This window comes from Agrobacterium cavarae, from assembly GCF_004310285.1.
Taxonomy (GTDB): domain Bacteria; phylum Pseudomonadota; class Alphaproteobacteria; order Rhizobiales; family Rhizobiaceae; genus Agrobacterium; species Agrobacterium cavarae.
Genome location: NZ_SISF01000033.1, coordinates 228947 through 341988, shown reverse-complemented (window position 1 = coordinate 341988; position 113042 = coordinate 228947). Strand labels below are relative to the sequence as shown.

The 113042-nt window shown below is 58.9% G+C and carries 113 protein-coding genes, 1 tRNA gene and 1 pseudogene (2 of these 115 running past the window's edge); 58 read left to right on the top strand and 57 right to left on the bottom strand.

Going from position 1 to position 113042, the window contains the following annotated elements:
• The 10 genes from urtC to ureC form a co-directional block, all read left to right on the top strand.
• On the top strand, positions 1 to 196 hold the end of the coding sequence (gene urtC / locus EYC79_RS20020; protein ID WP_130979285.1) for an urea ABC transporter permease subunit UrtC. 974 nt of this gene lie to the left of the window's left edge; 196 of the gene's 1170 nt are visible here — the last part of the coding sequence; its start codon lies off the left edge, out of view; the stop codon is at positions 194 to 196.
• A gap of 7 nt (positions 197 to 203) precedes the next feature.
• Positions 204 to 965 carry an urea ABC transporter ATP-binding protein UrtD gene (gene urtD, locus EYC79_RS20015; protein WP_062426613.1) on the top strand — a complete coding sequence of 254 codons (762 nt, stop codon included), beginning with the start codon at positions 204 to 206 and terminating at the stop codon, positions 963 to 965.
• 207 nt (positions 966 to 1172) lie between these two features.
• A complete protein-coding gene (gene urtE / locus EYC79_RS20010) occupies positions 1173 to 1868 on the top strand; it encodes an urea ABC transporter ATP-binding subunit UrtE (RefSeq protein WP_062598804.1) in 696 nt (231 codons plus the stop codon).
• Between the two features lie 242 nt (positions 1869 to 2110).
• Entirely contained in the window at positions 2111 to 3325 is a 1215-nt protein-coding gene (locus tag EYC79_RS20005) for a CE1 family esterase (protein WP_130979284.1), read from the top strand.
• A 35-nt stretch (positions 3326 to 3360) separates the two neighbouring features.
• A complete protein-coding gene (locus tag EYC79_RS20000; protein ID WP_418123519.1) occupies positions 3361 to 4083 on the top strand; it encodes an urease accessory protein UreD in 723 nt (240 codons plus the stop codon).
• A 117-nt stretch (positions 4084 to 4200) separates the two neighbouring features.
• Positions 4201 to 4503: an urease subunit gamma gene (locus EYC79_RS19995; RefSeq protein ID WP_130979283.1), complete on the top strand. Its 303-nt coding sequence runs from the start codon at positions 4201 to 4203 to the stop codon at positions 4501 to 4503.
• A gap of 21 nt (positions 4504 to 4524) precedes the next feature.
• Positions 4525 to 5079: a hypothetical protein gene (locus tag EYC79_RS19990; RefSeq protein WP_130979282.1), complete on the top strand. Its 555-nt coding sequence runs from the start codon at positions 4525 to 4527 to the stop codon at positions 5077 to 5079.
• Positions 5076 to 5381, top strand: coding sequence for an urease subunit beta (locus tag EYC79_RS19985; RefSeq protein WP_062439962.1), 306 nt, complete (start codon positions 5076 to 5078; stop codon positions 5379 to 5381). The genes EYC79_RS19990 and EYC79_RS19985 overlap by 4 nt, the downstream gene beginning before the upstream one ends.
• Positions 5381 to 5809, top strand: a complete 429-nt coding sequence (locus EYC79_RS19980) for a lysozyme inhibitor LprI family protein (RefSeq protein WP_130979281.1) — start codon at positions 5381 to 5383, stop codon at positions 5807 to 5809. Before EYC79_RS19985 ends, EYC79_RS19980 begins: the two co-directional genes overlap by 1 nt.
• A gap of 99 nt (positions 5810 to 5908) precedes the next feature.
• Complete coding sequence (gene ureC / locus EYC79_RS19975) at positions 5909 to 7618, top strand: urease subunit alpha (RefSeq protein ID WP_130979279.1); 1710 nt, start codon at positions 5909 to 5911, stop codon at positions 7616 to 7618.
• A 229-nt stretch (positions 7619 to 7847) separates the two neighbouring features.
• Here the strand turns inward: ureC and EYC79_RS19970 are convergent, their stop codons facing one another.
• On the bottom strand, positions 7848 to 9167 hold the full coding sequence (locus EYC79_RS19970; protein WP_062441039.1) for an MFS transporter: 1320 nt from the start codon (positions 9165 to 9167) through the stop codon (positions 7848 to 7850).
• Positions 9168 to 9536: 369 nt separating this feature from the next.
• Between EYC79_RS19970 and EYC79_RS19965 the strand changes: the two genes are divergently transcribed.
• The 8 genes from EYC79_RS19965 (at position 9537) to EYC79_RS19930 (ending at position 18094) form a co-directional block, all read left to right on the top strand.
• Positions 9537 to 11288 carry a sensor histidine kinase gene (locus EYC79_RS19965; protein WP_130979277.1) on the top strand — a complete coding sequence of 584 codons (1752 nt, stop codon included), beginning with the start codon at positions 9537 to 9539 and terminating at the stop codon, positions 11286 to 11288.
• Positions 11285 to 12607, top strand: a complete 1323-nt coding sequence (locus tag EYC79_RS19960; protein ID WP_130979275.1) for a sigma-54-dependent transcriptional regulator — start codon at positions 11285 to 11287, stop codon at positions 12605 to 12607. Before EYC79_RS19965 ends, EYC79_RS19960 begins: the two co-directional genes overlap by 4 nt.
• 342 nt (positions 12608 to 12949) lie before the next feature.
• Complete coding sequence (locus tag EYC79_RS19955) at positions 12950 to 13783, top strand: GGDEF domain-containing protein (protein ID WP_062426238.1); 834 nt, start codon at positions 12950 to 12952, stop codon at positions 13781 to 13783.
• A 199-nt stretch (positions 13784 to 13982) separates the two neighbouring features.
• Positions 13983 to 14504, top strand: coding sequence for an urease accessory protein UreE (gene ureE, locus EYC79_RS19950; RefSeq protein WP_130979273.1), 522 nt, complete (start codon positions 13983 to 13985; stop codon positions 14502 to 14504).
• 3 nt (positions 14505 to 14507) lie between these two features.
• Positions 14508 to 15179 carry an urease accessory protein UreF gene (locus EYC79_RS19945; RefSeq protein ID WP_130979272.1) on the top strand — a complete coding sequence of 224 codons (672 nt, stop codon included), beginning with the start codon at positions 14508 to 14510 and terminating at the stop codon, positions 15177 to 15179.
• Between the two features lie 81 nt (positions 15180 to 15260).
• Positions 15261 to 15872, top strand: coding sequence for an urease accessory protein UreG (ureG, locus tag EYC79_RS19940; RefSeq protein ID WP_062439974.1), 612 nt, complete (start codon positions 15261 to 15263; stop codon positions 15870 to 15872).
• 329 nt (positions 15873 to 16201) lie between these two features.
• A complete protein-coding gene (locus EYC79_RS19935) occupies positions 16202 to 17062 on the top strand; it encodes an AraC family transcriptional regulator (protein WP_130979270.1) in 861 nt (286 codons plus the stop codon).
• Between the two features lie 114 nt (positions 17063 to 17176).
• A complete protein-coding gene (locus tag EYC79_RS19930) occupies positions 17177 to 18094 on the top strand; it encodes a DMT family transporter (protein ID WP_130979268.1) in 918 nt (305 codons plus the stop codon).
• 74 nt (positions 18095 to 18168) lie between these two features.
• On the opposite strand, the gene EYC79_RS19925 is transcribed toward EYC79_RS19930, so the two are convergent.
• The 5 genes from EYC79_RS19925 to EYC79_RS19905 form a co-directional block, all read right to left on the bottom strand.
• A complete protein-coding gene (locus EYC79_RS19925) occupies positions 18169 to 18852 on the bottom strand; it encodes a Crp/Fnr family transcriptional regulator (protein WP_062598795.1) in 684 nt (227 codons plus the stop codon).
• A 216-nt stretch (positions 18853 to 19068) separates the two neighbouring features.
• Positions 19069 to 19371, bottom strand: coding sequence for a HigA family addiction module antitoxin (locus EYC79_RS19920; RefSeq protein WP_062439985.1), 303 nt, complete (start codon positions 19369 to 19371; stop codon positions 19069 to 19071).
• An 11-nt stretch (positions 19372 to 19382) separates the two neighbouring features.
• Positions 19383 to 19664: a type II toxin-antitoxin system RelE/ParE family toxin gene (locus tag EYC79_RS19915; protein ID WP_130979266.1), complete on the bottom strand. Its 282-nt coding sequence runs from the start codon at positions 19662 to 19664 to the stop codon at positions 19383 to 19385.
• Positions 19665 to 19824: 160 nt separating this feature from the next.
• Positions 19825 to 23148, bottom strand: a complete 3324-nt coding sequence (locus EYC79_RS19910; RefSeq protein ID WP_130979265.1) for an efflux RND transporter permease subunit — start codon at positions 23146 to 23148, stop codon at positions 19825 to 19827.
• A 15-nt stretch (positions 23149 to 23163) separates the two neighbouring features.
• Entirely contained in the window at positions 23164 to 24354 is a 1191-nt protein-coding gene (locus tag EYC79_RS19905) for an efflux RND transporter periplasmic adaptor subunit (RefSeq protein WP_130979264.1), read from the bottom strand.
• 563 nt (positions 24355 to 24917) lie between these two features.
• Here EYC79_RS19905 and EYC79_RS19900 point away from each other — a divergent pair.
• Positions 24918 to 25223 (top strand): annotated as a pseudogene (locus tag EYC79_RS19900) (DUF2325 domain-containing protein); the annotation flags it as partial.
• A 147-nt stretch (positions 25224 to 25370) separates the two neighbouring features.
• Here EYC79_RS19900 and EYC79_RS19895 read toward each other — a convergent pair.
• The 6 genes from EYC79_RS19895 to EYC79_RS19870 form a co-directional block, all read right to left on the bottom strand.
• Positions 25371 to 26699, bottom strand: a complete 1329-nt coding sequence (locus tag EYC79_RS19895) for a GH1 family beta-glucosidase (RefSeq protein ID WP_130979263.1) — start codon at positions 26697 to 26699, stop codon at positions 25371 to 25373.
• Between the two features lie 87 nt (positions 26700 to 26786).
• On the bottom strand, positions 26787 to 28310 hold the full coding sequence (locus EYC79_RS19890; protein WP_130979262.1) for an ABC transporter substrate-binding protein: 1524 nt from the start codon (positions 28308 to 28310) through the stop codon (positions 26787 to 26789).
• Between the two features lie 267 nt (positions 28311 to 28577).
• A complete protein-coding gene (locus EYC79_RS19885; protein ID WP_130979261.1) occupies positions 28578 to 29834 on the bottom strand; it encodes a DUF2254 domain-containing protein in 1257 nt (418 codons plus the stop codon).
• A 176-nt stretch (positions 29835 to 30010) separates the two neighbouring features.
• Positions 30011 to 30379 carry a DUF423 domain-containing protein gene (locus EYC79_RS19880; protein ID WP_130979260.1) on the bottom strand — a complete coding sequence of 123 codons (369 nt, stop codon included), beginning with the start codon at positions 30377 to 30379 and terminating at the stop codon, positions 30011 to 30013.
• Positions 30376 to 30777, bottom strand: a complete 402-nt coding sequence (locus tag EYC79_RS19875; protein ID WP_130979259.1) for a group II truncated hemoglobin — start codon at positions 30775 to 30777, stop codon at positions 30376 to 30378. Before EYC79_RS19875 ends, EYC79_RS19880 begins: the two co-directional genes overlap by 4 nt.
• A gap of 113 nt (positions 30778 to 30890) precedes the next feature.
• A complete protein-coding gene (locus EYC79_RS19870) occupies positions 30891 to 32306 on the bottom strand; it encodes a phosphomannomutase (protein ID WP_130979258.1) in 1416 nt (471 codons plus the stop codon).
• Between the two features lie 244 nt (positions 32307 to 32550).
• Between EYC79_RS19870 and EYC79_RS19865 the strand changes: the two genes are divergently transcribed.
• On the top strand, positions 32551 to 32760 hold the full coding sequence (locus tag EYC79_RS19865) for a hypothetical protein (protein WP_062426615.1): 210 nt from the start codon (positions 32551 to 32553) through the stop codon (positions 32758 to 32760).
• Here EYC79_RS19865 and EYC79_RS19860 read toward each other — a convergent pair.
• The 3 genes from EYC79_RS19860 to EYC79_RS19850 are packed head-to-tail and all read right to left on the bottom strand — an operon-like array spanning position 32733 to position 35108.
• Positions 32733 to 33290: a hypothetical protein gene (locus tag EYC79_RS19860; protein ID WP_130979257.1), complete on the bottom strand. Its 558-nt coding sequence runs from the start codon at positions 33288 to 33290 to the stop codon at positions 32733 to 32735. The two genes, EYC79_RS19865 and EYC79_RS19860, sit on opposite strands and share 28 nt — an antisense overlap.
• Positions 33287 to 34318, bottom strand: a complete 1032-nt coding sequence (locus EYC79_RS19855) for an SAM-dependent methyltransferase (RefSeq protein WP_130979256.1) — start codon at positions 34316 to 34318, stop codon at positions 33287 to 33289. The genes EYC79_RS19860 and EYC79_RS19855 overlap by 4 nt, the downstream gene beginning before the upstream one ends.
• 1 nt (position 34319) lies before the next feature.
• Positions 34320 to 35108, bottom strand: coding sequence for a DUF1295 domain-containing protein (locus EYC79_RS19850; protein ID WP_130979255.1), 789 nt, complete (start codon positions 35106 to 35108; stop codon positions 34320 to 34322).
• Positions 35109 to 35287: 179 nt separating this feature from the next.
• Between EYC79_RS19850 and EYC79_RS19845 the strand changes: the two genes are divergently transcribed.
• The 5 genes from EYC79_RS19845 to arsK all read left to right on the top strand — a co-directional run bounded on the left by EYC79_RS19845 (position 35288) and on the right by arsK (position 38860).
• The gene (locus EYC79_RS19845) at positions 35288 to 35659 is read left to right on the top strand and encodes a DUF2147 domain-containing protein (protein WP_111850374.1); all 372 of its coding nucleotides are present in this window, start codon (positions 35288 to 35290) and stop codon (positions 35657 to 35659) included.
• Between the two features lie 68 nt (positions 35660 to 35727).
• Positions 35728 to 36144: a DUF2177 family protein gene (locus tag EYC79_RS19840; RefSeq protein ID WP_111850375.1), complete on the top strand. Its 417-nt coding sequence runs from the start codon at positions 35728 to 35730 to the stop codon at positions 36142 to 36144.
• A 77-nt stretch (positions 36145 to 36221) separates the two neighbouring features.
• Positions 36222 to 37223, top strand: coding sequence for an alpha/beta fold hydrolase (locus tag EYC79_RS19835; RefSeq protein WP_062598781.1), 1002 nt, complete (start codon positions 36222 to 36224; stop codon positions 37221 to 37223).
• A 94-nt stretch (positions 37224 to 37317) separates the two neighbouring features.
• On the top strand, positions 37318 to 37674 hold the full coding sequence (locus EYC79_RS19830; protein WP_130979254.1) for an ArsR/SmtB family transcription factor: 357 nt from the start codon (positions 37318 to 37320) through the stop codon (positions 37672 to 37674).
• A complete protein-coding gene (arsK, locus tag EYC79_RS19825) occupies positions 37667 to 38860 on the top strand; it encodes an arsenite efflux MFS transporter ArsK (protein WP_130979387.1) in 1194 nt (397 codons plus the stop codon). The genes EYC79_RS19830 and arsK overlap by 8 nt, the downstream gene beginning before the upstream one ends.
• Before the next feature lie 12 nt (positions 38861 to 38872).
• Here arsK and arsH read toward each other — a convergent pair whose 3' ends face one another.
• The 15 genes from arsH to EYC79_RS19755 form a co-directional block, all read right to left on the bottom strand.
• On the bottom strand, positions 38873 to 39619 hold the full coding sequence (arsH, locus tag EYC79_RS19820) for an arsenical resistance protein ArsH (RefSeq protein ID WP_130979253.1): 747 nt from the start codon (positions 39617 to 39619) through the stop codon (positions 38873 to 38875).
• Complete coding sequence (gene arsC, locus EYC79_RS19815) at positions 39576 to 39998, bottom strand: arsenate reductase (glutaredoxin) (protein WP_130979252.1); 423 nt, start codon at positions 39996 to 39998, stop codon at positions 39576 to 39578. Before arsC ends, arsH begins: the two co-directional genes overlap by 44 nt.
• Positions 39999 to 40000: 2 nt before the next feature.
• The gene (gene arsB, locus EYC79_RS19810; RefSeq protein WP_130979251.1) at positions 40001 to 41059 is read right to left on the bottom strand and encodes an ACR3 family arsenite efflux transporter; all 1059 of its coding nucleotides are present in this window, start codon (positions 41057 to 41059) and stop codon (positions 40001 to 40003) included.
• Between the two features lie 41 nt (positions 41060 to 41100).
• Complete coding sequence (locus tag EYC79_RS19805; RefSeq protein ID WP_130979250.1) at positions 41101 to 41448, bottom strand: ArsR/SmtB family transcription factor; 348 nt, start codon at positions 41446 to 41448, stop codon at positions 41101 to 41103.
• Positions 41449 to 41531: 83 nt separating this feature from the next.
• Positions 41532 to 42509 carry a sensor histidine kinase gene (locus EYC79_RS19800; protein WP_130979249.1) on the bottom strand — a complete coding sequence of 326 codons (978 nt, stop codon included), beginning with the start codon at positions 42507 to 42509 and terminating at the stop codon, positions 41532 to 41534.
• Positions 42510 to 42744: 235 nt separating this feature from the next.
• Positions 42745 to 43191, bottom strand: coding sequence for a YeeE/YedE family protein (locus EYC79_RS19795; RefSeq protein ID WP_130979386.1), 447 nt, complete (start codon positions 43189 to 43191; stop codon positions 42745 to 42747).
• The gene (locus tag EYC79_RS19790; RefSeq protein ID WP_130979248.1) at positions 43191 to 43598 is read right to left on the bottom strand and encodes a YeeE/YedE family protein; all 408 of its coding nucleotides are present in this window, start codon (positions 43596 to 43598) and stop codon (positions 43191 to 43193) included. The genes EYC79_RS19795 and EYC79_RS19790 overlap by 1 nt, the downstream gene beginning before the upstream one ends.
• Positions 43595 to 43927 (bottom strand): sulfite-sensing transcriptional repressor BigR, encoded by a 333-nt coding sequence (gene bigR / locus EYC79_RS19785; protein WP_162746207.1) that lies wholly within the window; start codon positions 43925 to 43927, stop codon positions 43595 to 43597. Before bigR ends, EYC79_RS19790 begins: the two co-directional genes overlap by 4 nt.
• Positions 43924 to 45222 (bottom strand): bifunctional sulfur transferase/dioxygenase Blh, encoded by a 1299-nt coding sequence (blh, locus tag EYC79_RS19780; protein ID WP_130979247.1) that lies wholly within the window; start codon positions 45220 to 45222, stop codon positions 43924 to 43926. Before blh ends, bigR begins: the two co-directional genes overlap by 4 nt.
• A 273-nt stretch (positions 45223 to 45495) precedes the next feature.
• Positions 45496 to 45762, bottom strand: a complete 267-nt coding sequence (locus EYC79_RS19775; protein WP_062426272.1) for a hypothetical protein — start codon at positions 45760 to 45762, stop codon at positions 45496 to 45498.
• A gap of 222 nt (positions 45763 to 45984) precedes the next feature.
• A complete protein-coding gene (locus tag EYC79_RS23535; RefSeq protein ID WP_165457083.1) occupies positions 45985 to 46143 on the bottom strand; it encodes a hypothetical protein in 159 nt (52 codons plus the stop codon).
• A gap of 608 nt (positions 46144 to 46751) precedes the next feature.
• Positions 46752 to 47027, bottom strand: coding sequence for a hypothetical protein (locus EYC79_RS19770; protein ID WP_062440059.1), 276 nt, complete (start codon positions 47025 to 47027; stop codon positions 46752 to 46754).
• 1 nt (position 47028) lies between these two features.
• Positions 47029 to 47223 carry a hypothetical protein gene (locus tag EYC79_RS23630; protein WP_207773694.1) on the bottom strand — a complete coding sequence of 65 codons (195 nt, stop codon included), beginning with the start codon at positions 47221 to 47223 and terminating at the stop codon, positions 47029 to 47031.
• Positions 47224 to 47288: 65 nt separating this feature from the next.
• Positions 47289 to 47528, bottom strand: a complete 240-nt coding sequence (locus EYC79_RS19760) for a hypothetical protein (protein WP_130979246.1) — start codon at positions 47526 to 47528, stop codon at positions 47289 to 47291.
• Positions 47529 to 47686: 158 nt separating this feature from the next.
• Positions 47687 to 47763 (bottom strand) — tRNA-Arg (locus EYC79_RS19755).
• Positions 47764 to 48235: 472 nt separating this feature from the next.
• On the opposite strand from EYC79_RS19755, the gene EYC79_RS19750 reads away from it, so the two are divergent.
• Together EYC79_RS19750 and EYC79_RS19745 are read left to right on the top strand one after the other, a co-directional pair.
• Complete coding sequence (locus EYC79_RS19750) at positions 48236 to 48757, top strand: MarR family winged helix-turn-helix transcriptional regulator (RefSeq protein ID WP_207773695.1); 522 nt, start codon at positions 48236 to 48238, stop codon at positions 48755 to 48757.
• A gap of 706 nt (positions 48758 to 49463) precedes the next feature.
• Positions 49464 to 49691, top strand: a complete 228-nt coding sequence (locus EYC79_RS19745) for a hypothetical protein (RefSeq protein WP_062426275.1) — start codon at positions 49464 to 49466, stop codon at positions 49689 to 49691.
• Between the two features lie 30 nt (positions 49692 to 49721).
• On the opposite strand, the gene EYC79_RS19740 is transcribed toward EYC79_RS19745, so the two are convergent.
• Positions 49722 to 50207, bottom strand: a complete 486-nt coding sequence (locus tag EYC79_RS19740; RefSeq protein WP_130979245.1) for a hypothetical protein — start codon at positions 50205 to 50207, stop codon at positions 49722 to 49724.
• A gap of 163 nt (positions 50208 to 50370) precedes the next feature.
• A complete protein-coding gene (locus tag EYC79_RS19735; protein ID WP_062426277.1) occupies positions 50371 to 51357 on the bottom strand; it encodes a LysR family transcriptional regulator in 987 nt (328 codons plus the stop codon).
• Between the two features lie 267 nt (positions 51358 to 51624).
• Here EYC79_RS19735 and chvE point away from each other — a divergent pair, with 267 nt between their 5' ends.
• From chvE to araD1, 4 genes are all read left to right on the top strand, one after another.
• Entirely contained in the window at positions 51625 to 52689 is a 1065-nt protein-coding gene (chvE, locus tag EYC79_RS19730) for a sugar ABC transporter substrate-binding protein ChvE (RefSeq protein ID WP_062426278.1), read from the top strand.
• A gap of 90 nt (positions 52690 to 52779) precedes the next feature.
• The gene (gguA, locus tag EYC79_RS19725; protein ID WP_062426279.1) at positions 52780 to 54315 is read left to right on the top strand and encodes a sugar ABC transporter ATP-binding protein GguA; all 1536 of its coding nucleotides are present in this window, start codon (positions 52780 to 52782) and stop codon (positions 54313 to 54315) included.
• Entirely contained in the window at positions 54315 to 55511 is a 1197-nt protein-coding gene (gene mmsB / locus EYC79_RS19720; protein ID WP_130979244.1) for a multiple monosaccharide ABC transporter permease, read from the top strand. Before gguA ends, mmsB begins: the two co-directional genes overlap by 1 nt.
• 99 nt (positions 55512 to 55610) lie before the next feature.
• Positions 55611 to 56606, top strand: coding sequence for an AraD1 family protein (gene araD1, locus EYC79_RS19715; protein ID WP_130979243.1), 996 nt, complete (start codon positions 55611 to 55613; stop codon positions 56604 to 56606).
• Positions 56607 to 56829: 223 nt separating this feature from the next.
• Here araD1 and EYC79_RS19710 read toward each other — a convergent pair whose 3' ends face one another.
• Entirely contained in the window at positions 56830 to 57237 is a 408-nt protein-coding gene (locus EYC79_RS19710) for a VOC family protein (protein ID WP_130979242.1), read from the bottom strand.
• A 123-nt stretch (positions 57238 to 57360) separates the two neighbouring features.
• Positions 57361 to 58902, bottom strand: coding sequence for a magnesium-protoporphyrin IX monomethyl ester anaerobic oxidative cyclase (gene bchE, locus EYC79_RS19705; RefSeq protein WP_130979241.1), 1542 nt, complete (start codon positions 58900 to 58902; stop codon positions 57361 to 57363).
• 311 nt (positions 58903 to 59213) lie between these two features.
• Here bchE and EYC79_RS19700 point away from each other — a divergent pair, with 311 nt between their 5' ends.
• Positions 59214 to 60650: a PAS domain-containing protein gene (locus EYC79_RS19700; RefSeq protein ID WP_130979240.1), complete on the top strand. Its 1437-nt coding sequence runs from the start codon at positions 59214 to 59216 to the stop codon at positions 60648 to 60650.
• 280 nt (positions 60651 to 60930) lie between these two features.
• A complete protein-coding gene (locus EYC79_RS19695; RefSeq protein ID WP_130979239.1) occupies positions 60931 to 61515 on the top strand; it encodes a DUF1349 domain-containing protein in 585 nt (194 codons plus the stop codon).
• A gap of 433 nt (positions 61516 to 61948) precedes the next feature.
• On the opposite strand, the gene EYC79_RS19690 is transcribed toward EYC79_RS19695, so the two are convergent.
• Positions 61949 to 62542: a class I SAM-dependent methyltransferase gene (locus tag EYC79_RS19690; protein WP_130979238.1), complete on the bottom strand. Its 594-nt coding sequence runs from the start codon at positions 62540 to 62542 to the stop codon at positions 61949 to 61951.
• 230 nt (positions 62543 to 62772) lie between these two features.
• Here EYC79_RS19690 and EYC79_RS19685 point away from each other — a divergent pair, with 230 nt between their 5' ends.
• Positions 62773 to 63642 carry an MBL fold metallo-hydrolase gene (locus EYC79_RS19685; RefSeq protein WP_130979237.1) on the top strand — a complete coding sequence of 290 codons (870 nt, stop codon included), beginning with the start codon at positions 62773 to 62775 and terminating at the stop codon, positions 63640 to 63642.
• A gap of 150 nt (positions 63643 to 63792) precedes the next feature.
• Here EYC79_RS19685 and EYC79_RS19680 read toward each other — a convergent pair whose 3' ends face one another.
• The 3 genes from EYC79_RS19680 to EYC79_RS19670 are packed head-to-tail and all read right to left on the bottom strand — an operon-like array spanning position 63793 to position 66996.
• The gene (locus EYC79_RS19680) at positions 63793 to 64614 is read right to left on the bottom strand and encodes a transglutaminase family protein (protein ID WP_130979236.1); all 822 of its coding nucleotides are present in this window, start codon (positions 64612 to 64614) and stop codon (positions 63793 to 63795) included.
• A 27-nt stretch (positions 64615 to 64641) separates the two neighbouring features.
• On the bottom strand, positions 64642 to 65583 hold the full coding sequence (locus tag EYC79_RS19675) for an alpha-E domain-containing protein (protein ID WP_062426289.1): 942 nt from the start codon (positions 65581 to 65583) through the stop codon (positions 64642 to 64644).
• A gap of 3 nt (positions 65584 to 65586) precedes the next feature.
• Positions 65587 to 66996, bottom strand: a complete 1410-nt coding sequence (locus EYC79_RS19670; RefSeq protein ID WP_062426290.1) for a circularly permuted type 2 ATP-grasp protein — start codon at positions 66994 to 66996, stop codon at positions 65587 to 65589.
• A 436-nt stretch (positions 66997 to 67432) separates the two neighbouring features.
• Between EYC79_RS19670 and EYC79_RS19665 the strand changes: the two genes are divergently transcribed.
• The 3 genes from EYC79_RS19665 (at position 67433) to EYC79_RS19655 (ending at position 69676) form a co-directional block, all read left to right on the top strand.
• Positions 67433 to 68053: a L,D-transpeptidase gene (locus EYC79_RS19665; protein WP_062426291.1), complete on the top strand. Its 621-nt coding sequence runs from the start codon at positions 67433 to 67435 to the stop codon at positions 68051 to 68053.
• A gap of 110 nt (positions 68054 to 68163) precedes the next feature.
• Positions 68164 to 68961, top strand: coding sequence for a class II glutamine amidotransferase (locus EYC79_RS19660; protein ID WP_062440083.1), 798 nt, complete (start codon positions 68164 to 68166; stop codon positions 68959 to 68961).
• A 331-nt stretch (positions 68962 to 69292) separates the two neighbouring features.
• Positions 69293 to 69676 carry a DoxX family protein gene (locus EYC79_RS19655; RefSeq protein ID WP_112359946.1) on the top strand — a complete coding sequence of 128 codons (384 nt, stop codon included), beginning with the start codon at positions 69293 to 69295 and terminating at the stop codon, positions 69674 to 69676.
• Between the two features lie 183 nt (positions 69677 to 69859).
• On the opposite strand, the gene EYC79_RS19650 is transcribed toward EYC79_RS19655, so the two are convergent.
• Positions 69860 to 71833: a response regulator gene (locus EYC79_RS19650; RefSeq protein ID WP_130979235.1), complete on the bottom strand. Its 1974-nt coding sequence runs from the start codon at positions 71831 to 71833 to the stop codon at positions 69860 to 69862.
• A 420-nt stretch (positions 71834 to 72253) separates the two neighbouring features.
• Here EYC79_RS19650 and EYC79_RS19645 point away from each other — a divergent pair, with 420 nt between their 5' ends.
• Complete coding sequence (locus EYC79_RS19645) at positions 72254 to 73804, top strand: DEAD/DEAH box helicase (protein WP_112360016.1); 1551 nt, start codon at positions 72254 to 72256, stop codon at positions 73802 to 73804.
• Between the two features lie 81 nt (positions 73805 to 73885).
• On the opposite strand, the gene mnmC2 is transcribed toward EYC79_RS19645, so the two are convergent.
• Positions 73886 to 74632, bottom strand: coding sequence for a tRNA (5-methylaminomethyl-2-thiouridine)(34)-methyltransferase MnmC2 (mnmC2, locus tag EYC79_RS19640; protein WP_130979234.1), 747 nt, complete (start codon positions 74630 to 74632; stop codon positions 73886 to 73888).
• Between mnmC2 and EYC79_RS19635 the strand changes: the two genes are divergently transcribed.
• The 9 genes from EYC79_RS19635 to EYC79_RS19595 all read left to right on the top strand — a co-directional run bounded on the left by EYC79_RS19635 (position 74631) and on the right by EYC79_RS19595 (position 80512).
• The gene (locus EYC79_RS19635; protein ID WP_130979233.1) at positions 74631 to 75824 is read left to right on the top strand and encodes an NAD(P)/FAD-dependent oxidoreductase; all 1194 of its coding nucleotides are present in this window, start codon (positions 74631 to 74633) and stop codon (positions 75822 to 75824) included. The genes mnmC2 and EYC79_RS19635 overlap by 2 nt on opposite strands.
• A 105-nt stretch (positions 75825 to 75929) precedes the next feature.
• A complete protein-coding gene (locus EYC79_RS19630) occupies positions 75930 to 76637 on the top strand; it encodes a DUF1045 domain-containing protein (protein ID WP_130979232.1) in 708 nt (235 codons plus the stop codon).
• 129 nt (positions 76638 to 76766) lie between these two features.
• Positions 76767 to 77690: an allantoinase PuuE gene (gene puuE / locus EYC79_RS19625; RefSeq protein WP_130979231.1), complete on the top strand. Its 924-nt coding sequence runs from the start codon at positions 76767 to 76769 to the stop codon at positions 77688 to 77690.
• Positions 77690 to 78193: a 2-oxo-4-hydroxy-4-carboxy-5-ureidoimidazoline decarboxylase gene (uraD, locus tag EYC79_RS19620; protein ID WP_130979230.1), complete on the top strand. Its 504-nt coding sequence runs from the start codon at positions 77690 to 77692 to the stop codon at positions 78191 to 78193. The genes puuE and uraD overlap by 1 nt, the downstream gene beginning before the upstream one ends.
• A gap of 62 nt (positions 78194 to 78255) precedes the next feature.
• Positions 78256 to 78549, top strand: a complete 294-nt coding sequence (locus EYC79_RS19615) for a nucleotidyltransferase family protein (RefSeq protein WP_130979229.1) — start codon at positions 78256 to 78258, stop codon at positions 78547 to 78549.
• On the top strand, positions 78546 to 78908 hold the full coding sequence (locus EYC79_RS19610; protein WP_130979228.1) for a HepT-like ribonuclease domain-containing protein: 363 nt from the start codon (positions 78546 to 78548) through the stop codon (positions 78906 to 78908). Before EYC79_RS19615 ends, EYC79_RS19610 begins: the two co-directional genes overlap by 4 nt.
• 4 nt (positions 78909 to 78912) lie before the next feature.
• Positions 78913 to 79413, top strand: a complete 501-nt coding sequence (locus EYC79_RS19605; protein ID WP_111850409.1) for an ureidoglycolate lyase — start codon at positions 78913 to 78915, stop codon at positions 79411 to 79413.
• Positions 79410 to 79766 (top strand): hydroxyisourate hydrolase, encoded by a 357-nt coding sequence (uraH, locus tag EYC79_RS19600; RefSeq protein WP_130979227.1) that lies wholly within the window; start codon positions 79410 to 79412, stop codon positions 79764 to 79766. The genes EYC79_RS19605 and uraH overlap by 4 nt, the downstream gene beginning before the upstream one ends.
• Before the next feature lie 5 nt (positions 79767 to 79771).
• Complete coding sequence (locus EYC79_RS19595; RefSeq protein WP_130979226.1) at positions 79772 to 80512, top strand: metallophosphoesterase family protein; 741 nt, start codon at positions 79772 to 79774, stop codon at positions 80510 to 80512.
• A gap of 36 nt (positions 80513 to 80548) precedes the next feature.
• Here EYC79_RS19595 and EYC79_RS19590 read toward each other — a convergent pair whose 3' ends face one another.
• The 3 genes from EYC79_RS19590 to EYC79_RS19580 form a co-directional block, all read right to left on the bottom strand.
• Positions 80549 to 81820 carry a D-alanyl-D-alanine carboxypeptidase gene (locus tag EYC79_RS19590; protein ID WP_062426619.1) on the bottom strand — a complete coding sequence of 424 codons (1272 nt, stop codon included), beginning with the start codon at positions 81818 to 81820 and terminating at the stop codon, positions 80549 to 80551.
• Between the two features lie 436 nt (positions 81821 to 82256).
• Positions 82257 to 83399, bottom strand: a complete 1143-nt coding sequence (locus EYC79_RS19585; protein WP_165457081.1) for an alpha-hydroxy acid oxidase — start codon at positions 83397 to 83399, stop codon at positions 82257 to 82259.
• Between the two features lie 132 nt (positions 83400 to 83531).
• Positions 83532 to 84134 (bottom strand): TetR/AcrR family transcriptional regulator, encoded by a 603-nt coding sequence (locus tag EYC79_RS19580; protein WP_130979224.1) that lies wholly within the window; start codon positions 84132 to 84134, stop codon positions 83532 to 83534.
• Positions 84135 to 84212: 78 nt separating this feature from the next.
• Here EYC79_RS19580 and bdcA point away from each other — a divergent pair, with 78 nt between their 5' ends.
• The gene (bdcA, locus tag EYC79_RS19575) at positions 84213 to 84920 is read left to right on the top strand and encodes an SDR family oxidoreductase (protein ID WP_130979223.1); all 708 of its coding nucleotides are present in this window, start codon (positions 84213 to 84215) and stop codon (positions 84918 to 84920) included.
• A gap of 71 nt (positions 84921 to 84991) precedes the next feature.
• Here bdcA and EYC79_RS19570 read toward each other — a convergent pair whose 3' ends face one another.
• The gene (locus EYC79_RS19570) at positions 84992 to 85888 is read right to left on the bottom strand and encodes a LysR family transcriptional regulator (protein ID WP_130979385.1); all 897 of its coding nucleotides are present in this window, start codon (positions 85886 to 85888) and stop codon (positions 84992 to 84994) included.
• Between the two features lie 118 nt (positions 85889 to 86006).
• Between EYC79_RS19570 and EYC79_RS19565 the strand changes: the two genes are divergently transcribed.
• Positions 86007 to 86396, top strand: coding sequence for a RidA family protein (locus EYC79_RS19565; RefSeq protein WP_130979222.1), 390 nt, complete (start codon positions 86007 to 86009; stop codon positions 86394 to 86396).
• Positions 86397 to 86411: 15 nt separating this feature from the next.
• Here EYC79_RS19565 and EYC79_RS19560 read toward each other — a convergent pair whose 3' ends face one another.
• The 10 genes from EYC79_RS19560 to EYC79_RS19515 form a co-directional block, all read right to left on the bottom strand.
• Complete coding sequence (locus EYC79_RS19560) at positions 86412 to 86798, bottom strand: ester cyclase (protein ID WP_130979221.1); 387 nt, start codon at positions 86796 to 86798, stop codon at positions 86412 to 86414.
• A 233-nt stretch (positions 86799 to 87031) separates the two neighbouring features.
• Positions 87032 to 88996 carry a methyl-accepting chemotaxis protein gene (locus tag EYC79_RS19555; protein WP_130979219.1) on the bottom strand — a complete coding sequence of 655 codons (1965 nt, stop codon included), beginning with the start codon at positions 88994 to 88996 and terminating at the stop codon, positions 87032 to 87034.
• Positions 88997 to 89246: 250 nt separating this feature from the next.
• Entirely contained in the window at positions 89247 to 90554 is a 1308-nt protein-coding gene (gene guaD, locus EYC79_RS19550) for a guanine deaminase (protein WP_130979217.1), read from the bottom strand.
• Positions 90551 to 91798 carry a urate hydroxylase PuuD gene (gene puuD, locus EYC79_RS19545; protein ID WP_062440127.1) on the bottom strand — a complete coding sequence of 416 codons (1248 nt, stop codon included), beginning with the start codon at positions 91796 to 91798 and terminating at the stop codon, positions 90551 to 90553. The genes guaD and puuD overlap by 4 nt, the downstream gene beginning before the upstream one ends.
• Before the next feature lie 113 nt (positions 91799 to 91911).
• Positions 91912 to 92805 (bottom strand): LysR substrate-binding domain-containing protein, encoded by an 894-nt coding sequence (locus EYC79_RS19540; protein WP_162686497.1) that lies wholly within the window; start codon positions 92803 to 92805, stop codon positions 91912 to 91914.
• A gap of 243 nt (positions 92806 to 93048) precedes the next feature.
• Positions 93049 to 93876, bottom strand: a complete 828-nt coding sequence (gene xdhC / locus EYC79_RS19535) for a xanthine dehydrogenase accessory protein XdhC (RefSeq protein ID WP_130979215.1) — start codon at positions 93874 to 93876, stop codon at positions 93049 to 93051.
• Between the two features lie 9 nt (positions 93877 to 93885).
• Positions 93886 to 94632 (bottom strand): class I SAM-dependent DNA methyltransferase, encoded by a 747-nt coding sequence (locus tag EYC79_RS19530; protein ID WP_245495322.1) that lies wholly within the window; start codon positions 94630 to 94632, stop codon positions 93886 to 93888.
• 6 nt (positions 94633 to 94638) lie between these two features.
• The gene (gene xdhB, locus EYC79_RS19525) at positions 94639 to 96978 is read right to left on the bottom strand and encodes a xanthine dehydrogenase molybdopterin binding subunit (protein ID WP_165457080.1); all 2340 of its coding nucleotides are present in this window, start codon (positions 96976 to 96978) and stop codon (positions 94639 to 94641) included.
• A 185-nt stretch (positions 96979 to 97163) separates the two neighbouring features.
• Positions 97164 to 98630, bottom strand: coding sequence for a xanthine dehydrogenase small subunit (gene xdhA, locus EYC79_RS19520; RefSeq protein WP_130979213.1), 1467 nt, complete (start codon positions 98628 to 98630; stop codon positions 97164 to 97166).
• Between the two features lie 60 nt (positions 98631 to 98690).
• Positions 98691 to 99467 carry a 3-hydroxybutyrate dehydrogenase gene (locus EYC79_RS19515; protein ID WP_130979211.1) on the bottom strand — a complete coding sequence of 259 codons (777 nt, stop codon included), beginning with the start codon at positions 99465 to 99467 and terminating at the stop codon, positions 98691 to 98693.
• Positions 99468 to 99622: 155 nt separating this feature from the next.
• On the opposite strand from EYC79_RS19515, the gene glpK reads away from it, so the two are divergent.
• The 4 genes from glpK (at position 99623) to sbmA (ending at position 104586) form a co-directional block, all read left to right on the top strand.
• Entirely contained in the window at positions 99623 to 101116 is a 1494-nt protein-coding gene (gene glpK, locus EYC79_RS19510) for a glycerol kinase GlpK (protein WP_130979209.1), read from the top strand.
• 141 nt (positions 101117 to 101257) lie between these two features.
• Complete coding sequence (locus EYC79_RS19505) at positions 101258 to 102319, top strand: LLM class flavin-dependent oxidoreductase (protein WP_130979207.1); 1062 nt, start codon at positions 101258 to 101260, stop codon at positions 102317 to 102319.
• Positions 102320 to 102374: 55 nt separating this feature from the next.
• Entirely contained in the window at positions 102375 to 103127 is a 753-nt protein-coding gene (gene map, locus EYC79_RS19500) for a type I methionyl aminopeptidase (protein ID WP_062426321.1), read from the top strand.
• A 184-nt stretch (positions 103128 to 103311) separates the two neighbouring features.
• On the top strand, positions 103312 to 104586 hold the full coding sequence (sbmA, locus tag EYC79_RS19495; RefSeq protein ID WP_130979205.1) for a peptide antibiotic transporter SbmA: 1275 nt from the start codon (positions 103312 to 103314) through the stop codon (positions 104584 to 104586).
• A 161-nt stretch (positions 104587 to 104747) separates the two neighbouring features.
• Here sbmA and EYC79_RS19490 read toward each other — a convergent pair whose 3' ends face one another.
• The gene (locus EYC79_RS19490) at positions 104748 to 105740 is read right to left on the bottom strand and encodes a polysaccharide deacetylase family protein (RefSeq protein WP_130979203.1); all 993 of its coding nucleotides are present in this window, start codon (positions 105738 to 105740) and stop codon (positions 104748 to 104750) included.
• 299 nt (positions 105741 to 106039) lie between these two features.
• Between EYC79_RS19490 and EYC79_RS19485 the strand changes: the two genes are divergently transcribed.
• The 4 genes from EYC79_RS19485 to EYC79_RS19470 all read left to right on the top strand — a co-directional run bounded on the left by EYC79_RS19485 (position 106040) and on the right by EYC79_RS19470 (position 109789).
• Positions 106040 to 106624, top strand: a complete 585-nt coding sequence (locus EYC79_RS19485) for an NnrU family protein (RefSeq protein WP_130979201.1) — start codon at positions 106040 to 106042, stop codon at positions 106622 to 106624.
• 158 nt (positions 106625 to 106782) lie between these two features.
• Positions 106783 to 107454 (top strand): tetratricopeptide repeat protein, encoded by a 672-nt coding sequence (locus EYC79_RS19480; protein ID WP_062426325.1) that lies wholly within the window; start codon positions 106783 to 106785, stop codon positions 107452 to 107454.
• 127 nt (positions 107455 to 107581) lie between these two features.
• A complete protein-coding gene (gene der, locus EYC79_RS19475; protein ID WP_130979199.1) occupies positions 107582 to 109006 on the top strand; it encodes a ribosome biogenesis GTPase Der in 1425 nt (474 codons plus the stop codon).
• Between the two features lie 174 nt (positions 109007 to 109180).
• Positions 109181 to 109789 carry a DUF2026 family protein gene (locus tag EYC79_RS19470; RefSeq protein WP_062598732.1) on the top strand — a complete coding sequence of 203 codons (609 nt, stop codon included), beginning with the start codon at positions 109181 to 109183 and terminating at the stop codon, positions 109787 to 109789.
• A 194-nt stretch (positions 109790 to 109983) separates the two neighbouring features.
• Here the strand turns inward: EYC79_RS19470 and EYC79_RS19465 are convergent, their stop codons facing one another.
• Together EYC79_RS19465 and EYC79_RS19460 are read right to left on the bottom strand one after the other, a co-directional pair.
• Positions 109984 to 111033: a bifunctional monoglucosyl/glucuronosyl diacylglycerol synthase gene (locus EYC79_RS19465; protein ID WP_130979197.1), complete on the bottom strand. Its 1050-nt coding sequence runs from the start codon at positions 111031 to 111033 to the stop codon at positions 109984 to 109986.
• A 196-nt stretch (positions 111034 to 111229) separates the two neighbouring features.
• Entirely contained in the window at positions 111230 to 112147 is a 918-nt protein-coding gene (locus EYC79_RS19460) for a sugar kinase (protein ID WP_165457079.1), read from the bottom strand.
• A gap of 166 nt (positions 112148 to 112313) precedes the next feature.
• Between EYC79_RS19460 and bglA the strand changes: the two genes are divergently transcribed.
• Positions 112314 to 113042, top strand: the start of a protein-coding gene (gene bglA, locus EYC79_RS19455) for a beta-galactosidase BglA (protein ID WP_130979195.1). 945 nt of this gene lie beyond the right edge of the window; the window shows 729 of its 1674 coding nt (coding positions 1–729); it begins with the start codon at positions 112314 to 112316; the stop codon falls past the right edge of the window.

The following is a 113042-nucleotide window of genomic DNA, read 5'->3' as shown; positions in this document are numbered from 1 at the left end:
TACCGGCGCCTTTCCCGAGTTCTGGCTCTTTGCGCTGGGCGGCCTCTTCATCGCCGTGACGCTGTTCTTCCCCAAGGGCATTGTCGGCACCATCCAGCACACTATGGCGGGTCGTCGCGGCAAGGGTGCAAAGCCCAAAGACAATCCGGCAAAGCCCGGCAATGACGATGCGGTGGCGCATCAGGCAGCGGAGTGAGGCGGATATGAACACAGTTTCTGATACGAGAGCAAAAAGCCTGCTCTATCTCGACGGCGTTTCCGTTTCCTTCGATGGCTTCCGGGCGCTGAACTCTCTTTCCTTCGTGGTGGAGCCCGGCGAGTTGCGCGCCATTATCGGCCCGAATGGAGCCGGCAAGACGACGATGATGGACATCATCACCGGCAAGACGCGGCCGGACAGCGGCACAGTGCTGTTCGAAGACCAGATCGACCTGACGAAGAAGGACGAGGCGGACATCGCCCAGCTCGGCATCGGCCGGAAATTCCAGAAGCCGACTGTGTTCGAAAGCCACACGGTCTGGGACAATCTGGAACTGGCGCTGAACCGCAAACGCGGCGTCTTCGCCACGCTGTTCTACCGTCTGACGGCAGAGGACAAGGCGCGCATCGAGGAAATCCTCGCAACTGTGCGCCTCGGCCACCGCCGAGATGACTTGGCGGCGAACCTCTCGCACGGCCAGAAACAGTGGCTGGAAATCGGCATGCTGCTTGCGCAGGAGCCGAAGCTTCTGCTGGTGGATGAACCGGTGGCGGGCATGACGGACGCCGAGACGGCGGAAACGGCAGTGCTGTTGAAGGAAATCGCCAAGACCCGTTCCGTGGTGGTGGTGGAACACGACATGGGCTTCATCCGCGAGCTTGGCGTCAAGGTGACATGCCTTGCCGAAGGCTCCGTGCTGGCCGAGGGATCGATCGATTTCGTTTCGAACGATCCGAAGGTTATCGAGAATTATCTGGGGCGGTGAGGGGATGAGCGAGTTTTTCGAGCGTCTGCGTGTGCTGCCGTGGATCCTCGGGTCAAGCCCGAGGATGACGGAAGAGAGTGAGTTTGATGGGGTGCCCCGAGCTCAGGCGCTGTCCATGGGTTTGACTCAAGGGTCGCTCCACCCACTGCCGTCATCCTCGGGCTCGACCCGAGGATCCATATTACAGCCGCAGCCGAAGGTAACACCATGCTAAGCGTCGAAAACATCAATCTTCACTATGGCGCGGCGCAGGCTTTGCGTGGCATCTCGCTCAATGCCGAGATGGGCAAGATCACCTGTGTGCTGGGGCGCAACGGGGTGGGCAAGAGTTCGCTGTTGCGTGCGGTCACCGGGCAGCATGCCATCAGCGGCGGCTCGATTACCTTTGGTGGCGAGAGCCTGAATGGACTTGCACCCTACCAGCGGGCGAAGCGCGGTGTGGGATACGTGCCGCAGGGGCGTGAGATCTTTCCGTTGCTGACGGTGCAGGAAAATCTGGAGAGCGGCTATGCGCCGTTGCCGCGCAAGGAGCGGTTTATTCCCGACGATATTTTCAGCCTGTTTCCGGTGCTGCAAAGCATGTTGTCACGCCGCGGCGGCGATCTTTCCGGTGGGCAGCAGCAGCAGCTGGCGATCGGTCGGGCGCTTGTGACGCGTCCGAAGATCCTGGTGCTGGATGAGCCGACCGAAGGCATTCAGCCGTCGATCATCAAGGATATCGGCCGGGCCATCAAGTATCTGCGGGACTCCACCGGCATGGCGATCCTGCTTGTCGAGCAATATCTGGATTTCTGCCGCGAGCTTGCCGACTATGTCTACATCATGGATCGCGGCGAGGTGGTGCATCAAGGTGCGGCGGAAACGCTCGACACGCCGGAAGCGCGGCGGCATTTGACAGTATAGTTGCTGCGGATTTGCTCACGCCGTAATAAAAACCCCGTGATAAAGTGAACAGCCATGCGCTCAGGCATGGCTTTCATGCAGGTTTTTACGTTTCATTCACCAAAGTCCTGTGTTATTGGCAACATGAATGCTGCATGCAAGACACACCCGAGAGGTCATCTGCACGCCGCGACCGTCGATCCCTTACATTCCGCGAATTTTCCGGCATCTTGTCGGAGAACTGTGCCAATAAAGGCGTGCCGATGAATTTGACTGTTGCTGGCCGGACGTTCCGGCTTCAATTTCCTGCCAAGACATTGTTCGCAGGGTTTGCCATTCTCACAAGCATGAGCGCCGCAGCATCGGCGTCGATGTGTGGTCAGGCGGCAAAGCCCGGTCGGCATGAGTTTTCGCTCATGTCACAGGGAGCAGAACGCGACGGCGTCTATTTCGTTCCATCCTCATATGATGGATCGAAGCCGGTGCCGGTGGTTTTTGACTTTCATGGCAGCAACAGCAACCCGAACGGCCAGTTGGATCGCAGTGGCTGGGACAAGGTCGCCGAACGTACGGGCGTCATGGTCGTGGCACTGCAGGGCAGTCTCGACGGCGATCTGCCCGGTACCCATGCCTGGAACGTGCCGGGCGTGACCACCCGCAAGGGCGGGCTGGATGAGGTCTCTTTCATCCGCGATGCGGTTTCCATGGTGAAGTCGAAGTTCTGCGTCGATGAAGAGCGCTTCTATGGCTCCGGCTATTCCGGCGGCGGGCGTATGCTTTCCCAATATCTGTGCAGCGGCAGCAATGATTTTGCCGCGGCTGGCTTCGTTGCCTCACTTCGCGCAGGCGTTCCGGTGGAAGCCGAAGGCCGCTGGCGGCCGGACATGGCAAGCTGCACGCCGGCCAAGCCCATGTCGATCATCGCCTTTGCCGGCACGAAGGATCCAGCCAATCCCTATCAGGGCGGTGGCAAGCCTTACTGGCAGTATGGTGGTGAGACGGCGTTGAAGCGTTGGGCTGAGCTCGATGGCTGCAAGGGTGCTGTCAAAAGCAAGTCTCTCGGCAACTTCACCTTCAATTCCTATGATGTCTGCAAGAGCGGATCGCGCATCCATTCCTATGTGATCGACGCCTGGGATCATGCATGGCCGCGCGCCACGATGAAGTCCGACGTCATTGCCGCTTCTGCCGTTCTGACCCGCAAGCCCGGCAGCGATGTGACGCCGAAGGCGCAGCCTGCGGTGGACCGCAGGACATCGGGTGATGAGAGCGCAAGACAGGTTGATGCAGCCGAAAGAATGTGGGATTTCTTCCAGAATACGGAAGGGCAGATGGTTGTCGACGCAACGTCGAAGACGGATTGCTCTGTGAAAGCGGTTTCCGCATCCGCGAAGCCCTCGGAGACGACGTGCAGCCAGTCCTTGAAAGCATCAGCCAACCCCGTCCGCAACGCGCCCGTGGCCGAGGACGCATTGTAACCAAAGCGCGTGATGGGCGCAGTCGTCTGGATGAATTGTTCCAGGAAGGCTGCGCCAAGATCAGGCTCCCCGATACATTTTCCAATGAAATGGAAGCCATTCTCATCAATTCCTCCGGCGGTTTGACCGGGGGAGACGAGGTGGAATGGCAGGCGCATGCCAAGGCAGGCACCAGCCTTGTCGTTACCACGCAGGCCTGCGAAAAGGTCTACAAGGCCGCTGCCGGAACTGCGAATGTCTCCGTTCGTGTCACAGCGGAAGAAAACACCCGGCTCCACTGGCTTCCCCAGGAAACCATCCTTTTCGATCGCGCCTCGCTGACACGCAGGCTGGAGGCTGATCTGCATGCCTCGTCCGAGTTTCTCGCTGTGGAAGCGGTGTTGCTTGGCCGTCAGGCCATGGGCGAAGCAATGGAAGAGGGGCTGTTTCGGGACCGCTGGCGCATTCGTCACGGCGGCAAGCTCTTTCATGCGGAGGAGCTTTTTCTCGACGGTCGCATTGCCGATCTGACGCAGCACTCTTCCGTTCTCGCGGGCCGGGTCGCATTCGCCACCATCCTTTATATCGGGCCGCTGGCTGAGGCGCTCTTGCCTAAAATCAGAGCGTTTGCCGGAGAAAGCGGCGGCGCCAGCGAATGGCAGGGGAAGCTCGTCGTGCGACTGTCTGCGCAGGACGGTTTCTCCCTGAGAAAAATGCTTTTTCCTATCATTTCGCTCTTGCGCAACGGCGCGCCAGTGCCGAAAGTCTGGAATCTGTGAAGCGGGTGCAGCGCCCCTAAAGCCGGATGAATGTTGGGCTTAAGTGACTGCATCGGCGGGATGATTTTGAGCGTACCTTCCAAGCCCTGAAGGACGCTCGGCTGGAATGGGACGACGATGAACCTTACTCCCCGGGAAAAAGACAAGCTCCTGATCTCCATGGCCGCCATGGTGGCGCGCCGGCGGCTCGAACGCGGCGTCAAGCTCAATTATCCAGAGGCGATCGCGCTGATCACCGACTATGTGGTGGAAGGTGCGCGTGACGGCCGCGCCGTGGCTGACCTGATGGAAGCGGGCGCCCATGTCATTTCGCGCGATCAGGTCATGGAAGGCATCGCCGAGATGATCCACGATGTGCAGGTGGAAGCCACCTTCCCGGATGGCACCAAACTCGTCACCGTGCATGAGCCGATTAGGTGATCTACCGGAAGGGCTTTGTCGATGAGCGCTGATGATCAACCTTCAGGTAGCAGAACGCCTCTCCAAGTGCGTGCAAGTGCCGACGTTCGTTATCAATACCTTCTAGAAGAGATGAAGGCAGCACGTACAAGAATCGATGAAGAAATTCGAACGATGAACCAGTTCGAAATTCTCAGTATGGTAGCGGTCGGTTTAATATATTGGCTCGTCTTAAGCGCTGAGAGCTTAAGGCCGCTTGCTTTAGCTTTGTCAGCCTTCTTTCCGGTCTTGATAAGTGGCTACGGCATATTTCGCTATCGAGCTCATGCTCATGTGATCAAGGTGCATGAAGCATATATTAAGATTCACATAGAGCGAAAAATATTTGGCAGGACAAGTCTAAGTGGACTTGTAAAGTACTATGACCGGAAAAAGACAGGTAATTTGAAAACAGCAAGATTCACCTTTTGGATCGTAGCGTTTTGCATTTCTTTGAGCCTATTTGTAGTGTGTTTGGTTGCGCCCGAAATGGTGCGAAAAATGGATAACCAAGTCAAATACACAACTGAAACCCATACAGTGGAAGCACGACCATGATACCAGGTGAGATCATTGCTGCCGAGGGCACGATAGAGCTCAATGCCGGCCAGCCGACGGTGACCATCGAGGTGGCCAATTCCGGTGACCGCCCGGTGCAGGTGGGCAGCCACTATCATTTCTTCGAAACCAATGCCGGGCTGATCTTCGAGCGCGACAAGGCCCGCGGCATGCGACTGGATATTCCGGCCGGCACGGCGGTGCGTTTCGAGCCGGGGCAAAAGCGTGAAGTGACGCTGGTGCCGCTTTCCGGCAAGCGTGAGGTGTATGGCTTTCGCCAGCAGGTGATGGGGAAGCTTTGATGGCCTCGCAGTTGCATCTGAGCGCGTTGGTTTCGCTCTTTCTGCTTATCGGCTCCGGCGCCGCCACCGCGGCGTTTGCCCAGGACAAAAAGGTCAATTGCGCCGACCCTCAGACGCAGATGGAGATGACCCAGTGCGCCGGGGAAGACTACGACAAGGCCGACAAGGACTTGAATGTCGAGTACCAGAAGCTTCGCAAGCTTTTAGGCGAGCGCGACAAGGCGGCTGACGAGAACGGCAAGGGCGCGGTCGACGCGCTGGTTGCTGCGCAGCGCGCCTGGGTCGCCTACCGCGATGCCAATTGCGAACTCGCGGGATTTCAGGCGCGTGGCGGGTCGATGGAGCCGCAGCTTGTCGCCTCTTGCCTTGCGCAGATGAGCCGCGATCGGACGCAGGAGTTAAAGACGCTTTCCGCACAGTTCTGGTAGCACGGATCTGTCAAGACACGTCACGAGGCCCAGGCGGATGCCGCCTTGGTCTTTATCAAAACAATCGCCTTCTCCGCCTCTGAGGGAGCCAGACCGCCCATGTCCTACAAGATTTCCCGCGCCGCCTATGCCAGCATGTTCGGCCCGACCACCGGCGACAAGGTGCGCCTGGCCGATACGGAGCTGTTCATCGAAATCGAAAAGGATTTCACCACCTATGGCGAAGAGGTGAAGTTCGGTGGTGGCAAGGTCATTCGTGACGGCATGGGCCAGAGCCAGGCGACCCGTGCGGAGGGTGCGGTCGATACCGTCATCACCAATGCGGTGATCGTCGATCATTCGGGCATCTACAAGGCCGATGTCGGCCTGAAGGACGGGCGCATCCACGCGATCGGCAAGGCGGGCAATCCGGATACGCAGCCGGGCGTGACGATCATCGTCGGCCCTTCGACCGAAGCCATTGCAGGTGAGGGCAAGATCCTGACCGCTGGCGGCATGGACGCCCATATCCACTACATCTGCCCGCAGCAGATCGAAGAAGCGCTGATGAGCGGTGTGACCTGCATGCTGGGCGGCGGTTCTGGCCCTGCGCATGGAACGCTTGCCACCACCTGCACCGGTGCATGGCATATCGAACGGATGATCGAAAGCTTCGACGGCTTTCCAATGAATCTTGCACTTGCCGGCAAGGGTAATGCCTCGCTGCCGAAGCCGCTGGAAGAAATGATCCTGGCAGGCGCCTCCTCGCTGAAGTTGCACGAGGATTGGGGCACGACCCCGGCTGCCATCGACAACTGCCTGACGGTGGCCGACGCCTTCGACGTGCAGGTGATGATCCATACCGATACGCTGAACGAAAGCGGCTTCGTGGAAGACACGGTGGCCGCCATCAAGGGCCGCACCATCCATGCGTTCCATACGGAAGGGGCAGGCGGCGGTCACGCGCCGGATATCATCAAGATCTGCGGCAACCCCAACGTCATTCCGTCCTCCACCAACCCGACACGGCCCTATACGGTCAATACGCTGGCGGAACATCTCGACATGCTGATGGTCTGCCACCATCTGTCGCCGTCCATTCCTGAAGACATCGCCTTTGCCGAAAGCCGCATCCGCAAGGAGACCATCGCGGCGGAAGATATTTTGCACGATATCGGCGCCTTCTCGATCATTTCTTCCGACAGCCAGGCCATGGGCCGTGTCGGCGAGGTGGCGATCCGCACCTGGCAGACGGCCGACAAGATGAAGCGTCAGCGCGGCCGCCTGAAGGATGAGAAGGGCGAGAACGACAATTTCCGGGTTCGTCGCTACATCGCGAAATACACAATCAATCCGGCGATCGCCCATGGGGTCAGCCACGAGATCGGTTCGGTCGAAGTCGGCAAGCGCGCCGACCTCGTGCTGTGGTCCCCGGCCTTCTTCGGCGTGAAGCCGGAAATGGTGCTGCTCGGCGGTTCGATTGCGGCGGCACCCATGGGCGACCCGAACGCCTCCATTCCCACGCCGCAGCCAATGCATTACCGGCCGATGTTTGCAGCTTACGGCAAGCTGCGCACCAACTCCTCCGTCACCTTCGTCTCGCAGGCCTCGCTCGATGGCGGGTTGGCACAGCGTCTCGGCGTGGCGAAAAAGCTGGTGGCGGTGAAGGATGTCCGTGGTGGCATCTCGAAGGCCTCGATGATCCACAACACGCTGACCCCGCATATCGAGGTGGACCCGGAGACCTATGAAGTGCGCGCCGACGGCGAGTTGCTGACCTGCGAACCGGCAACGGTTCTGCCCATGGCGCAGCGCTACTTCCTGTTCTGATATCGGGCTTTTTCAAACGGTCCGCATAACTGCGCGATCGTCGCCTTAGCGCCGTCTCCGCTCCGTCGGCGGATCGGCGAGGGGCGCACGTGTTTGAAATGATGCGTTGTGCTTTTGCGATACTGACGTCAGTTACGAGAATTCGTCTACCCACAATGAAGCGGGCGCCGTCCGAAGACGGCGCCCGCATTCAATCTGTCATCGATTGCAGACCCCTGATGAGGGTCTTTTAGTCTTCGATGATCTCGCTCTGCTTGCTGGTATCGCGCATGAACAGGTAGACGACAAGCGACACGCCGATCATGGCGGTGACGTACCAGTAGAAGCCCTGTTCCCAGCCGGCGCTCTTGAAGCGCAGTGCGACGAACTCCGCGGTACCGCCGAAGAGCGTGTTGGCGAGCGCGTAAGGGAGAGCAACGCCGAGTGCGCGGATATGGGCGGGGAAGAGTTCCGCTTTGACCACCGCGTTGATCGAGGTGTAGCCCGTCACGATCACCAGTGCGGCCATGACCAGCAGTCCGGCAATCAGCGGGTCCTTGGTGTGCTCCAGGGCCGAGAAGATCGGGTAGGTGAAAAGAACGCCCATCACGCCGAATGCGATCATCAGGGGTTTGCGGCCGATCTTGTCGGACAATCCGCCCGCGATTGGCTGCAGCAGCATGAAGATGAGGAGCGTGATGGCATTGATCTCGCTGGCAACTTCGCGCGAGAAGCCGGAGGTGTTGACGAGGAATTTCTGCATGTAGATCGAGTAGGCGTAGAAGGCCAAGGTGCCGCCTGCGGTCAGCAGCATGACGAGCGCGGTCTCTTTCGGATGCTTGGTCAGAAGCTGCCAGAAGCCAGACTTCGGCTTGCCTTCAGCCTTGGCATTCTTGAAGCTTTCGGTTTCTGCAAGGCCACGACGCAGCCAGAAGACCACCACGGCCAGTGCCGCACCGACAAAGAACGGGATGCGCCAGCCCCAGGCATTCAGATCTTCCGTGCTCATGACGTTCTGCAGGATGATGAGGACGGCGATCGCCAGGAGCTGGCCCGAGATCAGCGTCACATACTGGAAGGAGGAGAAGAAGCCGCGGCGTTCCTTGCCGGCCATCTCGGAAAGATAGGTGGCAGAGGCGCCATATTCGCCGCCGACGGAAAGACCTTGCAACAGGCGGGCGATGACGAGAAGTGTGGGCGCGGCCACGCCGATCGTGTTGTAGTCGGGCGTCAGAGCGATGATCAGCGAGCCCAGGCACATGAGGGTTACCGAAAGTGCCAGACCGGACTTGCGGCCATGACGGTCGGCATAAAGGCCCATGATCCATGCGCCGACAGGGCGCATCACGAAGCCGACGGCGAAGACGGCTGCGGAATTGAGAAGCTGTGCGGTCTGATCGCCTGCGGGAAAGAAGTGCGGTGCGAAGTAAAGCGCAAAGGCGGCATAGACATACCAGTCGAACCATTCGACGAGATTGCCCGTCGAGCCGCCGATAATCGATTTCAGGCGGTGCTTGCGGTCCGCCGACTGCGCGGCGCTTCCCTGGGTGACAGTATTTCCGGTCTCGATCAACACACTCAGACCCTCCCTTGGTCAAGTTTTACAAAGACGCCCGGTGCATTCTTCCAGGCAGGGCCAAGATCGTGACGCGCGGCTTGGGGCTTGGGTCTTCCCTTAGAGTGACCAGCGATTGTCCCGCTTAAAGCGTGGTTGCTGATCAGCACATGGCCGTTGATTTTTAGCTGTTGGGCCATCCTCCCGACGGCGCGTCCTCTTCATGCAATCTGCGGGAGGGGCGGTCGACGTGTGAAGGTTTTGTTGCTCTTTGGTCAAGCTATTGAATTTTATTATTTTTTCAAAATTTATCCGCGTACTGCGAAAGAAATTTGTGCTGATTTATGCATGGCATTCTGATAGATCGTGCAATATCCTGCACAGATGTCAGTGAAACCTCGTCTGCAAATCGTCGTGCTGGTGCTGCTCGTCCTGGCCGCTATCGCTCTCGTCTGGAGCGGAGCGTCACTCTGGTCGCGTCGGCAAGCGGCGCAGCAACTGGCCGAAGAGGCGGAGTTGCTGGTGCGCCAGCACAGCCTGCTGATTGACAGCGAACTTGCCCGTTTTCGGCTCATGCCGATCGTTCTGGGCGAATATGGCGATCTGGTCGATGTTCTCTCGACTAGGAATGCTCAGACGGCAGCGCGGCTCAGCGACAAGTTTGGCTCTCTCGTGCGAGAGACCGGAGCCTCCTATATCTATCTGATCAATCGAAACGGCGTTGCCGTTGCCGCTTCCAATGCCAGCGATGACAGCAGCTTCGTCGGGCAGGATTTCGGCTTCCGGCCCTATTTCTCCGGCGCCATGCGCGACGGGAAGGCGGAGTATTATGGTGCCGGCTTACTCACCCGTCAGGCGGGATTGTTTCTGGCGCGGCGCGTCGGCCAAAATGATGCGGCATCCGGCGTCGTCGTCGTCAAATACGAGTTCGGTGCGCTTTCCTCCATCTGGGCCGGTGATCCGGGGCGCACGCTGATCGTCGATGCCAACGGCATCATTCTGGCGGCACCCGACAAGGACCAGATTTTGACAACGCTGGCGCCGCTGCCAACCGCCGTTCGCCAGCGTATCGATGCGATCAGCCAGTATGGCGATGCAAAGTTGGAGCCGGGCAATTATCGGTTTGCCGGTCCGGATCATATCGAGACGGCTGAGGGCGCTGACATGGTCTATGCCGCACTTCCCATTGCCGGAACGGATCTTCGCATCCTGCATCTTCTCAATACGCGGCAAGCGCGTATCGCCGCGGACCGGCGAGCGACGTTTGCCACGCTTGCCATCCTGCCGCTTCTGCTTCTCGCCGGTTTCGCCGTCTGGTGGCAGGCCAATCGCACCGCAAGGCGTGCTGCGGAGCGGCGTAGCCTCGAGGCGGCGGTCGCTGAAAGAACGGCGCAGCTGCGTGAAGAAATGGGCTATCGGGCAATTGCCGATCAGCGTTATCGGGAGGCGCGCGAGGAGCTGGCACAGGCCAATCGGCTCGCCTCCGTCGGCTCCATCACCGCTGGCCTCATGCATGAAATCAATCAGCCGGTTGCCACTATTCGCACCCTGTCGGAAAATGCGCTGCACCATCTTGCCGCCAGCCGCAGCGAGCGTGTTCGCGACAGCCTCGGCACGATGATTGCGATGACGGAGCGGATCGGCACGCTAACGCAGGAAATGCGCGGTTTTGCCCGCAAGGGGGAGGGGCAGATCGGCGAAGAGCCATTGGACGAGATGATCGCCGGCGCCATGCTGTTGATGGAAGATCGTATCCGCAGGGCGGGCATTCGCCTGACTTTGCCGCCAGGCGGTCAACCAACTGTGCTGGGCAAGCGTGTGCCGCTCGAACAGGTTGTCGTCAATCTGCTGCAGAACGCCATGGATGCGCTGGAGGGACATCCCGATCCAGAGATTGCGATCACCGTGGAGCGTGAAGAGGGCATGATTTGCCTGACGGTTGCCGATAACGGCCCCGGCATCGATCCACAGCTTGGCAAGCAAGTCTTCGAGCCCTTCGTCACCGGCAAGCCCAATGGTCTTGGGCTCGGTCTCGGCATTGCCCAAGACATCATGAAGGATCTCGGCGGTTCTCTCACCATTACGGCGTCGGCGCTTGGGGGCGCGGCCTTTACTGTGACGATGAGGGCGGCATGACGCAGAACGCACCGGAGAAGATTCTGCTGGTTGAAGACAACCTCGCCTTTCGTGCAGCATTGGCGGACAGCTTCGCCATCGCCGGGTTGGAGGTGGAAGTGCATGACGATGGGAAATCGGCGCTCGCCAGCCTCTCCACGACGCTGCCCGGTGTCGTCGTCACCGATCTTCGCATGCCGCGGTTGGATGGCAACGACCTGTTCGATGCCATTCTGGCGCGAGACCGGGAATTGCCGGTCATCCTGATGACGGGCCACGGCGATATCGCCATGGCAGTGGCTGCCCTGAAGCGGGGCGCTTTCGACTTCGTGGCAAAGCCGTTCATGACGGACCATCTGATCGCCTCCGTCCGGCGGGCGCTCGAAACCCGCCGCCTCGTCGTCGACAATCGGCGGCTGCGCCAGGCGGCCCTGGAAGCGGAACTGACATCGCCGCTGCTTGGCCAGACACCGGCGATGGTGCAGTTGCGGGACCTGGTCGAACGGGTCGCGCCAACGGACGTTAATGTTCTGATCGAAGGCGAGACTGGCACCGGCAAGGAGCTGATTGCCAGACTGTTGCACCAGGGGAGCGCGCGACGTGGGCGCCCCTTCATCCGCGTCGATTGCGCGTCGATCTCTGATGCGATGGTTGACGAGACGCTGTTCGGGACGCGCCTGCGACGTGGGCTGATTGCCGAGGCCCAGCGCGGAACGCTGTTTCTGGATGGGGCGGAGACCATGTCTGCCCTGATGCAGGGGCGAATGCTGGGCGTGGCGGAAAGCCGCGAAATGCCCAATCCCAGTGGCGGGACGATGCCCGTGGATATCCGGATCATCACCACCCTGACACGCAAACATCTTGCCGGTGATGACGAAAGGGCGGGCTTTCGCAAGGACCTGTTGTATCACCTCGAGACCGTGCGCATCGGTGTGCCGCCTCTGCGCCAGCGGCAGGGGGATATCGCCATCCTCTTCCACGTGTTTTTAGAGGACGCGGCGCGTCGGCATGGGCTTCCCAGCCCGCAGATCGATGGCGAGATCGAGGCGTTTCTGCTCAGCAACGAATGGGCGGGCAATGTCCGTGAATTGCGCAACTATGCAACGCAGATCGCGCTTGGCCTTGCGTCACCGCGCCAAGGCCTGTCGACAAGGTTGGGCCTGGTGGAGCAGATGGATGCTTTCGAAACGAGCGTTCTCACCCAGGCACTTCAAAACCATGGCGGTGACGCTACGGCTGTTGCCGAGGCGTTGAAACTTCCACGACGGAGCCTGTATGCGCGTTTGCAGCGCCTTGGTATCTCCCCATCCTCTTTCCGAAAATCTCGGGATGAGAGCTAGGATCTGGCTCTCTTCGTTCTTTGAGAGCATGCCGCGAAAAGCCCTCGGACGCTGTCATACGGAAATCTGGGGGATAACGACACCAAAGCAGAACTGGGGCCGCGTGCGGCAAAGCGGAGGCGCCCGACAGCATTTTCATGAGAATTCTGCGGATCATTCCTGCTGCTTCGCCGTTCATGCCCGTGGGGAATGACAAGCTTAAGGTCATCCTTGTTTAAGCACATATGCGATTAATTTCACCACGACCGCACATGCATAAAACTAGCTTAAACTTTTACTTGTTCTATTGAAGATGTCGCAACCTTTTCTGCTTATCGGTTGCCTTATGGAGGTAAGAGGCTGATGGCTGACGGGTTCGCAAAGTTTATCTCGCTCGATATGAGCCTCAGCGATCAAGGCCGGGGCCAGACGCTGCGAAGCTTTGCGATGAAAATGGTGTTCATCTCCATATCCTTGTCCATCGTGATCAGTCTGGCCGTCATTTTGATCGGTTCTGCGCTGGGGCTTCTTCCCGTTCCGCTTGCGGAAGCTGTTTCCTACAGTATCGCCATGGGCTGGATCGTCGGCGGCCTGGTCGCCGGAATTCTCTGCACGGTTCTTGCCAAGGCGATCCGCCAGTTGCGGGAATCGCAGGCGGAGTTTGAGCGGCTGAGCCGCACCGATACGCTCTCGGGCCTGGCCAATCGCCGCGCGTTCAACCAGGCGTTCGAAGACATTCAGAACAACGCCTCGCTTGCTATCTTCGATCTCGACCGCTTCAAGTCGATCAACGATAATTTCGGCCACAGCGCTGGCGATCTGGTGATCAAGCGCGTTGCCCGGGCAATCGAGGATGTGTTCGGCGATTTCCACTGTGTCGCAAGGCTCGGCGGCGAAGAGTTCGGCGTGATCGTCTGTGGCGGAGAGCGCAAGGATCGCGTCGCGCTGATCGAAATGGCGCGAGTCCGTGTTGCCTGTCTTTCCGTCAATTTCGAAGGCAATCTGCTGCAGACGACGGTGTCCGTCGGCATTGCCGAAATCGAGCCGTCGCGATCGAAACACGATACTTTCGCCTTGGCCGACAAGGCGCTCTATATTGCCAAGGCCGCCGGGCGCAATCGCCTTTGCCATAGCGATGGATTTGCCCGTGTGGAACGCAACGAGACAGTTGGCATGGCACTCCAGGCGGCCTCCTGAGCCGAAGGGACCCCGGTGTCGCCGTCATTCTATGAGGCGCATTTGTGCTCGCTGGAGGCGTTGGCTATTTGAATTCACGCATCGTGCGTCTGCGAAAATCAATCCCGATTTTCGGGCCGATGCTGTAGCGGCTTGCAATCCCCCATCCCATCCGGCAAGACTCATTGCTTGAAGCATTACAGTCAGGCCGGACAACTCCATGTTACGTGTTCAATCCTATCTCCCCGCAGGCACACACGCCGATGAGCCGAGCGGCTATGTCACCCTTGCCCATGACCAGCGACATTTGAGACGCAAGTTGTTGCATCTCCAGAATGACGAGATGGTCATGCTGGACTTGAAGGAAGCCGTGCTGTTTGCCCATGGCGATCTGCTGGTCGTCGAAAATGGCGACCTTGTGGAGGTGCGCGCAGCCAATGAGAAGCTGTTTGAGATCACCGCAAAGAGCCCGCTGCATCTGATCGAGCTTGCCTGGCATCTCGGTAATCGCCACCTCTCGGCGCAGATCGAGGAGGATCGTATTCTCATCCTGCGCGATCACGTCATCCGTGCCATGCTGGAGGGCCTTGGTGCAACGGTGCGGGATGTGGAAGAACCCTTCCAGCCGGCCCGCGGCGCCTATCATGCACATGGTGGGCATTCGCATGGCGGCCATTCCCATGGCGATCACGGGCATGGGGATCATGGACACGGTAGCCATGGCCACCACCATCACGATTGACGCATGATGCCGAAGCACAATGTGGATAGCCTGCTCAGACTGCTGGCCTGGATGTCGCCTGCCTTTCCGGTGGGCGCCTTCTCCTATTCCGGCGGCCTTGAAAGCGCGGTCGCCGACCGCCGCATCTCGGATGCTGATAGTCTCAGCGACTGGATTGGGCTTTCGCTCCAGCGTGGAACCTTGTGGAACGATGCGGTGATGGTGTGCCAGGCCTGGAACGGCTTTGCCGACGACGCCATGCTGGACGAGACTGCCGAACTGTCGAGGGCTCTCGCGGGTTCTGCGGAGCGCTATCGCGAGACGGTTCTCCTGGGCGATGCCTTTGTGGATGCCGCACGCGCCTGGCCGTCCCCAGTCTTCGACAGGCTGCCGGCCTCGCCGACCTATCCGGTTGCGGTGGGTGCCGTGGCAGCCGCGCATGACGTTGCGCTGGAGGATATTCTCGCCGCCTATCTGCATTCCGGCCTGTCGCAACTGATTTCCGCAGGCATCCGTCTCGGTGTCGCGGGGCAGAAGGACGGTGTTGCGATCCTGGCGAGGCTGGAGGAGGTGGTGGGAGAGGTTGCAAGCCGCGCCTCTACTGCCACGCTCGACGATCTCGGATCGGCCACCATCATTGCCGATACGGCCCCCATGCGCCATGAAGTGCAAGGCACGCGGCTCTTCCGCTCCTGACCCCGTCCCTTTACTTTGGTGTTGATGAGGCAGGCGTGAGGCCGCTATGGTCGGCAAAACACATCCAGAAGGGAAGCAGGCATGAAATCGGGAAATGGGCCGCTCAGAGTTGGTATTGGCGGGCCTGTCGGTTCCGGCAAGACGGCATTGACGGAAAAGCTATGCAAGGCGATGAGCTCTGAATTCTCCGTCGCCGTCGTCACCAATGACATCTACACCAAGGAAGATGCCGAAGCGCTGGTGCGCATGCAGGCACTGCCATCGGAGCGCATCGTCGGCGTGGAAACCGGTGGCTGCCCGCACACGGCGATCCGTGAAGATGCGACGATCAATCTTCAGGCGATTGCCGGTTTGAACGAGCGGTTCCCCGATCTCGACGTGGTTTTCATCGAATCGGGCGGCGACAATCTCGCGGCCACCTTCTCTCCCGATCTCGCCGACATCACCATCTATGTCATCTCCGTCTGCCAGGGCGAGGAAATCCCGCGCAAGGGCGGCCCAGGCATCACCCGCTCCGACCTTCTGGTGATCAACAAGAAGGATCTGGCGCCTTATGTCGGTGCCGATCTTGAGGTGATGGACAGCGATGCCACCCGCATGCGCAAGGACATGCCATTCTTCTTCACCGACATGAAGCGCGGAGAGGGCATCGACCGTATCGTCGGCTTTCTGAAGCAGCAGGGCGGCTTGTAAAAGGATTAGCCTGTGGGAGGCCGGTCCGCTTTGACACGTCCACAGGCTCGATCCGTGCGTATCAAGATATCGCTCAGCCCGGCCGATATCGTGAAAGCCTCGGCCTGATATTATGAAACAGTTCAACTTTTTATCGGTAGCCTCGACCCGGAGAAATCGTGAATGAGGCTGACTGGATATAAGCCTTGATTCCGCTGGTCGTCTTCTCAGGACCTGTCGAATGAGCAAACGGCTATGCCGCATAATTGAGTTGCAATCGCATTTTTATACATACAACCTAATCATGATACGGATTGGGCTTTTGAGAGCAGCGAAACAAAAGGCGGTGCATGGTAGAAACCTCGGAACGATTGCTTCAGAAACCGCGCGTGAATGAATACGTGTCAATTCGTCGTTTCCCGGCGAAGGTCGGTCTGGAAAGCATGGCGGCTCATTATGTGAAGCAGGCTTTCAAACCTCATTCCCATGACGAATACGTCATCGGGATTATCGAGGATGGTATCCATTCGGTTTGGTGCCGGGGTGAACATTTCCAGGTGGGCGCTGGTACAGTCGTCACGATGAATCCTGGTGACGTTCATCATGGGGGCGCAGGACATGAGACCGGTTGGAAGCAGCGCATGGTCTATGTCAGCGAAGAAAAAATGCGTAGGTTCGTCGATGACGCAGTCGATGGCAGTAGCTTCTTTCTTCCTCGTTTTTCTGAAACTTTTCACGCACTCCCGGAGCTATCAAACTGCTTCGCACATTTCCACAATGTCCTGCATTCTTCACCTCTGACGCTTGCCAGGGATGTAGCTCTTAATGCCATGATGGAGACTATCGTTGGCGTGTTGGCGCCATCAGCGCTTCAGAAAGGTTCGTCAAAGGGGCCGGACGGGCGCATTTGCGATGCGATCGAGTATCTCAGGGAGCACGTGGAGCGGGATGTGCCCTTGGATGAATTGTGCACGATCGCAGGACTTCGCCGCCGTCAGACGATTGAGGCTTTGAAGCGGGTTACAGGCCTCCCACCTCATGCCTATCATCTCATGCTGAAGATCAACGCTGTGAAATCCATGCTCGCCCAAGGCTTGTCACCGGCCGAGGCGGCCGCCCAGTCGGGCTTCGTGGATCAGAGCCATATGGCTCGCCATTTTGTCGCAACAGTCGGCATGACTCCGGGCGCTTACAAGCAAGCCCTTGGCTGAAATTATCGCGATCCGCGTTTTCGTACTATAGCGAAAATTACCACAAGGCTATTCCTTTGCCCGTTCTTGAGGCGGACCAGTTCGGACCGCTTTAACCGGAGAGGAAGCCATAGCTTGACCGTAATTCAGACAAGGCCGGTATTGGAAAACCGGCGTCCATCAGCATCGGCATGGGCAGACCTCGCCCTTCTTGGAGTCGCCTTGGTGTGGGGTGCTAGTTATCCCGTGGCCAAGAGCGCACTTGTGCTTGCCCCCGTCCTTGTGCTGATTTTCTGCCGCTTTCTTTTGACGGCGCTGGCAATGTCGCTGATCGCCGGGAAAGAGCTTACAAGCACAAATGTCTACGACCGTGCCTGTGGCATTCTTCTTGGGGCTATTCTTTTTGCGATATTCATCGCTGAAACCTACGGGGTCACGCTGACCAGCGCGACGAACACCGCCCTTATCATTTCACTCTGTGTGGTCTTCACGCCTATTCTCGATTATGGCCTGTCACGTCGGCTGCCGCCTTTGGGCATCATTGGCGCGACAGCATCGTGCTGTGTAGGCGTGGGTGTGCTTACCGGAGGTAACCTTACCTTTACAGGGGGCGATCTCCTTGTTCTTGCCGCGGCGGTACTCCGGGCGGTCATGGTTGTGGCGACGAAACGTCTGATGGCAACACGAACCATGTCGACGGCAGCCCTCACCGCAATTCAGGCCTGGACCGTTGCTCTGTCTACCATGCTCATGATCATTGTTCTGGGCAAGTCCGACGACCTTTTTTTCGCCGGCGACACAAGCTTCTGGCTTGCTGTGGCATTCCTCTCGCTCTTCTGCACGATCGCGGCATTCTATGTCCAGAATGCAGCGGTGCGTCGCACGTCACCGACGCGCGTCAGCCTCCTCATGGGTACAGAGCCGTTGTTTGGCTTTCTCCTTGCCCATGCTCTGCTCAGTGAGCCTATCACAACTACCAGCTTGGTCGGCGCCAGTCTGATCGTCGCCGGAACTTTTGCAGGCATTCTCTTCGAAAACAGGAAGTTACCATGAGGCACAGGATTTACCTTTATCTCCCACGCTCGCTGGCGCTCACATGGCCGGAATAGGTCTGGGCGATGCACGTCCTAAAGCCTGTTCAGGGCTGCGGGGTCTTTGATGTGGATGACGCGTCCGCGCACGCTGACGCCGCAGCTTTTCAGGGTGGAGAAGGCGCGCGAGAGCGCTTCGGGTGCAAGGCCGAGCTTGCCCGCCAGCACGCTTTTCTGAAACGGCAGGCGCAGCGAATAGGAGCCATTGTCCGTCGGCGCCTGGGTCGCCAGGTAATGCGCCACGCGTTGAGGCGCGGTCTGCAACCTGTCATTGGCAACGCAGTCCATGACTTTCAGATTGTTCTTCGATAGGGTTTCGATCATGGCCCGCGCTACCGTCGGATCCGCCTCGAGCATCGCCCTGATGCGCGACAGTTCCAGCCTTGCCAGCAGGCAGCATTCGGTGGTCTGGGCGCTGTAGCGGTGGTTGCCGGTCTCGAAGATCATGCAATCGTTGAAGGTTTCGCCTGGACTGCAGATGCGGATATCGGCCTCGCGCCCGTCGCGACTGGTGCGAAACAGGCGCACATGGCCGTTCAATACGTAATAGAGATATTCCGCCGCACTCGCCTCGGTGAAGAGCACATGACGGGAGGGTAGCGTCAAAAGCGACGCGGCGTCGATGACCGACCGCGCCGATGTCTCGCTCATGGGAGAGAGAAGGTCACTGCGAATGAGAAGGGCTTTGTCCCTGTTGGTCAGTTTCTCGATCTTGCTCACGCTCGTCCCCCGGAACCATAACCATCTGCGCGTCCGTCTCGTCAGGTCGATTGGAAGAGGCGCGAACTTCGGCCATGGATGTTGTCATGGGGGAGAGGATAGCCGGTTCTGCAGAGCTCAAATTGATTTCGATCAAACTTTGATGAAATTTGAGAAGTGTGGGTACCCGCCCAATACGCTGGACTAAGAGCTCGCCGCTTCGCTTATGCGCCGCAATTACGCCGCCGCGACATCGATTTCAGGAATGGTCTCCAGTGCATCTTTCAAATGCGCCGCTTCGATCTTCAGGTCGTAACTGGCCTGCATGCTCATCCAGAACTGCGGAGAGGTTTTGAAGAACTTCGCCAGACGAAGTGCGGTATCGGGCGTCACCGAAGCCTGCTCGGTCGCGAGCCGCTCGATGCGCGTTCGGGGCACCTGCAGCTTTTTTGCCAGTGCGCCAGCACTCATCCCAAGCGGCAGGAGATACTCTTCTCGAAGGATTTCACCGGGGTGAACAGGGGGCAAGACACTTGTCATAACGGCTCCTCTCAGTGGTAGTCGACAATCTCAACGTCTTCGGCGCCGCCGTCTTTCCAGACAAAACAAATGCGCCATTGATCGTTGATCCTGATCGAATGCTGACCTGCACGATTTCCCTTCAACGCCTCCAGCCTGTTGCCCGGCGGCGAACGAAGGTCTTCCACATCATGAGCCACGTCGATCATCGTCAATTTGCGAACCGACGATCTGACGATGTCGACCGGAAAACCTTTCGGGGTTTTTCCGCTCGCGACCATCTCAGTCATGGAGTCTTTGAAAGAGCGGATCACGTCTGGCCCCTAACTACGAAATGTATCATAGCGTGATACATGGCCAACATCAAGTGGTATGTATCATGATATGATACAGATGTTCTTTATGACGTGGCCCTGAGTGGGCAATCCGGTGAATGCGGTTTCACCGGATTGAAGGACGTTTTGAGGACGTGATCTACTCAGCCGCGAGAGGCGGAAGTCGAAGCACGTTGTCGGATTTGCCGCTGCGGTTATCCTTCGGCGCATTCTTCTCCACCGCTGCGATACGCTCTTCCATGGAAGCGATCGCCTCGCTGTTTTCCCGCGTGACGTTCGACAGTTCTTCCGATGACAGGATCGGATGCTCTTCTTCCTTCTTGCCGATGAAGCGACCGAAGAGGTGAGAGAGCAGGCGCGACAGGTCGTCCATGATCAGGAAGAAGGCCGGAACGACGATCAGCGACAGGACGGTCGAGACGATGATGCCGCCGATCACGGCGATTGCCATCGGCGCACGGAATGAGCCGCCTTCGCCGACGCCGAGTGCGGATGGCAGCATGCCGGCGGACATGGCGATCGAGGTCATGATGATCGGACGGGCGCGCTTGCGGCCGGCCTCGACCATGGCTTGAACGCGCTCCATGCCGTGGCGGCGCATCTCGATGGCGAAATCGACGAGCAGGATGGCGTTCTTGGTAACGATGCCCATCAGCATCAGAATGCCGATTAGAACCGGCATGGAGAGCGCGTTCTGCGTGACGATCAGCGCCACTGCCACACCGCCGATCGCAAGCGGCAGCGAGAAGAGAATGGTGAAGGGCTGGATGACGTCCTTGAAGAGCAGGATGAGAACGACGAGCACCAGCAGCAGGCCGAGCAGCATGGCATTGACGAAGCCTTGCTGCATTTCACCCTGCACCTTGGCGTCGCCGCTTTCCGCCAGGCGAACCGTTGGCGGAAGCTTTGTTTCTTCGACGATCCGTTTGAACTCATTCGTTGAGGTATCGAGTGCCGTGCCGAAGGGGACATCGGAGCCGATGGCGACAACGCGGTTGCGGTCGTTGCGCTTGATGGAGCTTGGGCCTTCCGAATAGTCGATATCGGCCACGCTATAGAGTGGCACGGTTGCGCCGGAAGCCGTCTTGATCTTCAGCGCGCGGATGGCGGCCAGATCGCGCCGCACATCGAGCGAGGTCTGGACGCGGATCGGGATCTGCCGGTCATCCAGCGAAATCTTCGTCAGTTGCGCATCGATATCGCCGATGGTGGCAACGCGCACGGTCTGCGAAATCTGCTGTGGCGTGATGCCGAGGCGGGCGATTTCATCCTTGCGCGGGCGGATCTGCAGTTCGGGACGTGGCAAGGCACCTTCCGAGCTGACATTGGCGAGGATCGGTGAGGCACGCAGGCGTGATTCCAGAATGCCGACGGCCTGGTTCAGGTCCTCTTCACTGGACGAGAGGAAGTTGAAGGCGAGTTCGCGTTCCGCGCGGTCGTTGAGCTTGATGATGCGGACATCCGGGATGTTGTGAACGCTGGCGAAGATGTCGCGCTCCACATCCCATTGGGGCCGGGTTCTGCCATTTTCTTCGATCTTTGGCAGATGAGGACCGATCAGCGGAATGGAGCCGAACCCCTGATTGACGATGGTCTTCAGCAGCGAGTGGTCGATCTTCTTCAAGATGACGCGCACCGTCGCGCGGCGCAGTTCAAGATCACCCTTAGGGGACGCGCCGCCGAGGATGAAGATGCTTTCCACGCCGTCGATGCCCTTAATGGCGTCATTGATCTTGGCGGTCGTGGCGTCGGTCTCGTCGAGCGTCGCATTGGGCGGAAGCTCGATTGACAGCACGACGCGCGAGGAGTCGTCCGGCGGCAGGAAGCTGCCGGGCACCTGGGCGAGCAGCATCAGCGAGGCCACGAGGAAGCCGATAGCACCGAGGAGGGTGAGATAGCGCGCCCACCATTTGCGGGTCGTGCCCGTCACCATGCGCGTATAGGCCTTCATCAGGCGACCGTCGTTATCGTGGTGATCATCGACGGCATCGTCGGCGCGCATCAGATAGGCGGCCATCAGCGGCGTGATCAGACGCGCCACCATCAGCGAGAAGAAGACGGAGAAGGCGACCGTCAGGCCGAACTGGATGAAGTACTGGCCGGGAATGCCGGGCATGAAGGAAACGGGGACGAAAACCGCGATGATGGTGAAGCTGGTGGCGATCACAGCAAGGCCGATTTCATCGGCAGCTTCAAGCGCTGCGCGATAGGGCGTCTTGCCCATCTTGATGTGTCGCGAGATGTTTTCCACCTCCACGATCGCATCATCGACGAGAATACCGGTTGCCAGCGTCAGCGCCAGGAAGCTGACAAGGTTCAGCGAGAAGCCGAGCAGGTCCATGACCCAAAAGGTGGGGATGGCCGAGAGCGGCAGCGCGACGGCCGCAATCAGCGTTGCGCGCCAGTTGCGCAGGAAGAGCAGCACGACGATGACGGCGAGGATCGAGCCTTCCATCAGCGTGTGAAGGGCGGCCTCGTAGTTTCCATAGGTGAAGTAGACCGAGTCATCCACCATCTGGATGGCGACATCCGGATGGTCTGTGCGCACCTTGTCGAGGTTCTGCGCCACGGTTTCGGACACCGTCACTTCGCTGGCGCCCTTGGCGCGGAAGACGGCGAAGGTGACGGCGGGATTGCCGTTGAAGCGCGAGAAGGACTTTGGCTCCTCATACGTATCGGTCACTCTTCCGAGCTCCGACAGCTTGACGAAGTTGCCGTTCGGTAGTGCGATCGTCGTATTGGAAAGTTCCGCCACGTTGCGGGCGTCGCCGAGCGTGCGGATCGTCTGTTCGTTGCCGCCGACCTGTCCACGGCCGGAACCCAGATCGATATTGGTACCGCGTAGCTGGTTGTTCACCTCGGCTGCGGTAATGCCGTAAGCATCGAGCTTTGACGGGTTGAGCGACACACGCACTTCGCGGTCAGCACCGCCATAGCGGTCTATCTTGCCGACGCCCGGCTGGCCCTGGAGTGCGCGCTTGATGGTGTCATCAACGAACCAGGAAAGCTCTTCGAGCGTCATGTTCGGCGAGGAGACCGCAAAGGTCTGGATCGCCTGACCTTCGACGTCGATCTTGCTGACGACGGGTTCTTCGATGCCGGCGGGAAGATTGGAGCGGATCTTGTCGATCGCGTCCTTGGTGTCCTGCACGGCCTCTTCGGTCGGCTTTTCGATGCGGAAGAGAACGGTCGTCAGCGACTGACCGTCGGTCACGGTGGACTGGATTTCATCGATGCCGCTGATCGAGGCGACGGCATCTTCCACTTCCTTCGTCACCTGCGCCTCAAGTTCGGAAGGCGAGGCGCCGCTCTGCGTGACCGTGATGGCGACGACGGGAACGTCGATATTGGGGAAGCGGGTGATCGGAAGGTCGTAGAATGCCTTGATGCCAAGGAAGAGCAGCAGCGCGAAGGCAAGCAGCGGCGCAATCGGATTGCGGATGGACCATGCAGAGAAGTTCATGGTTGTGCCTTCGCTTTAGTTCGAGGCCGCGGCAGCAGCCGGAACCGGGTTGATCTTGTCACCGTCGCGGACTAAAGCGCCAGCCTTCTCCACGACCTTGTCGCCCTGCGACAGGCCTTGTTTGACTTCCACAAAGCCGGAATCCTGAATGCCGGTTTCGATCTTTACCTGCCTGATGACGCCGTTTTCGACCTTGCGCGAGGTGGAGCCGTCACGCCCCGAGGTAACAGCCGACAGGGGGAGGGCCAGCGCATTCGCGGAAGCAACGACGATCTCGGCATTGGCATACATGCCGGCGCGCGCCGGGCTATTGGCTGGAAGCACGATATGGACTGCGCCGAGGCGCGTGGTCGGATCGACCGTGGGAGAGACGATGCGCACCGTGCCCTCGATCTTCTGGCGGCCGCCGGCGACGGTGAGGCGCGCCTTCTGGCCGACCTCGACCTTTTGAATATCGGTCTCCGACAGGTCGGCGACGAGCTCGATTGCGCCATCCCGGATGATGGTGAAGAGGGGGTTGCCCGACCCGCTGGCAATGGCGCCGATGCGGGCATTCTTGGCAGAAATGACGCCGGCGACGGGCGTCTTGACGCCGGTGCGGGCGAGCTTCAGATCGATATCCTCGATCTGCGCATCCACCACCTTGATATCGGCCTCACCGACAGTCACGGTCTGCCTGGCTGCCTCGAGGCGCGCCTTGGCAACATCTGCCGCCGCTGCCGTCTGTTCCACCTGGGACACGGAGCCCGAGCCGGACTGGCCAAGGCGGGCGGCACGATCCTTCTGGCGCACGGCGTCATCCAGATTGGCCTGGGCTTCGATCACCTGCGCCTTGCCCTGGGCAACGCCTGCCTCGGCTTTCGCCCGGTTAGCTTCCAACTGGCTCTTTTGCAAAAGCAGGCTGTCGCGGGAAAGCTCGGCGAGAACCGCACCTGCCTCCACCTTGTCGCCCACATCGACATTGAGCTTGTCGAGGGCAAGGCCCTCCACCTGCGGCTGGACGTAAATCTCGTCCACCGGGCGAATGGTGCCGGTGGCAATCACGCGGTCCACGAGATCGCGCTTTGACACCTCCGTCACCACGATGGCGGGCAGGTTGTTGCGGCTTGCCTGTACGGGTTCACCTTCTGCCTGAGCCACTGTCTGAAGAGCGGAGCCGAGAAGAAGAAGGGCAGTAAAACCTGCAATCGGTGCGATGCGCTGCATATATTTGTCCGTCCACAGTGGGTCGCGCGATGATCATGCGCCGTCATCGGCGCCAATCATCTTCGGCGAGAAGTGCATGCGATATTCATTAGACTCTTCTACGATATCAGCCTCCATCCGGTTTACCTGACCGCGATGTCGGCGATATTACGCAAGCGTGTCCCATTCCCCTGATGCACGCTTTGTAAAAGCTCTGGTGAGGGGAATGTAAATGCGAGATCGCTACTTTTCAATCCGTCTAGCCGATGGCCCGGCTATACATTTTTGAATAGCCTTCAGATGGGTGGCCGACGGGTTCATCTGCACTCACGTATCAGCCTATCAGGAATTTCCGTGCGGTGCGCTGCATGTTTGAGAAAAACATGACGATTATCATCAACTTTATTCTTTACTCTAAAACTCATCTTTAATATCGTGCGCTCCAAGAACCGGCAGAGGGCCGGGTTTCAACGGCAAGGTGAGGCATGGCGCGGAAAGAAAAGAAGAAGGCAGTTCGGGGCAAGCAGGATGATCGCTCTCAATCGCCGGACACGTCCGTACAACAGCAGGCACCTTCCGGTCCGAAGAGCTTCCTCTATGTCGGCGGGCGCGACTGCCAGGTGGCGCATCTGCGTCAGATCGCCAGCAATTTCGATGCCGAACTGATCCACCATGACGGGGGCTTGCGCGAAGCGGTTTCCCGCATTGACACGCTGCTACCGTCGGTCGACTGCGTCTTCTGCCCCATCGACTGTATCAGCCACGACGCGTGCCTGCGCGTCAAATCCGGCTGCAAGAAGTTCGGCAAGACTTTCATCCCGTTGCGCAATGGCAGCAAGTCCAGCCTCGAACGGGCGCTGCAGACAATGAATGAGCGCGGTGCGAATTAAGTGATGATGCTGAGAGGGCTTAGGAGGCCTCTCAAGTTCGATGGTGCTTCCTCATGGCCTCCTTCCGTCATCCTCGGTCAAGCCCGAGGATGAAGGAGAGGTTGAGGCTTGCCGTGCCACCTCTCTCGGGAGGGTTCCTGCCACCTTCTACAAAGCGTTCTTCCGGATCACATCGGTCAGCCAGTGATATGAAGCCTTCGGAATACGCTGCAGTGTCGGGTAATCGACATAGACCAGACCGAAGCGTTTGGAATAGCCGCGGCCCCATTCGAAATTGTCCATCAGCGACCAGGCGAAATAGCCCTTGATATCGTGGCCCTCTTCCAGCGCGTCGAGAAGAACGTTCAGGTAGCCTTCGAAATAGGCGATGCGATCCTTGTCGATGACCTTGCGATCCGGGCCGAGCGCGTCCGGATAAGAGGCGCCGTTTTCGGTAATGTAGATGGTCGGCTTGTTGTAGCGCTCGCTGGTATCGCGGATCTGTTCGAGGAAAGCTTGCGGATCGACAACCCAGTTGACATCGGTCAGCGGACCCATGCCGGTCGGCGGGGCGGTCTCGGCGACGCCGAAGGTCGTGTTCTTGTTGGGGCCGACGAAGACCGGATTGTAGTGGTTGAGGCCGAAGAAATCCATTGTCTGGCTGATATCTGCCATGTCGTCGCCAAGAATGAACGGCTCCATTTGCTTGGCGATCGGCTCTGGATAGGTGCCGAGCCACAGGGGATCGACGGTCACGCGGCGCCAGAGGCAATCGCCCAGAATGCGGGCTTCCTCGTGGGCCGCGTCGTCGTAATGCGGACGCACCGGCCCGAGCGAGACGATGTTGCCGACTTCTGCCTTGGGCGCTTCGGCGCGAACGGCCTTGACCGAGTAACCATGGGCAAGGTTCAGCGTGTGGATGGCCTGCAGGCTGTCCTCATAGGACTGCTTGCCCGGCGCGTGGCGGCCGACATTATAGGCGACCCAGGGAATGACGTTCGGTTCGTTGATCGGCGCAAAGCGTTTGACGCGGTCGCCAAAGTGGCGGGCAATCGTGGCGGCGTAATCGGCGAAGATCTTTGGGGTTTCGCGCGAGCGCCAGCCGCCCTTTTCTTCCACCGCCACTGGCATGTCCCAGTGATGCAGGCAAATCCACGGCTCGATGCCTTCATGCAAAAGGAGGTCGATGACGCGGTCGTAGAAATCGAGCCCGCGCTGGTTCACCTGGCCGGAGCCCTGCGGAAAAATGCGCGGCCATGCGGTCGACAGGCGATAGGCGCCGACGCCAAGACCGCTCATCAGGCCGATATCTTCCGGATAGCGGTGATAGTGATCGCAGGCGATGTCCGCCGTCTCGCCATTGGTGGTGCGGCCGGGCGTGTGGGCATAGACATCCCAGACACTCTGGCCGCGGCCATCCTTGTTGACAGCGCCTTCGGTCTGGAAGGCGGAGGCGGCGACGCCCCAGAGAAAGTCCTTGGGAAAAGAACGCGTCATGACAGATGCTCATTATCGATGAAGGAGACTTGCGGCGTGCCCCGCACGGACTGCGGGACACGTGTCTTCTTGGGAGGAGAGTTGACCTCAGTTGCCGGTGCTGACATTCCAGAAATACGGCCAAGGGGATGGCTTGAAATCCTTGAGTGTCTTCTTCTTCGAGCTCAGCGCATTGAAATCGCCGACCTTGTAAACCGGGGCTTCCTCATAGAAGACCTTCTGAATTTCGGCGAAGAGGGCCTTGCGCTTTTCCGGGTCGGATTCCGCAATGAAGGGCTCGACTGCTGCCGCCTTGGCAGGCGTTGCCCACCAGCCGGGATAGCTGTCGGACATCCAGCCGTTGAGGATCGGTTCCGGCGGGAAGGGACCGTGGGTGATGAAGATGTCCCACAATTTCGGATCGGCCCGGCGGGTGGTCAGCGTTGCCCAGTCGAAGACGCCAAGCTCAACCTTGAAGCCGGCGGCCTTCAGATATTCAGCCGCCACCTGTGCCATCTTGTAATGAAACTCGTACTGGCGGCTGGTCAGGATGCGGATCGGCTTTTCACCGTCATAACCGGCCCTTTTGGCCATGGCTGCTGCCGCTTCGGGATCGCCCGCGCCATAACGCTCGATGCCCTCTTCCGTGTGCCACGTATAGCCTTGTGGATAGAGCGCGCCATCGACGGCGAAGAATTCCGGATTGCCGAAAGCGGCCAGCAGCATGTCTTCCGGGTTCAGCGCTGCCTGGATGGCGTGGCGCATCTCCTTGTTGGCAAGCACGCCTTCCTTGGTGTTCATCACCATGACTGGCGCACCATAGGGCTTCAGCACCACAGGCTCCGAAGCCTGCGACGCCTTCAGGCGGTCGAAGGTTTCAGGCGGAAGAGAGTCGGCGTAGTCGAACTGGCCGGAGACCGCACCTTCGAGGCGGGTATTGGCATCGGGAACCGGCACGAAGCGGACTTCATCGAGAATGGCCTTGCGCGCGCCGCCAAAGCCGTTGGCCGCTTCGGACCGCGATTGGTAGCCATCGAAGCGGACGAGCTGGATATACTGGTCGGCCTTGCGTTCTTTCAGCATGTAGGGGCCGGTGCCGATGATCTTGGTCAGCGGGTCTTCGGCAAGGTTTGCCTTCGGCATGATGACGGCGGCGGAATTGTTGAAGGCGAGAAGCGAGAGCAACGGCGCATAGGGTTTGTTCAGCACGATCTGAATGCCGTCATCACCTTTGGCGGTGACCGAGCTCAGATAGGGTGCGACCTGCTTGCCGCGTGATGCGATCTTGGCCCAGCGCTCGATCGAGGCGACCACATCGGCGGATGTCATGATGGAGCCGTCGTGGAACTTGATGTCCTTGCGGAGTGCAATGTCATAGGTCTTGCCGTCGGCGGAAACGGTCGGCATTCCCTCTGCCAGCAGCGGAACGACGTTCCATTCGGCGTCGAAGGTGAAGAGCGTCTCGAAGATGTGCTGCGTGATCATGCCCACCACATCGGCGGTCGAGGCCATCGGGTCGAGCGTGGGCGGTTCACCGATCGTCGCGACATTGACGACGCCGCTGGCAAAACTCGGCGTGGACATGGCGGGCAGCAAGAACAAGGAGGCTGCAAGCAAAGTGCGTTTGAGCATGACGTTCCCTCTTTTGAATCCACAATAATGGAATATGCATTCTTATTGCGTCATACTGTAGCGGGATGATGAGCGTTGTCAAATGCGTTTGCGTGCACAGTCTTGTGTAATAGAAGTTGCCTGGCGGTCATGGAGATCGACGTGAAACCGCATGCGCGTGCTGGCAAACACGCACCGAAACGTCGTCGTTGTGGTCAAAGTGGATCGCTATCCATTTCACACGCCGAGCGAGGCGATCTCAGGATCGCCCTTGTCCGCCGCGCGGTCTTATGCCGATCCCAACAGGCTTGCGATACGCCGAAGCTTGTCGAGGTCTTCTTCGATCATCGATGTTGCTTCGGCACGCTTGATTGCGCTTCTGGAATGTTGGACGGCAATGCGTTTGAACTCAGGATGGCGAAAACCGGAAAGGGTGATGAACGCCTTCTGCAATCGAATGCCGACTTCAAGGATCGCGGCGCCATCGCGGGCAAGCGGAATGAAGAGATCGTCGAAGACATCTTCGAGCCTGATGGGCGCGACATGCAGGCGCGGATATTGCACATCGATCTCGTCGGCGTGTTCATCCCAGACCGTCAGGACACGCATGTATCTCGAAATCAGATCGATCGCGGTGCCGGAATCGTTGATGGCTTGCGACAATGACCTGGACGCGATTTCAGCCAGAACCGCAGCACCGAAACGCGGGTCCTGATCGAAGGACCGGACATCGCCGATCGTGAATGCCGATGCTATGCGTTTTTGACCCTCTTCATCGACATCCCCGATGATCCAGGCCAGGGGAATATTGGGGGCAACCAGCTTGCCGGCTATCGCCACCACTGCGATCTCCACGTCAAGTTCTTCCGAAATTTGCCCGAGCGCGCCGCCATCCACATGTTGGACATAGCCGACCTTCGGTTGGTGAACGGGCGTGTTCGGCGCGCTCAGCCTCGGATCGTTGTCCTTGAGTTCTTTCCCACCCAGACATGGGCTTTCTATCCAGGACCGTAGGGCCTCGATGGTGGCTTTCTCCACGCGCTCCGTCGTTTCCGTCACACGTCCAAGGCGTGAAAGGTGATCGATCCACCGAAGCAGGGTGACGATGATCAGAATGATGACGCCGATCGTCACGACGAAAAGGATGACGCGGCCCTGGTCGCCATAGGCTCCGGTTGCAAGTGCGATAATGCCAACGAGGCTGAAGAGGAACGAGCCGACAAAGGTGGCCAGCACATTTTGCGTCGTGCTGTCTTCCATCACGAGCTTGGTGGCCCGTGGCGTGACGTTGTTCGTTGCCGCCGAATAGGCGGCGACCATCGTGCTCAGTGAGAAGGTGGTCACTGTCAGCATGCTCGAGGCAATGATGCCGAGGATCTTGTCGACAGCGTCGGCACCGATCTTCGCCGGAAGCTCTGCCGGGATGTAGGAGGAGAAGGCGACGGCGAGAAGTGCGGTCACGACCCCTCCAACCGAGAACAACGTGGCCCTGAACCATATTCGCCGCACGATCTGGTTGAGCCACCATTGCCATTTCGATGTCATATAGCCCCCGCTCCATTGCAACCGATCGCCCACAATCGCCGACGACCCGGCCTCACTCAGACACTTTTCAGAGCGATAACGACGTCACGCAGAGGGCGTTCCGTAAATGGGTCGCGGCGCTTCTGGTCGGGCTGGACGCGTTTGCCGTGGTTTCCATGAGCCGCGATTTCGCCGTGCTAGTGCCGTGCGGATGGAAAAAAGGCCGAGGCCGCAAGCGCCAACCAGCCGAAGATCATGCCGAGACCGCCTGCGGGGGCGGCCATGGGAAAGAGGCTTTTACCGGCAAAATGCTTGGAGACGAGATCGCCGGCAAAGAGTGCGGTTCCAAGGCCAAGAAGAAGGGCAGTGGGCAGGGCGGTCTTGATGCGATCCCAACCAAGGTGGAGACCGAGGAGCACAGGCGCATGGGCAAGGCACATGGCGGACGCATTGCCGAGCAGCACTGTCGCGCCCGTATGGGTGGCCGCAGCGGCGAGTGCCACACCGGAGGCGCCGAGCACGCCGCTCAAAAACAGTGTCCCAGCTTTCAGGATGCCCTGGTTCATGGCTGCGCCTCTTCCTGGTTTTGCATGTGAAAGGCCAGTCTTTCCACCGGCGCCCAGATGATGTCCCGCAGCTTCGGGTTTTCGATCGTCTCATCCATGGCGCGGCGGAAACAGAGCAGCCACTCATCCCTTTCGCTTGCACCGATCGGTGCGACGAAATGGCGGCGGCGCAGCATGGGGTGACCGTATTTTTCCACATAGACCGGCGGCCCGCCAAGATAGCCTGTCAGGTAATCGTAAAACTTGCTCTCGCTGCCGGACAGATCAGCGGGATGGATGGCGCGGCAATGGGCGGCTTCCGGCAATGTGTCCATCAGCTGATAGAAGCGGCGCGTGAGCGCACGCACGGTGGCGTCTCCACCAATGGCTTCATAGAGAGTGATCGTATCGTCTGCCACGCCTTAGCCGTCTCCGTTTGCTCCGCTTTTGGCCCGTCCTCAGGCAAAGTGCAAATGGAAAGGCCAGGATGCGGCAATTTGCGTTGCCGCATCCTGATGGTTGTCAAAAACGATCAGCCGAAATTGCGGATGAGGTTGAGCCCCTGGTTCAGCAGCGCATTGGCCTCGTCTTCATTCGCCGCTTCCACGTAGCAGCGCATTTCCGGGGCATTGCCCGAGGGGCGGAAGTGGATGGTGTTGCCATTGGTCAGCGTCACCCGCAGGCCGTCGATATCGCTGGTGGACTGAACCGCGCCGACGGGCTTGAGGAACGCTTCGAGATTGCTGCGCGAGGCACGCAGGTGCTCCATCAGAGCCGAGCTCTTCTCCTGGGCGAAATCCTGCAGGCGGTCGGCGGCTGCGACCGGCAGCGAGTAGGTAGCGGCGACCTCGGACAGTGTCTTGCCTTGGCTTGCCTTCAATTGCAGTGTGGCGAGGATCGGCAGGAAGCAATCGCGGGTGGGAAGGGGCGCGATCTGCTTGCCGTGCAGGGTAAAGGGCGTTGCCGTCAGGAAGCCGCCATTGGCCTCAAAGCCGACCACGTGGTCGCGACCTTCCGACAGCGCATCGGCCATGCCAGCGATGACGAAGGGCGAGCCGACCTTGGTGCGCACCACCTTGAAGTCACCCGCCGCCTCGATGCCGGAATTGGAGGTGACCGGCGTGACGACGACGCCTGCTCTGAGAAAGTTCGAGGTAATGAGACCGATAAGATCGCCACGCAGCGGCGTGCCGGTTTCATCGGCAAGCAAAGGCCGGTCGCCATCGCCATCGGCGGAGACGATCGCATCCAGACCGTGCTCCGGCGCCCAGGCCTTCAGTTTCTCCAGCGTGTCGGGAGATACGGCCTCGGTATCGACCGGAATGAAGCTCTCCGAGCGGCCAAGCGGCACGACGTCGGCGCCGTAATGGGCCAGGACGTCGACGAAGAGATCGCGCGCCACGGTGCTGTGCTGATAGACGCCGATCTTCAGGCCTTTCAGCGCATCGTCATGCAGGAGGCCGATGTTGCGCTCATAGAAGAGTTCGTTTGCCTCGCTGCCGCGGCTTTCGCCCGTGCCTTCCTCAACCGTCAGCTCGTCCTGCTTCAGGCTTGCGGCCAGATTGGCAATCGCGGTTTCGTCCTGCTTGTCGATTTCGCCATCGGGGCGGTAGAACTTGATGCCGTTGCGGTCTGCGGGAATGTGAGAGCCGGTAATCATCAGGGCCGCTGCCTTGAGCGACAGGCCGTAAAGCGCCAGCGCCGGCGTTGGCAGCGCGCCGCAATCGAGCGGCTTGAGGCCGGCGGCCTTCAGCGCGCCGATGCAGCTTGCGGCAATCGCCGGGCTCGAGTCGCGAAAGTCCTGTCCGATGAGGATCGGGTCGCCCTGTTTTGCCAGGCCGGAGTTCAGAAGATGATGGGCGAAGGCTGTGGCATAAAGGGCGGAAGCCTTGCCCTTCAGATCTTCCGACAGGCCGCGCAGACCGCTCGTTCCAAACTTCAAACTCATCTCAAAAAAGCTCCTTGTTCAAAATCTATTCGAGGCCAGAGACTTGGGCTCACAGTTTTCTAACCCGGAACATGCGGCATTGATCCCGGCCTGTCATCAGGAAAGACGGTATTGCGTTAACGTGCGAGCGGCTTCGATCCTCCTACAAAGCCTGCAACCGGTGGCTTTTGCCGGCCTTTTTGCTTACAGACTTTTTCTGGCACTGCTCCATATCGGCGCATTGCTTCCAGGGGATGACAAAGCAATGGACACAGTATCGATCGACAATCGCGGCGACTTTGGCCTTTGGGCCATTGAGCGTGCCAAGGAGATCATCGCGGTCGAGGCTTCGGCGCTGGCGATCGCGTCACGCGATGGCAAGGACGAGGAGATCCGCGATGCGGCGAATGCGCTGGGTGCGGCCATCTCCGCCGCACTTCTAGAAGTCTATGACGGGCTTGTGCCCGAGGAGTGATCGGCGCCGCGAAGGCCTGAATAGCGAAGCGCGATGAAGGCGGTGAGGCAGGCGACGGCAAAAGCATTGAGGTTGAACAGCTTGCCCAGATCCTCCGCGCTCCAGATGTGCAACGCATCGCCGATCAGGTAGCGCGTGGTCAAGAAGCCGGCAAAGACGACGCCCGTCAGGCCGATCTGCCAGAGTTTTTCGCTTGCCCTGAAAGATAGTGCCACCAGCATGATGCAGGCGGCAAAGAACAACTCGGTGCCCGATCCCGTGCCGAAGAGCTTGGTTTCGAACACCGTGTCGATGGTGCCGACGAGGGGAAGCGCAATTCTTGCCGCCAGCGCGGACCGCCTGGCGATGAAAGGGATGGCGAGAAAGAAGGGCATGGAAAGCACGCTGATCCATGCCGCCTCGACGCCATTGCCGACCACCCACCAGATGGTCGGGGGGTAGAACGGCTTGTTGGCAATGATGATCCAGGCCACGGTGACGGTGGCTGCCGTCAACGCGTCCTGTTTCGCGCTTGCGCCTCTGTCTGTCATTTGCCGACCGGTTTCAGCAGATAGTGTCCGACGCCCCAAACCTCGCCCTTGTCGTGGCCGAAAAGCCCTGCGGTGGCGAGAAAGAACAGTCTCCAGCGGCGGTGCCACAGCGAGGCGTCCTTGCCGTACACACGCTGCAGGATCGGCGTGATCCTGTCAGCCTCGCGATCGAAATTGGCAAGCCAGTCCATGGCAGTCCGGCGGTAATGCGTGCCGGACCAGCGCCATTCGGCTTCCACGGCGTAGACATCGGCGAAACGATGCGGGAGATCATGCGCCGGCATGATGCCGCCGGTGAAGAAGTGATGTGCGATCCAATCGGCAGGGTCGTTCGGATCGAAGCGGTAGGAGCGGTTCTTGTGGGTGAAGACGTGGATGAAGAGCCTTCCATCCGCCTTCAGCCAGCCATTGGTGCGTTCGAAAAGAGCGCGCCAGTTGGACATATGCTCGAACATCTCGACCGAAACGATGCGGTCATACGTCCCCGTTGGGGAAAAGTCGTTCATGTCCGCGGTGATGACGGTGAGATTGCTGAGGCCCTGGCGCTCTGCCTCACCGACGATATAGGCGCGCTGCGAGGCGGAGTTGGAAACCGAGGTGATGCGGGCATTGGGAAACTGCCGCGCCAGATAAAGCGATAGCGAACCCCAGCCGCAGCCAAGCTCCAGAACATCCATACCGTCATGGACATCGGCGTGCTTGACGGTTTCAGCCAGTGCCGCGGTTTCCGCATCGGCAAGCGTGCTGGAATCGCCGAGGTAATAGCAGCAGGAATACTTCCGCTGCGGCCCGAGCACCAGAGAGAAGAATTCCGCCGGCACTTCGTAGTGCTGGCGGTTGGCGTCATCGGTGTGTGTGGCGACAGGAAAATCCGCCATGTCACGGGCAAAGGCCGCCTCCTTGCTCTCCGGCACCTTCTCCAGCCGGCGCTTGGTGCGGTTGCAGAGGAAATCGATGCCGGTCAGCGTGAGGCCGTCGGACAGCGGTGCCTTTTCGGCTGCGTTGATGGCGAATGCCAACATGTTCATGTCATGCCTCCTCTTTGCGTGGACCGGGGAAAAATGCGTTGACGCGACGCTGCAGCGCGCGGAATTTCTCGCCGCGCGAACGCAGCATGTGCTCTTCAAGCGGCGGGATGCCGGACGCATGGACGAGCAGCCAATACATCAACGCTGGCGCCAGAAGCGCTGCCCAGGCGAAAGGCGAGGGCCCCGTCAGAGCCAGTAGCGGCCATGAGCACCAGTAGAGCCACTCGAAGAAATAGTTGGGGTGGCGGGAATAGCGCCACAGGCCTTCCTCGCAGACTTCGGTCTTGGCTTCCGGCTTCTTGCGGAAGCGTGCCAGTTGCCGGTCCGACAGTGCTTCGCCGGCAATGGCCAGAAGACCGATGACGACGGCGATCAGATCCAGCGAGTGGGGAAAGCTGGCTGTGCTGAAGGCTGCCAGATAGATGGCAAGGACCAGAATGAACCCGGCAAGAGCCTGGATCTGCAGAAACAGGAAGAGGCGTTTGGAGGCGTTGTCGCCCCATTCCTCGACGAGCTTGGCATAACGCGGATCTTCGCCGCCGCCCTTGGTGCGGGAGCCGATATGGCTGCCCAGCCGGATGGACCAGACGGCCACGAGCAGGAATGCGGCGAGCCTGCGCTCCTGCGTGCCATCGGCAATAAGGATTGCGACAATGCCGCCGATACCGACGGCAAAAGACCAGATCGTATCGATCCAGCCGCTTGCCCCCGTGCGGCGTTGCACGGCCCAGGCCGCAATCATGGCAAGCGACAGGCCAAGGGCAATCAGAAACAGGAAGAGGACATCCATAGGAAAGTTCTTTCCGTGATCAGCATGATGAGTCTGCCAAATCTACGGAGAACGACCGGTCATGGTTTCCTTGCAGAAGAAAAAAAATTCTTCCGCCGTTTCTTGTGATCCGAAATCAAGGTCGGCGCGTTGTTCTCGTCATCGATGCGCAGTGACGCCTCTTGTTAAAGGATTTGAGCATGAAAACGGTTCTTAGACTGTCCATCCTTGCCCTTGCTTTGAGTGGCGGCAGTGCCTTTGCAGATACGATCGAGGGCCAGTGGGCGCGCGGCGATGGCAATGCCAAGGTTCGGATTGCGCCCTGCGGCTCCGACATCTGCGCCATCAACACCTGGATCAAGCCAGGCACGCCAAAGGAAAAGACGGGCGACAAGCTGGTGATGAGCATCAAGCCGACATCCGACGGCGAATATTCCGGCACCGCTTTCGATCCGCAGCGCGACCTGACCTATAAGCTGACCGTGTCCGTCAAAGGCGCCAGCATGACGACCAAGGGCTGCGTATTGGCAGGCATCATCTGCAAGGGCGTCAACTGGACGCGTATCAACTGATCCTGGGGGCCGGGCGCGCAGGTTCGCGCGCTGTGCGTCCAGAAATGCTTTAAGACGTGGGAGTTCTCATGAAACGGTTCGTCATCGCCTATATCGCGACCATGGTCTTTTTCCTGGCCATCGATGCGGTGTGGCTCAGCACCATGGCGGACCGTCTCTACCGTCCGCTTCTGGGTGATCTTCTGGCGCCGCAGTTCCGCCTTGTCCCCGCCGTTCTCTTTTATCTGATCTATTGTGCGGCCTTGAGCTTCTTTGCGGTTCTTCCCGGCCTCGACCAGCGCCGGCTGGTGGTGGCGCTGCGCAACGGCGCCTTCTTCGGCTTTGCTGCCTATGGCACCTATGACCTCACCAATCAGGCGACGCTCGTGACCTGGCCGACGACACTGACCATTGCCGACCTCATCTGGGGTTCGGTACTTTCCGCGGCCACGGCGTTCTGCTCCTGCTGGCTGACGGGAAAGCTGAATGGGCGTTCTGCCCATTAAGGACCCGGCCATTTCCGTCTTGCGTATCGAGATGGCCGGGTTCAAGACGTGATGTTATCTTTCTTCTCAGGACGATCATGCCCAACAGTTTTCTGCCGATGCTCGGAACGGTTCTTGCCATGAGCATGATGACGCCTGCGATCGCTGCATCGGACAGCCCGACCAAGGGCGAGGAGAGGGTCGATGTCGGCGGCTTCAAGCTGAACAGCATCCTGCTGCCCGCCGGAAAGAAGGCCGATCTTCCGCCGATCGTCTTCATCCATGGCGCCAGTGCCAGCCTCTACGATCCGCTCTTTTCTTTCCGCGAGCCGCTGGAAGGGCGCGCCAAGCTGCTCTTCGTCGACCGGCCGGGGCACGGTCTTTCCGATATCGGGCCGAAGGAAAACATCCTGCCGGATGCGCAGGCCGATGCGATTGCCGAGGCGATGAAAAAGCGCGGCATCCGCAAGGCGATCATCGTCGGCCACTCCTTCGGCGGCGCGATCACTGCCGCCTTCGCGCTGCGTCATAAGGACATGGTCGAAGGGCTCGTCTTTCTGTCACCCGCACTCTACCCGTGGCCGGGTGGCATCAGCTGGTATTATGACGCCGCGCGCGTGCCCGTGGCCGGCGTCTTCTTCAGCACCTTGATTGCCCCGCCTGCCGGGCTGATTGTGTTGAACGGTGCTGTGAAAGGTGTCTTCGCACCCAACCCCATGCCATCCGATTATGTTTCGAAGACGAAAGCCTACCGCGCCCTGCGCCCCGTCGCCTTTCGTCACAATGCCCAGGAAGTGGGCGCGCTGAACGGCTGGGCAAAAGATGCCTCTGCGAATTATCGGCAGATCAGAGCGAAGACGATCATCATTGCCGGAGACAGGGACGGCGTGGTCTCGACCGAAATCCACTCCAAGCATCTTGCCCGCGATATCCCGGGAGCAGAGCTCATCGTCGTCCATAATCTCGGCCACAAGTCGGATTACGTCGCCCGTGATCTGGTCGTCGCCGCGCTGGAAAAGATTGCCGGCAAGCCCCGCAATCTGAAGGCCATCGCCAAAACGGTGGAAACGCGGATTGCCAGCGACAAGGGCGCGATGTGACGGCAGGACGATATTTCGACCAGTCACAGCCACACTTGCCGACCTTCGTTGTATGCCGTATGTCTCAATCCAATAGTTCAAGGATTGTTGAAATATGGACGAGCGTCAGGCGCTTTCTTCATTCGCGGCACTTGCCCAGGAAACCCGGCTTCGCATCGTGCGGGCGCTGGTCGTAGCGGGTCCGGATGGACTTGCGGCCGGTAAAATTGCCGAACGCATGGGCGTTTCTGCCACCAATGTTTCATTCCACCTCAAGGAACTGGAGCGGTCCGGGCTAATCAACCAGCAACGGGTGTCACGCTCCATCATCTATCGTGCCAGCTTCGAGACGCTTGCCGAACTTGTGACCTTCCTGATGGAAGACTGCTGCGCTGGCCACTCCGCGATCCGGCATAAAGTCCCGCTGTCCGAGAGTCGTGGGTCTGCCGCAAGAGTGAACGTTGTTGAATAGGTCGCGCGTTTCTGCCTCTCTCGTTTCAGCGCTCGGCCTGACGCAGATCATCGGCTACGGCACGCTCTATTACAGCTTCAGCATACTGGCGCCGGGCATGGCGCAGGATCTTGGGCTTTCGCTGGCGCAGGTGTTCGGGGTGTTCTCCGTCTCCCTTTTTATCGGCGGGCTGTCGGCAATTTACATTGGCAGGCAGATGGACCGGCTGGGTGCGGCAACCATCATGGCGGTCGGGTCCGCGCTGGCATCGGTGATGCTCGTGCTGTGCGCCGCGGCACCTTCGGTGGCGACGTTTGCCATTGCCATCATCCTGCTCGAGGTTTCGTCCGGCATGGTGCAATATCAGGCGGCCTTCGCCACGCTGGTGGAGAGCGACGCCCATAGCGCGTCCCGGAGCATCACCTATCTGACGCTGATAGGCGGCTTTGCCTCGACGATCTTCTGGCCGATCTCCAGCGTGCTGGCCAGCCATCTTTCCTGGCGTGAAATCTATCTCGTCTTTGCGGCGCTCAACCTTGTTATCTGCATGCCGCTGCATGTCTGGATCAGGAGCCTTGGCAAGACGGCGCGCGGTTTGCCCGCTCGCGCGAAACCGACCGTTGTCGGCGCCGTTCCGCCGCATATGCGCCAGCGGACCATGCTCATCGTCTCCGTCGCTTTCGCGCTTCTCGGATTTACGCTTTCCGCCATGCTGGCGCATATGGTGCCCATGCTGGGATCGATCGGGCTGGGTGCTGCCGCTGTCGTGATCGGTTCTCTCTTCGGCCCGGCCCAGGTTCTGAGCCGTCTGATCAACATGGTGTTTGGAAAGCGTCTTTCGCCGCCGGGCCTTGCCGTTTTGTCCGCGGTGCTGATCGTGTCCGGGGTGGTGATGCTGCTGATGAGCGCAGACTGGTTGCCGGGTGCGGTGGCCTTTGCCATCTGTCTCGGGCTTGGTTCCGGCATCAACAGCATCGCCCAGGGAAGCCTGCCGCTTTATCTCGCCGGCTCGGAAGGCTATGGCGCAATGACCGGCAAACTGACCGCGGCACGGCTTGCGGTTGGCGCTTTCGCGCCATTCGCCTTTGCCTCCGCGATGGAAAATGTGGGCCTAAGCTTTGCGCTTGCGGCGAATGCAGGACTTGGCGCGCTCAGCATTGCCGCTTTCGTCATCGTCGCGCGGTCCTGCCGCTCTCAGGTGGCGTAAGCGCGCCGCCGGTCAGATCGAATTCAGAGACACCCGCTTCTCAAGTGCTGCAGCTTCTTCCTTCCGCTCGCTGTAACGGCTGGTCAGATAGGGTGAGGCGTCGCGTGTCAGAAGCGTGAATTTCACCAGTTCCTCACACACATCGACAACGCGATCATAATAGGAGGATGGCTTCATCCGCCCTTCGGCATCGAATTCCTGAAATGCTTTGGCGACCGAAGACTGGTTGGGAATGGTGATCATCCGCATCCAGCGACCGAGGATGCGCATCTGGTTGACCGCATTGAAGGACTGGCTGCCGCCGGAAACCTCCATCACCGCCAGCGTCTTGCCCTGGGTGGGGCGCACGGAACCGAGCGACAGGGGAATCCAGTCGATCTGCGATTTCATGATACCGGTCATGGCGCCGTGGCGCTCCGGGCTGATCCAGACCTGCCCCTCCGACCATTGCGAGAGGTCGCGTAGTTCCTGCACCTTGGGATGACTGGCTGGTGCTTCATCCGGAAGCGGAAGTCCAGCGGGGTCGAACAACCGCACTTCGCACCCCAAATGCTCCAGCAGGCGCCGGACCTCGAAGGCGAGGAGCCTGCTATAGGACACTTCTCTGAGCGATCCATAGAGTATGAGGATGCGCGGGCTGTGGACCGACATTGCAGGCCGCAGGGCCTCGGCCGCGATGGGATCGAGATGCTCGCTGCTTAAAGCGGGAAGTTGCTCAGACAATACGCTTTCCCTCGTGATCGAGAACCTGTTCTCCATCTTCCTTGGTGAAGGCACCCTGATGGCTGTCGGGCAGAATTTCCAGCACCACTTCCGACGGACGGCAGAGCCGTGTTCCGAGCGGCGTAACCACGAAAGGCCGGTTGATGAGGATCGGCTCCTTCACCATGGCATCCAGCAACTGCTCGTCGCTTAACGCCGGATCGTCCAATCCAAGTTCGGCATAGGGCGTGCCCTTTTCCCGGATTGCTTCCCGGACCGTCAGTCCCGCATCGGTGATCATTGCCTTCAACTCCGCGCGTGATGGCGGGGTTTGGAGATACTCGATGACCGTGGGTTCGATACCGGCGTTGCGGATCATGGCCAGCGTATTGCGCGACGTTCCGCAGGACGGATTGTGATAGATGGTCACCTGCATGATTATGCCTCCTTGGCGTGGGCGTTCTTTGAAACGGAGGGGGCGCTTTCGTACCAGCCCTTCGAGCGGTTCACGATCCAGACGACGGACAGCATGACGGGCACCTCGATCAGCACGCCGACGACGGTTGCGAGTGCGGCGCCAGACTGGAAGCCAAACAGGCTGATGGCTGCGGCCACCGCGAGCTCAAAGAAATTGCTCGCCCCTATGAGAGCTGAAGGCCCGGCCACGCAGTGCTGTTCGCCCGATACCCGATTGAGGAGATAGGCAAGGCCCGAATTGAAGTAGACCTGGATCAGGATCGGCACGGCAAGAAGCCCGATGACGGCAGGCTGGGCGATGATCTGCTCGCCTTGAAAGCCAAACAGGAGAACGAGCGTTGCCAAGAGAGCGACAAGAGAAAGCGGCTGCAACCGGGCAAGCAGGGCATCCAGCGCGCGCGTCTTTCCATCGGCGGTCAGCATCTTGCGAAGAAGTTGGGCTATGCCGACGGGGATGAGAATATAGAGAACGACCGAAATCGTCAGCGTATCCCATGGCACCGTTATGGCTGAGAGGCCGAGAAGCAAGCCTACGATCGGCGCGAAGGCGATGACCATGATCGCGTCATTGAGCGCCACCTGAGACAGGGTGAAATGAGGCTCGCCCTTGGTCAGGTTCGACCAGACGAAGACCATCGCTGTGCAGGGCGCCGCAGCCAGGATGATCAATCCCGCAATGTAGGAGTCGATCTGATCTTGCGGCAGCAACGGTCGAAACAGCCAGCCGACGAACAGCCAGCCGAGAAGAGCCATGGAGAAAGGTTTGATCGCCCAGTTGATGAAAAGTGTGACGCCGATGCCGCGCCAATATCGTCCGACTTTCGACAGCGCGCCAAAATCGATCTTCAGCAGCATGGGAATGATCATCAGCCAGATCAGGGCGGCGACAGGAATGTTGACGCGGGCGACCTCAGCTGCGCCGATCGCATGAAAGACCCCTGGGAACAGGTGGCCGAGCGTGATGCCGACCAGAATGCAAAGAAAGACCCAAACCGTCAGGTAGCGTTCGAATGTGGACATCAACTTGTCTTTCCGGTGTTTGATCCTGGCGTGATGCTGCGTCACGCCTTTTCAACGCTACAGCAGGGCGTCAAATCGGCGATCAGCGGGGCGCAGAGCGCGGCATTGCCATTGCAGCAATCCTTGAGCAGGAAGAGTGTGAGCGCACGAAAACCATCGAGCTCGGCGCGATAGATGATGGAGCGGCTTTGCCGGTCGCTTTTCACGATGCCTGCTCGCTGCAAGATGCCGAGATGGGCCGACATCGTGTTTTGGGGCACGTCCACCAACCGAGCCAACTCACCGGCCGCCACACCATCGGGCTCCGCCTTCACGAGGAGACGGAAGGTTTCAAGACGCGTGGGTTGCGCAAGGGCCGACAGCGCTGCAATGGCAAGGTTAGTATCCATATATCCAGAATAATGGATATTTAATTTCCGTCAAGAGGGCACGTCTTTCGGGCGTGGAGAACGCCGCAGGCTCCTGGATTGGCTCAGTTTTCGATCAGATTGGCAACCTGTGCCGAAAGCGAAAACACCAGCCCGTCCCTGTCGAAATCAATCCGGCTCGTGCCTCCAAGATAGGAGGAGAGCGCCTTGTCGATCATCCTCGATCCAAAGCCGCGGCGGGTTGGCTGGAAGACTTCGGGACCGCCGGTTTCTTTCCAGGTGAGGTCGAGGGTGGGACGGTCGGCGTTTTCGTTGAGTTTCCAGGTGAGCGAGACGATGCCGGTGTCGTTGGAGAGCGCGCCGTATTTGAAGGCGTTGGTGGCAAGTTCGTGGAAGGCGAGGGTAAGCGCAAGCGCGCATTTGGCCGAGAGATCGATTTCGGGGCCATCGATCAAAACCCGGCCGGCGCTATGTTCGGCAACGACGGCCTCGGCGAGTGTGCGCAGTTGCGTCGGGTTGTGGTGGGCGTTGATGAGGATGTCATGCCCGCGGCTGAGAGCGCCCAGACGCGAGAGGAAGGTTGGCTTGGCGGTTGCCATGTCAGCATCGTCTTTCAACGTCTGCGACGCGACGGCCTGCACAAGGGCCAGGATATTCTTGATGCGGTGCGCAAGCTCGTTGCGCAACAGGATCTGCTCATCCTCGAAGGACTTCAGAGCGGTGATGTCTCTTGAAATGGAAAGGATGCCTTCGACAGCACCTTTGTCATCGAAAAGCGGGGAGACCTTCACATCCCAGTAGCGCGGCGTGCCCTTGGCTGTATTGGCAAAGCCCGTGAAGCGTGCGGCGCGACCGGCGCGGGCTTCATCCAGTGCGGCGACAGCATCGGTATTGCCTTGGCCCTCCCAGAAATTGGGCCAGTAGCAACCTTTGAACTGGGAAAAATCGTCCACCTCCATCACCCGCTGGCCGCCTTCGTTCATGAATTGGAGGGACCCATCCATGCCGATGACTTTGATGCAGTCATCCGAAACAGCGAGTGCAGCGGCAATGAAGCGAGAACTATTGTGGCTATCCAGCACTGGAAATTACCTTGAATAAGATGCGGGTCTGCGAGAAACACAGGCTAGTTCAATACCATAACCATTTAAGGCGCAACAGAAGAAGAAGTTCCCATCAATACTTCGTTAATGACGTTACGTGAGGTCTTTCACGTCGGATTTTCTTCGCTGTGCATTGCGCAAAATCGCCTTGCCGGGGAGCGCTGACAAGCACGTTCAACGTCCCGGTGCCGAATTTCGTGGCAAGTCCGTGTCGTTAGGGACGCCTGCTCCACAGGCGGTCATGAAGCGTCATACCCAAAAGCATGGCGACGACGAAGAGGATGACTTGCGGCGCACCGCTGGTGAGTGCTGTCACCGAGAGAGACGCGATGGCCGGGCCGGGGCAGAAGCCGCCGAGCCCCCAGCCGAGGCCGAACAGCGCTGAGCCGATGATGAGCGGCGCATCGATCTTCTGTTTTGTCGGCAGGTGGAACGTATCGTCCAGTACGGGATGCCCCATGCGTTGTGCTGCCCGCCCGCCGATAAAGGCAACAAGGACAGCGCCGCCAAGAACGAAAGCGAGGCTCGGGTCCCAATTGCCGAAGACATCCAGAAAGGCTTGAACGCGGGCAGGGTTCAGCATACCGGAAAGTGACAGGCCGAGGCCGAAGATCAGGCCGGATGCCAGTGCTGCGGAAAATCGAAGGATCGAGCGGTTCATCATCCGATGCTCCGCAGGACGGCAACGGCGGCGATGCCCGTTGCCAGAAATGTCGCGACCGCCGCCATGGAGCGGGGAGACAGCCGTGCGAGCCCCAGCACGCCGTGGCCGCTGGTGCAGCCGGAGCCCATGCGCGAGCCGAAGCCGACCAGCAAGCCTGCGAGCGCAATGAGTGGCCAGGGCGTGGTGATCTCGATCTGCGGCCAGCCACCGAAGAAAGAAAGATAGGCCATCGGCCCGAGCAGCAGGCCCAGCACGAAGGCGAGATTGGTGGTGAGCCCGACACCTTTGGCCAGGCGTCCGACAATGCCGCTGATACCGGCAATGCGACCGTTGAGGATGAGCAGCATGACGGCGGAGGCGCCGATCAACAGGCCGCCCGCAAGGGAGGCGAGATAAGGGCTCATGCCGTCTCCCTTGCGCAGAAAATGTTATAGAGAGCGGCGACCAGTTGGGCGGCCTTTTCCTCGGTCAGACGGTAGAAAATCTGCTTGCCATCACGCCTGGTATCGACAATGCCGGAGCCTCTGAGCACGGTGAGGTGCTGGGAAAGATGCGGCTGGTGCAGATCGAGCCGCTCTTCCAGATCGCCAACGGAGAACTCCCCCTCGACCAGGGTGCAGACGATCATCAGCCGCGCCGGGTGCGACAGGGTTTTCAGCAGGGTGGCGACATCTGCGGCGCGATCTGCCATTTCGGCAGGCGAAAGCACCAGGTCTTTTGGCAAAGCGGTCATTCCCAAACGGCTCCCTGCAAGGCATCCAGCGGAAACTTGAGATAGCGTTTGCCGTTCGCCTCCGGCTCCGGCAGGCGGCCACCGCAGATATTCACCTGTAGCGCATGAAGCATGAGCTTCGGCATGGGGAGCGTCTTGTCGCGTTGTGTACGAAGCGTAGTGAAATCCTGCCTGCTGACGCCCGCAATATGCGGATTGGAGGCTTTTTGTTCGGCGACCGTACTTTCCCAACGCGGCGTTCGGCCATTCGGCTGATAATCATGACCGGTAAAAAGCCGCGTCTCATCCGGCAGGGCCAGAATATCCTGAATGGAGTGCCAGAGGGCATCCGCATCCCCGCCGGGGAAATCGGCGCGCGCCGTGCCGCCATCCGGCATGAACAGCGTGTCGTGGATGAAGGCCGCATCGCCGATGACATAGGTGATCGAGGCGAGCGTGTGGCCGGGAGAGAAGAGAACCCGCGCATCGAGTGAGCCGATCTTGAACGTCTCGCCATGGGCAAACAGGTGGTCCCATTGCGAGCCATCGGTCGCGAGGTCCGGCCAGTTATAGATATCCTTCCATAGCGCCTGGACATCCACGACGCGCTCGCCGATGGCGGTGCGGGCACCTGTCTCGTGTTTCAGATAGTGCGCGGCAGAGAAATGATCGGCATGCGGATGCGTGTCGAGAATCCATTCGACGGTGAGACCTTGGGCACGCACATAATCGAGGATCGCATCGGCATTGATGGTGGCTGTGGCGCCGGACTTCTCGTCGAAATCCAACACCGGATCGATGATGGCGCATTTGCCGGTATCGGGATCAGAGACCACATATTGAATGCTGAAGGTGCGGGCGTCGAAGAAGCCCTTCACCTGCGGACGCAGAGAGGTTTGGCGGGCAAGCCACGTCTCTGCGACATACATGTCGAAGCCATGGGCGCGGCCGAAGGCAGCGACATCGGCTGCTTTCATCCGCCCATCCAGAACTTCGCCGATCACATAGAGGCTGAGCGAACGGGTGCCACCTTTACAATGGGCGAAAACCGGGCCATCGGACTGGCGCATGGCATCCTGGAAGGCCCGCACGTCCGCCTCGGTGATGGTACTCATCGTCACCGGAATGTGGCTATAGGCCAGACCATATTGGCCCGCTGCCTGCGCCTCCACTTTCGCGCCGAGTTGAGACGTGTCCTCGCCATCCGGACGATTGTTGATGAATGTCGTGAAGCCTTGCGAGTGGAGGGCCCAGATGTCTTCGACACTTGGCTGGGTCGAGACCGATAGCTTGTCGGAGATTCTGGTTACCGGCATAAATGCCCTCCATCCTAAGTCATTATATATTATTTTATAATGTATAATGATGTGGGCTGCAATTGCCAAAGCGTGTCGCGATCTTTCAGATTCACTCCTTCGCTTTGGCCCCTTGTTTTGTCGCATGTCGTTATCGCAAAACCGCTGCACACTTTTGCGCGGACCATGCTTTAAAGCGTGGCGCGATCTTCAGATTCCCTCACCACGCTTCAGTTCGTTGTCTTATAGTCTGTCGTTATCGACAGACCGCTGCACCCCCTTGCGCGGCGTGCTTCAGTATTTCGGAATGGACGATGGCTTTCGGTCGAACGTTTCCGTCGTGCCGTCCGGCCTGTACAACGTCCAGGAGCCACTGAGATTTTGCGAGAGCCTTCCTTCACTTTTGCCGTCGCGGCTGACGGCATATCCGCCTCCAAGATTCTGCTGGAGTTCGTAGGTGCTTCCATCTTTCTTGAAGCATCGCGACGCGTTCATCCCGCACTCGGCGAAGGCGCTGTTTGCTGCAAGCACCATGATGGAAGATAGGATAAGTCGCTTCATGAGTTTGATCCTTTCGCTTTGTGTTCAGTTGGAAGTGACATCGATTTGAACTGTTCTGGACGATGACCGCAGGATTCGCCCGGGTGATGAATCCATCCGGATGGGCAGGCGGTGGAGATGCCTGCGCTCATCTCCCGGCCGAGATGGAGCACGGCGCCTTCGTCCCTTTGGGTGGGCAAACGTTTCGCCGTGATACCGGGAGATGCGTGCGAATATAAAAGCTCACCGTATGCGTGAACTGGCGTCACTGCCTTCGCATCGCGCATAGTCTGCCGCATTGCTGGCAAAGTCCTTCGCCGCATCGGCGGCATCGGCTGCGTCCTCTGCATATTCCGTCAGGGCGCGAATATAGGTCGCGACGTCGTTCTTGTAGGAGCGCATGTCATACTCCGAGCAATTGGAATAAAGCACGCAGGAGGGCTGCGAAATTTTGGAGGGTGCCCTGGGAATGCGGACATCGCTGGAGGGCTCGGAGCAGCCCAGTGCCAGTGTTGGAGAGATCATGAAAAGAGTACAAAAAAACGAAACGCGTCGCATGCTGGAAACCTCCGTTTGCATGGCTGATGAAAATTCCTGTCAGGGTTAAGGCGTCGCGCGGAACCGTGCGGTCTCTTGTCTATCCATCGCGCCGACCTCACTATCGTTTTGCCTATCCGTCCTTTGTAGCCGCGGGTTAAATAGCGCTGCGGAAAGACGACCTCCGCTTTACGTCCCGCCATGTGCAGGTCACCGTGTGTTTGACCCCTCTTTGTCTGAGATCCTCTCCCTATCTCTTCGTTTCGATGCGTCGTTCGTGGGTGGCGGTTACGACCGCCGTTGACCGAGTGGGTGCGATCGGTGAGTAAAGACTTGCCTTAGCTTCAGTGGCCGCTATCCGATTGGCGGATGGCTCTCACTGAGCGGCTGGCATTCTCCCCGGCATCAATCTGCGTGTACAGGCAAGACGATCGTCGAGCGGCGATCTGCATCTTTCAAAGCAGCATCCGTCCTCAATCGCGCGATACATGCCCGAAGACAAAATGGTTGCCAGTTCCGTTGCCGCATCGGCTGCACCGCAACTTCCGTTCCAGCGGCATCAACTGCTGCGACTTGCCAAACCGTCGCTGTAATTCCCATCGCTCCAGCATGCTCACCTCTCCGCATTGTCCGCATTTGCCGCTGACCGAATACCATTGCGGCAGGTCGGCAAATGTAACCTCGTTGGCCTTTTGTCCTGCTATCTCGTCGCCCGCGCCCACCAGATCGATACCGCGACGGTGGCGCATGTCACTCCCGCTCGCCGTTCGGTATCCACCCGCGCGTAAATCCTCGTCCCATGGCGGCAACGGCGACCGAAAGCTGTTGTTGCAGATGCTCGATCTCATCCAGCAGCGTTTCTACCGCCGCCTTCGCATCCCCGTCGTGGCATTGGATGACATATGCCGCAACATCCACGACCTGTTCGTTGATTTCGGCACACACGTTCCCGATCTCCTGTTTCAGAGCCACCTGCTCGTTGATGTGAAAGATGATTGATCCCCGTCCGGTCAGTCAGGCATCAAGTCGGTAATCTCGCCATGAGAGACCAGGAGACGGGGATCGCCCATGTCGCCACTCTCCTCATCCACGGTGACGGCATAGGCAGCAACGCCAATATGGCGAGACGCCATTGCACCGGCAATCTTCTCGGCAGAGGCGGCGTTGGAAGCCTGCCGAATATCCCCCGGCACAATACCGCCGCGCCCCTTCTTAAACTGCACCACGATGATCTTCTCAGCTCCGGGCATGTCTCACTCTCTCATTTGTTCTATAAATGTTCTCATTTTTGGGAAGAGTCAAGACGGTGGTTTGACGCGATTTCGAAGGCGTGTCTCCAGCAGACCAAATATCCGCAGAAGATGGGATCGCGAGCGCCATATGCACGTCAAAGAGAACTTTTGGAAAATGGCGCACCCGACAGGATTCGAACCTGTGACCTTTGGAATCGGAATCCAACACTCTATCCAGCTGAGCTACGGGTGCACTCGTGACGCGTCTTTGAGTCGCGTTTGGATATGCCGGGTTTCTTAAACTAGCTTTCCTGTCTCTTCAATCCGTAAAATGTCGCCGGCGACAATGATGTTGCCGATGAATCGGTATGGTTAAAAATCATCTATTACTTCTTGCACGCTTTGCTTGTGTCTAATTCTTACGGGCTGGAATTTGTACTTCATCTTTCGTCGGTTGCATGATGAGTGGCTAGTTAACGAGAACGTGCATGATGATTTTTCGCGCTCGAGTTTGATAAGAGCGAGATTAGTGGTTTGTTTACAATATATTGGTTGTAAGAACCAATATTTATGGGATGCTAATAGTAGGAAGTGCTTATCGTTTCCACGATGGAAGATTTCGTCCGTACGAACCCTAGACCTATGGATTAATTACTATTAAACATTGTTCTAATAAACATATGCCGCTAATGACCTCTCAAGCGGATGAATCACAGGAGGCCGGGATGACTTTGAATATGGCTTTTGAGCAAGGTCGCGCGAAGGGTAAATACTCGGAAGCCGATGAGCCGTCGCTTGGGCATTCCAAGCTCTCGAAGCTCGATGTCGATTACTCCATTCTTTCCGAAGCTGTACTTTACAGGCTCCGGAGGGCGCAACTCGCGGTGGTGGGGGACTTCAACGAGAGCCTTCTTGCCTACGGTCTTCGTCCGGCTGATTTCTCCGTGCTGATCGTTGTGGCGAACAATACCGATCTGAAGCAGAGCGATGTTGCAGAGGCGCTTGGAATTCAGCGCGCCAACTTCGTGGCGATCATCGATGGTTTGGAAAACAAGGGGCTGCTCGCCCGCCGCAGATCAGCGACCGACCGCCGTGTGCATTATCTGGAGATGACGGAAGAGGGCAAAGCCACGCTCGACGAAATCCTGCAGATCTGGAAAGCCCATGAGGATAAGCTCGTTGGCCGACTGGGTGGCGAGAAGGCTCGCGATCAACTTGTGGGGCTGTTGCGCAAGATCGAGGATTGATCCTGGACGATAATGCTCGGTGCTCTCCATTGAACACCTGAAGGCGGTGCAGTTTTGCGCCGCTTTTTTGTTGAGGGGTTAGGGGTGGCGCGTCTGCGATGAGCGGACTGACCCGTCATGGTGTTCGCCATTGCAGCACGATCCTTCGACGAAACCTCTTGCTACGCCATTCCCTTCATTGTGCGTTGGCTCTGGGGCAAGAGGTAGCGAGCGGGCTTCCTCATCCGTATTGTGCTGTCGCTCGCCAGTCCACACGCAGAGCCGCTTAGGGCAAGTTCTCTCATATCAAGGACAATGGTCTGGCTGTTTCTCCAATAGCGCCGGGATGGGTATGCCAATCCTCTGGCTGGATCCTGACCTTGGAGCGAGGCTCTTGCCATAGGTCACGCGTCGGCCTTCTCTAAATGTTGGCATATCCTGCCCACGCCAGCGCAGTGGATTGGCCTTCGGTCGATCACAATCCGGTTGGATAGGGGATTCTCGCGCCTCTCTTTGGCCTGCGGTCTTGCATTGTTGCGTTTCTGAGGGGATATGCTCGGCAAAATGCTTGAAGCGTCGTGCGTCCGTTGGACGCCCAAAGGACGCTTTACCTTTTTGAATCGACACATCGTGCTTTTCCGAAAAACGATTTCGATTTTCAGGCCGATGCAGTAAAGCCGGATGCTTGCGTGGATTTCGCATGAGGGGCTGGCGCAAGGGAGAGACCATGCTTTTGATCGATACGAACCATCCGATGTATCGCCCGCTCTGGGTGCGGCTGCTGATCGTTGGCGTCTGCGCCGGCTGGGCGGTGTTGGAGTTCGTCAACAATGAGCCCTTCTGGATGACCGTCGTCGGCGGCATCGCGCTTTATGCGGCCTATGTGCTGCTGTTTACCTTCAAGCCGGCCGAGCCAAAGCCGGAAGAGCCGGCGGTTCGCTCCGAGCAGGACTGAGGTCTCACACGCGCTTTACCGGGCGGGTTTTCAGGTTCGGCCCATCAGCGGCAAAAGCCGGATGGCCTGGTCGATGAGAAGATTGGCGGCTGTCATGCGCAAATGTGCGTTCTCGCGAAAGGCAGCGGGGACTGCGTCGGGGTGATTGAGCCTGGCAAACGCCCGCCGCTTTTCGCTGAGGCTTTCCAGCGTGTCCCTGTCGTTGATGGCAAGCTCGTGGCTGACATCTGCCAGAGAGGTCTTTTGAAGATAATCCGGTATCGGCATCGGCGCCGGTTCAGGCTCCTCATCCCTCGGCTCAATGTCGAGGGTCGGCATCTCCTCCAGCACATCGAGATAGGCGGAGAGCGGGCGATTGTCCGGCTCTGTCTCGGATATGCCGGATGTCGCGATGGGGCCGGGGTCGAAGATGACGCGCGCGCTAAAGGGTGTCGCAATTTCCTCCTCAGGTCGATCTTCCGCCTCGCGCTCAAGGCGCGCGACGACAGACTGGAACACCGACTGGCCGAAAAGCATGACACCCCATCTCTTTGCGACCGCGCGACAGCAAGATGCGTAGATTCAAAAAGTAAAGCGGCCTTGTGCGTCCAACAGGACGCGCGGCGCTTTAGCAGGTCTACAGCGGCGGTCGTTGCTTCCCGCAGAGAGAATCACTCTAATGTTGCCCGAGCCTTGAGCGTTACGCGGCCTTGCGGCTTTCCTCCAGCACCAGATCATAAAGAAGCTGGGCGCTGGGCGGCAGCACTCGGTCCTTCACCGTCAGCAGGCTGAAGGGTTTGACGCTGAGCTCAAACTCGGTCGGCAGAATGCGGATGTCGCCCATAGGGGAATGCTGGCCGGAGAGAAACTCGGCCATTTCCAGCGCAAGCGGCGCGATTGCGTGGGTGGTGCTGACAATGGCAAGGGTGAGCACGGTGGAGGGCGTGTTGATGATGTTACGCGGCAGCGAGACGCCCTGGGCAAGGAAGGCATCCTCGATCGTGCGCCTCAGCAGTGTGCCGGGCGGCTGGAACACCCAGTCGTAGTCGCAAATATCCTCCAGCCGGGCAGGCGGGGCATTCAGCAGCGGGTGATTCTTGCCGACCAGAAGACAGGCGCGCTCGATGCCGATTTCATGGGCGTTGAACAAGGCCGGATCGAGATCGTCTGGAATGCGGCCGATGACGAAATCATGCCGTGCTGCCAGAAGCTCGCGCGCGAGAATATTGCTGGTTTCCACCTGCACGCTGATTTCGATGCCCGGATAGATATCCATTGCTTTACGAAGTGCGGGCACCACCATGCTGATGGCAGGCGCGGTGACCGCGCCGATATAGACCGAGCCGCCGCTGCCGGATTTCATCTGCGCCAGCTCCCGGCTTGCCTCGCGCAGCTCCAAAAGGATCTTCTTGGCCCGTCTTGCCAAGGCTTCTCCAAACTTGGTTAAGACAACGCCGCGTGATGCGCGCTGACAGAGCGGGCTCTTCACGATGGCCTCCATCTCCGACAGAACGCGCGAGGCCGCAGGCTGCGTCATGTTGAGGGCTGCGGCCGCAGCGCTTACCTGGCCGTGTTCTTCTACCATCACAAGCATACGTAAATGGGTCATTTTCAGCCCGGCGCGCAACAGGGGGTTGTCTTCGATGATCGAAGGAAACTCACTCAGATTCGTTTCATCGCGTTCCATTTTCGTCACCGTTTATGGCAGGAGAGCTTAGAATAAAAATTTGTATCGATTTAATATATCAAAAATGATATAGGAAAAGAGAGATATTCTATTTGACAGTTATATAGATTCAGAACAGTTTGCACCTCGTGCCGGGGAGGAGCGATGAAAGACGGATTATGCTCAGGGAGCCCGTTCGAGTAAGCTCGATTCTTCACTACCGCGCATGAATTTGACGGCATTCTGTAAGGATACAGAAGCCTAAAAGGGTTCCAAGGGAGAGAGTTCATGAAATCCATCATTTCGTTGTTTGCTGCCTGCGCTATCGGCGCTGCGGCATTTGCGTCGCCCGTCTGGGCGCAGGACAAGGGCACGGTCGGTATCGCCATGCCAACCAAGTCTTCCGCGCGCTGGATCGACGACGGCAACAACATCGTCAAGCAGCTTCAGGACGCCGGCTACACGACCGACCTTCAGTATGCTGACGACGACATTCCGAACCAGCTTTCCCAGATCGAAAACATGGTCACGAAGGGCGTCAAGGTCCTCGTTATCGCTTCGATCGACGGCACGACTCTGTCGGACGTTCTCAAGCAGGCCGGCGAACAGGGCATCAAGGTTATCGCCTATGACCGCCTGATCCGTAACAGCGGCGACGTCAGCTACTACGCAACCTTCGACAACTTCCAGGTTGGCGTTCTGCAGGCAACCTCCATCGTCGACAAGCTTGGCCTGAAGGACGGCAAGGGTCCGTTCAACATCGAGCTCTTCGGCGGTTCGCCGGACGACAACAACGCCTTCTTCTTCTATGACGGCGCAATGTCTGTCCTGAAGCCTTACATCGACAGCGGCAAGCTCGTCGTGAAGTCCGGCCAGATGGGCATGGACAAGGTCGGCACGCTGCGTTGGGATCCGGCAACGGCCCAGGCTCGCATGGACAACCTGCTCTCCGCTTACTACACCGACGCCAAGGTTGATGCCGTTCTGTCTCCTTATGACGGTATCTCCATCGGTATCATCTCCTCGCTCAAGGGCGTAGGTTACGGCACCAAGGACCAGCCGCTGCCGGTCGTTTCCGGTCAGGACGCTGAAGTTCCTTCCGTCAAGTCCATCCTGGCTGGCGAACAGTACTCCACCGTCTTCAAGGACACACGCGAACTCGCCAAGGTTACCGTCAACATGGTCAACGCGCTGATGGAAGGCAAAGAGCCTGAAGTCAACGACACCAAGACCTACGAAAACGGCGTCAAGGTTGTTCCGTCCTACCTGCTGAAGCCGGTTGCCGTGACCAAGGACAATGTTGAAAAGGTTCTGGTTGAAAGCGGTTACTACAAGGCTGACCAGCTGAAGTAATTTCTTCATGATCGTGGCGGGGAGGGACGTGATCGTCGCTCCCCGTTTATCCAAATAAGAACGCCGGATTGTACGGCGCAGGATTGTGATATGGACAACACCATTCTCGAAATGCGCAACATCACCAAGACGTTTCCAGGCGTGAAGGCGCTTGAAAACGTGAACCTCAAGGTTCGCCAAGGTGAGATACATGCGCTCGTCGGCGAGAATGGCGCGGGAAAGTCGACCCTCATGAAGGTCCTTTCCGGCGTTTATCCCGCTGGCACATATGATGGAGAAATCCACTACGAAGGTGAGCTGCGCAATTTCCGCGCCATCAACGACAGTGAAGATATCGGCATCATCATCATTCACCAGGAGCTGGCGCTCGTGCCGCTTCTGTCGATTGCAGAAAACATTTTCCTCGGAAACGAAGTCGCGCAAAACGGCGTCATCAGCTGGCAACAGACCTTCAATCGCACCCGCGAGTTGCTGAAGAAGGTTGGCCTGAAGGAATCGCCCGAAACACTCATCACCGATATCGGTGTCGGCAAGCAGCAGCTGGTGGAAATCGCCAAGGCGCTGTCGAAGAGCGTGAAGCTTCTGATCCTTGACGAGCCGACGGCTTCGCTTAACGAAAGCGATTCCGAAGCGCTGCTCAATCTGCTGATGGAGTTCCGCACCCAGGGGCTGACCTCGATCATCATCACCCACAAGCTGAACGAAGTGCGCAAGGTGGCCGACCAGATCACCGTGCTTCGCGACGGCATGACGGTGAAGACGCTCGACTGCCACAAGGAAGAGATCAGCGAAGACGTGATCATCCGCAACATGGTGGGCCGCGATCTGGAAGACCGCTATCCGCCGCGTGACGTGCCGATCGGCGAGACGATCCTCGAGGTCAAGAACTGGAACGCCTTTCACCAGCAACACCGGGACCGTCAGGTCCTGCACGATATCAACATCAACGTCCGCAAGGGCGAGGTTGTCGGTATTGCGGGTCTGATGGGTGCGGGCCGCACCGAATTCGCCATGAGCGTGTTCGGCAAGTCCTATGGCCACAAGATCTCCGGCGAGGTTCTGCTTCACGGCAAGCCGGTGGATGTCAGCACCGTGCGCAAGGCGATCGATGCGGGTCTGGCTTACGTTACCGAAGACCGCAAGCATCTGGGTCTCGTTCTGAACGACAACATTCTGCACAACACCACGCTTGCCAATCTGGCCGGGGTGTCGTCTGGAACCGTCATCAACGACATTCAGGAAATGAAGGTCGCGACGGACTTCCGCAAGCGCTTGCGCATTCGCTCGTCCGGCATCTTCCAGGAAACGGTCAATCTGTCCGGCGGCAACCAGCAAAAGGTCGTGCTGTCCAAGTGGCTGTTTTCCAACCCGGACGTCCTCATTCTGGATGAACCGACGCGCGGTATCGACGTCGGCGCGAAATACGAAATCTACACCATTATCAACCAGCTTGCCGCCGACGGTAAGGGCGTTTTGATGATCTCATCGGAAATGCCCGAGCTGCTTGGCAATTGCGACCGCATCTACGTTATGAACGAAGGACGGATTGTCGCCGAATTGCCGAAGGGAGAGGCGAGCCAGGAAAGTATCATGCGCGCTATCATGCGCTCAGGGGAGAAGAACTGATGAGTTCGACCAACACATCCACCGAAGAGAACAACGTCATCTCGGTCGGCTCGTATATCCGGTCCAATATCCGTGAATACGGCATGCTGATCGCGCTCGTCGCCATCATGCTCTTTTTCCAGTTCTACACAGGCGGCATTCTCTTCCGTCCGGTCAACCTGACCAACCTCGTGTTGCAGAACTCCTTTATCGTCATCATGGCGCTCGGCATGCTGCTCGTTATCGTGGCAGGGCATATCGACCTTTCGGTCGGTTCCATCGTCGCCTTCGTCGGCGCCATAGCGGCCATTTTGACGGTCCAATGGGGTATGAACCCGTTCCTGGCCGCGCTGATCTGCCTCATCGTCGGCGGTATCATCGGTGCTGCCCAGGGCTACTGGATTGCCTATCACCGCATTCCGTCCTTCATCGTGACACTGGCGGGCATGCTGGTTTTCCGCGGCCTGACGCTTTTTGTCCTCGGCGGTAAGAACATCGGTCCGTTCCCGTCCGACTTCCAGGTCATCAGCACCGGCTTCCTGCCGGATATTGGCGGCATCGAAGGCATCAACACCACCTCGCTGATCCTGACGATTTTGATTTCGGTCGTTCTTCTGGTTCTGGCTTTCCGTCGCCGTCAGGTGAATCAGAAGCATGGCATCGAGGTCGAGCCTTTTGGCTTCTTCCTGGTGCAGAACGTTCTGATTGCCGCTGCGATCCTCTTCCTCGGCTACAGCCTGTCGACCTATCGCGGCCTGCCGAACGTTCTCATCGTCATGCTGGTGCTGATTGCGATCTACAGCTTCGTGACCCGTCGCACCACGATCGGCCGTCGCATCTACGCGATGGGCGGTAACGAAAAGGCGACGAAGCTTTCGGGCATCAACACTGAACGCTTGAGCTTCTTGACCTTCGTCAACATGGGCGTTCTCGCCGGTCTTGCCGGCATGATTATCGCAACGCGCCTGAACTCGGCGACGCCGAAGGCCGGTGTGGGCTTCGAACTGGACGTGATTGCGGCCTGCTTCATCGGCGGCGCATCTGCTTCCGGCGGCGTTGGCAAGATCACCGGTGCGGTCATCGGCGCCTTCATCATGGGCGTGATGAACAACGGTATGTCGATCATCGGTCTCGGCATCGACTTCCAGCAGATGGTCAAGGGCCTCGTGCTTCTGGCCGCCGTGTTCTTCGACGTCTACAACAAGAACAAGGGCTGACCTTAGCGTTCGCCAACAGTTTTGAACGATAGCAAGTGGCCGGTTTCCGGCCACTTCCATGAGGAGGGGGCGTTTGAGGACGCCCAGGAAGGAACAACTATGCTCATTTCTCAAATCAAGGACGCCAGCGGCAAGATCATCGTTGCCGCGCGTGAAGATGGCAGCGAGGCCCGAGCCGTCAACAATGCCGAGTCGGTTTATGCGCTGGCGATGGAAGCTGCCAATGGCGGCAAGTCTCTTGCCGATGTGATTGCTGCCCATGGTTATGGCGAAGCGGTCGATCTGGAGAAAGCCTATTCCGAAGGTCGATTCCTGCCGCCGATCACTCATCTCGATCCTGCGCATCTGCATCTGACCGGTACGGGCCTGACGCATCTGGGCTCTGCCGCCACGCGCGACAGCATGCACAAGAAGACCAGCGAAGCCTCGGACGACACGCTGACGGACTCGATGAAGATGTTCAAGATGGGTCTGGAGAACGGCAAGCCGAAGGCTGGCGAAAAGGGTGTTCAGCCAGAGTGGTTCTACAAGGGCAACGGCCATGTCTCTGCAGCCCCGGGCGCGGCACTCGTTTCCCCCTCTTTCGCGCTTGATGGCGGCGAAGAGCCGGAAATGGCCGGCATCTATGTGATTTCGGACAAGGGCGAGCCCGTGCGCATCGGATTTGCTGTTTCCAACGAGTTCTCCGACCATGTGACGGAGCGGATCAACTATCTCTATCTGGCGCATTCCAAGCTGCGTCCGGCAAGCTTCGGCCCGGAAATTCGTGTGGGCGCACCGCCATCCGACATCCGCGGCACGTCCCGTATCCTGCGCGACGGCAAGGTGATTTTCGAAAAGCCTTTCGTTTCCGGTGAGGACAACATGTCCCACACCTTCGCGAACCTTGAATACCACCATTTCAAATACGGCCTGTTCCGCGTTCCGGGCGAAGTGCATGTGCACATGTTCGGCACGGCGACGCTGTCCTTTGCCGATGGTATCAAGACCGAAGCCGGCGATGTCTTCGAAATCGAAGCTGGCGGCTTTGGCCTGCCACTTCGCAACCCACTGAAGGTTGCCGAAGAAGAAACGATTACGGTTCGTCAAATCTAATAAGCAGGGCGGTTCTCCTGAGAGGACTGCCGCCCCACAGACATGATGAAGAGGGCTCGGCGCATGGCGTTCGAGCCTTTTTTTGTGTCGCAAGGGAAGTACCGATTGAAACGCCGTGCGTCCTTTTGGATGGACTAAGGACCGGCCTCACTCTTGAAATCTACGCATCGTGCTTTTCCAAAAATCGATCCCGATTTTCGGGCCATGCCGTAAGACGTCTTCTTCAACTCGCCCACAGACCCACTTCCCCGATCTCGACGGAGTTGCCGGCCGGGTCGCGGACGTAAACGGAATAGGTGCCGTTGTCCCAGCGGAAATAGAGGTCGATCTCTACACCCTTGGCGACGAAGTGATCGCGCCATGCATCGACCTCTGCCTTGTTTTCAGCCCTGAAACACACATGCCCGGCCCCTGTGGTGCCATGACGGGGAAGCGGATTGCCGCCTTGCGCGATACGTGAGGTCTCCGGATTGAAGATCAGCAGCATCTGCTCGCCGCAGCGCAGGAAAACGAACTGGTTCTTGAAAGTTTTGACCACCTCGAGGCCGACAACATCACGGTAGAAACGCTCCGCGGCATCAAGATCGGTCGCATAGATCACGGTTTCCAAAATGGCTTTCGGTGGTCTCATCTGGTGGCTTTCCGTTTGAGGTCGGTGTTTGTGGAATGTTAGCCACTCGAACGTGGAGGGTCGAACACGAATTCATCAATCTTCCACGCCCGAACCGATTTCGCTCCCATATCAGTCCCATGACTATCCAGTGTGTGCCGCGTTCTGCTTGACCTGTTTACGGCGCGGTGCGGGAAGCGTCATCGATTCCTCTTCGGCATCTTGCGGATCTCCCCAGAATGCTTCCAGGCTTGGCCGTTGGGCCAAAAATCGATCTTGGACAATGAATTGGACGATTTCGCGCAGCCATACACGTCTGCCCATCTTGGTATACCAGCGCATCGAATGGCGCTGCTCCGGGTCGGGATGAAAAAGGATGCGTGCTATCGCGCGCGGTCGCGCCTGGACGGCCAGTTCGATTGCTTTGACGCAGGCAAACAACAACCACGGTCGGAAGTGTGCCATGGCCAGGACCTGATGCTTATAGTCCCACTTGCGTATATCTGCCTGAATGACTTGCCTGTCCTTTGCGATCCGGAAGAACGGTGTCCAGCGATGTGGCGTAACGTAAAGCGCCTGTATCTGGTCAGGATCGTAGGACAGAAGTTGGCGGAAACCACGCCATAGGTCCTTCGGGCGATCCTCCTCGAAGCCAACGACCCATGTCGCCATGGACAGGATACCGTGCTGGCGCAAAAGCTGGATCGCTTGGCGATCCGAAGACGTGCCGCCACCTTTTCGGATCAACGCCAATGTGGCCTCATCCGTATTCTCCATGCCGATAAGCCAACGGATGACGCCCGCCTTGCGATAAAGATGTAAGGTATCTGCATCACGCACGATGTCATCGGCACGCGTGGAGCCCACGATCAGGACGGGAACATTCTCCGCAATCATCGCTTCCAGAAACGCCTTCCACGCCTTTTTTGACGAGGTCGGGTTCTCATCGGCGAGATTGACCAATTCTATGCCATGGTCGCGATGAAGCCTTGCGATTTCACGTGCGAACAGCACCGGATCTCGGTGCCGCCAGCGGGTCCAGAAGCCGCGCTGACCACAATAGTTACAGAGATGCGGGCAGCCTCTTGAAAACTGCATGACCACGGCTCTTTTGCCGCCCCAGTAGCTGTAACGTGCATGATCGATCAGTTCCCAGCCCACCCTGCAGCTATCGAGGTCGGCAATTGCCTGTGCGGGGGCGGTTGCCTTTGCGCTGCCGTCCTCTCCGCGATAGGCGATGCCATTCACCATCGAGAGAGGCCGTCCTGTCTCCAGAGCGTCAATCACGAGCGTGATCGTCGCCTCTCCTTCGCCGCGAACGATCACGTCGAAGGCGTTTGTTTCGGTCAGTATCTCTCGCCAGTGGTAGGTCGGAAACACGCCCCCATAGATGACGAGTACCGTGTCATCCTGAGCCTTCACTGCCTGCGCGATGGCAAGCGCTGTCGGATGCGCCGAGGTTGAGCCGGAATGCCCGATGAGCACGGCGTCGGGCGCGCTAAGCACGATCTGCGACACGATCGCCGTAATCGACATTGGTCCGAACTCCGCATCGATGAGCGATACGTCATGCCCGGCGTCGATCAATGGGCCACCGAGGGAGAGGAGACCCAAGGGTGGCAGGTGATCGTCCGGAACCCGGCTCCCGATCGCCGTATGCGGTGGGTTGACGATACAAATCTTCACGCGCGCAGTTCTCCCTGAAAGCTCAGTCGTTCGCGGGCTGATCGAAAGATTGACGCATCACCCGGGGCAACCGGCACTATGCCGAATTTGAGGTCGCATGCGTATAGGAAATCTGTATCCTGTAGCCCTGCATTTCGCTCCCACGGGACGGGGATATACCCTGGCGGGGAACCGGGCCAAGATCGCTTGTAAGCGCTTTCGGGGACCGTGTGGTGGCGCCGCGGACGCATTGCGCCGACAGCCAATACTCCTTTTTGTCCCACATCCATTTTCCACAATACAAAAGAACAAAGGGAGTATATGGATTTCTCATGGACAATCCCGAGCACCTGTACACCGAACATGAAATCAGCGAGCTGGTATCTGGTGCCGGCCCGTTTGCGGCCGCAATGCGCGCGTCGCGGATGCCGATGGTGATCACCGATCCGCGAAAGGCGGATAACCCGATCATCTTTGTCAATGATGCCTTTGCCAGGTTGACGGGCTACAACCGTGAGGAAACGCTTGGCAAGAACTGCCGGTTTCTTCAGGGGCCGGGTACGAATGCCAACGACGTTCGTCGCCTTAAGCAGGCGATCGCGGAGCGCCGTTCCGTCGAACTGGACCTGCTGAACTACAAGCGGGATGGGTCGATCTTTTGGAACAGGCTGCTGATTTCGCCGGTCTTTGAGGGCGAGGAACTGGTGTATTTCTTTGCCACTCAATACGACGTCACACGCGAGCGTGCGGTCAAGGCCATTGAGCATCAGGAAGACTACCAGCTCGAACTGGAGCAGCGGATCGCCGATCTGATTGCCAGCGAAGAGCGTTTGAATTTCACGCTCAAGACAGGTGGTTTGGGAACCTGGGCGCTCGACGTTCCAGCGCAGAAGCTGTCTTGTTCTGCTCTTTGCAAGAAGAACTTTGGCCGCAGCCCGACGGACAGGTTCGATTACGAGGAACTCAAGGCGTCCATCCATCCAGGTGACTTCAACCGCTGGCAGGATGCGGTGATGTCTGCTCTTTCCACCGATGGCAACCTCCAGGTCGAGTATCGTGTCGTCCGGCCGGACGGGACTTTAAGCTGGGTTGAAGTTCGGGCAGAAACGAAGTTCAGCGCGGACGGGCAGCCGATCATGATGAACGGCATCTCGATGGACATCACCGCGTGCAAGACAATTGAGGCAGAGAAAGCCGTCATTGCGCAAGAGATGGGGCATCGGATCAAGAACATGATGGCGACTGTCCAGTCGATCGTGAACCAGTCGATGCGCGGCGATTTTGACGTGGCGACAATGCGCAACAACATCACCAGCCGCCTCGATGCGCTTGGCCGGTCTCACGATGTGCTGCGGTCCAGGGACTTTCTTTCGGCCAATATCAGGGCAGTCATCGAACGCGCCATCGAGCCTTTCGATGCCGGCGAGCGTTTTGTCATCTCCGGTCCCGACTTTCTCCTGTCCCACCAGGGCAGCAACACGCTGGCGCTTTCGGTGCACGAGCTTGCGACGAATGCGGCCAAATATGGCGCATTGTCGAAAAGCGGCGGCGAGGTTCGCATCGAGTGGCGGATCGAGGGCGAGGACTTCCACTTCAGCTGGGCCGAGAGCGGCGGACCGCCCGTGGTGACGCCCCAGAAGTCAGGCTTCGGGACACGTCTGATCAGAATGCTGGGCCTCGGCCTGAGTGGCAAAGCCTCGATCGATTACAACGAAACAGGCGTCGTCTTCACGGCATCGACCAGTCTCGCATCGCTTTCCGAAATCTGATCCGCAGATCGAGGCCCACCGGGCCAGAAGCCAATTGCTGCGGGCGAGGAGCGTTGATCGATGCAATCGTCGCGCTCGGCAGTCCATAGGCGAGGGGGCGGTGATCGGACACGCGACGTGGAACGCCGCATTGGGCGCTGTTAAAGTGTTGCCGGTCTTGACGGAAGTGTCGAAATCAGCCGATTTTGCCATTGTTGGTCGTGCGCATTTCGTGCGACGCACCGCATTCTCATTCTCATTCTCATTCTCATTCTCATTCTCAGATGCACGGAGCCTGCTTGTGACGATCGATTTTAGACGTGGACGATGGTTGAACGAGCCGGTCAACGCGGAGGTTACGGAAGACAGCCTGAGGATCACGACGGATGCGAAGACGGATTTTTGGCGCGAGACCTATTATGGCTTCACCCGTGATACGGGCCATTTTCTCGGCATACCGGCAGCGGACGGGTTCACGGCGGAAATCCGTGTGCAAGGCGAGTTTCGCACCTTGTACGATCAGGCCGGCCTGATGGTGCGGATCGATGAGACCCGTTGGGTCAAGACGGGTGTCGAGTTCACCGACGGAGAGGCATTCCTGAGCACGGTTGTCACCGACGGACGATCGGACTGGTCCGTCTCGCAGCCTTTCAAGCAGGTTGACGATTTCTACATACGCGTCACGCTGTCAAAAGGGGCGATGCGGATTCAGGCATCGCGAGATCGGAGCTTTTGGCCCCTTCTTCGGCTGGCGTCTTTTCCAGTTGCCGAGACTTACGAGGTTGGTCCGACGGCCTGTACGCCGGAACGCAGCGGACTGAGCGTCCATTTCTCCGAGTTCACGATTGGTCCGGCGACCACAAAGGATCTCCACGATCTAAGCTGAAGACGAGAGCGCTGATAAAGGGCGATCACTCGCTGCCATTGCTACCGGCTCGAACGAGCAGAATGGTGAGATAGTCCCGGAGTCCAAAATCGATCTCGATCTCTATCCGGACCATCGTCAATTACGGGTTCTTGAAATCCGATGGCTGTCGTGGTTCTCATGTTGGGACGAACGGTCCCCAGGCATTTCTGCCTCGTCCAGTTGCTGTAGGAGATGTGAGAAAAGCTCGTCCGTCTGTACCGATCTTCTCGATGCAGGGCGTGATGCTTGCTTTATGGCGTCGTGGCTCAAAAACCTAGCCAAGCGATAGTCTTGTCCTGTCACTGATCTGTCCCTGTTGTTCCCCACCCGGCAAACAGTTCCGGGTGGATTAGGTTCCGCGGCTGTGCGGCATCCATCGTGAAAAACAGGGGTGCGCCCATTAATGAGACAGTTATGGTTTCACAGCCGTTACATGCAGCCAGTCGGTCGGCTTGTTGTCGTAGCCGCTGCCTTTGGCTTCATGGATGGTGATCTGCTCCCATGAGAGTTGCTGGTAAACGTCTAAAAGCCAATCCGGTGACGGGTAATTATAGAAGCGATCGAGTTCGTCGCGGCCTTCGGCCGTTCCGGCCTTGTAGCTGCCATAGAAGACGCCCTTGTCTTTCAAGGCGGCATGAATGCGGGCGATGATCGATGGCAGGGTGGCGCGGGGCACATGCAGCAGGCAGGCATTGGCCCAGATGCCGTCATAGGCGTTTTGCTCGGCAATGTCTTCGAACAGCAAGGTGCTGGTTGCGACGCCCAGACGTTCTGCTGCCGCGCGCGCCATTTCAGGCGTGCCATCGGTGGGATGGACGTCGAAGCCGCGGGCAAGCATGGCTTCGCTATCCTGGCCTGCGCCGCAGCCGAGTTCGAGAATGCGGCCGCCGGGCGGAAGCGCTGCGAGAAAGGCCTTGAGGCGAGGGGAGGCGTCTACGCCTCGCGTGGTGTAGGCGGCAACTTCTCGGGCGTAGAAGCCGATCGTATGATCATCGCGGGCAGTCATGGATGCTCTCTCTCCTCAGTCACATTCCATTGAGGTCAAGCGGTTAGCAGTTTTGCGCGATCGTCTCCACCTCTGCCGGTTGGGTTCAGACTGCTTCCAGGCTTGATGGGTGGCCATTGGTGCACTGGCCACCACAAGTGTTTCAGAGCTTGACGATGTCAGAGCGGCACCACCATGATTGTGAGGAGCCGCAGGACGGGCCCGTTCGTTTGCGTCAGAAAGGTGTGATGATGACGGTTGATGTGAGTCTGACATCTTACCCGGGTCTCGATGATCGCATTACGGTTATTCGGGCGGGTGATGAGGTCGATGCTGTGTTCGTCAGCACCGAGCGTTTCAATGTGCTGGTCGATACGCTGGGGACGCCGAGCCTGTGCCGGCGTGCGCTGGAGCTGCTTGCCGATCGCATGCGGGATCGACCGCTCATCGTCGTCAACTCGCATATGGACTGGGACCATTTTTGGGGCAATCGTGCCGTCGGTGGCGCGCCGATCATTGCCCATCAATCCGCGATCGATCGCTTGCGCGATCCGTCTGCGCTTCAAACGCTTGAACAGAAGAGAACGACCGAGCCCCGCTTTGACGAGGTCGAGCTTGTGCCACCGACATTGACCTTCAGCGGCGAGAGCATGACGCTGCATGGCGGGGATCTCAGCCTGCATCTTCTGCACACGCCCGGACACACGCCAGATCATCTTGCCGTCTGGATACCGGAGATCGAGACGTGTCTGGCGGTGGATGCGGTCGAGCATCCCATTCCGGAGGTTTGGAGCAGCGCGCCTGATGATTTGCGCAGCCTTCGCTCCTCGTTGGACCTCATTCGCAGCCTGAACCCGAAACAGCTTGTTCTTGCGCATGGACAGACGAGTGACCACGCCGTTTTGGATCGCAACATCGCCTATTTTGAGAACATTCAAGAGGCTGTGGCTCTCGTTCCTGCATCTGAGTTGATGAGCGCGGCTCTGGCTCAACGCGAGGGAATGAGGCTGAAAGACTTCGTTGATCTTCCGGCGGGCATGTCTTTCGGGGCCCGGGAGTTTTACGAACGCTGCCACCGCTCCAACCTTGCGGCTACAATCGCGGCGCGGGGAGCGTCTTGATCTGTCAGCTGGACGATGAAGCCGAGCATAGCGCGGTGAAAGATCCTGGAGACGCCTGTCGCGATTGATCGCACAGTCCATTCAAACGGGCGTGGATTTTGGCTCTAAAGCGTCGGCCCGAAAACCGGACTCGATTTTCGCAACGGCGCCTTAACTCTGCGACTGACTTTGACTCTGGGATTCATGCACGGTGACGGACACGCTCAGGCTTTCGCCGGAAACGCCAACGCGCATGCCCGACACCGGGGCGCAGTCGCGGTAGGACAGGCCGGTGGCGATGCGGACATAGCGCTCATCCGGGCAGATCTTGTTGGCGGCATCGAAGCCGACCCAGCCCAGGCCGGGAAGATGGGCTTCACCCCAGGCGTGGGTTGCCACCTGTTCTTCGACGCCTTCCATCATCAGGTAGCCGGAGACGTAGCGGGAAGGGTGGCCGAGCAGGCGGGAGGCGGCAATGAAGATATGGGCGTGGTCCTGGCAGACACCCTTGCCGGCTTCCAGCGCCTGTTCCGCCGTGGTTTCGGTGCCGGTGCTGCCGGTTTGATATTCAACCTCCAGGTGAATCAAGGCCATCAGTTCGTGAAGGCGTTCCAGTTCGGTGCTGCCTGAACTCTGTCGGGCCATCTCGCGTATCAGCTTGCCGGGCTTGGTCAGCGGCGTATCGCGCATGAAGAGCCAAAGCGGCGCGTTGCCGATATGCGCGCCGAAGACGCCTGCCTTGTCCTTCGTTTCCACTTCGCCGCTTGCCGTAACCTTCACGGCGCGGCTCGGACCTTCGCTTTCCACAAGCTCGATGCGGTTGCCGAAATGGTCGTCGTAGCGCGTTTCTACTGTCGCGCCCTCAACGACGACGTCCCAGTTCAGCACGGTCTGCATCGGGCCGCTGAGCGGTGTCAGGCGCAGGCGCTGAAGGGAGTATGGCACCACCTCTTCGTACAGATATTCGGTCGTGTGATTGATCTTCAGACGCATTCGCCCCGTATCCCCGTCTTGTACCGCTTACTGATAGAAGCGGTAACCTTCCGTGATTTCCTGACCCAGCTGGCCGTTCCTGTTGATGAAGGCTTCCAGGAACTCGTGCAGGCCCCGATCCATCACGCGGTCGATGGTGGTTTCCTTCAGTGTCGACAAAATGGCGTCCGACGTTTCGTGTGCCTTGTGCCGCTCGCCATAATCCTTGGCGAGATAGCCGAGGTTGCTGACGATCTTCTCATAGCAATAGGCGAGCGAACGCGGCATGCGGGCGTTGAGAATGAGGAAGTCGGCAATGTTGGCGGGTTTGTATTCCGCGTCGTAGACCCAGCCATAGGAGCGGTGGGCCGACACTGAGCGCAGGATCGATTCCCATTGTGCATTGTCGAGCGAGGAGCCAACCTGCGCCGCTGCCGGCAGAAGCACGTAATATTTGACATCGAGAATGCGCGCGGTGTTGTCCGCCCGTTCGATGAACGTGCCGATGCGCGAGAAATTGTAGAGGTCGTTGCGCAGCATCGAACCGTGGAAGGCGCCGCGCACCAGGCCTGCCCGATGCTTGATGACATCGATGACATGCGGCATTTCCGCCGGTTTGAGGCGGCGTCCGAGCAGGCTTTTCAACTCGATCCAGAACTCGTTGGTCGCTTCCCAGGTCTCGCGCGTCAGTGCCGTGCGCACCATGCGGGCGTTGTTGCGGCCGGAGTCGATGCAGGACATCACGCTCGACGGGTTGCTCTTGTCGCGCAACAGATAGTCGATCGCATCTGCCGACGTGACCTTTTCGTTGTCTTTGAGAAAGGCTTCGCGAACGCCCGCACTTTGCAGCACGCCGTCCCAATCTTCATCCGCGCTGCCGCTTCGCGTCAGCGAGACACGCAGGCCCGCATCGACGAGGCGCGCTATGTTTTCGGCGCGCTCGATATAGCGGAACATCCAGTAGAGCCCGTTTGCAGTTCTTCCCAACATGGCTCAGTCCTCCAGTACCCAGGTGTCTTTGGTGCCGCCACCCTGGCTGGAATTGACGACGAGCGAGCCCTGCTTGAGGGCCACGCGGGTCAGGCCGCCTGGAATGATTTTGACCTTGTCGGACACAAGCACATAGGGACGAAGATCGACATGGCGTGGCGCGATGCCGTTCTTCACCATGATCGGGACAGTCGAGAGAGAAAGCGTCGGCTGGGCAATGTAATTGTTCGGCCGCGCGCGCAGCTTCTCGGCAAACAAGGCGCGCTCCTTCTTCGAGGCTGTCGGGCCGACCAGCATGCCGTAACCGCCGGAGCCATGCACTTCCTTGACGACGAGATCGGCGAGATTATCGAGCACGTATTTCAGGCTGTCCGGTTCCGAACAGCGCCATGTCGGCACGTTTTCAAGAAGCGGCTTGCGGCCGGTATAGAACTCGACGATTTCCGGCATGTAGGAATAGATCGCCTTGTCATCGGAAATGCCGGTGCCGGGCGCATTGGCGATGGTGATATTGCCGGCGCGGTAGACATCCATGATGCCGGGAATGCCAAGCGCCGAGTCCGGGCGGAAGGTGAGGGGATCGAGGAAATCGTCGTCGACCCGGCGATAGAGCACGTCGATGGCTTCATAGCCTTGCGTGGTGCGCATCTTGACCTTGCCGTCCATGACGCGCAGGTCAGAGCCTTCCACCAGTTCCACGCCCATCATGTCGGCCAGGAAGGAATGCTCGTAATAGGCGGAATTGTGGATGCCGGGTGTCAATACCGCCACGCGTGGCTTGCCCTTGCAGCCGGGGGGCGCGAGCGACGCCAGCGACTGGCGCAGTTGATAGGGATAGTCCTCGACGCGCTGAACCCGGTTCTCATGGAAGAGTTCTGGGAACATCTGCATCATGGTTTCGCGGTTTTCCAGCATGTAGCTGACACCCGACGGCGTTCTGGCATTGTCTTCCAGCACGTAGAACTGGTCTTCGCCGGTGCGCACGATGTCGGTACCGACAATGTGGGTGTAGACGCCGCCGGGCGGGCGGAAGCCGATCATCTGCGGCAGGAAGGCTTCGTTCTTCTCGATCAGCTCGCGGGGAATACGACCTGCCTTGATGATTTCCTGCTTGTGGTAGATGTCGTCCAGAAAGGCGTTGAGCGCGATGACGCGCTGTTCGATGCCCTGAGCAAGCTTGCGCCATTCCTTGCCGGAAATGATGCGCGGAATGATGTCGAAGGGGATGAGCTTTTCGGCGCTGTCGGCGTGGCCATAGACGGCAAAGGTAATGCCGGTTCTGCGGAAGATGTTTTCCGCGTCCTTGGATTTCTGGATCAGATGCGACCGGTCCTGTCGGCTATACCAGTCGTTGTAGTTTGCGTATGGGCTTCGCGGCGTGGTGTCCGCATTTATCATTTCATCAAATGCCAACTTTCAGATCCCCTTTTTGTACATTTGAATACAAGGTTGGAAGCAATGCAAGCCGCATGAGCGGTCGGCGATCCAGATTTTTTGGGCCGCCTCGGTCCCTCAAAGCGACTGAAAATAAAGCAATCTTTCCCTCTCAGCATCAAAATGCGGCAGCGCGTGGAAAGTTCATTCCGTGTCGGTAGAATTGCGGAGGTTTTTACGCCCGATGCGAAGGCTCAATGCCTATAAATTGAGCGCATTTTTATTATGCGTCCTTCCCCCAGAATTGAGTGCCGGAGGAGAAGATGCGGCGCGGCCAGGGCAGAATAAGAATGGACTCGGCAGAGGGATGTGGTGCCCGCTCGTCCTTAACCTCCGGGCAGGGATATTAGATATTTGTTAATCATAAAAATATACCTCTGGTTAAATCGAAAGATTCGTGACGGCAGGGGGTAATATGTCGATTTCGCGTCGTGGTGTCCTGTTCGGGTTGCCACTTTTCCTGGCAGGCTGTGCAAGTATCAATCCCGCGGGCCAGCGGCAGAACTATGCGGCTCTGCCGAATGAGCAGTTTCCCATGGCAGCCATGCCGCTTGAGAAGATCAAGCCGGAACTGCGCCGCCAGGAAGTGGCCTATGAAACCACCTATCCGGCCGGAACCGTGGTCGTCGACACGCCGGCGCGCCGCCTCTATTTCGTTCTCGGCGATGGCCGCGCCGTTCGCTACGGTGTGGGTGTCGGTCGACAGGGACTGGCGCTGAAGGGCAATGCCTATGTGGGCCGCAAGGCCGAATGGCCAAGCTGGACGCCGACCCCGAACATGATCCGCCGCGAGCCGGAACGGAACCTGAAATATGCCGGCGGCATGCCAGGCGGTCTCAATAACCCGCTGGGTGCGCGTGCGCTTTATCTTTATCGCAACGGCAATGACACGATGTTCCGCCTGCATGGCACCAACCAGCCGCAGTCGATCGGACACGCCATGTCGAGTGGTTGTATCCGTATGCTCAACCACGATATCATCGACCTTTACGAGCGCGTTCCGGTCGGCGCCCGCGTGGTCGTGATCCAGGCGTGAAGCATCTCATTAACGCCCTGATCGGGCGTTAGAGCGGCCTTGTTGAACAATGAGGCCGCCCCAATGGCCCGATCGGTGGGGCGCTTTCAACCTGATACAAAGGTATGCGCATGTGCCGTTTTCTTGCCTATTCCGGCTCACCTGTCTGGCTAGACACTCTGCTGATCGAGCCGGAAAGTTCGCTGATCAGCCAGTCGCTTGCCGCAAGAGAAGCCAAGACGGTGGTGAACGGCGATGGGTGCGGGATCGGCTGGTATGGCGAAAGGCCCGAGCCGGGGATCTATCGCGGCATCCTGCCCGCATGGTCTGACAGGAACCTCACCTCGCTGTGTCATCAAATCCGCGCCGGCATGTTTCTGGCGCATGTGCGCTCCGCCACCACCGGCGGCGTTTCCATGGCCAACTGCCATCCCTTCGGTTTCGGCCGGCACCTCTTCATGCATAACGGCCAGATCGGCGGCTATGAGAAGGTGAAGCGCGCCATCGAGGCGCATATTTCCGATGATGTTTATTGCTCGCGGGCCGGCAACGGCGATAGCGAGGCGATGTTCCTGATTGCCGCTGGCCTCGGTCTCGATAAGGACCCGGTCGATGCGCTTTCGCGCACCATCGAAATCTGCATGGATGTGGTGCTGGATGCAGGCGTTGATCAACCTATCCGTTTCAGCGCCATCCACGCCGATGGCGATACGCTGCATGCCTTTCGCTGGTCGAGCGACGCGCGCCCGCCGACCCTATACTGGCGCAATATGGGAGAGGGCATCGCCATCGCCTCCGAACCTTTCGGCACCGGCGGCGAGATGTGGGAAATCATCCCTGCCAATACGGTGGCGACGGTGACCAAGGGCAAGATCGAGTTCAAGCCCTTCACGCCTTACTATCGCGATGCGGTTCTGATGACCGCCTGAGTGCGGTGTGCCGTCAACCGAAACCTAAAATATGTGGATTAATTTCTGGCGCCAATAGATGCTGCCGGTTGAATTCCGCTATGCGAGGCGGGAAACGGACCATTTTTTCAACTCAACGGAGAGTTGCGCCTGTGGCTGATAGATCTCCTTCTTTTCGATAGCGGAAATGTGATTATCGAGCGCTCGATTTCGCGCCTATCGACGAAGCGCAACCCAGAGCAAATGCGATGACCGTATTTCCATCGTATGAGCTTCAACCCTTTGTTTTTAAGCATTTCTAGACACGAAGCTAAGCACCGCCGCTGGAAATGCGCCAATCAGGAACGCTTGAATGTCGGTATTTGAAAAATTGTCCCGCTACCAGCCTTACGCCCTTGCAGCACTGCGTATCATTGCAGCACTTCTCTTTATCGAACACGGCACGCAGAAGCTGTTCGGCTTTCCTCCTTCTACAATGGAAGGCTCGCTTCCGCCGCTTCTTCTTGCGGCCGCGCTGCTGGAACTCGTCGGCGGCATTCTCATCCTTGTCGGCCTCTTTACGCGACCGGTCGCCTTCATTCTCTCCGGCCAGATGGCCTTTGCCTATTTCATGGCACATGCGCCGAAGAGCTTCTTCCCCGCCATCAATGGCGGTGATGCTGCGATCCTCTTCTGCTTCGTCTTCCTGTTCCTGGTGACCGCCGGTCCGGGTGCGTTCGCAGTCGATAAGCGTTAAGACGCCCTTGTTCGCCGTCATCCCTGGGCTCGACCCAAGGATGGCGGAGAGCGGGCTATTGGGATTCAACCGCAACTCCCATCGGAGGCGCTTAAAGTCGGTGGCTTCTCAATTTTCGGAAAGCACGACGCGTCGATTCAAAAAGGTAAAGCATCCTTGGAGGGTCCAATAGGACACGGCGCTTTAAAACGCTTCCAGCGCGCCTTTCGGTAGCCACTGGCTGATCTTGGCGCGCAGCAGTTCCGGGCTGATGGGCTTAGAGACGTAGTCGTCCATGCCAGACGCCAAGCACAATTCGCTGTCCAGATCCAAAGCGTGCGCCGTAACGCCGATGATCGGCACGCGGCCGAGGCGGCCGTCTTCGTCATCTTCCATCTGGCGGATGGATTGGGTGGCGTGGTAGCCACTCATGACCGGCATCGACACGTCCATCAAGATGAGCGCCGGGCTCTCGTTGCGCCAGGCTTCCACGGCCTTCTTGCCATTGGCGACGATGCGGAAGCTGAGTCCTGTTTGCTGCAGGATCTGGCTGAAGACGATCTGGTTGACATCATTGTCTTCCACCACCAGCACGTCGATGCCGGAGCCGTTCTTGCGGGGCGGCTGCGGCAGGTGAAACGGCTGGTCATCCTCGACAGGTGCGGTGATTAAAGGCGAGGGGATGTCTGTCAGAACAGGAGCGGGAATGAGCGCTTCCAGCGTCTCGCGAAGTTTTCGCCTGCGCACCGGCTTGGCAAGGTAGGCTTGAGCGTTCTCGCAAGCGTCTTTCTCTCCAAGCGCGGTCAGCAGGATCACGGGTATGTCCTGCATGCCGGGATGACGGCGGAGGTAACCGGCCACGTCATTGGCACGCATATCGGACATCGCTTCATCGACAAGGAGGGCGGCGGGGCGCAGACCGAGCGCTATGGCTTCCTCCAGAACGGCAAGCCCTGTCGTGCCGTCTTCGGCGGCATAGGCGTCCAGCTTCCAGTCGCTGAGATGTCTTGTCAGAATATCGCGGCTCATCGCATTGCCATCGATCACCAGGATGCTTGCATGGGCAGGCCATAGAGGTATGACGGGTTGCGCCGAAATCACGCAAACCGGCAGCGTCACGGTAAAGACCGATCCACTGTCCTCTTCGCTTTTCGCTTCGATCCGGCCATCGAACAAAGATACGATCCTGAGGGTTTCAGCGAGCCCGGTTGCGGCGGGTGCAGAACGACTGTTTTGACCAAGGATAGAGGCAAGTTGCTCCTGCGACATGCCGATGCCGGAATCTTCGACGGTCAGCCGAAGTGAGGCACTGTCCGCGACGTTCTCAGCCTTCAGCTTGATAATAACATGACCGGACCGGGTGAAGCGGATGGCGTTGCTGACGAGGTGGGTGACGATCTGACGCAAGCGCGCTGCGTCCGCTTCGATCGTGATCTCTGCCGATGAATCGATGTCGGTAAAGAGTGTCAGCCCATTCTCATCTGCATGAAAGGCGAGCAGCGCCGCAATCTCTTCCACCAGCTCCGCGGGATCGAAGAGGCTGGTCTGCAAGGATGCTGAGGCGTCAGTCTCCGATGCGCTCAGCACAGCGTCCAGGCTTCGCAGCAACGCGTTGCCGGATTGGACGATTGTGTCCGCATAGATCCTTTGTCGGGTGTCGAGGTCGGTTCGGGCCAGCGCGTCTGCCATGCGAAGGATGCCGGTGAGCGGCGTCTTGATCTCGGAGAGCCAGCGGGCGGCATTGCTGCGGTGCAGATCATCTTCTTCTGCACTTTGAGCGTCATTTTCCATGACACTGACCGGGTTCGCCCGTGGCGCGCTGTCGAAGTCCGGCATCTTTTCGAAGACTTCGTAGAGAAAGATTTGCCCGGCCTCGTCGATGAAGCGCTCGCATCGCAAGGTCTGCGCGTCGGGCAAGATGCCCCGGCAAGTGGCGACCTCGTCGGTGGCGAAGACCAGACAGCGGCGTTCCTTGTCCTCCCGCTCCACATCGTCCGCGGTGTTGAAGATGAGGCGGCTGGTTTGCCCGGCGAAGTCTTGTTGGTTCTTTCCGGCAAAACGGGCATAGGCTGCGTTGACGCAGATATAGCGCAACTCGCTATTCTTGACGCAAGCCGGCAGGTGCAGGGACGAAACGCCCTGGCAAGCCTTTTCCAACAAGCTGCCCTCGATACTCAAGCCGTACTCCGCACCATCAATGGAATCAAAATATCTTTAATCTGATCGCAAGCTAGGAGAGGTGAGCATGAAAAACCATGGGCGACCAAGGCTTTTCACGCTTTTTTAACCATAAGCATCAGGTTGAGAGCGTGGTGCCTGCGAAAGAATTGCTTGACTTTTTTCGGCAAAACGACCACATGCCTGTCAAGCTTTCACCTTCCACAGCCGCGTGAGCTGTAGCGTCCACTTGAAAATTATACGCACGCATGAAGGAAAAGCGCAGGCAATACAGAATACGGCGACCCTTCGCCGGTGCTAAGCGCAGAAAGTCATTTCAACCACCAAGTTCCCAATTCACGCGGGGTTCTTGACGCCAAGACAACCGGACAGCATGGGCTGAACCGGCTGAAGCGTTTTGGCGCCCCGAAAGGTATTCTATTGACCAGTTTTAACGAACTCGGCCTCTCCGAAAAGCTCGTGGCTGCGGTCACCGCTCTCGGTTACACGACACCAACACCTATTCAGGCGAAAGCCATTCCCTTCCTCATGGAAGGTCGCGACGTCATTGGTCTGGCTCAGACCGGCACCGGCAAGACCGCTGCATTCGGCCTGCCGATGATCGAAATGCTGATGAAGCATGCCGAACGTCCTGCAAACCGCACCACCCGCTCCCTGATCCTTGCGCCGACGCGCGAACTGGTCAACCAGATCGGTGAAAGCCTGCGCGCCTTCGTGAAGAAGACTCCGCTTCGCATCAACCAGGTTGTCGGTGGCGCATCCATCAACAAGCAGCAGCTGCAGCTGGAAAAGGGTACCGACATTCTGGTCGCCACGCCTGGCCGCCTGCTCGACCTGATCGCGCGCAACGCGATTTCGCTGTCCAAGGTCACGCATCTCGTTCTCGATGAAGCCGACCAGATGCTGGATCTCGGCTTCATTCACGATCTGCGCAAGATCTCCAAGATGGTGCCTGCCAAGCGTCAGACGCTTCTCTTTTCGGCGACCATGCCGAAGACGATTGCCGATCTTGCCGGTAGCTACCTGACCGATCCGGTCAAGGTGGAAGTGACACCTCCGGGCAAGGCTGCCGACAAGGTGGAGCAGTATGTTCACTTCGTTGCCGGCAAGAACGACAAGACCGATCTTCTGAAGAAGTCTCTGTCGGAAAACCCCGATGGCCGCGCCATCGTCTTCCTTCGCACCAAGCATGGTGCGGAAAAGCTCTACAAGCATCTTGAGCATATCGGCTTCAAGGTCGCGTCGATCCATGGCAACAAGAGCCAGGGCCAGCGCGAGCGCGCGTTGAAGGGCTTCAAGGATGGTGAAGTCAAGGTGCTGGTGGCGACGGACGTTGCTGCACGCGGTATCGACATTCCTGCCGTGACGCATGTCTTCAACTACGATCTGCCGGAAGTGGCGGATGCCTATGTGCATCGTATCGGCCGTACGGCCCGTGCGGGTCGCGATGGTATTGCGATTGCATTTTGCGCACCGGACGAAACCCGCCTGCTGCATGACATCGAAAAGCTGATGAAGATCGAAATTCCGGTCCTCTCCGGCGAGCGTCCAGAAGGTCTTGCCAGCCCGACCCGTGGCAGCGGCAACCGTGGCGGTCGTGGAAACGGCGCCGGTAATGGCGGTCGTCGTCAGGGTGGCGAGCGCGGCGAGCGTGCGCATGGCGATCGTCCGGCCCGTGCTCATCGTGAAGGCGGTCCCCGTGAAGGTGGTCATCGCGACGGTGGACGCCGCAATGGCGATTTCCGTGGACAGCGTGCGGGCGAGTTCGCTCCTGTCGAGCGCGACAACGATCTGGAAGTCACGTCCGACTTCAAGCGTACCAAGGTTGAAGGTGCCGAAGGCGCCAAGGCTGCAGGTCCGCGCAAGCATCGTGGCGGCCAGGGCCGTCCAGCCCGCAAGGCTGGCTCCTTTGCCGCTGCCGGTCAGGCTCGTCCTGCCGGTAACGCCGGTCGCGGTCGCAAGCGCGGCTGATCTGATCTGATGAATTCGAAAACGCCCGGACGATGATCCGGGCGTTTTTGTTTTGGGCATCTTGTCGATGGGACGGCGAGGCTACTCGGCCGATCTGCTATCGCCCTGCTTCGTGCCGCAGAGCATTTCCCGCTTGCCCGCAAAGCCCTTTCGGCGCTCGACTGCAAAGCCTGCGGACTGCAAGTTTCGGCGGACAAATCCAGCGGCGGCATAGGTCGCGAAGGTTCCGCGCTCTTGCGTCTTGTCGTAGATCGCGCTCATGATCTCTACCGACCACATGTCTGGATTGCGCGCTGGCGCAAAGCCATCGAGGTACCAGGCGTCGAAGACGAGGTCGCTTTGCTTGATACCCTGTAACGCCTCGCCGCAGACGACGGTGAGCTTCGTCTGCTCATCCAGTTGCAGCTCAACGATACCGTGGGGCTCTTCCGGCCAAAGTGCGACGAGGGCCTGACGCTCGGCATTCACCTCGGGCCAGCGCGACAGCGCCCGGTCGATCTCTGCGGCGCGCATCGGGTAAAGCTCGAAGGACACGAAGTGCAATGTCTTGCCAGGCTTGCGCGCAATCCTCCACTGCCGCCATGTCTCGGTGAGATTGAGCGCGGTGCCGAAGCCGAGTTCTCCGATCACGAAGGTTTCTTTCGGGTGATCTTCCCAGCGATCCGGCAGTCCGTTGCCGTTGAGAGAGACATGCTCGCATTCCAGCCGCCCCTCGGTCTGGCAATAAAAATGATCGCCAAAGGCCAGGGAATAGGGCATATCGCCCTCTCGCCAATCCAGCATGTTGTTGCCGGTGCTGTCCGGTCTTGCGTCTTCGGGATGTGTCATGGTCCAAGCCGATAGTCTTCCCGATCACCAAGGTCAATCGCCTTGGCCCTCCCGTACCGCGCTGCTGATTGTCGGCGGCGGCATAATGGGCCTGTGGGCGGCGCTGAAGGCGGACCGTCTGGGGGTCGATACGGTGCTGGTCGATGCGGGCCAAACGGGAAGCGGCGCAAGCGGCGGCCTGCTCGGCGCCCTGATGCCGCACATGCCGGATCGCTGGAACGACAAGAAGCAGTTTCAGTTCGATGCGCTTCTGACGCTTGAAGACGAGATTGCGCAGCTGGAAGCCGAAACCGGCATGTCGGCCGGTTACCGGCGATGCGGGCGCATCATCCCGCTGCCGAAGCCGCATCTGCGACCCATCGCCGAACGCCATCGCCAGGAGGCGCTGACCAACTGGGATCAGCAGGGGCAGCGTTTTCACTGGCATGTGCTGGATGCGCCGCCGGTGGCAAACTGGGTCGATGCATCCGCGGGGCAGGCGGGCTTTGTGCATGATACCTTTGCCGCCAAGGTCTCGCCGCGGGCGTTGGTTGCAGCACTCACCGTGCGTCTTAAAGCTTCGCGACACGTGCGTGTCGTGGAGGGCCAACGGGTTGTCTCGCTGGGCAAAGAGCGCGTCGCGCATTTCGACGATGGCGCGCGACTGTCATTTTCCCATGCCATTGTCTCGGCGGGCCATACTTCCTTTCCACTCTTGACGCAGGCATTTGCGCTTCCCGCTGAGCCAGCACTGGGTCAGGCGGTGAAGGGCCAGGCCGCCCTGTTGCGGGCGACGATCGATCCGGCCATGCCGGTGGTCTTCCTCAACGGGCTTTACATCGTGCCGCATGAGGACGGAACGGTTGCGATCGGCAGCACCAGCGAGGAAGACTTTGCCGATGCCTTCAGCACCGATGCGAAGCTGGACGCTCTGATGGATGCGGCAAGGGAAATTGTGCCGGCGCTTTCAACGGCCGAGGTGATCGAGCGTTGGGCCGGTCTTCGTCCAAAAGCAATTGGTCGTGATCCGATGGTGGGTGCACATCCTGATTGCCCTCAGATTGTAGCCCTGACCGGCGGCTTCAAGGTGAGCTTCGGTCTGGCGCATCGTCTTGCGAATGCTGCGCTTTGCGCCGTTCAGGGCCAGAATATGGATGTGCCCTCAAGCTTCCGCACCGAAACGCACCTGGCTCTCGCTCACGGAAATCTTTGATTCGTCTTCGTTTTGCGTCGTCAATCTGTCACGCAAATCACCTATCTGCTGTCGCCATGCACATACAGACGTAAATCCCAGTTGAGCGGGGCGAGGTGACGACGCATGCGGTACGCCATTCATTACACGCCTTCCCCGAACGATCCGATGACCTTTGCCGCGGCATCGTGGCTTGGGCGCGACGTCTATTCCGGCCACAGCATCGAGCCACCGCCGCAGACCGGGCTTGGGATGCAGGAGCTCTCCTACTTCACTGCACTTCCGCGCCGATACGGCTTCCACGGTGCAATCAAGGCGCCGTTTTACCTTGCCGAAGGCATGACCGAAGCCGGGCTTCTTCGCGACCTGATGCGGTTTGCCGGCGCGCACCAGCCCTTCACGCTGCCGCCGCTTGAAATCGCCAAGCTGGGCAACAGCTATGGGCTCGTCCCGTCCTGGCCATCGGAGACGCTGAATTTCCTCGCCGCGAGCGTGGTGCAGGATTTCGATCGCTACCGCGCGCCTCTTTCTGACGCCGACATCGACCGGGCCGATCCGCACCGGCTCTCTGCTACACAGTTGACCAATCTGCATCGCTGGGGACACCCTTACGTCATGGATGAGTTTCGTTTTCAGATGACGCTGACCGGCGCCATCGTGCCAGCCGATTGCGCTCGCCTGGAGCGGGCCTTGCGAAGCGTTTTCGCCGCCCTGCTGGAGCGACCGCTGGAGTTCGCCAATCTGGCGCTCTTCGTCGAAGAAGAGCCGGGGGCACCTTTCAGGGTGCATTCGCTGCATCCGATGGGCCGCGTCTCGGCGCGCAAGATCGCCTGATTGCAAGGCGCGCTGGACGTTTCAGCCCAGCGTAAAAGCAGCGGGCGCTTTTGGTGAAATTGCGCTGAAACGCTCTCGACTTTCCGGTCTGCGATGCTACCGTTCACGAAATTTCGTGAAGGTGATTTGATGATTTCCGCAGACTATCCCCGCAATCTCATTGGTTATGGCCGCAACGCTCCCGATCCGAAATGGCCGGGAGATGCGCGCATCGCCGTGCAATTCGTCATCAATTATGAAGAGGGCGGGGAGAGCTGCATTCTCGACAATGACAAGGCGTCGGAATCGCTGCTCTCCGAAATCGTTGGGGCGCAGCCGTGGGCCGGTCAGCGCAACCTCAACATGGAATCGATCTACGAATATGGCTCGCGCGCCGGTTTCTGGCGTCTCTGGCGCATGTTCACCTCGCTTGGCGTGACCACCACTGTCTATGGCGTGACCTCCGCCATGGCGCGCAATCCGGAAGCGGTTGCGGCGATGAAGGAAGCGGGGTGGGAGATTGCCAGCCACGGCTATCGCTGGCTGGAATATAAGGATTTCTCCGAAGAGGAAGAGCGCAAGCACATTCTCGAAGCGGTGCGGCTGCACACCGAACTGACCGGCGAGCGGCCTTACGGCATGTATCAGGGCAAGCCGTCCGACCATACGCTGAAGCTGGTGATGGAGGAGGGTGGCTTCCTCTATTCCTCCGATTCCTACGCCGACGATCTGCCCTATTGGGTCAAGGGTTCTAAGAACGATCCATTCCTGATCATCCCCTATACGCTCGAAACCAACGACATGCGCTTTGCCACGCCGCAGGGCTTCAATTCCGGCGATCAGTTCTACACCTATCTGAAGGATGCCTTTGACGTGCTCTATCAGGAGGGCGCGGAAGGCTCCGCCAAGATGATGAGTGTCGGCCTGCATTGCCGTCTGGTCGGACGTCCGGGACGTGCGGCAGCGCTTCGTCGCTTCATCGAATATGTGCTCGGCCACGAGAAGGTCTGGATACCGCAGCGGATCGACATTGCGCGCCACTGGCACGAGCATCATAAGCCGGAGGCGCTTTGATGCTAGAGCGCGACGATTTCATCAGCCGTTTCGGCGGCGTCTTCGAGCATTCTCCCTTCATCGCCGAGCGCGCCTATGATGCAGGTCTTGTGGTGGAGCCGCTGACGGCGAAAGGTGTTCACGAGGCGCTTCGCGTGCCGTTTCGTGCCGCCTCATATGAGGAGCGTCTCGGCGTCTTGCGGGCGCATCCGGATCTTGCCGGTAAGCTCGCCATTGCCGGCGGGCTGACAGAGGACAGCAAAAAGGAGCAGGCCGGTGCCGGGCTCGATCGGCTGACGCCGGAAGAGCATGCGCGCTTCACCGCCCTCAATACGGCTTATGTCGAGAAGAACGGTTTTCCTTTCATCATCGCGGTGAAGGGGCTTAACAAGGACGATATTCTGCGTGCCTTCGAAGAGCGCATTCACAACGATGCCGAACAGGAGTTTGCGACGGCAACCGCACAGGTGGAGAAGATCGCTTACTTGCGCCTTTCCGCGCTGTTGCCCGAGACTGCCGCCTGATGCGGCAGCTTTCCATGCGGCCTTTTGCGCCCTATATTCCCCGCCAGCAAAGGATTTAGGCGATGAGACCGTCGGACGTGCTGGAGCAGAATCGGGAGGCGATCCGCGAAGCGACCAAGCGCTTCAATGCGGCCAATCCGCGCGTCTTCGGTTCGGTTGCGCGCGGCGAGGACCGGCCGGACAGCGATCTCGATATTCTGGTCGATGCCTTGCCAGGGACGACCCTCTTCGATCTCGGCGGGTTGCTGGAGGAGCTTTCGGACATGATGAGAGGGACTAATGTCCATCTTCTCACGGCGGGCGATCTTCCTGAGCGCATTCGCTTTCGGGTCGTAGAAGAAGCAAGTCCGATATGAGATCTGACAGCCTGCTTCAGCATATTGAGACGATCGAGACGATCGCGTCGAGAGTTCAGACCTTCGTGCGGGACATGGACGAGGCGTCTTTCCTCTCCGACACGCGGACCCAGATGGCGGTGATGCTGTGCTTGGTTCTCATCGGCGAAGCCGTGATCAGGATTGATGGTGAGGCACCGGAATTCTTGGCGCAGCATCCCCATGTGCCTTGGGCACCGATCAGAGATATGCGAGACCTCATTCTGCTTGACTATGTCCAGGTCGAGTTGCCTGCCATCTGGCAGGCGGTCACTGAAATCATCCCCGATCTGCAAGAAGGTGTTGCCACCATCCGAAACTGGCGCGCGCAAGGTGAATAAGCATTTGAGTGAATTTCTGGAAATCCGCCCTCTCGAGCGTGAAGCCTTTCGTGCCTTTGGCGATGTTATCGAAGCCGATCCGTCGACGATGCGCCTCATCAATGGCGGCAATACCGAGCGGTATCATGCGCTCGCTCAAGCCGATGTGGTCGGTGAGGGCGCGCGCGTCGTCATCAATCTCTTTCGCGGCACGCCCCGACGCTTTCCCCATGCGATCGATATGATGGAGCGGCATCCGTTTGGCAGCCAGAGCTTTTCGCCGCTCTCTGCGCGACCGTTTCTGGTGGTGGTCGCGGAGGATGAGGGTGGCAAGCCGGGTCGGCCCCAGGCTTATCTTGCGGCGCCCGGCCAAGGGGTGAACTATCATCGCAATGTCTGGCACCATCCGCTGATGACGATCGGTGAAACGAGCGATTTTCTGGTGGTGGACCGCGATGGTCCAGGCATCAATCTGGAAGAGTATTTTTACGAGCAACCCTTTTTCATAGCGGAGCCACGTCCATGACCGGCCTGACGACCCATGTTCTCGATGCTGCCCACGGTACGCCTGCGCAAGGGCTGAAAATCGATCTCTACCGGCTGGATGGTGAGCGTCGCGAGAAGCTGAAGAGCGTGGAAACCAATAGCGATGGCCGGGTGGATGGTGGGCCGCTGCTGGTGGGTGAGGATTTCCGCGCGGGGCAGTATGAGCTGGTCTTCCATGCCGGCGATTATCTGCGCCAGAAAGGCTTTGTGCTGCCTGAACCGGCCTTCCTCGACATCATCCCCATCCGCTTCGGCATCGCCGATGAGGCCGGGCATTACCACGTGCCGTTGCTGCTTTCGCCCTTCAGCTACTCCACCTATCGCGGGAGCTGATCGTCATGATCTTTGCTGCGATTGCCGACGTCCACGGAAACCATGCAGCGCTTGAAGCGGTGCTGGCCGATATTGAAAAGCTTGGCATCACCGACATCGTCAATCTCGGCGATTGTTTCAGCGGTCCGCTGGAAGCGGGGCGCACCGCGAGATTGCTGATCGACCGAGGCATTCCGACGGTGCGCGGCAATCATGACCGCGCCTTGATCGAGGAGCAGCCGGATGAGATGGGGTCGTGGGAAAAGACGATCTACCCGCAGCTTTCTCCAGGGGATCTCGAATGGCTGAAAGCGCTGCCATTCGACATGGTGTTCAAGGACGTGGCCTATTGCTGCCATGGTTCACCGGCTGGCGATCTGGACTATTGGCTGGAGCGCATCCTGCCGGAGGGCGTGCTGCATCTGCGTGCCCGCGCCGAGATCGAAGCGCTTGCCCGCAGCATCGATCAGCCGATCATGCTTTGCGGCCACACCCATATTGCCCGCACCGTGCAGCTTTCCGACGGTCGCCTGATCGTCAATCCAGGCAGTGTGGGTTGTCCCGGCTGGAAGGATGACGAGCCGGTCTATCACCAGGTCGATGTCGGCCATGGACTGGCGGCCTACGCGGTTCTCGAAGACACCGCGCATGGCTGGCAGGTGACCCATCGCAATATCCGCTATGACGCAGCCCCCATGGCGGCATTGGCTCGCGAGAATGGCATGGACCGCGTCGGCAACGCGATCGAGAGCGGCTGGTTGGACTGAACTGGCCTGATCTGGGTGGAGCTCTGCTGTCAGAGCTCAGCCGTTGCTTGTCATGACCACGCAGGAATAGGAGCGTGCCTTCAGGTCCTTGCAGGCCGAAAGCGCCTCTGCCTGGGTGTCGAAGCCGGTGAAGCGGGCGCGGTAGAGCGTTGCGCCGCCGGTTCTGACCGCTTCGGTATAGGGTGCCACACCGGCATGGCCTGAGGATAGCGAATCCTTGGCAGATTTCAGCATGGAGAGGGCGGCGGCTTCGGAGTCGGTTGCGGCGATCTGCACTTCCCAGCGGCTTCTGCCTGGAGGAACGGCGGAGGGAGCTGCGACGGAAGTCTGCATCATATCGGCCATCATGCCATCTGCCGCCGCAATCTGATTTGCGATCGGGTCATGGCGCTCGGCAAACATCGGAAGAGGTACGACGGAGGGTGGCGTGTCGAAGGTGCGGCTGGTGCTGGCGCTGGCGACCAGCTGCTCGGTGTTGCGGGTGCGCGATGCTTTCGGAAGAGTGCGGTCAAGCAGCGCGACGACCTGATTGTCGCGGCGTTGGGCGCTCTGCCCACCCAAGACGACGGCGACGACGCTGCGGCCATTGTGATTGACGGCGCTGACGATGTTGAAGCCGGAGGCGTTGGTGTAGCCCGTCTTGATGCCGTCGACGCCCTTGTAGCGCGTCAGCAGGCGGTTATGGCCACGGATCGTCTTGCCGCGAAAGGTGAATGATGTGGAGCTGAACATCTTGTATTCGCGGGGAAAATCCCGTTGCAGTGCGAGGCCGAGTTTCGCCATGTCGCGCGCGGTGGTGACTTGCGATTTGTTCGGTAGGCCGGATGCATTGCGGAAGACGGTTTTCGTCATGCCAAGTTGGCGCGCCTTGCGCGTCATCATGTCGGCGAAGCGGGCTTCGGAGCCGCCGAGATAATCGCCCATGCCTTCGGCCAGATCATTGGCGGATTTGACGATCATGCCATAGACGGCTTCGCGTACCGTGAAGGTCGTGCCGGCGCGAACATAGAGCTTGGAGGGAATGGTCGCCGCGCCATTCTTCGACATGGTGATGCGCTGATCCCAGGTGATGCGGCCCTTATGCAGCGCCTCGAAGGTCAGATAAAGGGTCATCATCTTGGTCAGCGATGCGGGATATTTCAGCTGATCGGCATTCTGCGAATCCAGCACCTTTCCAGAATTCGCATCGATGACGATATGCGCATAGCGTGCCTGCGCTGGTGCTGCCCCGAAAGTGAGGATCGCGCAGAAAAATGCCAAAGCGAAAAGCCACGCTTCAGCCGTTCCCCGTCTGATCTTACCCGACATGAAATTCCCCTTACTGCCCATCGAATGTGGGTCCGTCCCGAAGCTGCCCGTTCCGCATAAGGTAACGCCGCTTTCGGGCAACAAAACCGTTCAAAGTTTAAAGACTGCCTTCATGCTTAATTAAGTATGAAAATCGACCCTTACTGGTGGCGGGTCAGATTTGGGACTTGGCGGGTGGATGAAGGGTTTCTGCAGTGCTTCGGACGTGCATGTGAGGCGGCTCGGCACGATAGCAATCACCCGGAAAGGCCATCTGCGAGTGCTGAATTTTCGGGGTTTTTTAGATGGTCGCCACACAAGGCGGGGCGTCCGCACAGGAGGTAACAGATACGCTCGGCAGATCAACCGGCGTCATCTTGAGAGCCGCCTTCAGGCATGTCGCCCTCACGTCATTGTGAGGGCGCCGGAAGGTCGGATCGGTGCGGTTTTGCCTTAATCAGGCGTTCTGAACGAGGATGCTGCGATCGATATCGGTGATGAGACGCTTGCCGCAAAGCGCCATGGTGATGTCCATTTCCTTGCGGATGATCTCAAGTGCTGTCGTCACGCCAAGCTTTCCGTTGGCGCCGAGGCCGTAGAGGAAGGGGCGGCCGATATAGGTGCCCTTGGCGCCGAGCGCGATGGCTTTCAGCACGTCCTGGCCAGAACGAATGCCGCCATCCATATGGACTTCGATCCTGTCACCCACGGCATCGACGATCTTCGGCAGCATGGCGATGGAGGAGAGTGCGCCATCCAACTGACGACCGCCATGGTTGGAGACGATGATGGCATCCGCACCCGTATCAGCCGCAGCACGGGCATCTTCCTCATCGAGAATGCCCTTGAGGATTAGCTTGCCGCCCCAGCGTTCCTTGATCCACTCGACATCTTTCCAGGAAAGCCGCGGGTCGAACTGCTCCGCGGTCCAGGACGAGAGGGAGGAAAGATCGGACACATTCTTGGCGTGGCCGACAATGTTGCCGAAGCTACGACGCTTGGTCTGCAGCATGTCGAGGCACCATTTCGGCCGCGTCGCCATCTGCCAGATGTGCTTGGGCGTGAATTTCGGCGGGGCAGAAAGGCCGTTGCGCAGATCCTTGTGGCGCTGGCCGAGGATCTGAAGGTCGAGCGTCAGGACCAGCGCCGAGCACTTGGCGGCCTTTGCCCGGTCGATCAGGTTGTTGATGAAGTCGCGGTCCTTCATCACGTAGAGCTGGAACCAGAAGGGTCGCGAGGTGACGGAGGCGACATCCTCGATCGAGCAGATGCTCATGGTCGAAAGGGTGAAGGGAACGCCGAACTCTTCGGCGGCTTTGGCCGCCAGCATCTCACCATCGGCGTGCTGCATGCCGGTGAGGCCCGTTGGGGAGAGTGCGACCGGCATCGAGACCTTCTCGCCAATCATGTGCGTTTCCAGCGAACGATTGGTCATGTCCACCAGCACGCGCTGACGCAGCTTTATCTTCTGAAAATCATCCTCATTGGCGCGGTAAGTGCCTTCGGTCCACGCGCCGCTATCGGCATAGTCGAAGAACATTTTCGGCACGCGACGTTGCGCCTGTTTCTTCAGGTCTGCGATGGTGAGGATTTTGCTCATGGATAAAGCCTTCAAATTTGAATGACAGTTGGCCATAGCACGGATTTCGGCACCATGTCACCGGAATCGTTGCGCAAGCGGGCAGGAAAGGGTGCTCACTTCGCGTGTTGTGCCGCAAGGGCAAAGCGGCATTCATCCGTTCGCGGAATGAAGTTCCAGTTGGACTGCCTTGCCCGCCAGCCGTGCGATTTCCAGCAGGCGCGCGAGGCTTACTCCGTTGCGGGCCATCGCAGAAAGGCCGGCCATGCTTGAGCAGACGAAGTCGGCCAGCCGATCCGCCTTGTCGGGAAATTTCTGCGCGATGTGAGATCGGATGACCTGGCCTGCCGCCGCATAGAAAACCCTTGCAGCGTTTCGGGCTTCCTCGTCGTCGCAGCGAGTGCTTTCGATCACCAAGCAGCCCCTGGCCTCGGGATCTGCCGCATATCGCCGCGCAGCATCCTCCATCACCGCCGTCAAGCTTTCGCCGATGGGCCTATCCGACTGCAACAGGTCTGGCAGCGGAATAGCGTCCGTCCTGTTGTACTGATCGAGGACCCGCCGGTAGAGACCAAGCTTGCTGCCAAAGGCGGCATAAAAGCTGGGCGGGTTGATTCCGAGTGCCGCCGTAATCTCCGCGACACCGAGCGCATCGAAGCCGCGCGCGTGGAAGAGATGTTTTGCCGTAGCAACGGCCTCATCGGGATCGAAGCGGCGCGGGCGGCCTCGGGGCTTGGAGACTTTTGTATCGCTCATTACATAATGCCTTGACCGTGATGATCTTTGGGTATTTATGTATCGATCATTACGTTAATCTTCAAGGAAGCAAAAACCATGTTCGAAGGAAAATCCATTCTGGTGCTCGGCGCCAGCCGTGGCATCGGCGCCGCCATCGTGCGCCGTTTCGCAACCGATGGCGCGAAGGTCACATTCACCTATGGCGCATCCAAAGATGCGGCGGAGAGCCTGGCGAGCGAAACGGGAAGCACCGCAATCCAGGCCGATAGCGCTAACAGAGATGCGGTTATCAAGGTGGTGCGCGAGAGCGGCCCTCTGGATATCCTGATCGTCAATTCCGGCATCGCCATCTTCGGGGATGCCCTCGACCAGGACCCGGATGCAATCGATCGTCTTTTCCAGATCAACATCCAGACGCCCTATCACGCATCGGTCGAGGCGGCGCGGCAGATGCCGGAAGGCGGGCGCATCATCGTCATCGGCTCGGTGAATGGCGACCGGATGCCGGTGCCTGGCATGGCGTCCTATGCGGTCAGCAAGTCGGCGCTGCAGGGACTGGCAAGAGGGCTTGCGCGTGACTTCGGGCCCCGTGGCATCACCATCAATGTCGTGCAGCCCGGCCCCATCGATACCGACGCCAACCCTGAAAGCGGGCCGATGAAGGATCTGATGCACAGCTTCATGGCGATCAAGCGCCATGGCCGCCCGGAGGAAGTGGCTGGCATGGTGGCCTGGCTTTCCGGCCCGGAAGCGGGCTTCGTGACCGGTGCGATGCACACGATCGACGGCGCCTTCGGAGCCTGATGTGAACAGGGCGGAGGGAGCCGGCTTCCTTCGCCTTCCCTACGGGATAAGAGCCACCAGCCGCGCTCAGCTTATGCGCTCGGCTGGGATTTCACCACGTCGATAAAGGCGCGCAGCGGTGGTGGAACCGATCGATGACCGGGATAATAGAGCGCCATTCTCTCAGGCGCATGCATCCAGGACGTGAGCACCGGTGTCAATTGGCCGGCGGCGATGGCGGGTTCGGCAATCCAGCTGACGACATAGGCGATCCCCAGACCACTTGCGGCAGCCTCGATCATCAGATCCTCGTCATCCAGCACCACGGTTCCGCCAGTCTCGACGGTGAGTTCTTGTCCAGCGCGCTCGAACTCCCATTTGTAAAGCTTGCCGCTCGGCAGGCGGTGGCCGATGCAGCGATGTTGAGTGAGATCGTGCGGCGTGAGCGGTTCTCCGGCGCGCTCGAGATAGGCGGGCGAGGCGACGCAGAGAAAGTGCACGGGCTTGCCGAAAGGGACGGCGACCATGTCCTTCGGGATGGCCTCCATCAGGCGAACACCGGCGTCGAAGCCCGCGGACACGATATCGATCAACCGGCCATCTGCCACGAGATCGACCTCGACATCCGGATACCGCTCCGTCATCAGCGGCAGGATTTCCCGCACAAGATAGGCGATGGTGACACGCGGCGCGTTGATCCTCACTCGCCCCGCCACATTGCCGCGAAAGGCAGCCGTGGCATCGAGCGCCTCATCCAATGAATTCATGACCTTGTGCAGCCGATCGAGCAGTGAAAGTCCCGCTTCCGTGGGCGAGACGCTGCGGGTCGTTCGGTTGAGCAACCGCACGCCAAGGCGTTCCTCGAGCGCGCGCACCGTGTGGCTCAATGTGGACGGCGCCGTTCCAAGCTCGTCCGCCGCACGCCGAAAGCTGCGATGGGTGGCGACGGCCATGAAGGCGGTGAGTTCTGTCAGGGATGGACGCATGATTGATGGGAATTTTGCATGAGCGCATCCCAACTACAACGTCTAATCGCATCTATGCGTCATTGCTATCTCTCCAACAGCCGAGGTGAACGATCCCGGCCGATTGAAGAAGGAGAAGCACATGACAAAATCAGAAGCAATTTTCCCGGCCCGCCGTCAGGCCCTTTACGACATGCACCGCTATTCCGCCGCCATCCGATCCGGCGATCTTCTGTTCATTTCCGGACAGGTTGGCGCGCGCGAGGATGGATCGCCCGAGCCGGATTTCGGAAAGCAGGTTGAACTGGCCTTCAACAATCTTCAGGCGGTGTTGGAGGCCGCCGGCGGTACGTTTGACGATATCATCGACGTGACGACGTTCCATACCGATCCGGAGCAGCAATTCGATGCGGTGCTTGCGGTCAAGGACAAGATCTTTGCGCAGGCGCCCTATCCGAACTGGACTGCGGTCGGCGTAAACTGGCTTGCCGGTTTCGACTTCGAAATCAAGGTGATCGCACGTCTTCCTTGAGCATGAAGCGGCGGATTAGAGGCCCAGCTGGGCCTCAATCGCAGTCTTGTCGATCACGGACCAGACAGAGACGATCTGCAGATGGCGGAACTCATAGAAGACGTTCTCGGCAAATGAAATGCGCCGCCCGTTGATAGGAAGTCCGAGGAACATGGATTTCGGCGCGCAGTCGAATTCCAGCCTTGCCGCGATGAAGGGCGGATCGCAGGCGAGGAGCCCGATCTTGAAGGAAAGATCCGGAATCGTCTCGAAGTCGTTAATCAACATGCTCCTGTAACCATCGAGCCCGAACCTCCGGCCATTATGCGTCACGTCAGAGGCAACGAATGTCTCGAGATCATCCCAGCGTTGGTCGTTGAGGCAGGCAATGTAGGCGCGATAGTGATCGGCGAGCTGTGTCATTCAAATCTGTCCCTGCTGTTGAAACGGGAGTGTCCCTTCATCTGAAGTCGGATTCGCTGCAGGAGTTCCTATTATCGCTAAATTAGAAATTCAAAATCGATAAACTCTGGACTTCAAGCGAAGGATATCCCCGATTCCAATAGAGCTGCCGTCAAGAAAACCACGGTGGCAAAAAACAGAACAGGCGGCTCAAGGCCGCCTGTTCGCATGTGTTTCGCTGGAGACTTCTTGTCTTAAAACTCTTCCCAGCTGGCGGAAGCGGCTGTTGCGGCTGCAGCACCGCCGCCGAACGCGCTTGCGACCTTACGACCAAGGGCATGTGCAGGGGAGGCGGCAGGCTTGGAGGCGCTTGTGGCGGCTTTGGGTGTGCCTGCTACCGGTGCTGCCGTGCTGCGGTTCCAAGCAGCCGTTTCACCAAGATTGAAGCGAGACAGCAACTGGTTCAGCGATGCCGCTTCCTTGGCAAGGCTGTGGCTGGCTGCGGTCGTCTGCTCGACCATCGCCGCGTTCTGCTGCGTTCCCTGATCCATCGAGTTGACGGCCGTGTTGATCTCCTGGAGACCGGTCGACTGTTCGCGCGAGGATTCGACGATCGCATTGACGTGACGGTTGATCTCCTGGACTTCACCGACGATGACTTCAAGCGCGCGGCCAGTTTCGTCGACGAGTTCCACGCCTGAGCGAACATGCGTTCCGGAATTGGTAATGAGTTCCTTGATTTCCTTAGCGGCCTTTGCCGAGCGCTGCGCCAGTTCACGCACTTCCTGGGCAACGACCGCGAAACCCTTGCCGGCTTCACCCGCGCGTGCCGCCTCGACGCCTGCATTCAGCGCTAGGAGGTTCGTCTGGAAGGCGATCTCGTCGATGACGGAGATGATGTTGGTAATCTCTCCCGATGAGCGCTCGATCTCCTGCATGGCGGTGACGGCCTTGCGGACGACATCGCCGGATCTTTCGGCGCCGTGACGCGCCTTGTCCACCAGCTTGCCGACTTCTTCCGCACGTCTGCTGGAGTCTTTCACCGTTGTCGTGATTTCTTCCAAAGCGGCGGCGGTCTCTTCGACGGAAGCTGCCTGCTGTTCGGTACGCTTGGAAAGATCGTCTGCCGCGGCACGGATTTCATTGGCTCCGGCATCGATGCCCCGGGCGTTTTGTCCGACGGCCCGCAGCGCATCGTTCAGGTTTCCGACAGAGCTGTTGAAGTTGGTGCGCAGCGTATCGAGATGAGAGACGAACGGCGTATCGATCCGGTTGGCAACGTCGCCTGCTGCCAGCTTGTTCAGCGCGGTTGCCAGTTGATCGACGGCGAACTGAATGTCCGCCACGTCTTTGGCCTTCTGTGCCTCACGTTCTGCGCGTTCCTTTTCCGTCAGGCTGAGATTGGCTGCGGCTTCTTTCTCCATCCGCATCTTGTCGAGCGCATTGTCGCGGAAGACGGAAACGGCCTTGGCCATCTGGCCGACTTCGTCGTGGCGTTCCTGGCCCTCAACGGGTGCTTGCGTTTCACCATCGGCCAGCGAAATCATGCGCTGGCGCAGATTTGCGATCGGGGTCGTTATGCCTCTTGCGGCAACAATCAGCGATGCGATGATGCCGATGGCGAATGCTAAGCCGGCAAGGGAAAGCGACCAGAAGATCGTGACATCCGTCTCTGCGCTAAGAGCTTTGCTTCTCGTTGCTACCTCATTCAATTCCTGTGTCAGGAATTTAGATGCCTCGTCAGCCAGCGGGATGAGCAAGTCATCAGCTTTCGCCAGCTCTGCTTTTGCTTGCGCATCTTGATCCGCGGCACCCAGTTTGACCGCTTGGTCGGTAATGGCAACGACGGCTTTCGCCTGAGCAGTGATTGCATCGATGGCAGCCTGCTCCCCTGGCAGCCCTTCGCGCGCGGCTGCGAGCCGGTCGAATATTTTCGTTTTGCTCTCATTGTAGAAAGCAATGGCCTTCTGCATGCCAGCACTATCCCGATCGTAAACGAGAATCTGGTAGGCGGCATAGGCAGTGGCCGTCAGGTTTCTGTTCGCACGGGCCATCGCGGTTGCCCCTGTGGTGTCCTTCGAAATAAAGGTTGAGTAGGTGTTGTCGGCGAGCTTGTAATTGTAGGACATGTAGAGCGTGGCGCTCATTCCAACAGCGCACAGAGGCAGCACAAGAGACAACACTTTTGTGCGAATGCTGGCATTCTTCAGAAATGACATAGATCTTCCGTTCCGATCAAAAATGCCTGTACGACGCAGGGGCAGCACTTTTGGAACCGGGAACCCGGTGCCACTGCAGGGATTAAGGCAGATAGACTCTCCACATGACAAAGGGTCCTAGCCATCATGGCGACCATTCTTTGTCTGTCACAACGTAAGACAATATAGTTTAAATGAAGTGAATAATTATAAGCATTGATTAATATTAATGAATAATTATGCAACTATTAGTATTATGTCTATTTTTTACTTACTGCGCAGCTTTTGACGCGCTGCCTGCCACATAGGTCTCAACGACAGTTCTGTCGTCACCCATCGTCAACATCAGGAACAGTTCTTCCGTCAACGATGTGACCACTTCCATCTTCAGTGCCATGGCGGGCGTGGAGGAGGCATTGAGGACGGTGATGTCGGCATCGGTCCCGGCATCGAGTGTGCCGATCCTGTCCACCATGGACAGGGCTTCAGCATTGCCGCGGGTCATCAGATACCAGCTTTCCAGCGGGTTCAGCCGCTCTCCGAGCAATTGCTGGATCTTGTAGGCCTCATCCATCGTGCGCAGCATGGAGTAGCTGGAGCCGCCGCCAATATCGGTCGCGACCGCGATGCGCACCGGCTTCTCACGCCGTTGCAGCTTCTTCATCGGGAAAAGACCGGAGCCGATAAAGAGGTTGGAGGTTGGGCAGTGGACGGCGACAGCGCCCGTCTCCGACAGAACGTCTGCTTCGCGATCGGACAGATGAATGGCATGGCCAAGCAGCGTCTTGTTGCCCATCAGGCCGTAGCGAACATAGATGTCAGTGTAGTCGATCGCTTCAGGGTAGAGTTCGCACGTATATTTGATCTCGTCGAGATTTTCCGAGAGATGCGTCTGGATGAAGAGATCCGGAAACTCCTGCGCCAAGGCCTGGGCAGCTTCCATCTGCTTCGGCGTGGAGGTGATGGCAAAGCGCGGGGTGATGGCGACATGGTTGCGGCCCTTGCCATGCCAGTCGGCAATCACCTGGCGCGTCTCGTCATAGCCGAGTTCGGGGGTATCGAGCAGCCCTTGTGGCGCATTACGGTCCATCATCACCTTGCCGCCGACCATCAGCATGTTGCGCTTGAGGGCTTCGGCAAAGAAGGCATCGGCAGACGTCTTGTGGACGGAACAATAGGCGACCGCCGTGGTGGTACCGTGGCGGATCAGCTCATCGTAGAAATGCGTTGCGATACGCTGAGCATGCGCGCTTTCGACAAAACGGCACTCTTCCGGGAACGTATAGGTGTTCAGCCATTCCAGAAGGTTTGCGGCATAGGAGCCGATCACCTGCATTTGCGGGAAATGCAGATGCATGTCGATAAGGCCCGGCACGATGAGGTGAGGGCGGTGATCCTTCTCCGTCACGTCTTCGGACGCCTTGGCGCGAATATCGGTATACTCGCCGATCGCTGCGATCTTTCCCTCGGAGACCAGCAATCCGCCATCCTCGATATAGAGATAGCTTGCGGTGTCGTCGATGGAGAGGGGGGCGCGCTTGAAGCTCAAAAGGCGTCCGCGCAGCAGCAGCATGCTCATTCAGTCTTTCCTTCAGAAACGGCGCTTTCATACCATGCGGTCAGCACCTTGCGTTCCTGTGGCGTGATCGCCGTGATGTTGCCGGGGGGCATGGCATGGGAGCGGCCCGCCTGTAAATAGATTTCCCGCGCATGGGCGGCAATTTGGGCATCGGTCTCGAGCTTCACAGCCTTCGGCGTAAAGGGAACGCCCTCCCACACCGGTTCGGCGGCATGGCACATGGAACAGCGACCCTGGACCACGTCACGAGCGCTGGCGAAATGCGCGTCTGTGAGGAAGATCTGCTGGGCAGGCGATAGTTTTGCCGCAGCGGCCTCCTGTTCGCCTGTCAGTACCTTCGGCACGGTGGAGAGCCACATGATGAGGATGAAAATGATGGCGGTGACGAGCCAAGTCCATGTCGGCTTGCCCTTGCGGGCATGGGTGGTGTTGAACCAGTGACGGATCGTCACGCCCATGAGGAAGACCAGCGCTGCAATGACCCAGTTGAACTGCGTGGCGAAGGCCAGCGGATAATGGTTCGACAGCATGAAGAAGATGACGGGCAGCGTCAGATAGTTGTTGTGAAGCGAACGCTGCTTGGCGATGCGGCCATATTTCGGGTCGGGCGTGCGCCCCGCGATCAGGTCTGCGACGACGATCTTCTGGTTGGGGATGATGATGAAGAAGACGTTGGCCGACATAATGGTGGCGGTGAAAGCGCCAAGATGCAGGAAGGCGGCGCGGCCGGTAAAGACCTGCGTATAGCCCCAGGCCATCGCAACCAGCGCCACATAAAGCACGATCATCAGGCCCCAGGTATTGTTGCCGAGCGGCGATTTGCAGAGGAAATCATAAAACAGCCAACCGACGGCAAGCGAGGCGAGCGACAGGCCGATCGCCTGCAGCTGCGTGAGCTCCAGCACCGAATGGTCGATGAGGAAGAGATCGGCGCCGCCGTAATAGACGATACAGAGCATGGCAAAGCCGGAGAGCCAGGTGGCGTAGCTTTCCCATTTGAACCAGGTGAGATGTTCCGGCATCTGTGCGGGTGCGACCAGGTATTTCTGGATGTGATAGAAGCCGCCGCCATGCACCTGCCACTCCTCGCCATAAGCGCCCGGTGGCATGTTCGGGCGTTTCACCAGCCCGAGATCGAGCGCGATGAAGTAGAAGGAAGAGCCGATCCAGGCGATGGCGGTGATCACGTGCAGCCAGCGGACGGCAAAGGCCATCCATTCCCACGCAATGGCGTATTCGTACATTCTGTTCCCCTGTCTTTGCATCGCACAATGCGAAAAATCGTTGTGCGATGGAAGAGGCAATGCGGTGTTTTGCGCAGGAATGTCGTGCGGTTTAGGCAGGTCATTTGCCTCCCTCAAACAGCGTCGGCAAATTCCGAGAGGATCCAGTCCCTGAAGATCTTGATCTTCGGCACATTGCGGCGGCTTTCCGGATAGACCAGCCAGTAGTCGTGCCCGTCATTGCAGACGAGGTCGAAGGGCTGGATCAGTCGCCCGGCGGCCATATCCTCGGCAAAATGGGTGGGGTTGACGATGGCGACGCCATGTCCTGCCATGGCTGCCGCGGCTTCGAGATACTGAAAGCCGAAGCTGCTGCCGGTACGGCTGTCGAGATCGGTGTCCGGCACGCCGGCTTCGCGGAACCAGTGCTTCCACCACCGGTCCTGCGGGCTGATGATCGTCAGCTTCAGGAGGTCGGCTGGCTCTTTCAAGCCACCCATCTTTTCCACCAGCAGCGGACTAACGACGGGCGCAAAATCCAGGCGCATGATACGGTGACAGATCAGCCCCGGCCAGTCGCCTTTGCCCCAGCGAATGCCGACATCGATGTTTTCACGCAAGAGATCGATGATCTCGTTGCTGAGTGCAAGGTGAACGGCCGTCTTGGGATTGGCCTCCTGAAAACTGCCGAGCCGCCGTGCAAGCCATTGCTGAGCAAAGGTGGGCGTCGCGGAGATCGTCAGCACATCGGAGACGCTCTTCCTCGTATCGGCAACGGCTGCTTCCAGCATGGTCAAGGCTTCGGATGTCTGTCGCGCCAGCTTCTCCGCCGCCGAGGTGAGCGTGACCTGCCTTGGCCGACGGACGAACAGAGTCGCCCCGACATAATCCTCCAAGAGCTTGATCTGGTAGCTGACCGCCGTCTGCGTCATGCCAAGCTCGTCACCCGCCTTGGTGAAGCTCAAATGCCGTGCCGCGCTTTCGAAGACGCGAAGCGCATTCAGAGGAAAGTTTCTCGACATCTTCATGGATAAGCTCTCTTTATTCATGCTGTCCAATGTTTCATTGGTTATCAGCGGCAAAATCAAGCAAATTCTCCTCACAGCATCAAACCACCTGAGGAGACAGAACGATGGGTGCCACGGCGTTAAACGTCTGGCTGCGCATATTCGCGTGGCTATGGAACACGGACTGGTTTGGGGAGGGTCACACGCCGTCGAACACGCTCCACGATGAGGAGTTGAGCGACCACCTGAAGCGCGATCTCGGCTTCAGCGAAGGGCGGAACCGGATTGGACCTGAGCCCGTGCAGCAAAGTGCTGAATTGCGTGAAGCACTTCGGACGTTACCAAGGCCGCTATGATGGCGGGGCGTTTGTCTTTGACTAGCGTGCCGCCGATGGGCAGCACGAGATTGTCGAGCGTGCCGACATGCCCCTCACGCGCGACCCAGTTGGCGAAGGTGGCGCGCTTGGTCTTCGATCCGATCATGCCGATATAGGCGAGGTCGTCCCGACCAAGTGCTTCCTTGGCAATCATAAAATCCAGCGCGTGATCATGGGTGACGATGATCGCCGCGCCGCCTGCGGGAATGTTGCTTACCATCGCTTCCGGCATCGCCGTCAGATGCGTCGAAACGGTGCCGGGGACGCCGATCAGCTCCTCACGGCGGGTCTCAAAGACTGAGACTTTGAGGGGCAAAAGCGACAGGCTGTTTGCCAGTGCCTTGCCCACATGGCCGGCACCGAAGATGAAGACGGAGGGTTGCTGATCCTCGGCCTTTCGCATGCGCGTAATCAGCGCGTCCGCGACCGCTTCCGTCACCTTGGTAAAGCGCAGAAGGGTTCGTCCGCCGCAGCATTGGCCAATTTCCGGGCCGAGCGGAATGTCCAGGACGTCTATCTCCGTCCTGCCGTCCAGTATGGCACGGGCGTGATCGATCGCCATATATTCGAACTGCCCACCGCCGATCGTCTCCCAGATGCGGGTGGCCGACACCAGCATGCAGGTGCCAGCCTCGCGCGGTGACGAGCCCTTGACGGCTTCGATCTCTACGAGGATCGCAGGCCCTTCGGAGAGGAGAGTCTGGAAATCTGTCATTGGCGGCGCTCAAGCAGCATGTGTTGCGGTGAAGATCATATACCTCGAATAAGCGGCATCAAAATCTTGACGTTGCCAGCCGCCGACAATGCTGCTCACCCGAAGGCCCGCGTCGCCCAAGCCACGGACAATTTCATCCTTGCTGTGAAAGCGGATCGCGCTTCGAGTCTTGAAGGTTTTGTCGCTAAACTCATAGTCAAACTCGAAATGCATGACGGGTCCGGCCATGCGGACGAAACGTCGTTTCTGTTTGACGATCGCGTCATCCACTCTCAACGTGATGTCGTATTCCCATTGCGATGACCAATCGATATTCGGGTTCCGAACCTCGAAGGCGATGCTGCCCTCACGGTCGAGATGGTATCGCATCGTATCGAAACAAGCACGCATCGATGCCGAGTCCTTGAGAGCCATCATCGCGTTGCCGGTCATAACGATAAGGTCATAGCGCTCGTCGCTACGGAAACCTTCAGCGTCGGCTTCGACCCACTCAACCGATGCAGCGTTCGGCTTTTCTCGCGCGACATCTAACATCGCACCCGCCGGGTCAATCGCGGTGACGCGATGGCCGCGCGCTGCGTAGGCATCGGCTAAGAGACCCGTGCCGCATCCGATATCCAGAATGCGGCATTGCTCTCTTGTGGGGAGACGAAGATAAAAATCACGATCCTCTGACCAGCCGCTATCCAGATCATACAACCGGGCCAGATCGCGGTCGAGGTAATGCTGATCGAGCGTCGAAACAGCCCTCTCCACTTTCCGTCACACCTTCTTCAACCGCTCCACCGCCATCAGCACGCGCTCCGGCGTTGCCGGGGCATCGAGGCGTGGGCAGACCTTGTAGTCGGCGACCGAGGCAACGGCCATGGAAAGTGCTTCCAGCACCGAATTGGCGAGCATGAAGGGCGGTTCGCCAACGGCCTTGGAGCGACCGATGGTGGGTTCGGCGTTTTCGGACCATTCCGCCAGCTTGACGTTGAAGATCTTCGGACGGTCAGAGGCGAGCGGAATCTTATAGGTGGAGGGCGCATGGGTGCGCAGCCGTCCCTTGCCATCCCACCACAGTTCTTCCGTCGTCAGCCAGCCCATGCCCTGGACGAAACCGCCTTCGATCTGGCCGATGTCGATCGCCGGGTTCAGCGACTTGCCGACATCGTGGAGAATATCGGTGCGCTCCATCATGTACTCGCCGGTCAGCGTATCGATGGTGACTTCCGAGCAGGAGGCGCCATAGGCAAAGTAGTAGAATGGCGTGCCGCGTCCGGCGGCGCGATCCCAGTGGATTTTCGGGGTCTTGTAAAAGCCTGCGGCAGAGAGCTGCACGCGGGCGAAATAGGCCTGCCGAACGAGATCGTTGAAAGCGATTTCTTCTGCGCCGATGCGGATGCGGTTTGGCAGGAAGGCGATATCCTGTTCCGTGACATTCCATTTTTCGGCGGCGAACTTGATCAGCCGCTCCTTGATCTGTCGGGCCGCATCAAGCGCTGCCATACCGTTGAGATCGGTGCCGGAGGAGGCGGCAGTCGCCGAGGTGTTCGGCACCTTGCCGGTCGTGGTGGCGGTGATCTTGACCCGGCTGATATCGACCTGGAACGTATCGGCAATGACCTGCGCGACCTTGGTGTAAAGACCCTGGCCCATTTCCGTGCCGCCATGGTTCAGGTGGATGGAGCCGTCATTATAGACATGCACCAGCGCACCCGCCTGGTTGAAGGCGGTCATGGTGAAGGAGATGCCGAATTTCACCGGTGTCAGAGCAATGCCCTTGCGCAGGATCGGACTTGTGCGGTTGAACGCGACGATCGCCTCACGGCGCGCGCGGTAATCGCTGGAGGTCTCCAACTCCTCCACCACGCGGGCAATGATGTTGTCTTCCACTTCCTGGTGATAGGGCGTGGTGGTGCGGCCAGAACCGGTCTCGCCATAGAAGTTCAGCTTGCGGATATCGAGCGGGTCCTTGCCAACCGCATAGGCGATTTCCTCGATGAAGCGCTCGGCACCCAGCATGCCCTGCGGGCCACCGAAGCCACGGAAAGCGGTATTGGAAACCGTGTGGGTTTTCAAGGGCTTGGAAGAAAGCTTTACATGCGGGTAGAAGTAGCTCGAATCCGCATGAAACAGCGCGCGATCGGTGACCGGGCCGGAAAGATCGGACGAGAAGCCGCAACGGGCGGCATAGGTCGCATCGACTGCGTGAATGCGACCCTCGTCATCGAAGCCCAGTTCGTAATCGACGCGGAAATCGTGACGCTTGCCGGTGGCGACCATGTCTTCATCGCGGTCCGGGCGGATTTTGACAGCACGCTTCAGCTTCTTGGCAGCAATCGCGCAGAGTGCGGCAAACTGGTTGCCCTGCGTCTCCTTGCCGCCGAAGCCGCCGCCCATGCGCCGAACCTGCACGGTGACGGCGTTGGAGGGCACCTGTAGAATATGGCTGACGATATGCTGGATTTCGCTTGGGTGCTGGGTGGAACTCCACACCGTCACCTCGTCATCCTCGCCGGGCACTGCCATGGCGATATGGCCTTCGAGATAGAAATGCTCCTGTCCGCCGATGCGCATGGTACCGGTCAGGCGACGCGGTGCGACATCCATCTCCACATCCGCATCACCGCGTTGTAGCACCATCCCGGGGGTAACGAGTGGCTCGCCATTTTCAAGCGAAGCGTCGATATCGGTGAAGTGCGGCAGATCCTTGTAAGTGATCTTCGCCTTGCGCGCCGCATGGCGGGCAATCTCGCGGGTCTCGGCAAAGACGGCAAAGATCGGCTGGCCGTGGAATTGCACCAGTTTCTCCGCCAGCAGCGGCTCGTCATGGCGCCCGCCGGAGGAGACATCGTTTTCGCCCGGCACATCCTTGCCGGTCATCACCCAGATGACGCCGTGGGTGGCTTCGACCTCGGAGAGATCCATCGATACGATTTCGGCATGGGCGCGGTCCGACAGGCCAAGCGCGCCGTGGATCAGGCCTGCGGGTTCTGGAATGTCGTCGATATATTCGGCACTTCCGGTGACATGCTTATGCGCTGAATCATGGCGCAGCGATCCATGCATCTTGCCATCGACATCGTTCTTGGCGCGTTCGAATGTGGTGGTGTCCATGTGTCAGACCTCTCTTCTCGCTGGAGAGGTAAAGGGTTTCCCTACGCCCTCATTCCTGTGCTCGTTACAGGAATCCAGCCAAGGCGCGTCTGCGCCGCATAAAACTCTTTCGCGCCCAAGGACTTGGGCGCACTGGATTCCTGTGACAAGCACAGGAATGAGGGAGGAATGATCCAAGCTCCCCATCACGCCATCTCCTCAAAACGCTGCAACTCCTGCTTCTTTCCCGATGTCTCCAGGAAGAAACGGGTCAGCAGGTTCTTTGCCGTCAGCTGACGATACTGCGCGGTGGCGCGCCAGTCGGTCAGCGGCCGGAAATCCGCGTCGATCGTATCGCGCGCGGCATCGATGGTGTCCTGCGTCCAGGCCTTGCCCTTCAGCGCCTCTTCCAGAGCCTTCGCCCGCTTCGGCGTGCCGGCCATGCCGCCAAAGGCGATGCGGATATCCTGCACGATGCCGTCTTCGCCAAGGGTCAGATGATAGGCGGCGCAGAGTGCCGAGATGTCCTCGTCGCGACGTTTGGAGATCTTGTAGATGGCGAAGTGGCTGTCATTTGTTGGCAAGGGCACCTCGATCTTCTCGACGAATTCGCCGGGAAGCCGGTCCTGCTTGCCGTACTCGATGAAGAAAGTTTCGAGCGGCATCGAGCGGCTGCCGGAGGACGAGCGCAGCGTCAGCACAGCACCGAGCGCAATGAGCGGCGGGGGCGTATCGCCGATGGGCGAGCCGTTGGCGATGTTGCCGCCGATCGTTCCCATATTGCGCACCTGCTGTCCGCCGAGGCGATCGATCAGCCGACCGAAAGCCCGGATGTTGTCTGCAAGCGTGTCGAAGGCCTGGGCGTAAGTCACGCCAGCGCCAATCGAAATCCTACCGTCAGCAACCGAGATCGACTGCAGCTCGCTCAGGTGATTGATGAAGATGACGGTCTTAAGCTCCCGCATCTGCTTGGTGACCCAAAGACCCACATCCGTCGATCCGGCAACGATGGTCGCCTTCGGCTCTGCGGCATAGGCATTGGCAAGCTCGGTGAGATTGCCCGGAATGATGGTGCGATGGCCGTCCTTGGTGACGGTAATCGTGTCGGTCTGCTGAATGCCCCAGAGGCGCGACATGATGGTGGCGCGGTCGCTTTCGATCGGGTCGAACAGCGTGCTTGGCCTGGCAGCGGTCACGCTTTCGGCGGCTTTGACGATGGGCTCATAGCCGGTGCACCGACAGAGATTGCCTTGCAGCGCCTTTTCGATATCGGCGCGCGAGGGCTTGCTGCTGGACAGCCAGAGACCGTAAAGCGACATGACGAAGCCCGGCGTGCAAAAGCCGCATTGCGAGCCATGATAATCCACCATGGCCTGCTGAACCGGGTGGAGCGTACCGTCCTTGCCGGCCAGATGCTCCACCGTGACGATATGCGTGCCATGCAGCGAGCCTAAGAAACGGATGCAGGCATTGACGCTTTCATAGCGCAGCGAGCCTTCCAGGAGCCTGCCGATCAGCACGGTGCAGGCGCCACAGTCGCCCTCGGCACAGCCTTCCTTCGTGCCCGTCAGGCGTTTGCGCAGCCTCAGATAGTCGAGCAGGGTTTCCGTCGGCGCGAAGTCCGACAGAGTGATTGTCTCGTTATTGAGGATGAAGCTGATTGCGTCTTTCATGCACTGCCTTCGTCTTTGTTCCGGTTTCGGGTTCGGCCCGAATGAATTGTGGTGTTCGATCTACTGCGCGGTCCAGCCGCCGTCGATGGAAATATGCGTGCCGGTGATCTGCTTTGCCGCGTCACTTGCGAGAAAGAGCGCCGTTGCCGCCACATCTTCCACGGCCACGAATTCCTTGGTGGCCTGCAGGCGCAAGAGCACGTCGTTCTTGACCGCCTCTTCACTGATACCGCGGGCCTTGGCCGTATCCGGTATCTGTTTTTCCACCAGCGATGTCAGCACATAGCCTGGGCAGATGGCATTCACGGTGATGCCGGTTTCGGCCAGCTCCAGTGCTGCGGATTTCGTCAGGCCCATGATACCATGTTTTGCCGCAACATAGGCAGATTTGAATGGCGAGGCGACAAGTCCGTGGGCCGACGCAATGTTGATGATGCGTCCTTTGCCGGCAGCCTTCATCAGCGGGATGACAGCGCGCATGGTGTGAAAGGCGCTTGTCAGATTGATGGCGATGATGCGGTCCCACTCTTCCGGCGGAAACTCGTCTACTGGTGCCACATGCTGGACGCCCGCATTGTTGACCAGCACATCCACCGAGCCGAGCTTCTCCTGCGTGGTTTTGACGAGATCGAAAATCTCGTCCGGCTTTGTCATGTCGGCGGGGTGATAGAGCACGCGCGTGCCGCTTTCCGCCTCCATCAACAGCCTGTTGCTTTCGATGTCGTCGGGATCGCCGAAGCCGTTCAGCATGACGTTGCAGCCATTATTTGCGAAGGCTTGCGCGATGCCCAAGCCAATTCCGCTGGTCGAGCCCGTAACGATCACTGTCCTTAGCATGCGTTCCCCTTTTTTCGACGTCGATGCAAGACTTTACAGCACGTTATGCTCAAACCGGGGGAACTGGCAATTGGATTCGAAACCGACGCCGCTGTGGCTTGACTTTGTCTGTTGAGCATATTGTGGTGCGCGCGACTGATTTCAGGGAGGAATGAATGGGCGGCTACGTTATCGCCATTGACCAGGGCACCACGTCCACGCGCGCGATCATCTTCGATGAGTCCATGAAGGTAGCCGGGACAGGCCAGAAGGAGTTCCGGCAGATTTTCCCGAATTCCGGTTGGGTGGAGCACGACCCGGAGGAAATCTGGGAAACGGTCGTCTGGTCGATCAAGGAGGCTCTCAAGAAAGCCAATCTTGAGGCATCTGACATTGCCGCCATCGGCATCACCAACCAGCGTGAGACGACGCTGATCTGGGATCGCGAAACCGGTAAGCCGTTGCACAATGCCATCGTCTGGCAGGACAGGCGCACGAGCAAGCTTTGCGACAAGCTGAAGAAGGCCGGACATGAGAAGGTCTTCGCCAAGCGCACCGGTCTGCTGCTCGACCCGTACTTCTCCGGTACCAAGCTGTCCTGGCTGCTCTCCAATGTGAAGGGCGCGCGCAAGAGGGCGGAGAAGGGCGAGCTTTGCTTCGGCACGGTCGATACCTTCCTCATCTGGCGGCTGACGGGCGGCAAGTCTTTCGTGACCGACGCCACCAATGCCTCGCGCACGCTGATGTTCAACATCGAGAAGAATGTCTGGGACAAGGAACTCCTCGACATTCTCGACGTGCCGAAATCCGTCCTGCCGGAAGTTCTGGATTGCGCCGCGGACTTCGGCATTGCCGATGCTGACCTGTTCGGCGCGGAAATTCCGATCCTGGGTGTCGCCGGAGATCAGCACGCTGCCGTCATCGGCCAGGCCTGCTTCTCTCCCGGCATGCTGAAATCCACCTATGGAACGGGCTGCTTTGCGCTTTTGAACACGGGCGAGGACATCGTTCGCTCCAAAAACCGGCTGCTGACGACGATCGCCTACCGCCTGGACGGCAAGTCCTATTACGCGCTGGAAGGCTCGATCTTTGTTGCCGGTGCTGCGGTTCAGTGGCTGCGCGACGGGCTGAAGATGATCGGCTCCGCACCGGAAACCGGAGCGCTCGCCGACAAGGCTGACGATGCACAGGAAGTCTATCTCGTGCCCGCCTTTGTCGGTCTCGGCGCGCCTTGGTGGGATGCCGAAGCACGCGGCGCAATGTTCGGCCTGACGCGCGGCACCGGCCCCGCCGAATTTGCCCGCGCCGCACTGGAGGCCGTCTGCTACCAGACTGGCGATCTGCTGGATGCCATGCACAAGGACTGGAAGAACGACGATTGCGATATCGTCCTTCGCGTCGATGGCGGCATGGTTGCTTCCGATTGGACGATGCAGCGCCTCTCAGACCTGATCGATGCGCCTGTCGACCGTCCGGTGATCCTCGAAACCACCGCACTTGGTGCCGCATGGCTTGCGGGCAGCCGGGCAGGGGTGTGGCCGGACATGAAGGCCTTTGCCGAAACCTGGGCGCGCGACCGCCGCTTCGAGCCGAAGATGGATGACGAGGTGCGCACGCGGAAACTCAAAGGCTGGAAGAATGCGGTGCGCCGGACGCTCAGCAACCTTTGAGCACTGCTCCATCCATCGAGAAAATCGAAGTTTCCGGTTCAGATTTTGAATTTGCGCCGGGAACCTTCGATGTCTATCTGAGGGCATGAGCGTAGCCAGTTTTTGCAAGCGAGCGCTCCGGACAAAGCGAGGAGCGCACCCATGGAACTTGGTCTTTACACCTTTGCCGATGTCAATCCGAACCCGGCCGATGGTCGTGGCCCGGAAGGTGTGCGTCGCCTGAAGAACCTTTTGGAAGAGATCGAGCTTGCCGATCAGGTGGGGCTTGATGTCTACGGCCTGGGGGAGCATCATCGGCCTGATTACGTCGTATCATCGCCTTCGACCGTGCTCGCGGCTGCGGCGGTCAAGACGAAGACCATCCGGCTTTCCAGTGCCGTTTCGGTTCTGAGCTCCGATGATCCGATCCGCGTCTTCCAGCAGTTCGCCACCGTCGATCTGTTGTCGAATGGGCGCGCCGAGATCATGGCGGGGCGCGGCTCCTTCATCGAGTCCTATCCGCTCTTCGGTTACAATCTCGAGGACTATGACGATCTCTTCGCCGAAAAGCTCGACCTGCTTCTGGCAGTGAGAGACCGCGAAATCGTCACCTGGTCCGGTGAAAAGCGCGCGCCGATCAATGGGCGCGGTGTCTATCCCCGTCCGTTGCAAGAGGCTCTGCCCGTATGGATCGCGGTTGGCGGTACGCCGCAATCGGTGGCGCGAGCCGGTGCCATGGGTCTGCCGGTGGCGCTTGCCATCATCGGTGGCGAATATCGCCGCTTCGCGCCGCTCTTCGATCTCTACCGGGAAGCCGCGCGCCGAGCAGGTCAGCCACTCGAAAAACAGAAGACCAGCATTAATGTTCACGGCTTCATCGCCGACACCACCGACAAGGCGGCCGACCAGTTCTATGGCCCGCAGGCGGAGGTGATGAACCGGATTGGCCGTGAGCGCGGCTGGGGTCCGACCAGCCGGGCGCATTACGATATGGCGCGAAGTGCGGAGGGCAATCTCTTCCTCGGTGAGCCGGAACTGGTGGCGGAAAAGATCATCAAGGCGCATGGCGTCTTCAAGAATGATCGCTTCCTGTTGCAGATGGCAATCGGTCTGATGCCGCATGATCAGATCATGCGCGGGATCGAGCTTTACGGCACGAAAGTCGCCCCAATCGTCAGAAAAGAATTGACTGGCAGTGCCGATAGGGCGAAAGCGACGGCATGATCGGGCGCCTTTTGGCGCCCTTTGCCGAAGACATTGCGCAGGATATGGACGCAGAATGGTTATCTCGACGGAAGAAGAGCTCGAAAAGCTGAAGGATGTTGGCCGGATTTGCGCCCTTGCGATGCAGACCATGGCCGACGCGCTTGAGCCGGGGATCACCACCGCCGAACTCGACGCCATCGGTCGCAATATCCTGGAAAGCAATGGTGCGCAGTCGGCACCGGAATTCTGCTACCAGTTTCCGGGCGCCACCTGCATCAGCGTCAACGAGGAAGTGGCCCACGGCATTCCAGGCCCGCGCATCATCAAGGCGGGCGATCTCGTCAATATCGATGTGTCGGCGGTGAAGGATGGCTTCTTTGGCGATACCGGCTCTTCCTACGCCGTGCCGCCGGTGAAAAAGGATATCGAACGCCTTTGCCGCGATGGAAAACGCGCGCTTTGGACCGGGTTGCAGCAGGTGAAAGCGGGCAGGCCGCTTGCCGATATCGGCAATTCCATCGGCGCCTTTGCCAAGAAGAACCGCTACACGCTGATCACCAATCTCGCCAGTCACGGCATCGGCCGCTCGCTGCACGAGGAGCCGAAAGAGCTTGCCACCTGGCCGGACAAGGACGAAACCCGGATCATGACCGACGGGCTGGTCTTCACTGTCGAGCCATTTCTCTCCACGGGTGCCTATTGGGCCGAAGATGGCGATGACGACCCTTGGACGCTGTTCAGCGACCCGAGCGCGCCCACCGTGCAGTTCGAGCACACCGTCATCGCCACCAAAAACGGCCCGCTGATCCTGACGCTTGCCGAGTAAGACGGCCGCTCTTGCACGGCTTCGATGTAATGCGGCTGTCGTGTTGCAGCCGCCATCGCCGGTTTTGGCTTACATCTTCGTAACTTAGCGTTTGCTGCATTGCGTCGGCGAAGTGTCTGGCCTAATTTCTCCCAAAATCTGCTTCGCCAATAATGGCTGATCTCAAGCTCGCGAGAGTTCGAACGTGTTTCATTCCTTCTTTCCCAAACCCAAGCTGTTTTTTACCTCTGCCATTGTTTGGTCCTTGCTCATGATAGGCCTCTGGTATGCAGGCGGGAGAAACTGGGGTGCGGCACTCGGCATGCCTTCAGCAACACCTGGAGAGCCGCCGATCACGGGCGTATCGATTTTCTGGTCCCCGCCATTCCTCTGGTTTTATATCTATTACACCGCTGCCGTGCTTGTGTTTGCGGGCTTCTGGTTCACTTACAGCCCACATCGCTGGCAGATGTGGTCCGTTCTCGGCTCTGCCCTCATTGTCTTTGCGACCTATTTCTCCGTGCAAGTCAGCGTGGCGATGAACGCATGGTACGGCCCCTATTATGACCTCATCCAGCAAGCGCTTGCCAAGACCGCGCCGGTGACTGCCGAGCAGCTTTATCTCGGCCTCGTCGGCGTTTCAGGCATCCTGTTTTTTGCGATCACTGTCGGCGTGCTCAATCTCTTCTTCGTCAGCCACTATATCTTCCGTTGGCGCACGGCGATGAACGACTTCTATATGGCAAACTGGGATAGGCTTCGTCACATCGAAGGCGCTTCGCAGCGTGTTCAGGAAGACACGATGCGCTTCTCCTCGACCGTCGAGGGGTTGGGTGTCGGTTTCGTCAGGGCCATCATGACCCTGATCGCGTTCCTCCCCGTCCTCTTCACCTTCTCCGAAACCATCAACGAGTTGCCGATTATCGGTTACGTCCCGCATGCTCTGGTGTGGGCGGCGATCTTGTGGTCGCTCTTCGGAACGGGCTTTCTTGCACTTGTGGGTATCAAGCTACCCGGCCTTGAATTCCGCAATCAGCGCGTGGAAGCGGCCTATCGTAAGGAGCTGGTCTATGGTGAAGACCACGCAGATCGTGCTCAGCCGCCGACTGTGCAGGAGCTGTTTTCGAATGTCCGGAAGAACTATTTCCGGCTCTATTTTCATTACATGTATTTCAACGTTGCCCGCATTTTCTATCTGCAGGCTGACAACATCTACAGCTTGATCGTTCTCATTCCATCAATCGCAGCAGGCAAGGTGACGCTTGGCGTGTTCACGCAGATCGGCAACGTGTTCGATCAGGTGCGCGGATCGTTCCAGTATCTCATCAATTCCTGGACGACGATCGTCGAATTGATGTCGATCTACAAACGTCTGAAAGCGTTTGAGGCTGCTATCTACGACCAACCGCTACCGGAGATCGATCAGCGCTATTTGAAGCGTGAAGCGGAAGAGGGCGAGTTGGCGGCGGACAAGCCGTAAAGCTCGAAGCGTTCAACTCTGACACCCACCCCCGGCATCGAGCCGGGGTCCAGCCGGAGGATTCGTGCTGGCCCGCTTCCGGCTGGGGCCGGAATGATGGTCAATTGAAAGCCGTTGACTGAAAATGAGACTGCGTCGCTGCGCCTGCAGCACTTGCTCTCTCACCCTTGCGACTTTTCCTTACGCCGCGCGTCGATCATCGGCATCGCCTCTTCATAGCTGACGCAGGCGACATCGTCCTTCTTGCAGACTTCGCGCAGCAGGCGCTCATAGGCGTTCCAATAGGCGCCGCCATTCATCTTGACGAAATGGAAGCCGAGTTGGAGGGGGATGCGTTCGCCCTCATATTGTTTGTCGAAGGCGGCGCGGAAGGCCTTGTAGGCGCGCTCTTCGAATTCGGCGGACTTTGCGGGCGTCTCGATTGCCATGGAATGGCGGACGAAGAGGTTGTAGTCCATGGCGATGATCGGCCGGTCGCCCGGTCCTTCCGGGATCAACGGCAGGCCGAAATGTTCGATGCCATCCTTGCGCACGGGCCATGCCGGCCCTTTCGTGATGCTGGTGGCGTCGAAGACGAAGCCGTGTTTTTTCTGCGCGGCGGTGAGTGCATCGCCTTGCGACAGGTAGGGCGCCCGAAAGCCGTTGATGCCGCGCACGAAATCGTGCCAGCCCTGCGGCTCCTCGTCCTTCTTGCCGATCGCAGCCCAGGCGTTTTCAAGCGTGCTGGTAAAGGTGGTGAATTCTGCGTCCCATTGATCCGCAGTCCAGTTGCCACCATCGAAGTGGCCGCAGGTGTGGTTGGCGATTTCATGACCTTCCTGGCGGGCCTCCCATATGTGGTGCAGGCGCGTTGCCACTTCTTCCACCGACTGGCCGAAGCCGACATTGGAGCGGCCGAGTTTCTGGCCCGGCCCCTGATAGCTCTTGGCGCTGGTCTTGCGGTCCATCACCAGCGTGCAGGCAAGAAAATAGGTGAAATGCGCGCCGACTTCCTTGGCGGTTGTGCGGCTTCTGGCCCACAGCGCATTGTCGCCTGCGCCATCGAAGGACACCAGTACAAGCTGCTTTGGCTTTGCCGCACCTTCGACAGCCTGCGCATAGGCTTGCGGCGCGCAGGCGAGAGACAGGGTGATGAGGGCAAGCGAACGCAACATGAGGGAACCACGCGGAATTTTCAAAAGCGGCCTTTTGAGCTTGGAATAAGGCGAAGCTTTGATTTGACTGGCTTTTTCCAGGGGTTATACCAAAGATCACCGATGCTGATCCCTTCGATAGCCCGGAAATCGGCCGCCGGGGGCGTCGAAATCCTCGACCGATGAAAAAGCATCGCTCTGCGGTTTCTCCTACCCGGGCGACCGTTTCCAGGCTATCCAAGGGGTCAGCATCAGTGATCTTTGGTATTCGCCATAACTCATTGTCAAAAGATTATCTTCCCCCGCGTAAGGACGCCACCATGCTTCTGCTCGTCGTCTCTCTCATCCTGTTCTTCGCCGCCCATTCTCTCAGGCTTTTTGCGCCGGGGCTTCGTGCGCGTCTGATCGATAGTATGGGCGAAAAGCCCTTCAAGGGTGTCTATTCGCTCGTCAGCATTCTCACCATCGTCTTCATTGCCTATGCCTTCAATGAAGCGCGGCAGGTGACGGGCATGCTTTACTATCCGCCGGTCTGGATGGCCCATATCGCGGTCACGCTGATGCTCATTGCGATGATCTGTCTTGTGGCAAGTGCCCTGCCGGCTGGGCACATCGCAACGAAGACCAAGCATCCGCTGATCCTTTCGGTGAAGATCTGGGCTTTTTCTCACCTGCTTGCCAATGGCGAGACCTCCTCCGTCATCCTCTTTGCCTCCTTCCTCGCCTGGGGCGTGGTGATGCGGATTGTCCTCAAGCGCCGCGCACGCGCTGGCGAAAATCTCACTCGTCCCTTCGTTTCGGCGCGCTACGATGCGATCGCGGTTCTTCTTGGCGTGGTGCTGTGGGCTGCATTCATCTGGAAGCTGCACGAATGGTTGATCGGCGTCCAACCGATTGCGATGTAGGAAACTGACGTTTCCCCCTTACATCTCAGGGAAAATAGGCTAGAAGGCCCACCAATAAATGTGGTTGGCCTTTTTGCGGCTTGCCGCATCCAGATTGCCTTGGCATGTCCGCAGACCGATCGGCTTTTTGCCATTCGGTGCGGGTAACGGAGAATTCGATGGCGAACGAGAATGACAGCTTCATCCGCGAAGTGAACGAGCAGATCCGCTCAGAAAAATTGAGCAACTTCTGGGGTCGTTACGGCGCGGTCGTGATTGGCGCTGCCGTTTTGATCGTGCTCGCTTCCGCGGGCGCCGGCATTTACGAGTATTGGAGCAACAGCCGGGCTTCGGCGTCTGGCGACCAGTTCTCCAACGCGTTGAAGCTTGCCTCCGAGGGCAAGAATGACGAAGCGTTGAAGGCACTGACGGAACTGGAAAGCGCCGGCCACGGCGAGTACCCGATCCTCGCCAAGTTCCGCGCTGCAACGCTTCTGGCGCAGAAGGGCGATGCCGCTGGCGCTATCGCAGCCTTTACCGCGATTGGCAACGACTCCAGCGCGCCGCAGATTTTCCGGGACATGGCCAAGGTGCGCGCAGCGTTTCTTCTGATTGACAACGGCACGTATGAGCAGGTCTCGGCAGAGGTAGAAGCGCTGTCCAGCGATGGCCAGCCGCTACGCAACTCCGCCCGCGAAGCGCTTGGTCTTGCCGCTTATAAGGCCGGCAATCTTGCCCAGGCAAAGCAGTGGTTCGAACTCATCACCGGTGATTCCCAGGCGCCGCGCAATGTGGCGAACCGGGCGCAGGTCCTGCTCGATAATATTGCCGCATCCGGCAAGGCAGCGTAAATTCTCATTTCCTGCAGCGACGGGCGGTCATAAGGATCGCCGCGGACTGCATCGGTTTTCTGTTGAAGGCGTCGGACCGGAGCCCATTGGGTTTCCGGTCCGACGCTATAGAAGTTAGGGCACTATCATGACCTTCACCGTCGCCATCGTCGGACGTCCGAATGTCGGCAAATCCACGCTTTTCAACCGTCTGGTTGGCAAGAAGCTGGCGCTTGTGGATGACACGCCAGGCGTGACCCGCGACCGTCGTCCAGGCGACGCCAAGCTCGTGGATCTGCGTTTCACCATCATCGATACCGCGGGTCTCGAGCAATCCGCACCGGAGACGCTGCAGGGTCGCATGTGGGCGCAGACGGAAGAGGCGATCGAGGAAGCCGATCTGACGCTTTTCGTCGTCGACGCCAAATACGGCCTGACACCGGCTGACCAGACGCTCGGCGAAATGCTGCGCCGTCGCGGCAAGCCGGTCGTGCTGGTTGCCAACAAGTCAGAAGCTCGTGGCTCTGATGGCGGTTTCTATGATGCCTATACGCTTGGTCTTGGCGAGCCATGCCCGATTTCTGCAGAGCACGGGCAGGGCATGATCGATCTGCGCGATGCCATCGTTGCCGCGATCGGGGAAGATGTCGCCTTCCCGCCGGAAGACGATTTCGAAGAGGCTGAAACCGACGTCGTGCTTTCCGCTGAAGAGGAAGAAGACGAGGATTACGAGCCCGCCTATGACGACACCAAGCCGTTGCGCGTTGCGATCATCGGTCGCCCGAATGCCGGCAAGTCGACGCTGATCAACCGCTTTCTCGGTGAAGATCGCCTTCTGACCGGTCCGGAAGCCGGTATTACGCGCGACAGTATCTCGGTCGAATGGGATTGGCGCGGCCGCACGATCAAGATGTTCGACACGGCTGGCATGCGTCGCAAGGCGAAGGTGACCGAGAAGCTGGAGAAGCTTTCGGTGGCGGATTCGCTGCGCTCCATCCGTTTCGCCGAAACCGTCGTCATCGTCTTCGATTCCACCATTCCTTTCGAGAAGCAGGATCTGCAGCTCGTCGATCTGGTTATCCGCGAAGGCCGCGCTGCGGTGCTCGCTTTCAACAAGTGGGATCTGGTCGAGGATGCACAGGCGTTTCTCGCTGATCTGCGCGAGAAGACCGAGCGCCTTCTGCCGCAGGCGCGCGGCATTCGTGCCGTTCCGATTTCCGGTCAGACGGGCTACGGCCTCGACCGGCTGATGCAGAGCATCATCGACACCGACAAGGTGTGGAACCGCCGTATCTCCACCGCCAAGCTCAATCGCTGGCTGGATATGCAGGTGACGCAGCATCCGCCACCGGCCGTGTCGGGCCGTCGTCTGCGCCTGAAATACATGACGCAGGTCAAAGCACGGCCACCGGCCTTCATGATCTCCTGCACACGGCCCGAGGCCATTCCGGAATCCTACACGCGCTATCTGGTGAACGGTCTGCGCAAGGATTTCGACATGCCGGGCGTGCCGATCCGGGTGCATTATCGCGGGTCGGACAATCCCTTCGAGCACAAGGCGAAGAAGCGGTAGTCAGGGGGGGGCTCGCTGAGGGGCGCCTCTACACTCCGTGATCATTGGGCTTGACCCGAGGACACACACGCATCCGGAACCAATGGATCCTCGGGTCAGGCCCGAGGATGATGGCGGAGGGGAGCGTAGCGCACCCCATCAAGCTGCCCATGCACTTACTTCAGGTCAAACATCATGCTGATCAAGCAGAGCGACTATCATCGCATCTATCGCGTCATCAACAGCCTGCTTCTCAACGAGAACGCCGATCCCGCCACGGCATCGATGTATTTCAGCACATTTGGTGCCTTCATTCTGGAGCACCACTACAAGGTGAAGGCGAAGCCGAAGGGTGGGCTGGCAGCTTATAATCTTGGCGGCACGATGCTGCTGTTTGCCGATCATCGCGAAGACGGCCATGTGACGGGTGCTGGCGAGAACTTCCATTGCTGGGTGGAGGCAGATGGCTGGGCGATCGATTTCATGGCGCCGGCTTTTCCGCAAGCGGCGCACGGCCTCTCGGTTCCGCCGAAGATGTTCCAAAAGCCTTTGTCATCCATGGCCTCTTCCATCAACGACCTGGCCCAGTCGGGCGACTTCTTCTTCAAGCATGAGGCAGAGGCCATGGCGCAGCGCTTTGCCGACTGGCGCAAACATGGGATGATCGGCGATCTCGCCTCCATCGCAGCCGGCTGGTTTCGCAAGTCTCCCAAGCAGATGCGAAGCGAGATTTCCGTCAACGACAGCAATGGCAAGAGCCGCACGATCCCGCTCGCAGGCAATATGCTGAACGGCGCTTGGTGATCTAAAGCATGCGCGCAGACGTGTACCGCGGTTTTGCGATAAGTGGACGGCCTGCGTAACCTCGCGGCAGCCGCCTGACGTCAATCAGCAGCCCGACCCCGTTCTAAAGATAACGGCAGTCGCGTCCTGACGCCTTCTGACAGCAATGGGCTCGTGCGTCCACTGAAAATGCAGGCTATTCGCCTATAATCCGTTCACATCGCGTGGGCGGCGCAGAAGCCGGGGAGGCGGCTTGCGGCAGCAGAGGTCACGTTGTCGAGAAACTGGCGGGACGCCTTTTCCCAGGAATAGTTGCGGGAAACGGCAAGGGCTGCTTCCGGGGAGCAATCGAGTGCGGCAAGGCAGGCCTTGCGCAAATCCGAGCTAAGCGCGCCCGCCTTCGGATGTCCGCCGAGAATATCAAGCGGGCCGGTCACCGGGAAGGCTGCGACCGGTACGCCGCTTGAGAGTGCTTCCAGAATGGTGTTGCCGAAGGTGTCTGTCTTGGAGGGGAAGACAAAGACGTCTGCCTGCGCATAGGCCTTTGCCAGCTCTTCGCCGGTCTTCACGCCGGTGAAGAGCACATCGGGATGTTTCTGCTGGAGCTCGGCGCGGGCAGGGCCGTCACCGACCACGACCTTGGAGCCCGGCAGATCGAGATCGAGAAACTCCGGCAGGTTCTTTTCCACCGAGACGCGGCCAATGGTCATGAAGATCGGGCGGGGGAGGCCGAAGGGGCGCTCTTCCTTTTGTCTGGGGCGGAAGAGCTTGGCGTCGATGCCGCGGCTCCAGCGTTTGAGGTTTTTCACGCCCTTGGATTGGAGTTCCGTCTCGAGGCTTGGTGTTGCCACCATACAGGCGCTGCCGCCATTGTGGAACCAGCGCACGAAGCCGTAGAGCCAGCTTTCCGGCACCGGGAAGCGTGCCGCCACATATTCGGGAAAGCGTGTGTGGTAGCTGGTGGAAAAGCCCATGCCATGCTTGATGCACCAGCGGCGCGCCATGAAGCCGAGCGGACCTTCCGTGGCAATATGCACATAGGATGGCTGGCTCTTCTCGATTTCCTTCGAAACCCGGCGATAGCTGGCGACGGAAAGGCGAATTTCCGGATAGGTGGGGCAGGGAATGGAGTGGAAGCTCTGCGGCGTCACCATCCGGACCTCGACGCCCATGCGCTCAAGCTCGACATTGGTGTTCTCGATCGAGCGCACCACGCCGTTGACCTGGGGATGCCATGCATCCGTGACGATGGTAATTCTGGTCATGCCGTGCCGACCCTCGCCGCTTGCGACTCTCCGGTGATCCACCGGCCTTCGCGTGTATGCGACAGGCGTGTTACAGCATCATGTCAGCGGATTTAACGCGGACAGTGAAGTTTGAGATTCGCTCCTCACGCTTCAAATCCTCGTCTTTTCGGATGTCGTTATCGCAAAACCGCTCCACGCGTTTGCGCGACGTCCTTCAGGCCTTCGGTAGCAGGTCCGGGCTGATCAGTGCGCCGTGGTGGCCGATGACGGTGGCGGCAGCCTTGGCGGCGAAAGTGGCCGCTTCTTCGGGTGTGCTGCCGGTGACGAAGCGAGACAGGAAGGCGCCGTTGAAGCTGTCTCCGGCACTTGTCGTATCCACCACCTTCACGGCCTGCTCGGCGGGCGCATGGCTGCGCTCACCACCGAAATCGAGCGTTGCGCCCTTGGCACCATCTTTCACCACGATATTGGCAACGCCGAGCGCGCGATAGCGCGCGATGGTCGCCTCCACATCCGTGTCACCAAAGTTACCAGCCTCGTCGTCGAAGCTTGGCATGACGAGCGTGGCAGCGCGCGCACCATTGGTGATCGTCTCCAGCATGATCTCGCGGTTGGCCCAAAGGCGCGGGCGGATATTGGGATCGAACACGACCTGCTTGCCGGAGGCCTTGGCGCGGCGCAGTTCGGCGAGGAAGGTATCGACCGCAATCGGGGTGGACAGAATGGCAAGGGTGATGCCGGAGAAATAGACGATGTCGGCCGCGTCGATAGTCTCGCGCAGATGATCGGCGTCAGCCGCCAGCTGGCGGGCGGCAGCGGCGCTGCGCCAATAGCTGAAGGTGCGCTCACCGTCTTTCAGATTGATGAGGTAGAGGCCAGGCGTGCCGCCCGAAATACGGGAAATGTGCTGCGTGCCGATGCCGGCGCCCTCGATGAAGGACAGCATCTCCTGCGACAGAGGATCGTCACCCAGCGTGGTGAAATAATCCACAGACCAGTCCTGCGGCAGGCAGGCGCGTGCATACCAGGCGGTGTTCAGCGTGTCACCGGCAAAGCCCTTGCGCAGCAGGCCGTCACCGGCTTGCGAAAGCTCCACCATGCATTCGCCGATCGAAAGAAACCGTCCACCCACTGCACTCTCCTCCTGTCGTGACGCTTCGCCATTACGACGCTAAGGCCAGGCTTGCAAGGGCGGCGAAAGCCGATTGCGTGTCTCTTCTCACATTCGACAAGCATTGGCCGTTTACGGATCAATCCGGGCTTTATATGGTTGGGCAGCTTCACTTTGGAGATCGTTCATGCCGCAAGCCTTGTCTACCACCGGACACAAAGTTCACGATGCAGACTGGTGGAGGGGAGCGGTCATATATCAGGTCTATCCACGCTCGTTTCAGGATACGACGGGGGACGGTTTCGGTGACCTGGCGGGGATTACCAAGCATCTGCCCTATATCCATGCGCTTGGTGTGGATGGCATCTGGCTCTCGCCCTTCTTTACTTCGCCCATGGCGGATATGGGCTACGATGTTTCCGATTACTGCAATGTCGATCCGCTGTTCGGGACGCTTGCAGATTTCGATGAACTGATCACAGAGGCGCACAAGCTCGGAATAAAGGTCATCATCGACCAGGTGATCTCGCACACATCCGATCAGCATCCCTGGTTCAAGGAAAGCCGGACAAGCCGCACCAATGCGAAAGCGGACTGGTATGTCTGGGCAAACCCGAAGCCGGATGGAACGGCGCCCACCAACTGGCTCTCGGTCTTTGGCGGTCCGGCCTGGGAATGGGACGGTGTGCGCAAGCAATATTACATGCACAACTTCCTCGGCTCGCAGCCGGATCTCAATTTTCATAATCCGGACGTGCAGGATGCGCTTCTGGACACCGTCAGGTTCTGGCTGGAGCGGGGTGTCGACGGCTTCAGGCTGGATACGGTCAACTACTACTTCCACGACAAGCTGTTGCGCGACAACCCGCCGCATGAGCCGGATAGCGACGATGCCGGTCTCGATGCGCCGGACGTC

Coding starts and splice junctions, on each gene's coding strand:
- urtD (WP_062426613.1), top strand. CDS start 204: ATGAACACAGTTTCTGATACGAGAGCAAAAAGCCTGCTCTATCTCGAC.
- urtE (WP_062598804.1), top strand. CDS start 1,173: ATGCTAAGCGTCGAAAACATCAATCTTCACTATGGCGCGGCGCAGGCT.
- EYC79_RS20005 (WP_130979284.1), top strand. CDS start 2,111: ATGAATTTGACTGTTGCTGGCCGGACGTTCCGGCTTCAATTTCCTGCC.
- EYC79_RS19995 (WP_130979283.1), top strand. CDS start 4,201: ATGAACCTTACTCCCCGGGAAAAAGACAAGCTCCTGATCTCCATGGCC.
- EYC79_RS19990 (WP_130979282.1), top strand. CDS start 4,525: ATGAGCGCTGATGATCAACCTTCAGGTAGCAGAACGCCTCTCCAAGTG.
- EYC79_RS19985 (WP_062439962.1), top strand. CDS start 5,076: ATGATACCAGGTGAGATCATTGCTGCCGAGGGCACGATAGAGCTCAAT.
- EYC79_RS19980 (WP_130979281.1), top strand. CDS start 5,381: ATGGCCTCGCAGTTGCATCTGAGCGCGTTGGTTTCGCTCTTTCTGCTT.
- ureC (WP_130979279.1), top strand. CDS start 5,909: ATGTCCTACAAGATTTCCCGCGCCGCCTATGCCAGCATGTTCGGCCCG.
- EYC79_RS19965 (WP_130979277.1), top strand. CDS start 9,537: ATGTCAGTGAAACCTCGTCTGCAAATCGTCGTGCTGGTGCTGCTCGTC.
- EYC79_RS19960 (WP_130979275.1), top strand. CDS start 11,285: ATGACGCAGAACGCACCGGAGAAGATTCTGCTGGTTGAAGACAACCTC.
- EYC79_RS19955 (WP_062426238.1), top strand. CDS start 12,950: ATGGCTGACGGGTTCGCAAAGTTTATCTCGCTCGATATGAGCCTCAGC.
- ureE (WP_130979273.1), top strand. CDS start 13,983: ATGTTACGTGTTCAATCCTATCTCCCCGCAGGCACACACGCCGATGAG.
- EYC79_RS19945 (WP_130979272.1), top strand. CDS start 14,508: ATGATGCCGAAGCACAATGTGGATAGCCTGCTCAGACTGCTGGCCTGG.
- ureG (WP_062439974.1), top strand. CDS start 15,261: ATGAAATCGGGAAATGGGCCGCTCAGAGTTGGTATTGGCGGGCCTGTC.
- EYC79_RS19935 (WP_130979270.1), top strand. CDS start 16,202: ATGGTAGAAACCTCGGAACGATTGCTTCAGAAACCGCGCGTGAATGAA.
- EYC79_RS19920 (WP_062439985.1), bottom strand. CDS start 19,371: ATGACAAGTGTCTTGCCCCCTGTTCACCCCGGTGAAATCCTTCGAGAA.
- EYC79_RS19910 (WP_130979265.1), bottom strand. CDS start 23,148: ATGAACTTCTCTGCATGGTCCATCCGCAATCCGATTGCGCCGCTGCTT.
- EYC79_RS19905 (WP_130979264.1), bottom strand. CDS start 24,354: ATGCAGCGCATCGCACCGATTGCAGGTTTTACTGCCCTTCTTCTTCTC.
- EYC79_RS19895 (WP_130979263.1), bottom strand. CDS start 26,699: ATGACGCGTTCTTTTCCCAAGGACTTTCTCTGGGGCGTCGCCGCCTCC.
- EYC79_RS19890 (WP_130979262.1), bottom strand. CDS start 28,310: ATGCTCAAACGCACTTTGCTTGCAGCCTCCTTGTTCTTGCTGCCCGCC.
- EYC79_RS19885 (WP_130979261.1), bottom strand. CDS start 29,834: ATGACATCGAAATGGCAATGGTGGCTCAACCAGATCGTGCGGCGAATA.
- EYC79_RS19880 (WP_130979260.1), bottom strand. CDS start 30,379: ATGAACCAGGGCATCCTGAAAGCTGGGACACTGTTTTTGAGCGGCGTG.
- EYC79_RS19870 (WP_130979258.1), bottom strand. CDS start 32,306: ATGAGTTTGAAGTTTGGAACGAGCGGTCTGCGCGGCCTGTCGGAAGAT.
- EYC79_RS19865 (WP_062426615.1), top strand. CDS start 32,551: ATGGACACAGTATCGATCGACAATCGCGGCGACTTTGGCCTTTGGGCC.
- EYC79_RS19860 (WP_130979257.1), bottom strand. CDS start 33,290: ATGACAGACAGAGGCGCAAGCGCGAAACAGGACGCGTTGACGGCAGCC.
- EYC79_RS19855 (WP_130979256.1), bottom strand. CDS start 34,318: ATGAACATGTTGGCATTCGCCATCAACGCAGCCGAAAAGGCACCGCTG.
- EYC79_RS19850 (WP_130979255.1), bottom strand. CDS start 35,108: ATGGATGTCCTCTTCCTGTTTCTGATTGCCCTTGGCCTGTCGCTTGCC.
- EYC79_RS19845 (WP_111850374.1), top strand. CDS start 35,288: ATGAAAACGGTTCTTAGACTGTCCATCCTTGCCCTTGCTTTGAGTGGC.
- EYC79_RS19840 (WP_111850375.1), top strand. CDS start 35,728: ATGAAACGGTTCGTCATCGCCTATATCGCGACCATGGTCTTTTTCCTG.
- EYC79_RS19835 (WP_062598781.1), top strand. CDS start 36,222: ATGCCCAACAGTTTTCTGCCGATGCTCGGAACGGTTCTTGCCATGAGC.
- EYC79_RS19830 (WP_130979254.1), top strand. CDS start 37,318: ATGGACGAGCGTCAGGCGCTTTCTTCATTCGCGGCACTTGCCCAGGAA.
- arsH (WP_130979253.1), bottom strand. CDS start 39,619: ATGGAGAACAGGTTCTCGATCACGAGGGAAAGCGTATTGTCTGAGCAA.
- arsC (WP_130979252.1), bottom strand. CDS start 39,998: ATGCAGGTGACCATCTATCACAATCCGTCCTGCGGAACGTCGCGCAAT.
- arsB (WP_130979251.1), bottom strand. CDS start 41,059: ATGTCCACATTCGAACGCTACCTGACGGTTTGGGTCTTTCTTTGCATT.
- EYC79_RS19805 (WP_130979250.1), bottom strand. CDS start 41,448: ATGGATACTAACCTTGCCATTGCAGCGCTGTCGGCCCTTGCGCAACCC.
- EYC79_RS19795 (WP_130979386.1), bottom strand. CDS start 43,191: ATGAACCGCTCGATCCTTCGATTTTCCGCAGCACTGGCATCCGGCCTG.
- EYC79_RS19790 (WP_130979248.1), bottom strand. CDS start 43,598: ATGAGCCCTTATCTCGCCTCCCTTGCGGGCGGCCTGTTGATCGGCGCC.
- bigR (WP_162746207.1), bottom strand. CDS start 43,927: ATGACCGCTTTGCCAAAAGACCTGGTGCTTTCGCCTGCCGAAATGGCA.
- blh (WP_130979247.1), bottom strand. CDS start 45,222: ATGCCGGTAACCAGAATCTCCGACAAGCTATCGGTCTCGACCCAGCCA.
- EYC79_RS19775 (WP_062426272.1), bottom strand. CDS start 45,762: ATGAAGCGACTTATCCTATCTTCCATCATGGTGCTTGCAGCAAACAGC.
- EYC79_RS23535 (WP_165457083.1), bottom strand. CDS start 46,143: ATGCGCTCCTACAAGAACGACGTCGCGACCTATATTCGCGCCCTGACG.
- EYC79_RS19770 (WP_062440059.1), bottom strand. CDS start 47,027: ATGCGCCACCGTCGCGGTATCGATCTGGTGGGCGCGGGCGACGAGATA.
- EYC79_RS19760 (WP_130979246.1), bottom strand. CDS start 47,528: ATGCCCGGAGCTGAGAAGATCATCGTGGTGCAGTTTAAGAAGGGGCGC.
- EYC79_RS19750 (WP_207773695.1), top strand. CDS start 48,236: ATGACTTTGAATATGGCTTTTGAGCAAGGTCGCGCGAAGGGTAAATAC.
- EYC79_RS19745 (WP_062426275.1), top strand. CDS start 49,464: ATGCTTTTGATCGATACGAACCATCCGATGTATCGCCCGCTCTGGGTG.
- EYC79_RS19740 (WP_130979245.1), bottom strand. CDS start 50,207: ATGCTTTTCGGCCAGTCGGTGTTCCAGTCTGTCGTCGCGCGCCTTGAG.
- EYC79_RS19735 (WP_062426277.1), bottom strand. CDS start 51,357: ATGGAACGCGATGAAACGAATCTGAGTGAGTTTCCTTCGATCATCGAA.
- chvE (WP_062426278.1), top strand. CDS start 51,625: ATGAAATCCATCATTTCGTTGTTTGCTGCCTGCGCTATCGGCGCTGCG.
- gguA (WP_062426279.1), top strand. CDS start 52,780: ATGGACAACACCATTCTCGAAATGCGCAACATCACCAAGACGTTTCCA.
- mmsB (WP_130979244.1), top strand. CDS start 54,315: ATGAGTTCGACCAACACATCCACCGAAGAGAACAACGTCATCTCGGTC.
- araD1 (WP_130979243.1), top strand. CDS start 55,611: ATGCTCATTTCTCAAATCAAGGACGCCAGCGGCAAGATCATCGTTGCC.
- EYC79_RS19710 (WP_130979242.1), bottom strand. CDS start 57,237: ATGAGACCACCGAAAGCCATTTTGGAAACCGTGATCTATGCGACCGAT.
- EYC79_RS19700 (WP_130979240.1), top strand. CDS start 59,214: ATGGACAATCCCGAGCACCTGTACACCGAACATGAAATCAGCGAGCTG.
- EYC79_RS19690 (WP_130979238.1), bottom strand. CDS start 62,542: ATGACTGCCCGCGATGATCATACGATCGGCTTCTACGCCCGAGAAGTT.
- EYC79_RS19685 (WP_130979237.1), top strand. CDS start 62,773: ATGACGGTTGATGTGAGTCTGACATCTTACCCGGGTCTCGATGATCGC.
- EYC79_RS19680 (WP_130979236.1), bottom strand. CDS start 64,614: ATGCGTCTGAAGATCAATCACACGACCGAATATCTGTACGAAGAGGTG.
- EYC79_RS19675 (WP_062426289.1), bottom strand. CDS start 65,583: ATGTTGGGAAGAACTGCAAACGGGCTCTACTGGATGTTCCGCTATATC.
- EYC79_RS19665 (WP_062426291.1), top strand. CDS start 67,433: ATGTCGATTTCGCGTCGTGGTGTCCTGTTCGGGTTGCCACTTTTCCTG.
- EYC79_RS19660 (WP_062440083.1), top strand. CDS start 68,164: ATGTGCCGTTTTCTTGCCTATTCCGGCTCACCTGTCTGGCTAGACACT.
- EYC79_RS19655 (WP_112359946.1), top strand. CDS start 69,293: ATGTCGGTATTTGAAAAATTGTCCCGCTACCAGCCTTACGCCCTTGCA.
- EYC79_RS19635 (WP_130979233.1), top strand. CDS start 74,631: ATGGTCCAAGCCGATAGTCTTCCCGATCACCAAGGTCAATCGCCTTGG.
- mnmC2 (WP_130979234.1), bottom strand. CDS start 74,632: ATGACACATCCCGAAGACGCAAGACCGGACAGCACCGGCAACAACATG.
- EYC79_RS19630 (WP_130979232.1), top strand. CDS start 75,930: ATGCGGTACGCCATTCATTACACGCCTTCCCCGAACGATCCGATGACC.
- puuE (WP_130979231.1), top strand. CDS start 76,767: ATGATTTCCGCAGACTATCCCCGCAATCTCATTGGTTATGGCCGCAAC.
- uraD (WP_130979230.1), top strand. CDS start 77,690: ATGCTAGAGCGCGACGATTTCATCAGCCGTTTCGGCGGCGTCTTCGAG.
- EYC79_RS19615 (WP_130979229.1), top strand. CDS start 78,256: ATGAGACCGTCGGACGTGCTGGAGCAGAATCGGGAGGCGATCCGCGAA.
- EYC79_RS19610 (WP_130979228.1), top strand. CDS start 78,546: ATGAGATCTGACAGCCTGCTTCAGCATATTGAGACGATCGAGACGATC.
- uraH (WP_130979227.1), top strand. CDS start 79,410: ATGACCGGCCTGACGACCCATGTTCTCGATGCTGCCCACGGTACGCCT.
- EYC79_RS19595 (WP_130979226.1), top strand. CDS start 79,772: ATGATCTTTGCTGCGATTGCCGACGTCCACGGAAACCATGCAGCGCTT.
- EYC79_RS19590 (WP_062426619.1), bottom strand. CDS start 81,820: ATGTCGGGTAAGATCAGACGGGGAACGGCTGAAGCGTGGCTTTTCGCT.
- EYC79_RS19585 (WP_165457081.1), bottom strand. CDS start 83,399: ATGAGCAAAATCCTCACCATCGCAGACCTGAAGAAACAGGCGCAACGT.
- EYC79_RS19580 (WP_130979224.1), bottom strand. CDS start 84,134: ATGAGCGATACAAAAGTCTCCAAGCCCCGAGGCCGCCCGCGCCGCTTC.
- bdcA (WP_130979223.1), top strand. CDS start 84,213: ATGTTCGAAGGAAAATCCATTCTGGTGCTCGGCGCCAGCCGTGGCATC.
- EYC79_RS19565 (WP_130979222.1), top strand. CDS start 86,007: ATGACAAAATCAGAAGCAATTTTCCCGGCCCGCCGTCAGGCCCTTTAC.
- EYC79_RS19560 (WP_130979221.1), bottom strand. CDS start 86,798: ATGACACAGCTCGCCGATCACTATCGCGCCTACATTGCCTGCCTCAAC.
- EYC79_RS19555 (WP_130979219.1), bottom strand. CDS start 88,996: ATGTCATTTCTGAAGAATGCCAGCATTCGCACAAAAGTGTTGTCTCTT.
- guaD (WP_130979217.1), bottom strand. CDS start 90,554: ATGAGCATGCTGCTGCTGCGCGGACGCCTTTTGAGCTTCAAGCGCGCC.
- puuD (WP_062440127.1), bottom strand. CDS start 91,798: ATGTACGAATACGCCATTGCGTGGGAATGGATGGCCTTTGCCGTCCGC.
- EYC79_RS19540 (WP_162686497.1), bottom strand. CDS start 92,805: ATGAAGATGTCGAGAAACTTTCCTCTGAATGCGCTTCGCGTCTTCGAA.
- xdhC (WP_130979215.1), bottom strand. CDS start 93,876: ATGACAGATTTCCAGACTCTCCTCTCCGAAGGGCCTGCGATCCTCGTA.
- xdhB (WP_165457080.1), bottom strand. CDS start 96,978: ATGGACACCACCACATTCGAACGCGCCAAGAACGATGTCGATGGCAAG.
- xdhA (WP_130979213.1), bottom strand. CDS start 98,630: ATGAAAGACGCAATCAGCTTCATCCTCAATAACGAGACAATCACTCTG.
- EYC79_RS19515 (WP_130979211.1), bottom strand. CDS start 99,467: ATGCTAAGGACAGTGATCGTTACGGGCTCGACCAGCGGAATTGGCTTG.
- glpK (WP_130979209.1), top strand. CDS start 99,623: ATGGGCGGCTACGTTATCGCCATTGACCAGGGCACCACGTCCACGCGC.
- EYC79_RS19505 (WP_130979207.1), top strand. CDS start 101,258: ATGGAACTTGGTCTTTACACCTTTGCCGATGTCAATCCGAACCCGGCC.
- map (WP_062426321.1), top strand. CDS start 102,375: ATGGTTATCTCGACGGAAGAAGAGCTCGAAAAGCTGAAGGATGTTGGC.
- EYC79_RS19490 (WP_130979203.1), bottom strand. CDS start 105,740: ATGTTGCGTTCGCTTGCCCTCATCACCCTGTCTCTCGCCTGCGCGCCG.
- EYC79_RS19485 (WP_130979201.1), top strand. CDS start 106,040: ATGCTTCTGCTCGTCGTCTCTCTCATCCTGTTCTTCGCCGCCCATTCT.
- EYC79_RS19480 (WP_062426325.1), top strand. CDS start 106,783: ATGGCGAACGAGAATGACAGCTTCATCCGCGAAGTGAACGAGCAGATC.
- der (WP_130979199.1), top strand. CDS start 107,582: ATGACCTTCACCGTCGCCATCGTCGGACGTCCGAATGTCGGCAAATCC.
- EYC79_RS19470 (WP_062598732.1), top strand. CDS start 109,181: ATGCTGATCAAGCAGAGCGACTATCATCGCATCTATCGCGTCATCAAC.
- EYC79_RS19465 (WP_130979197.1), bottom strand. CDS start 111,033: ATGACCAGAATTACCATCGTCACGGATGCATGGCATCCCCAGGTCAAC.